The following is a 115343-nucleotide window of genomic DNA, read 5'->3' as shown; positions in this document are numbered from 1 at the left end:
GCGCACATTGAGTTTCATTCGAGACTATTGCAGCAATTCTTTATCAAAAGGCAGTTGATTCGTGATGCATCTATGATGTTGACTACAGCTTTTGATGATAGTAAAGATTCTTTGGAATTGCTTAACGAGTGGTCAGAATCTTTAGATTACCTAAACGAGCAGATATCTAGCGGTAAAAAGAATATTTCTTTTGCAGAAGGTTTGGATTTGGTCGAAAAGCGTGTCGAATTCTTAACCAATAAGTCACCCGAGGAAGTGACCGGTGCTTTGACAGGCTTTAATGTTATAGATCAATTCACGGGTGGTTATCAACCAGGTGAACTTATCGTTGATGCTGCACGTCCCGGCATGGGAAAAACAGCAAAGATGATGAAGTGTGCAGTCGAGAATGCAAAGATCGGTAACGCTGTTGGTATTGTATCTGCTGAGATGTCGGCAGTGCAGTTGGTTACACGTGCTGTGGCAATCGATACCTCTTTTCACTTAACACAGTTGACAAAGAAAGGATTTGAAAAGCCTGAGTACTTCCAGAAGTTAAGCGGTCATAAGTATCGAATGAAGGACTTCCCTATTCACATCGATGACTCACCGAGCCCTGACATTCGAGCAGTATCTGCAACATTGAGAATGTGGAAACGTAAGTTCGACATCAAGATAGCTATCGTTGATTATCTGCAGTTGCTGTCTGATAATACCAAATCAAACAATCGTGAGCAGGAAATCGCCTCTATATCAAGAAAACTGAAAGGTTTGGCAAAAGAGTTAGGTATTCCGATTATCGCATTGTCTCAGCTCTCTAGGGCAGTTGAAACGCGTGGGTCAAGCAAACGTCCAATGTTGTCAGACTTACGAGAGTCTGGAGCTATCGAGCAAGATGCAGACATGGTTTGCTTTATCTACCGTTCGGAGTATTACGATATCGAGGTTGATGAAGAGTTAGCTGCTACTGGTGCCAACTCAGAGATCATATTCGCAAAGTACCGAGGCGGTGCACCAGGAACTACAATTGGTTTGCATTGGGATGGTAGTAAAACAAAGTTCGAAGACCCTGCAGTAATGAACGGTGACTCGCATGATGATCTCGATAATGATGTGGCTTACTTACCAAGTGTTAGTCCATCTGATGCTTTTGATGATAACAATGAAAAACCTTTTTAATAATGGCAAAGAAACCAGAGAAGATACAAAGAAGTTGGGTACCACAACGTAGAGCGTTTGAGCGTGAGAACAACAACCAAGAGTTCTATAACTCGTGGCCTTGGCGAAAGTTTGCTAAAAGATTCAAAGCAAACAATCCTTTATGTGTCAAGTGTTTAGAGAAAGATTTGGTAGTACCAGTTAAGGTGGTCGATCACATCACGCCAATCAAAGCTGGAGGTGCAAAGCTTGATGAATCGAATTGTCAATCGTTGTGTGCAAGTTGTCACAACAGCAAATCGTCGGGCGAAAGTCGGGGGTATGGGGTAAAATCTCGATAGGCTCAAAGGGTGCTACATCGCTGTTTAGTTAGAATTTTACTCGCAGTGTTAATTTAGGTAGGGGGGTGTAAAACGTTAATAATAAGTAATATGGCAAATTTAAAAATAGTTACGGGAGATGGTGAAGTAAAAGAAGTGAACAAAAATCTATATCAAATTTTAGATAAGCTTCCCGCTCCAAGTTCAAAATTTGAACTGAATGATGATCAAAAATATTGGTACAAATATTTTGGGCAGCAGCTAGTTGACACCAAAAAATTAACGAAACCCGACCTTATCCATCTGCACCAATTAGCAACTTCGGTTGATTATTACATTCAGGCCGAAAAGAAGATTAGGGAAAAGGGTTTTGACGGTGGTTTGATTCAAACCTTCAAAGGTGGTGCCACCAACGTATCAGGTTATGTGACCATTCGAGAGAAAATGATAAAAGAGATAAATGAGCTCTCAAAGCATTTCGGTTTTAGCTTCAAAGATCGTAGCAAATTGGTAGAGCAAAAACAACAAGTAAATCCGCAAGGCGATTTATTTGAAGAATTTATAAAAGCGAATCACGGGTAATTATGAGAAATTGGAAATATGTCCTGCATAAATTAAACATGCATCGAGACAAAACACAGGAGTTGTTTACAAAAGATAATACATCGCTCTCACTTTATCGATTTTGGAGCGAACAAATGAATTACGAAAACAAAAAATAAATAATCTATGAAAAATTTTAAAAACTTAAAAAAGCAGTTAGCGTTTACAATTCTGCTGCTTATCGCCTCTCTTAGTTTGCAAGCGCAACAACTTCGATTCAAGGACCAGGACGAATTCAATCTTGGTATTTCTACAGAATCAATTGAGATCGAATACCAAAACGCAATGTACATTCGAGCAGGTGTAGGAATAAACAAAATGATCGGTGCAGCAGGTATAAATTTAACAACCGGACTATTCAATAACGTTCGATATTACGTTGGTGGTCGCTTAGGCTTCACCTACACACGAGAACCTATCGCTGGTTTTGAATTAGGCACCGACTTTACAGTATCTGACACTTTTACAATTGGTTTGAGAGGAATGCGTGATAATGGCGATTTGAAAGCAGCGTTTAAGATTGCTTTTATTTTGTAACGTCTGGTTTATTTTTTTGAGTTGCAGCGCTTAGAACTACAAAACTTAATTATTAAAACGAGATTATGAAAGAAAACAGTATAAACGAAAACCTTGCATCTTGTAAAAAACTTGTTTTGCCTTCGCTTACTCACGGCTCTTTATTTTCTGGTATTGGCGGTTTTGATTTAGCTGCTGAATGGGTGGGATGGGAAAACAAATTTCATTGCGAATGGAATGATTTTGGAAAACGAATTTTAAAATATTATTGGCCTAAAGCTATTAGTTATGATGATATCACAAAAACAGATTTCACTATTCACAGAGGAACAATTGATGTTCTTACCGGAGGATTCCCTTGCCAACCATACAGCGTTGCAGGAAAAAGAAAAGGAAAAGAAGATGAACGCCATTTATGGCCAGAAATGCTTAGAGCAATTCGAGAGATTGAACCAAGGTATATTGTGGGAGAAAATGTTTACGGAATTATTAATTGGAATGGAGGGTTGGTATTCGAAGAAGTGCAAACTGACTTGGAAAATGCAGGGTACAAAGTACAAACGTTTGTACTTCCGGCTGCAAGTGTCAACGCACCTCATAAGCGAGAACGAATTTGGTTCATTGCTTTTAAAAACTCCAACAAAAATAGATGGACATGTAACCAGTGGAAAACAAAACCCAAAACCGGGAAACAGCGGAACTCTTGCTCAAGAAATAATGAGCAATTATGCGCCTACAATGATGAAGTTAAAAATTTTACCGACACCGAGAGCGAGAGCAGCAGGAGGAAACACAAGCAACGACAGAAACAAAGGGAATTTGGAGGATGTAATTGCAAAAATGATGCTTCCTACACCGAATGCAAGCGAAGGAGAGAAATATTGCAAAAAATTCAACAAAAAAAGTCAAATGGGAAAGGCTTTAACGCCTTTAATGAACCAAATAGCTGGGAAAAGTTCCCAACTGAAACCCCAATTTGTGATGGAGATGATGGGCTTTCCTCCCGATTGGACGCTATTACCTTTCCTAAATGGAGAAGCGAAAGCATTAAAGGAGGTGGAAATGCAATAGTTCCGCAAGTAGTACTACAGATATTTAAAGCTATCGCTATGTATGATGATTCTTTAAGTGATGTATAATTAGGCAAATAGCTACTAGCACAAATTACCACCCAAAACAAAACTTTTTAACCACCATTACGGAAAACCGTAAAAAACAATAAAATCAATCAATTAATTTTTCAAAAAATATGAAAATAAGTCCGCAACAGCTTACATCCGTTCCGTTTCAATATGCAAATGACGTGCTTACCGGCAAAATAGTTGTCGGAAAACGAATCAAGCAAGCCGTTGAGCGCTTTTTCTCCTGGATAGAAACAGCAGATCAGGACGGATTTCACATTGATCATAACATAGGCATGCAGGCGGTCAATTTTTTCCCTACGTTCTTAAATCATACCAAAGGCCGCATGGCAGGAAAACCCTTTGTTTTGGCACCATTCCAACAATTCACGATCTATAACGTGTTTGGTTGGGTGAAGTCAAGCACAGGCTACCGCCGCATCAACACCGTTTACGACAAAAGAGCTAAGAAAAACGGAAAAACAGCCGAAATGGCGGGCCTTGCGTTGTACACAATGAGTTTTGATCTCGAAATGGAAGCTGAAATCTACGTGGGAGCAACCAAGGAAGAACAGGCGCGTTTATGCTGGGAGCAAGCAAAAATGTTTATCGATAGTCCAGTTGCCAACAAAGCATTAAGTAAAATGGGATTTTACGCCATGCAAAGAATAATTGGGTTCCGAAAAACAAATGCAAAAATGCGTGCCCTCGGTGGCGATTCCAAAACACAAGATGGTATCAACTGCCATGTGGGAATAATTGACGAATACCACGCTCACAAGGATGATACCGTCAAAGAAAATCTAGAATCATCAACCGTGCAGCGCACACAAGCATTAATATATCATATCACCACCGCGGGTGCCAATGTACAAAGTGCGTGCAAGCGCTATGAAGAATCAGTAATCGAAGTGCTAGAGGGGCGAAATATAGACGATTCACTTTGGATCATGATACACGACATAGACCAGGAAGATTTATCAACCGAGGAATCATGGGAAAACAAGGAGCTTTGGCAAAAAGCCAACCCCTTACTCGGTCAAGGTTTGGCAATTGATGCCATCGAAAAAGAATTTGTAAAAGCGTTAAATCAACCTTCAAAAATTCGAAATTTCAAAACCAAAAACTTGAATATGTGGGTCGATCAAGAATTTGATTGGATATATAACGAAATTTGGATGAAAGGATTGGTCAAAGATATGCCGCTAGAAAAATTTATCACAAACGGCTCCTATGCTGGGTTGGACCTATCAACAACCACCGATTTAAGTGCGTATGTGATCTTATCAGAGCCTGACGAATTTGGCGACCGATACGCAAAGTTTTATTTGTTTTGCCCAAAAGACACTATCGTCAAGCGATCCAAAGAAGACCGTGTACCATATCAATATTGGGCCGACATGGGTTACATAATCGCTACACCAGGAAACGTAATTGATTATGATATTATCGAAGACACCATCAACAGGACCTATCATTTGCACAAAGTGAAACGCCTGGAGTATGACCGCTACAATGCAACTCAATTAATCCAGGGATTACAAGAAGAAGGTTTGAATGTCTCAGAGTTTTCGCAAGCCATCGGAACAATTTCTGCACCTACAAAGGAATTCGAAAAGCTTGTTTACTCAGGAAAAATAAAACACGACGGAAACCCCGCTGTGTCTTGGATGCTCGCATCTTGCGTAATCTACACAGATGCCAATGAGAACATCAAGGTCCACAAAGGGCGATCAGGTGCTAATGGTCGACGCGTTGACGGAATTATTGCTTTGATTAATGCCCTTGGTGGTTCTATGTCCACACCCGAAGAAACAAATGAATCTTACTATAATCGCCCCGATGCCGAATTCACCTGTTAACAATTAAAACCAAGAAAAAACATGAGTCCAGCCGAAGAAAATGCGATCAGAATCCGTATCGCTAAATTAGAGCAAGAAAACGCTATTATGCGCAAATTATCAACCCGAAAAGGTTTTTATGATGCGTATTTCGAAAAACTAAAAACCGCCAAAACAAACACCGAAGCCTTCAATGAGTTAAATGAAGAATATCACAAGCTTTTCGGCCACTATCGTTATTCCGACTGGAACTCGTTCAAAGTGATGACTAATTACTACAACAACAAAAAATAATAACAATGCAAGCACCCATAAAAATAATAATCGCATTCCTGGTCACATTTGCAATAGCCTTCGCTACTACCCTACTATTCGAATTAAAATTTGTAACCAAAAACAATATCCGCTACGGCTTAGTATGCATGTTGATCGTCATTGAATTAGTAATCGGGTTCTTCTACGTAAAGGACGAAAGTAAAAAATTATGAACTTACAATTATCATTAAAACGAAAATGGTTTGAAATGACTAAAGCAGGAATTAAAACCGAAGATTATAGAGAATTAAATGATTATTGGTTTAAAAGATTAGCTTCTTTAGATTGTAGACAATATTGGGATTTAGACGCATTTATCAAATATGCAAATACACATCCTTACAATTGTTATAAAGATTTTAAAACAAATACAATGACTTTAGGTTATCCAAAAACAGGAGATACTGAAAGAATTATAAAACTAGAGCACAAAGGAATAGAAATCAGAACAGGCAATCCGGAATGGGGAGCGGAAGAAGGAAAACTTTATTTTGTAATTAAACACGGTGGTTCTGCAGAATGAGCCATAACGTCCTGCGTCTTGGCGAGGTTGCTGAGTACGGAAAAATAAATTATCAATTTTAAACAAAATATTATGCTAAACGAAAACGTGAATGAACCACAAAATCAGAAATCTTGCCAAAACGCTGTTATGCAATGGGTTTCTGTAAAAGATGAATTACCTAGAGAAAACTCTAATGTTTTAGTTTATAAAACAAGCGGGTTGATAACTCAAATGTCATACCACGCACCATTTGATTCTCAGGAGCGTATTTTTCAATGGTGGGGTTTTGGAGCTTGGCTAAATCAACATTCACAAGTTACTCATTGGATGTATATGCCTGAGCCACCTATTGCATAACTGTCAGTTAGTAGCTGGACGGATTTTAAAAACTAAATATTAATTAAAAAAAACATAAAATGCCAAGACAAATTAGATTAATACAATTAGCTGATGTTGCTCACGAGCAAACACCAAATGAAATATTACTAGATACACAGTTAAATACTGAACTTCATATTATTTCAGAAAATAATCAAACAATAATAAAATTACCTTACGGAAATAAATTTGACATTATTGATGGAATGATTATCATTAAAGATAAAACGTAGTCTTGCTACTAACGCAGAATCGCTTTGTGATGTTACGGCACTAAGCGAAACGAGTATTTTCGGCTACCGAAAATACGAAAGTAACAACAAAATTTAATATTAACTAAAATTGCCGTAATAGCACAAAACGAGTGTTACCAGTAGTGCTTTTTCGGATTCTAAAATTATCAAAATGAATATAACAACACAAATTGCTGAACAAATAGGAGGAGATATTGAAAAATTAATAAAATCAACTCCAGAGATACAATTTTACGCAGGTTCTGAAAACTATAAATGGCGTGATGGCAGATACAGGAGTACTTGCGATTCGGATTACAATGAAAACCCTAAAACAAGGGAAGAACTTATTTCAATATTTAAAGACCATATTACCAGTAACACGTAGCATTACTGATAACTGTCAGCTAGCAGTTGTTTGCCTACTCGATAACAAAATTAGGCAAATAGCTACTAGAGCAAGTTATAAATAAACCCAATCCCTAGCATCCTAGCGGTAAAAAAAACACCTATGCAAGAACAATTAAAAGCCGAAAACATAGCCAAGGCAATAAAAATGCTACCTAAAGCCAAAACCTACAACGCGCCCACGGTGAGCGTGGCAGTAGGAAAACTAAAATACACCTTCGAAAAACACAAAGACGAATGGTTTTATAAATTTTAAATAAAAATAGAAAGTTAAAATCTTTAACCAATTAAGCACCGTTACAACTCTAATTTTACCCAAAATACAACGGTAAAATGAGTTTAAACGGTGCTTTTAGCGATATGTTTGCTTCACAAAAACGAAGCGCTTCCAGAGATGGTTCCTATATGGGCGGTTTAGGAGGTCTTTTTTCGTTTGGTAATGGCGGGAATTCTTCCGTAAATTACAAAAAATCGCTAACCCTCACGGCGGTTTACAATGCAGTAGATCAAATCTCAAACGACATTGCAAAAATACCATTCTCGGTAAACAAAAAAGTAGGTTCAAATCGCGAATCGCAACCCAATCATCCAGCGCACAGGCTTGTTTCGTTTGCGCCAAATGGCTTAATGACAACTTTTATCTTCCGCAAAACAATGGGAATGTCGTTGTTACTACGAGGTAATGCACTGGCTAGAATCGTGAACAACAGTGTAGGGCAACCAATAGAAACTATTTTTATCAATTGGGAAAAAGTACAAGATATCCGCAAAAAAAACGGTGATCTCCTGTATTACATTCAAGGCTATGACCAGCCTTTACTGTCTTCAGAGGTATTGCATTTTAAAAACTTCTCCCATGACGGAATCGTAGGTATGGGTGCCATCACTTATGGTGCTCAGCAGTTAGGACTAGCAATCGAAGTACAAACATTTTCGGCTACCAATTTTGCAAACAAAGGAGTTCGTCAAGGAGTAATTTCTACAGAAAAAACAGTCGACAAAGGAAAAGATAAAATTATAGAAGGCTGGAAAAAGGCAATGGGCGAAAAATCGCCTGATCGTGTAGTCGTGTTAGATGATGGTTTCAAATTTCAACCAATCAATATCACACCACAAGAAATGCAAATCATTGAAACACAAGCTTTTTCTATCGAAGAAATTGCCCGTATGTTCAATATTGCACCGCACAAAATCAAGTCATTAAAGCAGTCTACCAACAATAATATTGAGCAGCAAACATTAGATCACGCCTCAGATACTATTCAACCGCACATTACCAATTTTGAGCAGGAATACGCAAAAAAGCTATTCACAAGCAAAGAATTAGAATCGGGTTATTATATCCGTGGGAATATGAATGTTCTCTTGCGTGCCGATATCAAATCACGTGCACAATGGATATCTGCCATGGTATACTGTGGTGTTATGTCTCGAAATGAAGCACGCCAATATGAAGATATGAATGATGGTCCAGAATTGCTAAACGAATTCTTGACACCAACAAACGAATGGACAGAAAAGCAAATTGCAAATCAAATAAACCCTCCTAAAGATGGAAATTGAAATAAATAAACCCGTAATCCGTGAGGCTGTAGTTCGTGCTTTGTCTGATTCGAACAAAGAAAACCGTGAAGCCGAATTTGTGATCTCTACCGAGGCACCAGATACATACGGTACCGTTTTTAAAATTGGCGGTTGGGACTTAAAGAGATATGAGAACAATCCGATTGTTTTTTATGCTCACAAGTCATACTCAGATAATCCCGATATGATTATTGGTACATCGACCGTCCGTGTTGATGGTAATCAATTGATTGCTGTTGTTAAGTTCGAAAGTGCTGAAGATAATCCGGTTGCCGAAAAAGTTTGGCGAAAAGTTCAAAACGGTACTTTGAGAATGGCATCCATCGGGGCTAATCCAAAAAAAGGACATTGGGGTGACGAAAAATTAGGTGAAGATAGAGAATTAATCTACTTCGACGAACAAGAGTTATTAGAATGGTCCATCGTGCCATTAGGTTCTAATCCTGAGGCTTTGAAAAGAGAAGCGCAAACCATTGAAGAAATTCGTGGCATTATCAAAAAAGAATTTCCTGCACCTGCTGAGCCTAGCGAAGCACGTTCAGACAACAATAAAGAGCTCAACGCTTTTGACGCTCAATTAATTATTAATCAAAATTTATAAAAGCAAATGAAAAAATCTGCTGAATTAAAACAAGAAAGAGCTCAAAAGATTGCAGCTCAACAAGAAGTAACAACTTTGGCAACAACAGAGAAACGCTCTTTGAATGCCGAAGAAACAACCTCTTTTAGATCGTTGCAAACCGAAATCGAAGGTTTAACTGCTGAAATCGGAATCGCCGAAACCTTAGAAGAAAACCAACGTTCATTGGGTGGTTCTGAGCCAACAAGCTTTAAGCCAGAAGGTGAGCAAAGAAATGCTGATCCAAAGAAACCAGTATTCTCTTTACACCGTGCAATTCGTTCACAAATGATTAATGGTGGTGTGAATTTAGAAGGTGCTGAACTTGAAATGCATCAAAGAGCATCGGGTGTAGCGGCTGTAATGGGTATTGGTGTATCTGGTTTTGCATTAGAAACTAGAGCGGCGCAAACTGTAACAGAGAATGGTGGTGTAAACGGTGGCGCGTTGGTTGCTACAGATTTAAAAGCACCAATCGATTTCTTACGTCCAGAACCTTTAATGAAAAAATTAGGTGCTGTTTACCAATCAGGTTTAACTGGTAATCTTCGTTACCCAAAAAATCAAGGTGGTATTGTTGCAACTTGGGAAGGTGAGATTGATGAAGTTGACGAAACTGTAAATGTTTACGGTTTTGTAGATTCTATTCCAAAAAGATTAGCAGTTACAGTGCCAATTTCATTACAAAACTTAATGCAATCTTCTATCGATTTAGAGGCATATACTGCAAAAGAAATTAATGCAGCCATCGAGAATGCAATTGATGCAGCTGCAATTAATGGTTCTGGAGTTGGGCAACCAATGGGAGTTTTAAATGTATCAGGAACAAATACTGTTGCTACAGATGCAAATGGTTCTGCTGCTACATGGTCTATGATGGTAGATTTAGAGACGGCAATTTTTGTAAACAATGCAAGCGCAGCAAAAATGGCGTATGTAATGAATCCTAAAACACGTGGTAAGTTAAAGAAAACGAAACATGAAGCGGGTGACCTAGGGTATATCATGGATAGTAGAACAGGTGAAGTAAACGGATGGCCTTCTGTAACTTCAAACCATATTCCTTCAAACTTAGTAAAAGGAACAGGTACCGGACTTTCTGCTGCTGTTTTTGGCGACTGGACACAATTATTAATTAACCAATGGGGTTACATGGATTTCTCTGTAGATGAATTCTCTCGTAAGAAAGAAGGTCTTATTGAGATCACTGTAAATGTATTCTTGGATGTTTTAGTAAAACAACCTCAATCATTCTCTGTTGTAAAAGGTTTAATCACAGTTTAATACTAGAACTATGGCAAACAATAAAAACAATGCAACCACCGAAGCGGTGGTTGCATTAAATACAGCTTATGAGCAAGCTGTTGCAGATCAAAAAGCAGTTGCAGATGATGCTACTGATGAAGTAAAAGCCGAAGCGCAAAAAAAAGTAGATGATGCTTTATCATTGCTTGATGCCGAACTTTTAAAAGCTCCTGCAGCCGACCCAAAACCAAAGGGAAAGCTTGTAAAAGGTGTCTTCATTGTATCACCAACAGGACGCTACAATCTAGCGTACAATGTGGGCGAGAAAGCATCGTTACCTGAGTTGCAAGCACTAGAACTTGAAGAAGCGGGTTATTTCAGAATTGGAAAATAAATCAACTACAATGGCAAATATTTTTTATTATAATACAACCGCTACGGCGCCACTGCTTACGCTGGACCAGTGTAAAAAACAATTAAACATCGAACTTGATTTTGAAGATCAAGACGAATTAATTATGGCTTACAATGATGCTGCACAAGTGGCTTGTCAAAACTTTATCAATCGTTCTATCGCACAAAGGGATTTGATTTTAGAATGTTCAAATTTTGACAAAATAGTGTACGAGCGCAATTATGATAACGATACTATTGCCAAAATAGAATATTATCCTTTTGGAGGAGACGTAGATGTGCCTGTAGTCCTAGAACCGGAGCATTACAAGCTTAGAAATAGTAGTATTTTGGGGTGCTCAGAAATTAAATTTGCAATTAATCCAGCATTATCCAATCGTGATGATGCTGTTATTGTAACAATCTCGCAAGGCTTTACTGCCGAGACTTGCCCTACTCCTATTTTACAAGCAATCAAATTGCGTATCGGAGATTTTTATGAGCGTCGTGAAGATCGAGACCAGGGCAACAATTCAATTGTAAACAACTTGCTTCGAGCATACCGAAACTATTAATCATGGATAAACCTTTCATCGGACAACTGAATGTATTGATCCAAATTGTAAGATTTGAATCAACTCGTAACGAACTAAATGAAGAACAAAAAACTCAGGTAGTAGTGTGCAACCCGTATGCTAAGATGGAAGATATATCTGGAGGCGAAGATGTAGAGGGTAAAATCCGATACTTGGTAAACAGAAAATATACCATTCGATTAAATAGCGAAGTAAAAGCGCTCAAAAACAAATTGGCATTAATCGATGATGGCGTTACCTATGATGTAGTCAATGTTATTCCTATTGGCCGTACACACTTACAATTAATAGTAAAAAATTATGAGTAATTCTTATGTTCAAATAACGGGGTTTGAGGAGCTGAAAGAAAAGGTAAAACTGCTCGCCAACGACAAAGACAAAAAGAAAGAAGTACTGCTTATCCTGCGCCAGGTAGCTAAGCCAACAGTTAGAGCGATCAAGACTGCTACACCAGTAAGTAAGAAATCGCATGTTGCTAGAGGAAAAAGGATTTCGTCTGGAAATCTTCAAAAATCAATTGGTACTATAACCTCAAAATCTAGTAATCCAACCATATTGGTTGGTCCACGTGCAAAGAACGGTAATGATGGTTGGTATGGTCACATGGTGAATAGTGGTCACAATATCTATCGAAATTCGGGTAATAGTTCAAAGACATTAAAAAGCGGTCGTAAAAAGAGTGTTTTGGCGAGAGTGACAAACAAGCGTACCGGTAATAAAGTGAACCGTGTCGAAGGGGTTAATTTTCAAGAAAAAGGATACGAGCAAACCAAAGGGAATGTTACTGCAGATGCCGAACAGCAATTTGCAAAGTTCATTCAAAGAAGGATCAATAAATTAAGTACGTAATATGTTTGAATTAGCACAAGAATTAATTACTTTTTTATTATCGAAAACCGAATTTACCGAGGTAATGAGTGATCGATTAACGCCTATCGTGTCTAGCGAGACATCACCTTATCCTTTTGCTAATTACATGGTAAAAGATGATCCAGGCTTCACAAAAGATGCCGATGCGCAAAGTGGCAGCTTATTTTTTTATTTCGAAAAAGAAGGCTATATGAAATGTGCTCAATTTCTAGATGTAATGAAACCTATTATCAAAGAAAAATACGAGTGGTTAGGTTCTGACATTGAATTTGTCGAGAGTGATCAATCGTTTGTCGGAATTATAAATTTTAATAAAGTATAGAATTAATGGCGGGAAATACCTATGCTGGAAAAAATCTAAGAATTCGTATTGCAGGAAAAACAGTTTTCCACGCAACAGATTGTTCTTTTACAACATCGAGAACGATGGATGCTATCGCATCAAAAGATACCAATGGTGAGCAAGTTTCACCAGGTAATTATACTTGGGGTGTAGCCACTAGTTATTTGGTGGCAAATAAGCCAGATGCTTCTGCTACACAAATTGGTACCAAAGAAATATTGGACACCTACCAAGCAGGAAGTGAAGCTACAATCGAATTCACTACAGAAATTGCTGGTGATGTAATTATATCTGGTCAAGCTTTTATCGAAAGCATTAATCTTTCTGCACCAACAAATGGTGTTGCGACAGGTGATGCCTCTTTCAAAGGGAATGGCGATTTTGTAGTTGAAGTTTTTGACGGTTCAGATTTACCTCAATTACCAGATGCTCCTTTTATGAATGGACCTAGTAATGTTTATTTCTTCGCAGGTATACCTTTTCAATATCAAATTTATGCAACAAATTCTCCTGATTCATACGCGGTTACTGGTTTACCTAATGGGTTATCATTAAATAGTACAACTGGCTTGATTTCAGGAACATCTACAACGGGTGTGATGAATATGGTTGTTTCTGCAACAAATGCTGGTGGTACTGGGCAACAATCGGTGGTTAATGTTGCTTTGGATGGCTTACCTCCTACAGCTCCATCTGCTTTGGTAGCTTCAGATATTAAAGCCACTTCTTTCTTTTTGACTTATACTGGTTCAAAATTCAATAATGGATTCGTAGGTGCTAATATAGAAAAATATGAAGTGTATAAAAACGGTGTGTTTTTTAAAGATGCCGGTGGTAGTTCAACGGGCCAATTAATACAGTTGCAGACTTCAGGAGTTACAAATTTGTGGAAACTGAGAGCAAAAGATGTTACTGGAATATATTCAGAATTTTCAAGTGAATTAGAAGTAACGCAATTATAAATTTTAATAAAATATAGAAATTATGGCAGGAAATACCTATGCTGGAAAAAATCTAAGAATTCGTATTGCAGGAAAAACAGTTTTCCATGCAACAGATTGTTCTTTTACAACATCGCGCACGATGGATGCTATCGCATCAAAAGACACCAACGGTGAGCAAGTATCACCAGGTAATTACACTTGGGGTGTAGCAACTAGTTATTTGGTAGCCAATAAGCCAGATGCTTCTGCAACACAAGTTGGGACCAAAGAAATATTGGACACCTATCAAGCAGGAACCGAGGCTACAATTGAATTCACTACAGAAATTGTTGGTGATGTAATTATATCTGGTCAAGCTTTTATCGAAAGCATTAACCTTTCTGCTCCAACAAATGGTGTTGCAACTGGTGATGCCTCTTTCAAAGGGAATGGTGATTTTGTAACCGAAGTAGTAGCGTAATATGGACGAAATCATTTTAAACATTCAAGACAAAAGACTCAAACTAGAATTTGGTTTGAGTCTTTTTAGAATTCTTGGTAAAAAATGGAATGTACCAGGTATTAATGAGGTTGTTGCTCGCATGGGTGTCCTAGATGGCTCGGTTGATAATCTATCATTTGAGCAACTAGATGTACTCGAAGATATTTTACTTGCAGCGATAGAAAACGGGAATAATGATGTTGATCTATCTACTATCAAAGTGATCGACGAATTCTTTAAAAACCCGAAAGCTCTGGAGCAATTAACATCTTCTATTGTATCGTCTCTACCTCAAAACAAATCAAGCGAGGGAAAGCCGAAGGTCACGAAAGTGACGAAAAAGACCAATCGTTAACCTGGGATTTTCTAGAGGAAATTGGTTTGGGTGAATTGGGAATGTCCTACGACCAGATGTACAAGCTTACGCCGCGATCATTCTTTAATGCTGTGAACGGTTTTCGAAAAAAAGAAGATCGGGATTCAAAAGAACGTTTCATACTTACACGAAAAATATTATTCGCTACAATGAAACCGCATTACCAAGGAAATTTAGAGGAGTATGAAGTGTGGCCTTTCCCTTGGGAAGAAAACACCATCAAAGAACTCACAGAAAGCCAACGCATAGAAGCTATAGAAAAAGCCGAAGAGTCAAAAGCTTTTTGGGAAGAACAAGATAGAAAGAAATTAGCAAAAACCTCCGAACAGTGATTCGGAGGTTTTTTTTTGTTTTTTGTTTGGTGGTTTAAAAATTAGTTGTATGTTTGCAGTGCAAAAAACTATTATTAAGAGGTCTTGATAGCCTCAATCTCTTGAAGGCTTTTTTTTTATGTCTTCTATCGAACAAATAAATACTTCGGTATTCATCCTGTGTTATTGTTGTAATGGCAATGACAAAACTCTTAATAAGGTTTTTTGCAACAGGTAATGGATACCGTTTTTATTATTTAATTTCAAAATGTTTTAAAATGCAAAAAACCGAAACAAATGGAGTTTATTCAAGTGAAGAAACCCGCAGAGAAGAATTGAAAAATGATTTCAATCAATTTGAAAATGACTGTATGACTTTGTCTATTTTCGAAAATTTAATTGGTATTTCCGAGCAATGCCCAGTTAAGCTAAACAATACACTTACGCAAGCTTTTGCGTTACTGCAAGCAAAACAACCAAATGAAAATCATATTAAATCGTTAGCTGTTTTTACAGAAATGCTTTTGATACTTTCTACTTATGACGATTTTATACATCGTGAAGTTGATAGGTATACTGAGGCGTACGAAGCGTTTAATAAGTTTAGAGATTTGCGTAATGGAAGATTCTAGAGAACCCGAAGTGTGGAAACCAATACCTGGTTATGAAGGAAAGTATGAAGTTTCTTCATTTGGTAATGTGCGTAGATTAATGATTCTTAAAACCAGTAAATCCCAGAGCGGTTATCCTATGATAACTTTGCAAGTTGATAATAAAAAAGTTTATAAAGCTTTGCATGTGCTAGTTGCTCAGTCGTTTTGTGAAAAGAAAGAATATCATCGGGTAGTTAATCATAAGGATTCTGATATTAATAATATGTATTATAAAAATTTAGAATGGGTTAGTATTCGTGAAAATGTTGCCCATTCTAAAAAAGGAGATAATTACAGTTCTAAATATACCGGTGTTTATTTTAATCATGGAAAATTTATTGCAAGTATCAGTATAGATGGAAAGCGTAAACATTTAGGCGTTTATGATACAGAAGAGGAAGCGCATTATGTTTATATGAAAGTCATTGAGGCTTTAGGTGAAGATCAAAAATATTATAAGAAAGGATTTAAATTCAGAAAAGATATTGATTTGTCTGTGTTAGATGAAATTTACAAGCCTAGAGTTAAGACAAGTAAATATAGAGGAGTTTATTTCTCTAAGAATAGCCAAAAGTTTGTGGCAAGTATTTCAGTTAATAGAAAGAAAAAAATAATTGGTTCTGCTTTTTTAACCGAGGAAGATGCTTACCAAGCTTTGGTTAATTATATTAAAAATAACAAAGTTAAATAATTTAACCATTTTACCAAGCCTTCAAAACTACTTTTAAACCTTGTTTAAAAAAGAGTAGTATGGCTTCATTGGCTTCAATTAATATTAAATTTAAGGTAGATCTTGAGGACTTTAGTAAAGGTATGCAGACTTTTTTGCGTAAAGCTGATAAGTTTGGACAAGAAGCTCAAAAACTAGGTCGTAATCTTACGGCTGCTATTACTTTACCCGTTTTGGCAGTAGGAGCAGCATCGGTGGCTATGGCTACAGATTATGAGGAATCCTTGAACAAAGTAGATACAGCGTTTAAGAGTTCTTCTTCTGCTGTGAAAAAATTCTCAAAAACTGCTTTAGAAAGTTTTGGTGTTTCAGAATCTGCTGCTTTAGATGCGGCTGCGTTATATGGAGATATGGCAACATCTATGGGGCTTCCGGTAGATGCTGCTGCAAAAATGAGTACTTCCCTAGTTGGTTTGGCTGCCGATCTTGCTTCTTTTAAAAACATTGGTATAGATGAAGCTAATACTGCATTAAAGGGTGTTTTTACAGGAGAAACCGAGTCGTTAAAAACGCTTGGTGTGATTATGACCGAGGCTAATCTGCAACAGTATGCATATAGTAAAGGTATTAATCAAAAGATTAAAGATCTTGATCAAGCATCAAAAGTGCAGTTGCGCTATAATTATATATTATCTGTAACGCAAAACGCACAAGGTGACTTTGCTCGTACCTCTACTGGTGCAGCCAATCAAACAAGAATTTTTACAGAATCGTTAAAACAAGTAGGTCAACAGATTGGTTCTATTATCCTTCCGTTGTTTACCAAGATGATTACTGCTGTTAACGAAAAAATAAAAGCATTTTCAAACTTATCTGAGGGTACAAAGAAGACAATCGTAGTTATAGCAGGATTAGCGGCCTTGATTGGACCATTACTTTTCTCTATCGGTGCATTGGCTTCTGCTGTACCTCTTTTAGCTAGTGGTTTTGCAATTGTTTCCAGTGCTGTGTCTGCTGTAATAGGTGGCTTTGTTTTGCTGTCGGGTGCTATAATTCCAATATTGGCTACTACTGCTTTTTTGTATGGTGCTTTTTTGATACTTAGTCAAAACGCTAAAAAGGCGGCTGGACAAACAGCTGAATTAAGCAAAGAGACAAAAGAATTGAATAATGTTATCGCACAAGGTAATAAGGCGGCTGCAGATGAAGTCGGAACGCTTGATAAATTATATGCAACTGCTACAAGTGTAGCAGCTTCTACAGCAGAACGTAAAAAAGCAGTTGAAAGTCTTCAGGCTGTATACCCTGCGTATTTTAAAAATATAGATGCGGAAACAATTAAAAACGGAAATGCTAAAATTTCTTATGATGAATTGCGAGATGCTATTTTTAATAAAGCGCGTGCTGTTGCTGTTGATAATAAGTTGCAGCAAAACGCAAACGATCGTATTGCTAAGGAATTAGAGCTACAGGATAAAATAGTTGCATCTAGAAAAAAATATATCGAATTAACAAAAAATCCCGCCAAAGGGGAATCTACCGTTGTTTCAAATGGTGGTGTTGATATCGTGACTTATAAATCAGGTAAGGATGTTTTGAGAGAAGCGTCTGAGGATTTAAAAAATTACAAATCACAACTTGTTGCTTTTTATGCAGATGCAAAAGCAGAAGACGATTCTTTGCTTAAAATTAAAGAACAATATTATTCTAAGATTGGTAAGCTTCGTGAGAATGATGCAATAGTTGCTGGTAATCAAATAGATGTTGTAGGTGATAAGTTAACGAAATTAAATTCAATAAAACGTCCTGATCAAGAAGATTTACAATTAGACCTTTCGCTAAAATCATCTGCCAATTCGATAAAAGCCTTTGATGAACAAATTGCAAAACTACAGCAATTTAAATCTGAGGTAGCAACTACTGCGGCTCAAATCGAGCAAGCGGATAAATTAATTTCGGGCCTTGAGTTTGCGAAATCTCTGCAATTCGACCCTTCTTCTTTGATTAAAACAACTGATGTAGTTACAGAAATGACAGAGAAGATGCAAGGGTCAATTAGTTTGGCTAGTGCTTCTTTTACTGAGAAAGGTAAGCGTATTATGGAAACTGGTAGTCTTTTATCAGAATCAATATCAGCTAATTTCGGTGTAATGGGTCAAAGTATAATTGATGGTTTAGGATTGGCTAAAAATGGATTTGAAGGATTTGCTGCCTCAATGTTAAAAACGGTATTAGAGTTAGGTCAAATGGTTTTAAAGCAAATAATTATCAACCAGGCTGCGTCGATGAGTAATGCAGTAACTGGTGCAACAGCTGCCGGTGTAGCAACGGGTCCTGCTGCTATATTTACTACTCCTGCATTTATAGCGACAGCTATTGGTGGTGTTTTAGCAGCGTTTGCAAGTATACCAAAATTTGAAACGGGTGGTATAGTGGGTGGTGCTTCCTTTTATGGTGATAAAATATTGGCTCGTGTAAATAGTGGCGAAATGATCGCTAACAGTGATCAACAAAAGAAAATATACAATGCGATGAGTTCGTCTGGTGGCGATAATTATACAGTAATACCAGAATTAAAAATTAAGGGAAGTGATTTGGTTGTAATTTTTGATCGCGTGCAAACCCGCAAAAACCGAATAGGATAATGAGTTATTATATCGACATAATAGACACTACTAGTCCATTGGTAAAGCTGAAACAAGAAATTGCTTCGGGTGGTGGTATAGAACTTAATTGGAATGGTGGCGATACCAAAGATGATTTGGCAATTGTAACATCTGAGCTTAATTTTGATATGCTTGATCCTAATTTTAAGGATGCATCATTTATTGATTATTATACCGGTAATGAGACTCGCTTTAAAGTGCAGTTGTGTGTTGCCGAAGACGATACTGTTATTTGGCAAGGTTATATTTTGCCTGATCTATACTCAGAGCCTTATACCAATAGTAACTTATTTGTGAGTTTTACGGCCACAGATGGATTAGGAAGGTTGAAAGGTAAATACCTTCCAGATGATTATTACAATCGCGAGAAATCGTTGCTAGATATTTATTCTCAGATTTTGAGATTAACAGGTTTGGACCTAGAATTGTATTTTTCTCCAGCAATAGAGAATGCCGCTGTAAAAGATTGGCGTGCCTTGTATCTTGACACGGAAACTTTTGTAAAAGACGATAAAAAAAACGATGCCTACACTATTCTAGAAACTTTACTACAAGATACCTTATGTGTGTGTTATCAATGTGATAACCGTTGGTATATAGAAGGTATTAATATTCGAATGATCCGTAAGGTTACTTATAAAACTTTTGATGCTGTAGGTAATGCTCTCGGTACGGTGATTTATGATCGTTTGCTTAAGCAAATTACGGCACTAGACGAGCCAATGATTACAATTATTCCGCCTTATAACGAAATAATTGTTACGCATGATAAAATAGAACCAGGACTAGCAGATGAAGTGAGTACAGAAATCAATGATGGTTGGGCAATTGTTACTGGTGTTGTAGGTCGCATCAATGCAAATGAATGGATGGGTAATGATGGGTATTATGCCTTGGCACTTGCTCCAGATTATACTGTTACGGTTTATAATCAATATTTTTTTGATGGTAATCCTTTGATTACTTACGTGCAGGACAATGCAAAATATATTGCGCTTAGAGAAAAGAAATATGTAGAGCAAGGTGCAAAAGTAAATTTTGCATTGACATTTGAGATTTTACATCCTACTACTGGCGAGCAAGGAAATGTTGATACCTGGAAGAATATATTAAAATATGAGATTCTTTATAACGGTTATGTATTGTACTCCAATTTTAGCGGTACCATAGAAGATCGTGAGAATTTAGTGTTCACCACTAGCGGAACTTGCAAAATTGATATTGATCACATCTTTGAGGAAGAAGGTTTGGTCGATATACGGCTTTATCGTCCAATTGGTCGTACTGCGGTCAATGGTGTTTTGGGTGTAAAATTAACCACTGCAAAGTTATCTGTAATTGATTTTGAAGAAACGCAAACAGTTACCAGTTTAATTAATGATGATTTTACTATTGATAAAACAGTTGAACTTACTTATGCCGAAGATAGATCGGGTGCGTCAAATGGTTTTCGGCTTTCAAAATTAAAAGAAGAAACTTCGTTTTTCAACGAGCAAGAAGTGCTTATTCTTTACGGTTTTGAGTATGAGGGTAAATATTATTCGACCGTACAATTGATAGGTGCCAATTTGATAGATAGACATCCTTATGCGGTTACTTATAACGGTGAAGCTGTCACGGTGCTTGATGTGGTTTATAACTTCTTTGGTGGCGGTGATATGCTTGTACAAACCGACAAATTATATACTACAGGTAATTTTAAGGTTAAGAAATACGGAATAGCGTATGCTTTGACCTCTCGTAATAATTGGACCCGTTGGACCGATGCTTTTTATAAAATAGAAGGTGTTTCTTATTTGCAGGTAGTAGCCAATATATACCGTCGTATGTTTAATGTCGCGCATGAGAAGATTGATTTAACGGCAAAAAATGCAGTAAAATTCAATGACATCATTAAGTTTAAATATGTATTTATGAAGGATTTCGTGGTGCTTAACTGCAGTTGGAACCTTGATACAGATAAAACTACATTGGTAATCGGTCGATCAAATTATAGTGATTCACCAGGAGAAAACCCATCGGGTGAAAACATCCCTCCTATCGTTACGGCTGCAGATGATTATTTTTTATTGCAGAACAGTAGTGAGATGGATTTGATGGCCCAAGCTTATGACCCCGATGGCGAAGTGGTATCACAACAATGGACACAAACAGCGGGTGAAACTGTGGCAAATATTGCAAATCCAACTTCATTAAATACAGCTGTATCAAACTTGACTGGAGATTTTTACACCTTTCAGATATTGGTCACAGATAATCAAGGTGCAACTGCTACAGATACAATAAATGTTATTCGAAAAAAAGACTATGTAGTTTCTTTTGAAGTCATAGAAGACACCTTCAAAGAACGTGATCCTAGAATTCTAAAAAAAGCTTTAAAATTGGTAGTTACACCTCCTCTACCTGCTGGTTATGTTTTAACTCTAAAGGGTGAGTTTTATTTATACGCCAAAGCTGGTTTTAGCAATTACATATCTTCAATAGATGCTACTGCTTGGTATAATTTATCAAAAAACGGATTATTAAAAGAAGGTAAAACGGTAACAGATACTATTCGAACAGCAGAAGATGAAGCGGTTGTTGCTACTGTGCCATTTGTTGAAACTTACGTGCAAGGAGATGTAATTATAATAACAAATTTTGTATCAAAAAAAGGTTATAGAGTTGATCATTTTAAAAAGTTTAAAGCCGAATCAACCTTTAATTTATATACTGTAGAAGTAGCCGCTGGTGTGGGAATAGCGACTGGTTTCCCATACAAAAATCAACTAATAATCAACTGGGATGAGTAACGAGACCGACAAAAAGAGAATTGGTATAGGGCGAAATGGATTTGCGCCTATTAATGAAGAACAAATAATAGAACCTGAGCTCGAATTTACATTTGATTCTACCGAAATAACATTCGATTCTACGACCGCTACTTTTGACGAAAACCCAACTTAAAACACAATCATGGATTTAAAAATAATAAACTTAGGGTCTGCTCCAAATAACAAAACGGGAACACCGGCACGTTTGGCGGGTGAATGGATAAATGAAAACTTTGGTGTTATTGCTCTAGCGTTGCAAACGTTAATAGATACTAATGGTCCATCTGCAAAAATATTTCGATTAGGAGAGTTGCAAGTGTATAAAGTAAGACCAGAAGATGATCCTGATTATGTAATAGAACAACAATCGGGTGATTACTGTATCGGTTTTGCAGAAAACGAAAGTGGCCAATGGGAATTTATAAGTGCCAATTATATTGCAGGTCCTATAACTAAAAAAGCAAGCTACGATATATAAAACTAAAATTTAAAACTATGAAAAATTGGATTTCTGCGTTATTAATTACAATAACGCTCACGGGTTACAGTCAAACAATACCGAGTCAAGCCGGTATAAAATTGACTAAAAATACTAAAGACAATGCAGCGACAAAAGTCAACGTGCAAAGCGCAGACAATGCCGTCAATTGGGTTGATAAAGCTGATTTTGAGCAAACGAGTAACAAGGTGTATGATTTATTGGGAACAAAGCCAAATGATGCCTACCCTACTGCCAATGCGGTTATAGCTGCAATCAATTCTGTAGGTATTAATACCGATAAGTTTATAAAACTTGGTTCGGTACAGAAAACAGGCTCAACAGTAAGTATCGCCGCAAATGCTTTTCAATGGAAAATTAACGGCGTCGAATACTTAACGACTTCGGCCTTTTCGCAAGTAATCGCACCAGCTACAGACAACTTTTATAGAATAGATTTAATAGTTGCTAATACCTTGGGAGGCTACACGCTAGTAGTGGGAACAGAGAGTGAAACAGTAATTAGTAAACCTGATCTGCCAGCCAATACTCTAGAAGTTACTTTCGTGCCCGTATTTGGCGCGGTCGTTGGCGATATACCACCCGCGCAGGAGGTAGGGACGCCTGAACAAGTAAGCGGGGTATTGGTGGGCGCAGGCGCAATCGATCCTGTAAAGGGGCAGGTTATCAACGATTATTTTAGGATTAGATTTTTTAATCCTGGAGAGGATCAAGGGTCCTTAGAGATCGCTACGGCGGACAATGGCACGGAGCCTATAAGATTTAGGCAGTATAATCTTAGCAACGATGGAGGAGTATATGAGCCTTTCAGCTCAATTACTAACGAGGTAACTATTCTTGATGAAAATGGAAATACTTTTTTACCTAAAAGCCTTTCAGTAGGGGGGAATATTACGGCGTTACCCGCTACGACTTCGGGGCAGGTAGTTGTTAAAAGCCAATTAGACTTAAAAGAAGATACTGCCAATAAAATTTACGACTTAGCGGGAGGCACTAAGCCTGCGGACGCTTACCCAAGCGCCAACGCGGTAAATACGGCGCTTAACTCTAAAATAGGAGGCTTAGGGACAGTTAACTACTTTCCTGTTTTTACAGCCAGCGGCACATTAGGTAATAGTCCTATGTATTATACTAATTCCAGCATATACTCCCCTAGTGAGATCAACTCTGTATCTTCCGATTTTGTGAGAGGCACTACTGGAAAATCTGCAGCTTATGGAATATATGATAGTAAAGGCTATATCTCTGTAGGCGGAATCGGTGGTACAAACTCATCAAACGAAGAGTTGGCGTTAATGCCTTTTGGAGGAAAAGCCACTGTGTTAACGCCTGCAAGCAGCGACGACTCAAAAAGAATTGCTAATACGGAGTGGGTGACAGCAAATGCAATATCCGCATTGAACCCATTAGAGATAAATAAAACGGATAAAACTGTTTGGAATAGCGGTAAAGTTGCAGGTAATACAGTTTTTGGTAAGGTTAGCATGGTTAATAATGCATCTGGAACGGGTAATACTGCTATTGGGAATAGTGTTTTAGTTTCTGGATCAGAACTATCATCAAACACTTCGGTAGGTCATAACTCAGCTCTTTTGCTAAACGCAGGTAGTGAAAATACTTTTTTAGGCGCTTATGCAGGGCGACTTGACAATTTAGGAGATGGGACATCTTTAAGTAAATCTGTTTTATTAGGTGCCAATACTAAAGGGACTAGGACTGCAGAAAATGAAATAGTTATAGGTTACGATACGCAAGGAGATGGCACAGATAGCGCAGTCTTAGGGAATTCAGACGTAAAAAAGACTAGACTTAGAGGTGTTATAACTCATACAGAATACACAGTATCTACGCTTCCGACTCCTACATATTCTACTGCTTACGCCACAGTAACAGACGCAGTTGCTATGACATACGGAGTAGCGCCAACAGGAGGCGGAAATTTAAAAGTACCTGTTTTTTGGAACGGTACAGCATGGATAATGCATTAATCATAAAAACACAAAAATGGAAAAATTTACAATACAGTTTTTTGGAACAATAGATTTGCCTACATACGTCGCTTGGATGCTGTTGGCTTTGATGGGTGCTTTATTAGGTATCTTGATTCGGCGCGTATATGGTGGGTTAAAAACCTACCCTGTCACCCTCGAGCAAATGATATTAGGATTCATGATCACTTTTATTTCAATACGGTTCTCTGACGAAATTCTAGGCATTCAACCAACTTCATTCGGGGCCTTGGTAATTGGTCTCACGCACAACGAAATAGCCTTGCTGATTTTAAAAAAATATTTAGATAAAAAAGAGTCGTAAATGGAAGATAACCCAACAGTAAAATTATCGGTAAATCAATTGTTCTCTTCCTTTTGTGGCCTGTTGGTCCTTGTGATTGGTTGTTATATCGAAATCAAAATAAGTTCATCAAATCAAAATGAACGTATTACCAACAACGAAAAAAAAATAGACAAACAGGAAGATTACAAAGCAAAAATTGATTTTAAACTCGATAAAATAATTGAGACGATCACACAAATAAAAATCGACAATGCAAATCAGCGAGTCCTGGACGCTGAAAAAAAAATCGAACAGTAAAAAACAACCTTTTTGTATGACAGAGGGTCATCAATGTCCCGCTCTAATAATCGAAAAGTAAACAACATTAAGCCATGGCAAAATTTGAAATAGCAGACCGTTTAACCCGAAAGTCTGAAGGTGGTTATTCGAGTCATAAAGAAGACAACGGCAACTGGACGGGTGGTAAAGTTGGTAAAGGAATTTTGATCGGGACCAATTACGGTATTAGTGCTCCTGTTCTTGCGGCTTATTTAGGTCGAACGCCTAATTTGCTTGAAATGAAAAACCTGAGATTGGAGACAGTCGATAAAATTTATAAAAAGAATTATTGGGATGTTATCCGAGGGGATGAAATATTCGATCAAGACACGGCCAATATGATTTATGATATGGCTGTAACATCTGGACCAGGCACGGCAATAAAATTGGCTCGTGAAGCAAAAAATTATGCTACAGGTATAACGATGACCAACGGATTTTTGAATCATATAAATCAAATGAAATATTTAATTATAGTACTGCTCTTTTTTGGCTGTATGACAAAAAAAGCAAAGGATGCAGAACCAATTTCGAAAGAAATAATTGAAACGCACCAATGTCCAGAACCAATTGAAATCATTATCACAGACACTATTTATTTGACTAAAAAATACGATAGTTTACAAGTAGTGATCAAGAAGAAAAACGACAGTCTTTTTCAAGAAAGGTATCGCCTGGAGCGGGTAAAATATTACAACGGCATCGTTCAAAGAAATTCGTCACAAATCAAGTTTTTGGTAGGTTGGATAAATAGAGCGGTAAAATAAGTATAAGAATTTTTAAAACAAACAGTATGATAAAAGTACACAAAGGAGAAAGTGTTTCTCTAGGTTTTAATATTAGCGGGTTGCAAGCTTCTGAAATCGAAGACTTCTCTGTTTATATCGGTGATCTTGGTTTTAGTATTGCAGCTGGAACGCTCGAAAAAGACCCAGATATCGAAAATTTATGGTATGCTCGAATGTCGTCATTGGTGACATCAAGATTTTCGGGAACTAGAAAGATTTCGATAGCAATAACAACAGATTTATTGGGTGTTTATAAATCCAACGAAATTGGCTGCTTGACTATTATTACAACAAATGAATTAACAGCCAACGACGAACTTTCAAAATACATCAAAGCGACCTTCAAAATAAACGTTTCTCTAGATCAAACCAATACCAATGTGTTTTTGGAGAGTATTTATAGAGTTTCGGGCGATGGTATTGGTGGTGGTGAAGATGGATTAACGCCATTTATTAACGCTTCTGGTAATTGGCAGATTGGTACTGAAGATACTGGTGTAAAAGCTCAGGGTGAAGATGGTTTGACACCGCAAAAAGGTACCGATTATGTTGATGGCGAAGATGGGTTAACTCCATTTATTAATACATCGGGTAATTGGCAAATTGGTGATGTTGATACTGGGGTTAAAGCTCAGGGGGAAGATGGTATAACTCCGCAAAAAGGAACCGATTATGTTGATGGTGAAGATGGATTAACTCCATTTATTAATCAAGCGGGTAATTGGCAAATTGGTGATACTGATACTGGGGTTAAGGCTCTGGGTGAAGATGGTAAGGATTTTATAACACCTAAAGACCCGTTTTTGCTTGCGGAATATAGATTTGATGAAGATGTAAAAACAGTGTTAATTGACTACTCAGGTAATAGTAAGAACGGTACTTACGTAGGTAATCCAACGTCAGTTTCAGGAGGAGGGTTTTATGCTGAAAATGGTAAATATGCTACAGGTCATGTTGATTCTTTATCCACAGCGCAAACTATTTATATAGTTGCCGATATTTCAGAAGACAATAAGAGCCTTTACCACGCTATTTTAGGAAATTCAACAGGTTTGAGTAATCTTAATATAATGGGTACGGAAATAACTAATGGTAATCATTGGCAAGGTGCTCACGTTACATCTGTAAATAAGTTAAGTCAAACATTCCAACCAACACCAACTAATACGTATATAATAGCTATTACAGTACCTAATAATGGTAGTGTATTATCTAAGACATATTATAATGGGGAAGAAGTTTCTGCGTATGTAAGTAGAGATACTAATATATACTTAGGGCGTAACGGTACGCCATGGTTTGGACAGTCAAATGCTAACGGAGTAGGAAGATTAAACGCAAACATTTACTACTTTGCATCTTATAGTAGTTTGCATGAAGATTATGAAGTTTTAAAAACTAGTAATAATATCAGAAGCTTATTAAATAGCAGAGGTACAAAAAAACCTGAAAGTTATAATTTAAAATCTACAGAAAACATTCTCTTAGGTTTAGGAGATTCAATTACAGATGGTGCCGGCGCAGGTTCATACCTAGGGAAAATTACTGTTACGGAGTCGTTTAAGATACTAAATAAAGGATGGGCAGGTATAACATCTGGTAATTGTATAAATGGTGCTCTTGGGTTCCCAACATTGTATTTAAGTCCTAAAAAATATAATATAGCTGTTTTATTTTTTGGTACTAACGATATTGGTAATAATACTGCAAAAGTTTCCTTGGTTAATTTAAAGGCTTCTGCTTCTTTGTTTAAAAGAGCGGGATGGAAAGTTATAGTTTGTAGCTTAATAGATAGAGGTGATGCACTAGCTTTAAATTACCCCAATTTTTATACAGAGTTTAATACTGAAATCAGAACATCTTGGAAGTATTTTGCGGATGAGTTTGCCGATTTAAATGCCGAACCATTATTAGGGGATGTAGGTGCAAGTAGTAACACAACTTATTTTCAAGGTGATAAAGTGCATCCAACAGATGCAGGTCAACAATTAATTGCTTCTATAATATCGGCTGCAATTAATAAGATAGTATAATGCCAACAATCACCAACCCACTCCAAATCATCGCCAAGTCCAAATATATGTATTTGGCGATGCTATCTCGTGAGGTTAAAATAAGCAAATGGCTTATCTCACGTCCCATTCAGAGCCAAAGGAGTATCATAGAGAAAACTCCACAAGAAATGAAATTATTTGAGGAGTACAAATATTGGTTGTCGCAAGATGGAGCGGTACCTAAAGGTGTAATTAAGCAATTTAAAGAAGATGTTAAAAGTCTAGAACAAAAAAACCAAAACCCATTATGAAAAAAGTAATAAATTACATAGTTCTATCGCTAGTATTTATCCTGGTACTTTCTTGCGGTGCTCGAAAAGCAGATAAATCAAAAACTAGTGAGGTTGTAAAATCGGAGATAATTGACAAGTCAAAAAGTGACAAGTCCGAAAATGTAGAATCGAATGTTAAAACCACTGAAGCTACTACGATTAATAACCAGGATCAAACCACAACTGTAAAAAAAACAGTTGAACCGGTCGACCCGACAAAGCCAGCGTCATACATTGACGAAAAAGGAGTTAAAAAAGAGCTGCACAATTCAAAAGAAGTCACCGAGACAACTACCCGCAACAATAACACTCAAACTCAAGTGAAGTCGCAAATTGAAAATAGTGTCAAAACAGACAAAAAAGAAGCTTTGCAAAACAACAAAAAAGAAGTTAGTGATGTAAAGAAAGAAAATAAGGAATCCTCCACCGAACGCCAAGCTTGGAACCCGTATCATTTGATTTGGATATTTATAATCATTGCTGCAATTGTCTGGTTGATATGGAGGTATAAAACCAATATATTTGGTATAAAAAAAATAGTTGTTGTGTTGATTGTTTGATTATTTGGTTGAAAAGGCGGTTTTGCAGAACCGCCTTTTTTTATGCAAAAAATGATTTATTTTTGCATAAAATAAAAGATTGTAAATTGTAATTACCTTATAGTTAGGTATTTAAAAGATTTTTGTTTGTGCCTTCTAAGCAGGCGGTCGAAGGTTCGAATCCTTCTGCCTTCACAAAAACCGATACATTTATTTGTATCGGTTTTTTTGTTTATAGTAATGATGAAATAGAGCATCCCGATTTTTTTAAGAGGGACGGTCGAAGGTTCGAATCCTTCTGCCTTCTTAAAAATTCGATACTTTTTTATTATTTGTTTTTGTTTATACTACTTACAACCCACTACTCTACTATTGCTTCAAATGGATCAACTGCAAAAGTTGGGGATTACCAGTGAGCCAATAATAACATCGCAATATTCTTATCGTTACTACAGTTGTAGATAGTTCGTAATTGGTATATAAAGACCTTTTTTTTTTGATCTGGATATAATTACAAATAATAGTTATAGAATATACAGTTTGAGAAAATTAGGTAAGAAAAAACAAAAGCAACCTTAGCACCGTGCAATTATAATTTTATGCTTTCCTTGTTTACAACTTCCGTAAGTAAAAATGATCCTGATAAAATAGTAAATTATAGAACGGATAGAGCCTTGTTAGAGATAGATTTAAGTAATTTTACAAAAAGAGGCAAGCACATCAAGCCTTATTAAATTAATTGTATGCGAACTCAAAATTCAAACATCCGAATTAGACAAGAACTTATCAACAGTATCGTTCATGGTTTTGGAATTATTTTTGGCATCGTAAGTGTTCCAATTCTAATTGCATTTGCCATCAAAAGTGATAACACTGCTGGCATTATTGGTGCAGCCATATATGGTTTTTGTTTTTTGCAGCTCTTTACTTTCTCTACTCTCTACCACGGAATCCAGCATCCACAAGCAAAACGTACACTAGAAATCCTTGACCATATCAGTATTTATTTCATGATAGCGGGTACGTACACGCCGTTTTTGCTAATGTATCTGCTCAATTCTTTTGGTATTACACTACTATCAATTTTGTGGGGCCTTACAGCATTAGGAATAATGTATAAGATCTTTTTTATAGGGAAATGGAAGATTTTTTCGACCCTAATTTATATTGCCATGGGTTTAATCATGATTGTTGGCGGACGTACTTTTTTCGAAAGTATACCCTCTAACATTCTCGCTATGATTCTTATTGGCTGTGCCCTTTACCTTATGGGTGTGATTTTTTACTTATGGAAGAAATACCCCTACAATCATGCGGTCTGGCATTTCTTTGTGCTCGCAGCTGCCATTTGTCACTACGTTGCTATTTTATTAGCGGTAGCGTCGAATTAATTATAATTGTTGAGTAGTAAGCAAATTAAAGGCCTAATTATAAAAGAGATGATGAAAAGCTTGACGGTAACAAAGTGCTATTTCTTTTTTATTAAATAGGGATTCAGCGTGCAGAACAATTCACACTAAAAAATAGAAATCCTCTGTCTGAGCAATCAATACTTATTATTATTTTAGTTGATTTTTTCTTTCATGACAAAATTTAGTTTGCAAAATAGAAAGAAAAGCAGCAAAAACGCATCGAAGGAAGCTATAAAAAAATAAAAATATTTATTTGTGTACCGTAATTACGGTTTTCCTCATTACAAATTAGGATATAATTAATACTTTAGCTTCATAAAAATTTTAAGACAAAAATTGCTTCATGGCAGCCGAACAAAAACAAAAATTAGAACAACAACTCTGGAACATTGCAAACACCCTACGTGGCAAGATGGACGCCGATGATTTTAGAGATTACATATTAGGTTTTATCTTCTATAAATACCTGAGCACCAAGATGGATCTGTACGCCAATACCATCCTAAAACCAGACGGACTCAGCTTTCAAGAAGTCGAAGGACATCAAGAAGAAACTACTTTACTTAAAGAAATAAAACAACTTGCCTTAGACAAATTAGGCTACTTCTTATTGCCTTCTGAATTGTTTTCAGAGTTGGCAAGAAGAGGCAACGCAGGTGGGAAAAATAATTTTATCCTTGGCGATTTATCAAAAGTGCTTACGCACATTGAGCAAAGTACCATGGGATCAGAAAGTGAAGAGGATTTTGGTAATCTATTTTCTGATCTTGATTTGACTTCGCACAAACTTGGAAAATCCGAAGCGGATAAAAACGAGCTGATTGTAAAAGTTCTTGTACATCTAGACGAAATCGACTTTGATCTCGAAAACACCGACAGCGATGTTCTAGGCGATGCTTACGAATACCTAATCGGGCAGTTTGCCAGTGGCGCAGGCAAGAAAGCAGGAGAGTTTTATACCCCACAACAAGTCAGCAGCATCTTGGCACAACTGGTTACAGTAGGTAAGGACAAATTAAAAAGCGTGTACGACCCTACTTGTGGTTCGGGTTCATTATTGTTGCGAGTAGCAAAGGAAGTCAAAGATGTTAGCGCCTTTTACGGACAAGAAATGAATCCTACGACCTACAACCTTTGTCGTATGAACATGATCATGCATGACGTACACTACAAACGTTTCGACATCAAGAACGAAGACACCCTCGAGCGTCCGCAACATTATGATATGCGTTTTGAAGCCATCGTGGCCAATCCGCCATTCTCGGCCAACTGGAGTGCCAGCCCGCTACACATGACCGATGAGCGTTTCTCAGCCTACGGAAAACTAGCCCCATCTTCCAAAGCTGATTTTGCCTTTGTGCAACACATGGTGCACCAACTGGATGACAACGGAACCATGGCAATCGTATTGCCTCACGGCGTTTTGTTTCGTGGCGGTGCCGAAGGTCACATACGCCAATACCTAATCAAAGAGAAAAATTACCTCGATGCCGTAATAGGCCTACCCGCCAATATTTTTTATGGAACCAGCATCCCAACTTGTATTTTGGTGTTAAAGAAAAAACGCCAACATGCTGATAATATTCTCTTTATCGATGCCAGCCAACATTTTGAAAAAATAAAAACCCAAAACGTATTGCGCACCCAGGATATCGACAAAATAATCGATACCTATAAAAACCGAAAAATAGAGGATAAATATTCCCATATCGCCGTTGCCGCGTCAATTGCCGAAAATGATTATAATTTAAACATCCCGCGCTACGTAGACACCTTCGAGGAAGAAGATGCAATAGACCTAACCGCCATAACAACCGAATTAAGAGCATTAGCCACCCAAGCCAAAACCACCGATGCCACCATCGCAGGATTTTGCACCGAATTAGGAATCGAAACCCCATTTTAATCATGAAAAACAATTTAGATACAAATGATTTGGGCTTTTCCCGCCAGAAAAAGGCGGGTCGGGCTATCCGTTACAATCTTTTTGTTCGTTCCTCTCAAAAAGGATTTCCACTTTTATCCCTAACGCAAAAAAATCCCTGCCATGAATAAAGTATGTATTCCAAAATTACGATTTAGTGGGTTTGATGGGGAGTGGGAGGATTTGATATTAAAAGATGTGGTTAAAGTCAATCAAGGACTAGCTATTTTAAAAAGTAATCGTCATTCCGTAAATGGACATAATAGATTACATTATATTACAATACCTTATTTAGAAGGCAAAGGTGGAGAATACATTGAAAATGCCCAGAAATCAGTTATTTGTTATCCAGAGGATATTATTGTTACTAGAACTGGAAATGGTGTTGGAAAAACATGGACAAATGCACATGGTGTTTTCCATAATAATTTCTTTAAAGTATCTCCTTTAACAAAATCTACTTCTAAATTATTTTTATTTCAATATTTAAATAAACCTGAAATTCAGTTTTTAATGAAGCAATATGCAGGAACAAGTGCCATTCCTGATTTAAATCATGGTGAGTTTTATATAATTCCTTATTATAAAACTTCACTTGAAGAACAACAAAAAATAGCCTCATTTTTAAGTTCGGTCGATGAAAAAGTACTGCAATTGTCCCGCAAAAAGGAACTCTTAGAACAATACAAAAAAGGCGTAATGCAACAATTGTTCTCAGGAAAATTGCGGTTTAAAGACGAAAATGGGAATGAGTATCCGGATTGGGAGGAGAAGAAATTGGGGGAGGTTCTGAAAATTGGTAGCGGAAAAGATTATAAACATTTAGAAAAAGGAAATATTCCTGTTTTCGGAACAGGTGGATATATGTTGTCAGTGAATAAATGTCTGTATAAAGGAGAAACAGTTTTTATTGGTCGTAAAGGAACAATTGACAAACCATTTTATTTTGATGGAGAATTTTGGACAGTAGATACTTTGTTTTACACCCATTCTTTTAAAAATACAATTCCAAAATTTATTTATTGTGTATTTCAACAGATAAACTGGAAATTACATAATGAAGCGTCAGGTGTACCTAGTTTATCAAAATCAACAATTGAAAAATTAAAATTTAATTTACCATCCCTACCCGAACAACAAAAAATTGCCAATTTTTTATCGGGCATCGATGATAAAATAGAAAATACGCATCAAGAAATAAATAACATGCAAGGATTCAAAAAGGGGTTGTTGCAACAAATGTTTGTGTAGCGCAAAAGTCTTAAATACTTAATCAACTAAAACTATATATTATGAAAAAAATGTACTCTTTTTATTGTTGTCTTTTTTTATTTACTGTTTCTAATATAATTGCTCAGGAAAAACAACTTGATTCAATTTTAATTAGTCCTTCTGTTCAATATGAAGCTGATTTGTATAATAAGAAAGGTGAGAAACAAACTTTTAATGGCAAAATGATGAATATTTTGTTTGCTAAAAAAGTAGGAACTGCCTTTGGAGGATCTAATGATTTAACCTTACAAAAATTTTATTCCTCTTTGGATGTCAATGATAAATCAATATCTATTGGTGCTAATTTTGAATGGAAACGTTCTGATGAAACAAAGAAACTCACTTGGTTACTATCGGCAGGAGCGAAAATAAAAGCGGAAAACAAATTTGCTACTGTTTACGATAATGGTGATTTTCAAGAAAATAATATTGGTACAACTTTTAAAATCACACGAATAGGAAGAGGATCAATCAATTTTACAACAACTAATCCTAGAAAAAGAAGAGATTCAGCTGTGCTAAAAAATCGTGAATTACTCTATGAAAAATATGATAAGACAACACAAAAATTTAATGTTGAAAATTTAAATGAATTTAAAAGGAAACATGATGAATTGTCTCGTTATGATAAAGATGCTAAGGATTATAAAACTGAATTAGAAGCGAAGAGTAAAGCACTTTATATTGAAATGGCAAAAGAAGAAATTACCTATTTGGAAAACAACAAAATGTATCATTTCGTTTCTGATAATTGGTGGTCTCTAGAGGTTTTTGTTCCTATTGGTGAAAACAAGTACTTGACTACTTCTGATGTATTAAACAATGCTCTTTCCAAAAAGCATTTTTATGCCTTTAACGCGACTCTTTCCTGGAATTATATGAGAGAATATTCATGTGGATACTCTTTCTTTTTCAAAGCTAAAGCCAACTTAAAAAACAATAACAATATATTAGTTGATGATCTAAAATCAAAAGCATTTCAAACGTCAGAAAGTGGAGCGGGAGGTACAGTAGTAATAAAAGACTCAAATGATGGATATATTACAGATTTTGAACAATTTGTAACTCCTTCACTTATCATTGAACCAGCTTTTTTTATATTTAATAATAGTTTAGGTTTTAGTCCTGCCATAGAACTTAATCAAGGGAAATATAATAAAACTAATTGGAAGTTAGGTATTCCGATAAGTTTAAAAGACAAAGATGGTAAGCCAAAGGTAAATTTTGAAGTGCAGTGGAAAGAAATAAATACTTTTAATTCTTCTAGTCATTTAGTAGGCATAAGTGTGAACTTCTTATTTGGCGAATTAATCAATTAAAAAAATATTAAGAGCCATCAATCCGAATTACAATTAGAAAACAACCTAATCAAGCAATTGGTTTAAAATAAATAATATAAACATGAAAATTTTAGGCTATTCAGAACGTGGTATTATTAATTCATTGATATTCTCAATTGGTGAGGATAAAGTATTGATGAATAAATTTATTGAGACTATAACAATTCATGAATCTTTTAATTTAGGAACACCAGAAAGATATACTGTGCTTTTAGAACAATCCTTTTCCGATTTTGGTGATGCAGATTTGGTAATTATCATTCATTACAAAGATGAAAAAATTGAAAAGGCAGCGGACAAAATAGTATTATTTATTGAAGGAAAAGTAAAAACATCGGGTAGTAACTGGATTATAAAAACTCAATTTGATAAATACTTTCAAAAGAAAGAATATAAGGGTTATTCATCCAACTTATTCTATCAACTGTATTTTAAAAAACAATTAATTGATAATTGGGCAATTTTAAAACAAAATAAGTTAGATGGTAATAGAAGTGGAATAAAATCATTTTTTAGAAATAGAAAGATAGGTGATAATCCAATTGTTGAAAAAGCGTTCAATTTGATTGAATGTAAGGAAGCTTATTATATAGGGATTATTCCAACTTTAAAGGAAGATCTTAAAAAATTTAATGACAAAATAGATTTTGAAATGAGTTTTCTATCATGGGAAAGAGTGGAGGAGTTTTGTAGAGAAAATGATCTTCAAAAAGTATTAAATATATTTGATTACAATGACAAACAAATTTATAATAGAGTAAAAAAGCTTAATAATTAAGTAGTTATGAGCCATCAATCAGAATTACAATTAGAAAACAAACTCATCAAGCAATTGATTGGTTTGAATTATGCAGCTGTACAAATTCAAGATGGAGACGCATTAGTTTCTAATCTTAAAAGTCAGTTGGAAGTTTTCAATCAAACCACCTTTACCGCTAAGGAGTTTGATGCTATTTTGAATCATTTATCCAAAGGAAATGTTTTCGAAAAAGCTAAAACCTTGCGGGATCGTTTTCAATTGACCAAAGAAGATGGCACTTCCTTTTACGTACGTTTTTTTAATACCGAAGACACAAGCCAGAATCTATTTCAGGTTACCAATCAAATATCCTTAGAAGGAAGTTATAAAAACCGTTTTGATGTCACGCTCTTGGTCAATGGTTTGCCTTTGGTCCAAATAGAATTAAAGCGCTCTGGCATCGAAATCAAAGAGGCCTTCAACCAAATTAATCGCTACCAAATGCATTCTTTTTGGAGCAATCATGGTTTGTTTCAATACGTGCAATTATTTGTGATCAGCAATGGAGTCAATACCAAATATTTGGCGAATAATAAATTGCAATCAGTTAAACAGACCTTCTTTTGGGCGGATGCCAAAAATAAAAATATTACAGATTTATCAGAGTTTGCAGCTTCATTTTTAAACCCAACTCATTTGGGTAAGATGATTGCACATTATATTGTGATCAATGAAACACATAAGGTAATGATGGTGTTGCGTCCGTATCAATATTTTGCTACCGAAGCTATTATTCATCAAGTCAAAAACTCAAACGACAACGCTTACATTTGGCACACTACAGGTTCGGGAAAAACACTAACTTCTTTTAAAGCCAGTCAAATATTGATGGACTTGCCCGAAGTCTACAAAGTTGTTTTTGTAGTAGACAGAAAAGATTTGGATTATCAAACCATGAACGAGTTCAATGCGTTCAAGAAAGATAGTGTAGACGTTACCAATAACACCCAGTCATTAGTAAGGCAATTAACGGACAATACGAAATTAGTACTGACCACAATACAGAAACTAAACAACGCTATTTCGGAACGATTTGCGGGTGCAATTGAAGCTTTACGCCACCAGAAAATCGTTTTTATATTTGATGAATGCCATCGTTCGCAGTTTGGAGATACTCATGATCGTATAACAAAGTTTTTTGAGAAAAGTCAGTTAATAGGTTTTACCGGAACGCCCATTTTTGCCGAAAATGCTTCTAAAAATGAGTATGGAAAACGCACAACCAAAGACTTGTTTGGCAACTGCCTGCATAAATATGTAATTACAGATGCAATTAAAGATCAAAATGTATTGCGTTTTGGGATAGAGTACATTGGGAAGTATAGAAATAAGAGCAATACTTTTATTGATATTGAGGTTGAAGATATAGACAAGCAAGAAGTACTGAATTCTGAAAAACGAATCTCTAAGATTGTAGATTACATCATTGCACATCACAGCCAAAAGACTTTCAATAAAGATTATTCGGCCTTGTTAGCGGTAAGCAGCATTGATAATGTGATTCAGTATTATGATTTGTTTCAGCAAAAGAAACTAGCAGGCGAACATGATTTGCGTATTGCTACTATTTTTACGTACGGCACAAACGAAGATTCAGAAGAAGCACAGGATTATTTACCAAGTGATGAAGTCGATTTTGATGTTTTGGCAGAAGCTCCAACCACTTATCAATCCAAGCATACAAGGGACAAATTAGACTCCTACATTGCTGATTATAACCAAATGTATGGCACGAGTTTTTCGACCAAAGACAGCCAGCAATTTGAGAACTATTTCAAAAACATAAGTAAACGTTTAAAAGACCGAGAAAAGGAAAACTTCAACCATGACAAAGACCGTTTGGATATTGTTATTGTTGTCAATATGATGCTTACAGGTTTTGATGCCAAGAAAGTAAATACCCTTTACGTAGATAAAAACTTGAAACAACACGGCTTAATACAAGCCTATTCAAGAACCAACAGGATATTAGGAGAACAGAAGTCACAAGGGAACATTCTGTCCTTTAGAAACCTCAAAAAAGCCACCGACGAAGCCATTACTTTATTTTCGAACAAAGACGCCATCGAAGTGGTTACCATGCCCGATTATGAAAAAATAGCAGAGAAGTTTGATGAGGCTTTGAAACTATTAAGAGAAATCACACCCACATACCAAAGCGTTAATGATTTAAAAAGCGAGCAAGACGAAGCAGAGTTTGTACAAGCTTTTAGAAAATTAATGCGTACAATGAATGTCTTACAATCTTATTCGGATTTTGATTGGGAAGATTTACCCATTGACGAGCAGGAGTTTGAAGACTACAAAAGCAAGTACTTGGACTTATACGAAAAAGTAAAACGAGACACTGAAAAACAAAAGACTTCGATTCTAGATGATATTGATTTTGAGTTAGAATTAATCCATAGAGACCAAATCAATGTTGCTTATATCTTGAAATTGCTGGCACAACTGAAAGGAGAAAAAACACCATCTGCAGCAGCTGCTCAAAAGAAAGCGATTGTTGATTTATTGGGAGGTGATATACAACTGAGAAGCAAACGAGATTTGATTCAGAAGTTCATTGATGAAAATATGCCTAATATCAAAGACAGCGACAACATCGACGATGAATTTGAGAAGTTCTGGCAAGATCAAAAAGTACTAGCATTAGGCAAGCTATGTGAAGAAGAAAACTTAGACAAAGCACAATTTAAATCCTTAATCGATGCCTACATTTACAGCGGAAGAGAACCTATAAAGGACGAAGTTTTTCAATGCCTAGACAACAGACCAAGCGTACTGCAAGCCAGAACTATCGGGGATCGAATTATTGCGAAGATGAAAGAATTTGTGGAGGTTTTTGTTAAGGGGATGATGGCTTAAATTTATTAAAGTATTACATAATAATATATTAAGATAGCGTTTATAACTAAAATGCTTTCGATAAAGAATGTCAAAAAAACAAATTGAAATGAACACATTAGAAAAAATTAATAAAAAGATAATAATACCGTATTCATTAAAACATTATTTTTCCTCTTCTTCACATGAATATGCTAGAATTGAATATGCAGAAAAAATAGCGCTTTTACAATCAGTTGTTCAAAAGGGTTTTAGCACATATGATTTATCGGAGGCGTTCAGAGAACCAAGAGCAACTAAATATAGTCAATACGATATGCAAAAAGAATTGGTGCGTTATATTGTACACATTCTTTATGGAAATGTTGAGGGAATTATAGTAAATCGTTATTACGAAGGAGTCCGAAGTATTGAAGCAGCAAAAGATTTAGATGCTTATTTACTTTCAGAGGATCCTTATGAAGACTTTAAAATGAAGTTTAAAGAAAAATTTAATATTGCATTATAACATATTATATGATTCACTAAGCTGTAATAACTTTTAAACATAAAAAAAATCAAAATGCTGTGATTAATCAATGTAATCACCGCATTTTTTGCGGTGAATAGGTCGTGTAATCTCCGCAAGACCAGTTAAACAAAGTAAATTTCACACGAAGAAGCACGCATTACATTTTAAAAAACAATTTTTAATAATCACTAAACAACGTCTCCCCTTTCACCAACCAAGAAAATCCAAAACATTCTACAGCAAGTGTTTCCATCCAAAAAGTGAGGTGGTTACTAGTGTAAAATGGTTCGGGTATCAAATGTAAAAAGCCAGCAAAAACAACTAAAATCGCTACTATCATCAGTACACCACAGGTGCGATAAATGTGATTTCGTGTTATTTTTTTGTCCCCTCTTTTTGAGGGCGCTTTGTCGGATTTGGTAAACAAAAACAATGACATATAGGCCAGACAAACTAAAAAGATACCTGCCGACACATAATGAAAACCTTCCCTAAAGGCACTTTCATTCAGCTTGGTTACTGAGTAGGGTGCTGCAGCATCACAACACGCGTTCGTAATATTGCCAGTTGGGAAAAACACCACGCATAATGCGAATATACCCGCGGTTAATGAGGTGAAAAAGTCTACAGGTTCTTTTCCTTTATAAATTATCAAAAACAAAGCTAGCATACTTAGAATAACAACAAAAATACTCGAAACACGTGTGTAGTAGTAATGACTAATGGATTCTAAAGGATACTTCACGCCACTATCTACATATAAAAAGACATATAACAGCAAAGGCAAAAACATTCCCAAAACTCCTATTACTTTACGAAGTGTCAAACTGTTTGTAAGCCAGATGCTATCGTCTTCCTTGAAGTCCACGTCAAGCATTTCTGTTATTTTGTTGGTAGTTGCGGATTTCATAAAAGTTTGGCTTTAAGTGTTTTCACTAATAAATACATCAAATATATAAACCTTTAAAGATATTTCGTGACAATTTTCTTGTTTATTATTCAGTATGGTTTTCTTTATAATCTCCATTTCAACTTTCGATAATTTTGAATCATAATTAAAGAAGTTATGATACTTTTGCAATAATAACAAAAAACGCAACATACAGTATGATTTCGATTAATCAAGTTACTTTTTACTCAACAGATGACGTCCTTTTTGTTTTTGCATTAGCAATTGAGGCTGGAAAAACATTTGATCAATACACTACTTTGTTTACCGGAATTGGTAAAGTAAATGCCAGTTATGAATTGACTAAGGCTATTCAAGTCAAAAAGCCGAAGCTGATTATCAATTTGGGCTCGGCGGGTAGTAATCATTTTTCAAAAGGGGATGTTGTTTGCTGTACACAGTTTGTACAACGCGACATGGACGTGCGCGGACTTGGGTATGCACTATACGAGACGCCTTTTGCTGACGTTCCAATAATTTTACCTTACGGCTTAGAAAAGCAGGGCGTTAGGGTAGGAACTTGCGGAACTGGAGATAGTTTTGATACCAGTCATGCAACTACTCAGTACAATGTAGTCGACATGGAGGCCTATGCCCTAGCCTTGATTGCAAAAAAAGAAGACATTCCGTTTTTGTGTCTCAAATACATCTCAGACGGTGCCGATGATAATGCTGCTGATGATTGGACGGTTTTGGTACACAAAGCAGCAGTGGCTTTTGCAGAAATCTTAGAGTTGAAATAATTAGATCGAAAATACTAAATTTCAAAATTGCCAATACTTCCACTTTTGTAGAAAAATTTTAATTTGCCTTGTAATTTGTGAATGATCCCAGAGATGACTGTTCGGAAAACTTTTTAAGATTAAAAAGTTTCAAAAATTTGATTTTGGTATATACAGAATTTGTAAAGTTGTATTGTATTTAAGTGCAAATGCTGTCACAGTATTTGAAGTCTACATCAAATGTTTCTACTATTTTGACTTAGGATGTTAAGTACGCAAAAGATTAGATTTTAAATGCTACTTACAGAACACATTTTTAAATATTAAAACCTTCAATTCTATTCAATGTAATAAACTGATTGAATGGATTTTAAAACAAAGGGTCTGACTGAAAAGTCAAACCCTTTAAACCGTAAGATGATTTCTCATATATCTACTCTCCTACTGCCTAAACTATTTTTAAGCCTTCCGGTAATTATCATTTATCATTAGATTGAGTGAGCAAGTGTCACTATTTAGTTGCTTCGTCCTCTTCAAAATCATCTGATAAAAAATCATCATCTACTTCTACAATCTCCTCATCCGAATCGATGTCTTCTTCTTCCTCTATGTCTTCGGAAAGGAAATCATCGTCCTCTTCATAATCCAAATCATCAGTTAGAAAATCATCATCTTCTTCTTCTACATCATTATCCAAATCGGTTTCAAAATCTTCTTCCTCCTCGACTGGATCATTGGTCAAATCTTCCGACTGCAAATCGTTGTCTTTTAGTTCATCATTGTTTGGGTCCGTACTGTTCATACTTGTCTGATCGATAAATTCCTCACCAAAAGTCGAATCGGTACGAGGAACATTATTGGGATCAACATATTTAGTGTCTTCTTCATTTACTTCATCATCATAAGTTTTTGAATTTAAGTCTTCGTTTTTATTTTGTTGCTCTTTTAGATATTCATCCACAACACTTCTGTTTAATTCATTGACATCTTTCATAATTTCTATTTTTTAATTGTTTGTTTTATTTGCTATTACTCCATAAATTATTCCTCATGATAAAATGGACTTTTAATAATTACTTATTCAAATTTAAGAAACCCCTTTCAGCAAATTTTACAGTTAAAGACATTTTAATTACATGATCTCTATATGGTTACATTTATGAATTATATAATTGTTTATTATTAAGTAGAATAACATATCCTTTTTACATCGCTATTAATTATGTTGAAATCTTCTTTCCTTTATAATATTTTAAAGCTGAATGCTTTTCCTTAACTTATTAACATACTAGCCATTGCACATAAATCCTGTGAAACTTATCTGTATTTTTATAGCTTTTTACAGACTTACATTAGCAAAAGAAGTAAAGTAGTTATGTTATAACTATCGAGTTCTCAAAATAGGTCTTCACTAATCTTATCAAAAATGAACAAACTCAACTTATATGTTTTAATTCTGTTTTCTGTTTTCAATACAGCATTATCGCAGCAAAATCCTGTCATTAAAAATTTGGTAACCGTAAAAAATATAGATTTGTTTGACCATGAAAGAAGTCGTTCTGTGCCCATTGCTATTTATAAATCAGCAGTAGACTCTACGATTAAAAACCAGCAACTCATTATTTTTAGTCACGGCTATTATGAGAATAAGAAAAATTCGAATATGAAATATTCTTATTTGACCAATTTTTTAGCTTCGAAAGGTTATTTCGTAGTCAGCATACAGCACGAGTTACCAACGGACAATTTGATTCCGACAACTGGAATTCCTCAGATAGTCAGACGTCCATTTTGGGAGCGAGGTGCAGAAACTATTTTATTCGCCATAAACAAATTAAAGAAATCAACTCCAGAGTTAGACTTTAATCATATCAATGTAATCGGACATTCGAATGGTGCGGATATGACCGCATTATTTGCACAAAAATATCCGAGTAAAGCGTACAAAATTATAACGTTGGATAATCGAAGAATGGCTTTGCCCAAAAGAAAAAATCCAAAAATTTATTCCCTGCGATCGAGTGACCAACCAGCTGATGAAGGTGTGTTGCCGACAGTAAAGGAGCAAAATAAATATGGAATCACCATTGTAAAACTGCCCTATACCATTCACAATAATATGGACGACAGAGGTAGTGACACAGAGCATGACGAAATAGTAAATTATATTTCTACCTTTTTAAAGGATTAGACAACTATTAAGGCGATTAGAAGTTCTGCCTACTTGCTTGATTAAATTTATTTACAGAAACTATTCGATCGTGAGGAATAAATTCAATAGTAATTATCATTTTGTAAAATTCTAGCTAGATATGATGTTGTTAAAAGAGTAATTCCGCCAGGTCTTGCGAAGCTTCCTCTATTTTTTTTCTTATTTTTATAAAAAAATCAATATGCACCTCTCCAATCGATATTACTTGACAATGCTCATTTTACTTTCTTTAATTTCTGGAACAACCGTTTTTTCTCAGAATGTAGATAAAATAGGTTCACTTCCCCAAGTAAATGATACGACATTTGTTAATCTTAAAGACTACAGCAGTGATTTTCTTTATGATATGAAATACGCGACGGAAGATAATTTTTTGAAAGCCAAGGTTTATGATTGTGCGGAATGTTTTTTAAGGCTAAAAACCGTAAAAGCACTGGTTTTGGTAAACAAAGAATTTATGAAGAAAGGGTACCGAATTCAGCTTTTTGATTGCTACCGCCCATTAGACATACAAAAAAAAATGTGGGAGATTGTTCCTAATCCTAAATATGTGGCCAATCCAGCCAAAGGTTCTATTCACAATAGAGGTGGCGCTGTAGATCTTACTATAGTGGATGCAAATGGTAAGGAACTTGATATGGGAACTAAGTTTGATTTTTTCGGAATTGAAGCGAGTCACAACTACACTAAAGTTGCTGCAGAAGTGAAGAAAAACAGAGCATTGCTAAAAAAGATAATGACTGCGAAATATTTCAATTCATTCGATTCAGAATGGTGGCATTACAATTTAAAAACAGCTTTAAAAGATGCTGTTTCTAATGAGAAATGGGATTGTGAATGATTCATGCTTTCGATTTAAACATATACTAAAAGCAAAGGCAGCTAATCATTAAACACATAAAAAAACGTATCTATTCCAGAAAGTCAAAACCTTCAAGAATCGATACGTTTATCTGTTTTATTTTCGAAAATTATAACAACTCGTACACTTGGTTGGCTATTTCTAATTCTTCGTTTGTCGGAATTACTAATATTTTCGTTTTCGAATTTTCTGTATTGATCTCTCTGAGCTCTTTGGAACGCAAGTCATTTTTAGCATCGTCCAATTCCAAACCGAAGAAGTCCATATTAGCGCAAACGGATTTTCGAATATAAGAAGAGTTCTCCCCTATTCCCGCGGTAAATACAATTGCATCTAGACCGTTCATAGCTGCCGTGTAAGCGCCAATAAACTTCTGGATGCGGTAGACATTCATATCCAGTGCCAATTGGCACTCCTTGTTACCATTTCCCGCATGTTCCTCGATATCTCTTAAATCACTGTATCCTGTTAAACCTAGCATTCCACTTTGTTTCAACAATAGCGAGCTTACCTCATCCATCGTATAGCCTAGCGTGTTTACCAAGTAAAAAATAACCGACTGATCAATATCACCCGCGCGCGTGCCCATGATCAAACCATTTGAGGGTGAAAAACCCATACTGTGATCAAAACTTTTTCCGTCTTTTATAGCGGTGATACTACAGCCATTACCTAGATGAATACATATCAATTTGGAATGATTTTCTAAATAAGCAATTGCCTTTTCAGACACATATTTATGGCTTGTACCATGAAAACCGTACACTCGTATTTTATTTTCTTCTAATAGCTTATTAGGTATAGCATATTTATACGCCACTTCTGGAATAGTCTGATGAAAAGCGGTGTCAAAAACAACCACCTGCTTAGCATTTGCAAAAATCTCTTCGGCAACCACTATTCCAACCAAATGCGCTGGATTGTGTAAGGGTGCCAATTGTGACAACTGGCCAATTTTCTCCTTCACAGCAGCAGTAATCTCTACTGTTTCTGAAAAGGATGCGCCACCATGAACCACACGGTGCCCTACTGCATCAATTTCGTCCTTAGATTTAATTACTCCCACCGTTTCGTCCAAGAGAAATTTCGCGATTTTCTCTAACCCAATTTTATGATTAGCGATAGGCAGCACTTCTTCAATTGTGTGCAAATCTGTTTTATAAGTAAAATTAGAATTGTCGAGTCCAATTCTATCGATCATTCCAGAACATATAACTGCTCTTTCTGGCATCGTCATCAACTGGTACTTTATCGACGAACTTCCCGAGTTTATAATTACTATTTTCATTGAGGTGATATTATTTAATCTATTGATTATTAATCTATAGTGTTTTATATTTATTTAATTTTAATTTACTATAATCCCTGTGCTTGAATAGCGGTAATTACTACTGTATTGATAATATCATCAACAGTACAACCCCTACTCAAATCATTTACCGGCTTATTTAAACCTTGCAACATTGGACCAATTGCCAATGCACCTGTTTCTCTTTGAACAGCTTTGTAGGTATTGTTTCCCGTATTCAAATCAGGAAAGATTAAAACACTGGCTTGACCAGCTACTTCTGAATTTGGCATTTTACTTTGACCGATGATCTTATCAACTGCGGCATCGTACTGAATTGGGCCTTCAATTTTTAGATCTGGACGTTTACCGCGAACAATCTCGGTTGCTTTACGCACCTTGTCGACCTCATCTCCTTTACCTGATGAACCTGATGAATAAGACAGCATAGCGATCTTCGGTTCAATTCCGAATGCCAAACTGGTATCAGCAGATGATATAGCAATTTCAGCTAACTGTTCAGCTGTTGGGTTTGGATTAATAGCACAATCTCCAAATACAGAAACACGATCTTCTAAGCACATAAAAAATACAGAGGACACTACAGAAGACTCAGGTTTGGTTTTTATAAACTGCAAAGCGGGTAAAATTGTATGCTGAGTAGTGTGGGCCGCCCCAGATACCATGCCATCTGCATCTCCTTTGTACACCATCATGGTCCCAAAATAAGATACATCTTCCATTAGATCCATTGCCATAGCCAAAGTCACATTTTTAGCTTTACGTAATTGGTAGTACGTATTGGCATAATCATCATAAAACGGAGATTCGATCGGATTGATTATTTTAATTTTATCAAAGTCAAAATCGATTCCCAATTCACTTACTCTTTGCTCTATTTGCTTTTTATTCCCGATAATCGAAATATCAACCACATTCATTGCCAGCAAACGAGAAGCTGCAATTATAATTCGCTCGTCACTTCCTTCGGGTAACACGATGTGCTTGCGGTATTGTTTGGCTCTTTTTACCAAATTGTACTGAAACATCTTAGGCGTCATTCCTTCAACCTCAAAATCACTCAATTTGTTTGACAAAGCCTCAACGTCAAAATACTGTTGAAAAGTATTTATAGACGTTTCTATTTTATTGGTATTGTCGGCATAGATCTTAGAATTTATATTACCTATCTTATTGGTAATCGTATAAGTACCTTCACTCACCGCAATAATTGGTACAATACTTACCAAACCTTCGATTAACTTTAAAATACTGTCTTCTGGTCTAATGTTACCAGTTAATATGATACCCGAAATAGAAGGATAGTTTGCCGACTCATTCGCCTGCAAAACCCCCATAATAATATCTGCTCTGTCCCCTGGAGTAATTACCAATCCTTTATCTTGCAGGTGACGTAAGTAATTGTGCAACTGCATCGCACCAACGCTAAACGTACCTACTTCGTTATTCAAATATTCTTGACCAAATAATACGGTAGCATCCAACTCCTCAATGATTTCTCTAACGGAAGGATTGTTTAAACTTGATATTAGCGGTATAGAAGTAATTAATACCTCTTTTGGCAGCACAGCTCTTAAACCGTTTATCGCCGTCTCTAGGTTCTCAGGTTGCACTTTATTGGCCACTACAGCGACAACTTCGACATCTTTAATTTTAAATGAGTTAAAAGCCAAATACATACTATCGACAAATTCATCCAATGTTTTTCCTTCTCCAGAACTAACAATAATTGTCGGAACACCTAGGTTTTTAGCAATCAAGACATTCATATCCATCTCAATAGCCGTACCGTCGCCGCTAAAACTTGTACCTTCGACCAGTACAAAATCGCAACGCTCTTCAAGACGTTTGAATTTTTCGATAATCAAATCCAGAACTTCACCAATTTTACCGTTGTTCTTCTTCTTAATTAATTTGCTCTTTGTGATAGCGTAGGCATCCTCAAAAGCAATATCCAAATTAAAATGAGAAAGTACTGTTTCAATATGATTGTCCTGCTTACCGTCCTCAAAATCTTCAACAATTGGTCTAAAGTAGCCTACTTTTGCTGTTTTACCCATCAACATACTCATCAATCCCAAAGTGACAATAGATTTCCCACTATTGGATTCACTTGTTGCGACATAAATTGCTTTGTTCATTGTTCTATATTTTTATACTTTTTTTAATCAAAACCACTTTCTTTTTTTAAAGTAAAAGACCATTAATAAACCCAACACAACCATCAAACTTATGATGGTATAATACCCATTATGATATTTCAACTCGGGCATATTCTCAAAATTCATTCCATATACCCCCACTATGAAAGTCATCGGAATAAAGATGGCAGAAATCACAGTTAACGTCTTCATGATCTCATTCATTTTATGAGATTGCGACGAGAAAAAGAAATTAGAAGCACTTTCCAGCATTCCCATATCTGATTCTATTTGCTCCAGTAATTCGATACTTTTTTGATACAAACGCGAAAAATAATGAAAAGAATTCTGCTCAATCATCACAAAGCCTTCATTCCCTTTTAAGTTTTTTATCGCTAGTAAAGAATCGCGCAAAGGCACAATCGAACGTTTTAAAAAGTTAAAATTATCACGATGTTTCTCTATTCGAATCAAAATATCTGGATTAGAGTTCGACTTCGATAAAACAATTAACTCCTCTAACTTATCCTCCTCATTTTCAATTGTTATGTAAAAATTCTCCATTATTGCATCTAGCAACAAGTACAGTAAATAATCAGTATTTTTCTCTCTTACAATTCCGGTATGTGTGCGAATGCGTTCTCGTATGTGCGTAAAAAAGTCACTCTTCTTTTCTTGGAAAGATATCAAAACACCCTTCTTCAACAAGAAGCTTATTTGCTCGACATGTATATTATCTGTCCCTTCTGTTGGTAACAAAGATTTTATATTAAAAAACAGTGTTTTTTCAAATTCTTCATGTTTTGTTCTGCGGTTGGTATTCACAATATCCGAAAGTATAAAATTGTCAATCGCAAAGAACTTCCCGATACTTTCCATCAAATGCACATCATTTAAACCATGAAGATTAAGCCAATTATTTTTTGACAAATCAATTTTATTAAAATCGTTAATCTCAAAATTGGTATCTTCTGTAAAACCAGCGTTATCATAAACAAACAATTGCAAGGCAGACTCTAATCGCTTATGCGCTCCCGTATATTCCAACGGATTATTATGAGTTTTACGTGCTTTTTTGTATTTTATCTTTCGCATTAAAAAATATATTTACAGTAATATTACAAAAAAGATAATTAAGATCTACACCAAAAATGACCAGTTTCATAAAGAATAACAGATAAACAATCTATTGTTTAATATTTGGGCGTGCCCCGCCAAATCCCGAAGCTTCGGGAGCGGGTCAGGCTGTACGCTGTATCTTTTTTGGGGCAGAAAAAACCCCAAAAAAGGATGCCGCTTCCATCCTTCACGCAACTACATCACCCCAAATTTTACCTCGACACAAATCGGGTTCAAAGATAATTTGAAAATCAGAAGCAAATAATGAGATTTATCATATTTTAAGACAAGATGTAGTCAGTGATCACAGCGTAGCAACCTATTTAAATCAAAACATTTTATACAAAAAAAGACGTTTCTATTGAATTAGAAACGTCTATCTACATAGTTTTAATTACCTAGTCTGATAATTAATAGTTTACTATCATTCTATACTATTAAAAAATAAAGGTCTAGTGCCATACTAAAAACACTAGACCTTAAAAACAAACAAATAAACAATCTTAAAATCGGTAACTTACTTTTCCCTTTAAGTAAAAAGGAGTACCTGGCGTAAAATGAATCTCTTCTACACTAGCTAGCTCATTTTGCAATCTTGTCTCTGTTGCAAATTGCGTTTCATTCCATTCTGTATTTAGCAGGTTTTCTATAGCTAGTCCGAAAGTCACTTTCTTATATGCATAATTGATATTACAATCAACTATTCCGTAACCTTGAGCTACAATCGAATTATCTTCATTTGCAGGTCTACTCTTCAAGTGCCTGTAATGAACCCCTCCTGAGAAACCTTTCCATTTTTGAAAACTCAGACCTCCCGTTGCCGTAAAATCTGGCGCTAGCGGAATATAATCTTGTCCCGATGGTTCATCGATACTTCGAGCGTATGTGTACGTGACATCAGTATCAAAAAATAAATAGTCACTAATTTGGTATCTAATACCCAAATCTGCTCCCATACGTTTTGTACGCCCACTAGGCTCAATTACACCTGCATCACCCACATACACAAACTCTTGTTCTAAATATAATGCCCATAAGGCGGCATTCACTAACACTTTGGGAGTGGCTTTAAATATAGAACCGAGATCAAAACCAAGCGAACTAGGTAAAATTTCTTTACCATTATTTTCAACCACTACTCGTGCATCATTCGAATGAAAACCGAAACCGGTCTTAAAAAAGAACTGCAAATTATTATTTTCAGAATAAATGAAATTCAATTTTGGAGATAGCTTGATCTCTGTTTCTGACTGAGTTGAATAAGTGGTTGCCAATTTATCTTGGTAATTAAATTTGAAAAAGTCAAATCGAACTGCAGGATTAATCATCCATTTACCATATGTAAATTCTGCATTCCAGTAATTAAAACCATTGAACTCTTCTATGTCACCTAACTTAATCGGATTTATCAATGTTGTTCTTCCAGCTGTATGTGATAATTCTGTATCCGTCATTACATCTGCTCTAAAACCAGCACCAACTTGCAAGAGAAGATTCCAATCACTCAATTGTATCTTCTTATTCAATTCAGAATTCATACCGTAAAGCGAGCGATTTTCTTTTTGCTTGATCTGATCTCCATTAATGGGGTCGTCAAGGAAAAATGTAAAATTGGAAAACAATTCGAAATCATATTTAGAATAAAAGACATTCGCTTTCACAAAGGTATTTTCATCTATGGATTTCACTAAAGCAGCATTTATATTGGTACGTGAGGTCGTTCCCCCTTCTGTATTATCCACCGCTCCAAATCGAGAAATTAAACCTTGATCAACCAGTCGTTGTGGTATTTGCCCTGAAGCATCCCAACGGCTAGAAAAACGAGAGGCAGTAAGTGTAAATTTGCTATTCTCATCAATTAAAGTTGTGTACTTACCCATGATATTCACACGGTTAAAATTTTGAGGACTATCAAAAGGCCCGTCTGTCAATATGTATTCCGTAGCTATATAAGCGGATTGCTTTTTTTGATTTCCCAAAAGATTAAACATACCAACCAAACGTTGGGTGTTAAATTGACCTACCTCTAGACTCACCATACTTTTATCTAATTTTTCTTTGGTTTGAAAAGCTACATAACCTGCTGTTGCAAAATCTCCTTTATCAGCATAATAGGACCCTTTTCCAAAATCAATCTTATCGACAGTTTCTGGAATAACAAAATGCAAATCGGCATACCCTTGCCCATGAGCGTGAGAAACCATATTTACAGGCATTCCATCTACAGATATCGCCAAATCGGTACCGTGATCTATATCAAAACCTCTTAAAAATATTTGTTCTGCCTTACCGCCACCTGCATGTTGACCAATAAACAATCCAGGCACTTTACGAAGAATTTCTTGGGAAGAATTGACAGGTGCAGTTTCCAAATCAATCTTCGAAATTACATTTAAAGCAGATAGTTTTGGCTGAATAATGATTTCATTTAATTTAAAAATAGCATCTTCAAGCGTAATCTTACTTTCAGAATTTTGCAAAATAAATTCTAATTTTTTATATCCAAAAGCTGTGATAGTAAGCGTATTTCCAATGTCTGTTTTATCTATAGTAAACATTCCAAGTTCATTGGTATGTGCATGTGTATTAGAAGCAGCATTGACTAAATAAGCATTTTCAACGGCTGTTCCCAATTCGTCAACGACAATACCTCTACTTTTTTGGGCAACCACCGATAGGCTTATTAAACTAAATACGAGGACATAAAAAATTTTCATACTACTATAATTTTTGAATTTTAGCTTCAAATTCAGGACCTAATTCATAGATACTTTCTTGTAGCTCTTTTTTCATCTTAGGAACTTTGTCTAATTGATTATTTGCTTTGTAAATCATAGCCAAGTGATACTGAATATGTGGTTCAAAAGATTTACCTACTACTTTTTCATTTGCAATAGCTAGTGCTTTCTTTGCATCACCAGTATTCAGGTACGACCAAGCCAATAGATCATAAGAATCTGGAGTTGGACGATGATTCACCTCAACTCTTGCGATTTCTAATGCTTTTGCTGCCATCGATTTGTCATCTGCATACAGTAATGTATTGTATTTGTTATACATAGCACCATAATTATTTTGAGCTAACATTTCAAAATAAGCTTCTTTATAAGCATCTGCTTCTGCTGCTTTTCCTTCAAAGGCTGTGATTTCTGACTTCAAAAGTAAGAAATCTGGAGTTTTATGCGTCGGTTCGATCATTTCAATAATCCTTTTTGCTTCTACAGTATTTCTTTCGTATGAAAAAACGATCCATGCAATTCCTTTTAAAGCATATGTGTAATTGGGGTCTATAGCCAAAGTTTTCAAATAGCTGTTATATGAATCTTGTACTCTACCAGCATGCCCATAAAAATCACCCAAATTGGAATAAGACCAGATTTTCAAGATTTTATTATCATTTTTTTCTGCAATAGTTCTGGCTCTTTCCATGAAGGTAATAGCAGTTTCTAAATCTCCAATGTGGTCATTCCATTTAGCTAATCGAATAAGATAATCGTAATCATTCATATCTTTCACGGCTTCGAGATTAGCAAGAGCTGCCTCATAATTCCCTAATTCCATTTGCACATCAAACAGTAATTTTTGAGATTCTTTTTTCCCTTCTCCATTTGCAAATGCTTTTTCTGCTAGTGATAACGCTTCTTTAAAACGGTGTTGCGCGATGTAGTTTCTTGCAAGCGACCGCAAAGTACCAACTTTACTATACTCATTTGCCTTATTTGCCTTTGATAGTAATTCACATGCTTTATACAAATCGTTAATATCTCCAGTGTATTGAAATAAGTTAGAATATTTTGAAGCAATAATAGGTAAATAAGATTTTTGAATTGTGTCTGATTGAAATTTAGCTTCCCAAAATTCAATTTCTGCCAAGGTTAGATCCAGTTCCTTATTTCCTTTTATTTCTAAATATGCTTTATAGTCTTGTGGATTTGTAATTTGCTTCGGTTTGTTTTCACAAGAAATAAGTGTAAAAACTCCCAATGTAAATCCAAATATTAGTTTAAATGCTTTCATAATTTTTAGTATGTATATGAATTTGTTTGTTCTATTTCTTTATTATAAAACCAGAGTATCAAATAAATATGTACTACTCTGGTTTTTATAACCTCTTTGAAATTACCAAGCAGTTGCCAAATATGGGAATGCTACAGTAAATTCTTTGTCATTTTTATTTACATTATCTTTTGTCAAGCCTGGATTTGCTGTACCATTTGGACCACCAAATATTAAAAGTAATTCTGTATCAATTACATCATCACCTAGTGCTCTACCTGTTAAAACATTTGTTCCGTCAAAAAATGTTGTAGTTTTAGTCATAGAAACGTTTAAAACATCCGTTGCCAACACACCTGTAAATGCATCTGCGCTTAATGTCAAAGCGTTTGTCGTATACGCACTATTCAGCGCCAATAATTTAGTTTTAAAAACCGATTGGTATTTGGCCCCCATCTCAGATGGTATAGTGGCATTAAAATCATCTTTTGGCTGTCCTGATGCTACAAATACAGTATTAATAGCGGGTCTACCCATTTGATCTTGTTGTGCATACGTTCCAGAAAAATCTAGAGACGCTACTGGAGTAGTATTATCGTTATCATTATTATCGCAGCTTACGGCTCCTAGTGCACTGATTAGCACAACTGTCATTATCTTTATATTGCTTATTGTTCTCATAATATCTTCTTTTTGAATTGTTTTGATGATTTCTTTACTATTCGAAATCTATATTTTTGACTTAATCTTTCTTTATTGCTTTTTCTTAGATTCTACCCAAGTATTTAAAGTTGCTGCGGTACCTAACTTTGCTTTTGGCACTTCAATTACAACAGAAAGAACATTTGTTCCTGCAAATGTGTCAAAACCAGTGGTTTTAAATGCTGTAGCTTTTGCAGCTATCACATCTTGGTACTGTCCCAAATCAAAGAAAAATGGATCATCTCTTGGTCCTGCAAAAAATTTCATTCCGTTCTCTGTAGAAGTCACTGCAGTCGCTCCGTATTTAGAGATATCCACACTTCCGCTAGCTTTTGTGATATCAATTGTGCTAGTTTTACCCGTTGCAGATGGAGCATAAGGTCCAAAGAAATACATCTTGCTACCTCTACGTAGCGCTTGTATAACCAAATCTTCTTTATTATCACCGGTATTATCGATATTCACTTCGATCATAACATTCTCATCAAAAGCTGCAGCAGCAGTTGAATTGGGAGTTAGTAATCCTTGTGTGTTTACAGCAAATACCATATTGTTTGTGTCTTGCCCTTGAAAAGCATAAAAATCTGTAATATCAGCCGCATTACCAGTTACAGATGGCGCATCAATGTGATCGGCTGCTACTAAGGTTAATCCCGTAATCGCTACTAGCGACATTCCTAAAATCATTTTTGACTTTTTCATTATGTAAATATTTAATGGTTATAATATGATTTACGGGCAATTAACAGTTATGGTTTTATAAAAAGTTAAAAAAAACAATAAAAATATATAAACTACTGAAATACAGATATTTAAATAATTATAAATTTATTTAAATATTAACTTTTTAGCAACAAAAAAGTTGATATACAAGTATTTAGTTATTTAACTGACTTAGTGATTTACTCTAATGTGTCTAGTTTTCGTATCACGTGAAGTATTCTAAAAAATTTGAAAAAATGTGTATAATAATTCATTGCAGTTTATAGTGAATCAGTGTTGTTCTACAATTTTTGAAAGTGATGCAGAACAGCCTTATTTTTATTTTATCTTTAATCTAAATTGACTAAATTTGCACCGCAATACAACAAAAAAAACAAGATGATTCATTTCTTTGAAAACCAAAGCAAAACCATTTTTGCAGTTCAGACGCAAAACGCATTGAGCGAAGACGAGATGTCAGCTCAAGACATATCAAAACTTAAATGGCTTTTTGCCGACGCAAATAAAATAGAAAAATCCGCATTGACGGATTTTTTTGTTGGACCCCGTGCAACTATGATAACACCATGGAGCACCAATGCGGTAGAAATTACCCAAAATATGGGTATCGAAGGAATTATTAGAATTGAGGAATTTCATCCATCAACTGCCGATTTTAATGATTTTGATCCGATGCTTTCTCAAAAGTATGATGAATTAAATCAAGATATCTTTACAATTAATATTGCTCCAGAGCCAATTTTAGATATTGATGATATTTCAGCATTCAATAAAAAAGAAGGCTTGGCATTGAGCGCTGAAGAAGAAGAATACTTAAATAATCTAGCGATAAAAATTAATCGCAAATTAACTGACTCTGAAATATTTGCTTTCTCGCAAGCGAATTCAGAGCACTGTCGCCATAAAATTTTCAACGGTACATTTGTAATTGATGGCGTAGAAAAAGACACTTCTCTTTTTAAACTAATCAAGAAGACATCTCAAGAATTCCCTGGTGATATCGTATCTGCATATAAAGATAACGTAGCATTTGTCAAAGGACCTAAGGTGCAGCAATTTGCGCCTAGAAGTGCAGACAAAGCAGATTTCTATCAAGTAAAAGATTTTGATTCTGTTATCTCATTAAAAGCAGAGACACACAACTTCCCTACTACTGTAGAACCTTTCAATGGTGCTGCAACAGGAGCGGGAGGAGAAATTCGTGACCGTTTGGCAGGTGGTCAAGGTTCGTTACCGCTAGCAGGAACAGCTGTATATATGACATCATACTCTCGATTAGAGTCCTTCGACTCCGCTCAGGATAATAGACCTTGGGAAAATGGAATGGTCGAACGAGAGTGGCTGTATCAGACACCAATGGATATTTTGATCAAAGCTTCCAATGGAGCTTCTGATTTTGGTAATAAATTTGGTCAACCCTTAATTACTGGATCTGTACTTACTTTTGAACACGAGCAGTTAGACAACCTCACTGGAGCGAGTAGAAAGTTAGGTTTCGACAAAGTAATCATGCAAGCGGGTGGAATTGGGTACGGAAAATTAGAACAAGCATTAAAACACACCCCTCAAGAAGGAGACAAAATCGTAATTCTTGGTGGAGAAAATTATAGAATCGGAATGGGTGGAGCTGCAGTATCCTCTGCAGATACAGGTGCTTTTAGCACTGGCATCGAGTTGAACGCGATTCAACGTTCGAATCCAGAAATGCAAAAACGTGCTGCCAATGCCATTCGTGGTATGGTAGAAAGCGACATTAATCCCATCGTATCCATTCACGATCACGGTGCAGGTGGACACTTAAACTGTTTGTCTGAGTTGGTTGAAGATACAGGAGGTCTAATTGATTTGGATAAATTACCTGTTGGTGACCCTACCCTTTCGGCTAAGGAAATCATCGGAAACGAATCGCAAGAAAGAATGGGATTGGTTATAGCCAAAAAAGACATCGACATTTTGCAACGCATTGCAGACCGTGAGCGCTCGCCTATGTATGAAGTGGGTGATGTAACGGGCGACCACCGTTTTACATTCGAATCAAAAACTACAGGTGCAAAACCAATGGATTATGCCTTGGAAGATTTCTTTGGTAGTTCACCAAAAGTGGTTATCACTGACAAGACTATAGATAGAAAATATAATGAACTTGAATATAGCGTTAAAAACATTTCTACCTACCTGGAACAAGTATTGCAACTGGAAGCCGTTGCATGTAAAGATTGGTTAACTAACAAAGTAGACCGTTGTGTTACTGGTAAAGTGGCCAAACAACAATGTGCTGGTCCTTTGCAATTGCCATTGAACAATTGTGGTGTTATGGCTCTGGATTATTTAGGTAAAGAAGGAATTGCAACATCTATCGGGCACTCGCCTATCGCTGCTTTGATTGATCCTGTTGCGGGAAGTAGAACTGCTATTGCAGAGTCACTTTCTAACTTGGTATGGGCACCGATTAAAGGTGGGCTAGACGGAGTGTCATTGTCTGCTAACTGGATGTGGGCTTGTAAAAACGAAGGTGAAGATGCACGTTTGTATGCTGCTGTTGAAGGATGTTCTGAGTTTGCTATTCAGTTAGGAATCAACATTCCTACTGGAAAAGATTCACTATCGATGAAACAAAAATATCCAAATGATGAAGTAATCGCACCAGGAACGGTAATTATTTCGGCTGCTGGAAACTGTACCGACATTAAAAAAGTAGTAGAACCTGTTTTGAGAAAAGACGGTGGTTCTATTTATTATATCAATTTATCTCAAGACGACTTCAAATTGGGAGGTTCTTCTTTTGCGCAAACGTTGAACAAAATTGGAACTGAAGTTCCTACTATAAAAGATGCTGCTTTCTTCAAAAAAGCATTCAATAGTTTGCAAGAATTAATTGGTGACAACCAAATCTTAGCAGGTCACGATATAGGAAGTGGTGGTTTGATTACTACTTTACTCGAAATGTGTTTTGCAGATGTAAACTTAGGTGCTAAAATTGACTTCTCTGTATTTGCAGAAAAAGACATTATCAAATACCTTTTTGCAGAAAATATCGCAGTAGTTTTTCAAGCGAAAGACGATGCAACGGTTGAAGCACAATTGAACAAAAACGGAGTAGAGTTCTTTAAATTAGGAACTGTTACCAACGAGGCAACTTTAAACTTTGGTCCTTGTAAACATGATATTGCAAAATACAGAGACATCTGGTTCAAAACTTCTTTTCTATTAGATCAAAAACAATCAAAAAACGGAACGGCTCAAGCACGTTTTGATAATTATAAAAATCAAGCCTTACAGTTTACTTTTCCATCTCACTTTACTGGAAAAAAACCTATAATCGATGCTAGTAAACCACGTCCAATCGCAGCTGTGATTCGCGAAAAAGGAAGTAATTCTGAGCGTGAATTTGCAAATGCAATGTACTTGGCTGGTTTTGACGTGAAAGACATCCACATGACCGACTTGATCTCGGGTCGTGAAAACTTAGAAGATGTTCAATTCATTGGAGCGGTTGGAGGTTTTTCTAACTCAGATGTACTGGGATCTGCTAAAGGTTGGGCTGGAGCATTTTTGTACAACGAGAAAGCAAATGTCGCCTTGAAAAACTTCTTTAAAAGAGAAGACACATTATCAGTGGGAATTTGTAACGGTTGTCAATTGTTCATGGAATTGGAATTAATCAATCCAGAGCATGAGGTTCACGGAAAAATGTTGCATAACGACAGTAATAAACACGAAAGCATCTTTACGTCGGTTACCGTAAACGAAAACAAATCGGTGATGCTGTCTAGCCTTGCTGGTAGCACATTGGGTGTATGGGTATCACACGGAGAAGGGAAATTTAACTTACCCGAAGCCAAAGAGAACTACAACATTGTAGGAACGTACGGTTACGATAGTTACCCAGCCAATCCAAACGGATCTGACTACAATACAGCCATGATGTGTGACACTACAGGTCGTCACTTGGTGATGATGCCACATATTGAGCGTTCTACTTTTCAGTGGAACTGGGCGAATTACCCAGCGAATCGTAATGATGAAGTTTCACCTTGGCATGAAGCGTTTGTTAATGCACGATTGTGGATTGAGAAACAATAATTATTATTTATATATAGCAAAAAACGTCCCAATTCTTTGGGACGTTTTTTTTTACATTAAGCTTCATAAAATAATTATAATACACTACATGAAATATAAAAGTCTTGAAATCATTATACAAGCGGTAACTAAATATTATAAATGCACATCATTTATACCGATTAGCTTAATGATTCTCAAATAAAAAAACGTCTCATCATCAATTAATAATGAGACGTTGTTATTAAAAGTAATTGAGATTCTAGCAAAACCTGCTATTTCTCTTGAATATACTTCATTCTTTATAAATAGTAGTATTTACTAACTATTCATTCGTTTCTAGAATTATATCTGATATGTTTACTGAATGATTTACATTTATCAGCATTTACAAAACGAAACTTATAATTTCTAGAAATAAAAATGGTCATGTAAAGATCCTATGGTAAGGTTTGACTTTGCTGATTTCGGAATTATATATGGATTTGGTAAATCGGGATGTCTTCCATCACGCACAGCGAAACCATCTTCTGCAATCTCGGCATTTGTTTGTCTGCGCGAACGATGAGCTGGAAAATAATCTACATGAGTTGATTGAACCGATTTGTTTTCTACTGTATTTTGCTTGTCGTTTTTGTTATCTATATTATTCATGATCTGTGTTTTAAAATTGATAAGTCAAAATTATAAATAAGTTGAACTTTAAATTTATAGGATTTTATTTCAATTTTATATAATCTACATTATGATTATTTCATAGAACGTGCAATCATGTACATATGAGGCATTACAACGGCTTTGTTAAACTTTAAAATATCTATGGATAATTTGTCTTAACTCCTCTAGTTTAATTGGTTTTGTAATGTATTCATTAGCGCCTGCTTCTACTGCCTTTTCTTTATCTCCTTGCAAAGCATAAGCAGACTGAGCAATTATTTTTACATCTTTATTATTCTTTCTTATTTCAGTCATGGCTTCGTAACCATTCATCTCAGGCATTTGAACATCCATTAGAATTAAATCAATATCCGAATTTTTTCGGCATGCTTCTACTGCTTCCAAACCAGTTTTAGCCAGAATTATTTCTTTCGAAAATTCTTTTATTACCCTTAAGATTAAAAGTTGTGATATGGAATCATCTTCGGCTACCAAAATTTTAATTTTTGGAATCAAACTCTCAGAAACTGGAGGCTGAACTACTATCGAAATTATTTTGTCTCTCCCCTTTATGTTTGTAAAAGGCAGCGTGAAAAAGAATGTGCTACCTCTACACTCTTCTGACTCTAACCATAAGTCACCCCCTAGCATTTCTACATAAGCTTTCGAAATCGACAATCCCAAGCCTGCGCCTTGATACGCCATTTTGTTGGCTATATCTGCTTGAATAAAACGTTCAAAAATGGCAGCTTGTCTGTTTTTTGGAACTCCGATACCTGTATCTTTTACATAAAATTCTAAAAACTCTCCTCTTAGCACATAACCAAATTCTATAGTACCACGCTGAGTATGGTTGATAGCATTTTTCACCAAATTGGTAAGAACGGCAAAAACTTTCTCGCGATCTGTAGTTATAAAGGCATGATCATAACTTAGGGCTTTCTTGCAGGATAAATGAATGTCTTTCTTTTCAGCCTCAGGAGTAAAAAAGGTATAGATATATTCCAATTGCTCATTGACGTTGGACTCTTGAGTATAAACCTCCATCTGTCCTGATTCTATTTTTGAAATGTTGATGATGTCGTTAATGATATTCAGCATCCTTACACCACTTTTCTCTATAATATTGACATACTTTTGCTGTTTCTTCTCCTTTATATTGGGTTCTTTCAGTAACTCGGCAAAACCTAAAATACCATTCATTGGCGTTCTAATCTCGTGACTCATATTGGCCAAAAAAGCTGACTTCAACCGATCGGATTCTTCTGCTTTTTCTTTCGCAATTTTAAGATCAATTTCAAGTTGTTTTCTCTCACTGATATCATATTCGATTCCGTCCCAACATAGCATTCCATTAATCATTCTCGGCTTGGCGATGGAGTATGCCCATCTTATGCTTCCGTCCGGATTAATGACACGTACCTCTACTTGATAATTAGACATTGATTCAATAGCTCTCAATTCTGCATCCTTCATTAATTTGATGTCATCGGGATGAATTCTACTGTAAATTAAGTTAGGGTTTTTAAGTACTTCAGCGGCAGTGCAACCGTACAACTTGACTACCCCATCACTAACATAGTTGAACATCCGTTGTTCTTCATCTACTGTCACCATCTGATAAATCATACCGTTAACGATATTGTCCGCAATTAACTTGTATTGGTTTTCACTTTCTCCGGCTAATTCTTTCGCTGCCAATAACTCTTTAGTTTTAGACTTCACAATATTTCGGAGTAAAATGACAAAGGTTAAGGATATACCTAGTACTATCAAAATACCAACAATCAACCAGTTAATATAATTGGGGATTTCGATCTTATTTTGTTTTTCGAGCCAGTGAAATAGAGATTCATAAAAAAGAGAATCCGAATCGTTTTTTAGAGAAGTAATATTTTTATCGAATAAAGCATTTAATTCATCATGCTTCCCTTTTGTAAAAGCAAAATGAAGTCCCAGGGGTTTAATGATTATACCTGTAGGCTTTAAGCTTTTGTCGTATAATTTCGAAAAAGTAAAAAATCGATCAGCAATAATTACATCAAGCGAACCATTATCAATCGCATTTACTGCATTTTTATAAGAACTATAGCTTATTAACTGATAACTAATATTAAATTCTTTAGGTACATATTCATTCATATACTTTTCTTCGATAGAACCCTTTAAAACACCGATTTTGAGATTACTAAGTTCTGTCACGGAATGTAAATCAAGTTCTTTTTTTGAAAAGACTTCTGACCAAGAGCTCAACACTGGTAATTTGCTTAAAGTAAAAAGAGAATCTCTCTCTGGAGAGTAAACCATATCAGGTAAAAGATCAATTTTACCTACTTTCAAATTTTTAATGTGATTGTCCCAAGTATCAAATACATATTCAAACTTCAAGTTTTCTCTATCTTCTATTTCCTTAATTATATCAATAAAGAAGCCATCTGGTTGTCCATCTTTATTTAGAAAAATTTTAGGGGGATTTTCATAAACTCCTATTTTGATTGTTTGAGTTTTAACATGAGTTTGAGATTTAAGCTTTTGAGAAACTCCAGATCCAATTAATACAAAAAGCAGAAGATAATAAAAGTATTTATATTTTTTCATGAAGTGGTATTCAGCAGTTTAACATTCACGAAAATATAAATTCTTTCCTAATTATTATGTAAATCGGTAAGATATCTAATTAAAATAACAGAATAGAGTTTTAAAAACAAAAGCAGCCTAGAAGGCTGCTTTTTGTTTTTATTAACTATAAGTAATCAAATTTTCTAGTTACGTCTATCTGTAGCGCGTCTAGGTGCTCTCGATTTATTATCGTTATTAGAATTTCTGTTTGCATTACCAGATGGTCTAGTTGTATTTCTAGCTGTTCTATTTTGACTACCTCTACCCACTTTTACTGGTTCTGTAGATTCATTAGGGTCTGGTTCAAAACCTTTAACCATCTCTACAGGAAGTTTAAGTTCAATCAATTTTTCGATATCTCTCAAAAAAGTCATTTCATCAGAACTTACTAGTGATAACGCCTCACCACTCGCTCCTGCTCTACCAGTTCTACCGATGCGGTGCACATAATCTTCAGGAATATTTGGAATCTCGTAATTGATAACATGTGGCAATAACGGAATATCTAATCCACGAGCTGCTATATCTGTCGCTACTAATACACGTAAGCTCCCATCTTTAAATCCCGACAAAGCTTTTGTTCGGGCACCTTGACTTTTATTTCCATGTATCGCGGCACCTGTAATTCCAGCTTTAGCTAATTTTTCACAAAGATTATTGGCTCCATGTTTAGTTCTTGTAAAAACTAATACTTGCTTCCAATTTCCTTCAGAAATTAATTTGATCATTAAATCTGCTTTCAAATCTTTAGCTACGCGATATACCTTTTGCTCAATTGCATCGACTGTTGTATTCTCTGGAGTTGCTTCAACCTGAATTGGGTTTTGTAAAATTCCAACGGCTAATTTCTTTATATCTTTCGAAAATGTTGCAGAGAACATCAAATTTTGACGTTTTGTAGGCATCATTTTAATGACACGCTCAATATCACGCAAAAATCCCATATCCAACATACGATCAGCTTCATCTAGAACAAAAATTTCTACACGTTTAAGTGATAGTAGTCCTTGCTTTTCCAAATCCAATAGACGACCTGGAGTAGCTACCAAAATATCAACACCTTGGCGTATTGTCGCTGCTTGGGGTTTTTGATTCACTCCACCAAATATAACGGCAGAACGTATATCCAAAAACTCACTATATTCTTGTACATTGGCGTAAACCTGCGCAGCAAGTTCGCGTGTTGGTGTCAAAATAAGTGCGCGTATTGGTCTGAATTTCTCTTTTGGATTTTCTGAAAGCAAATGTAGCAGTGGTAATGTAAAACCTGCCGTTTTTCCTGTACCTGTTTGAGCTGATGCTAGTACATCTTTACCTTGTAATACAGGTGGAATAGCTTTTTGCTGAATTGGCGATGGAGTTGTGTATCCTTTTTTGCTAATTGCTTTTAGCAAGGCTGCAGATAAACCTAATGATTGAAATGACATATAAAGTGTTTATGAAGTAAACCCTAAGTAATTAGGCCACTCCTTATAATAGTCTGCAAAGGTACAGTTAATTTTAAGACTTGTTTTTAAATACTTGATATTGCTTCATAAAATGCTTAATATTATTTTAAAAACACCCTATTAAACCCATTAATTGATTTATTAAACTCCAAAAGACCCTCGTATTTACTAAAAAATTAGGTATTGATAGAAGTGAAAAATTTACTAAAAGAATAAATACAATAAAACTCTTGTAAACTATTTAATCGCTTGATTAATATTTTCGACATAAATATATTTCTGCAAGTCTGTTATTTGTACAATTACTTTTCTTTTAATATTAATGCCTTTTAAATTATTTGTAAATTTGTTCCTTCAATTACAAAGGTTAATCTTTAATATTTATATTGCTTGGAAACCGTTGTTCATTGTAAAAAACTGAGATAACAAAAAAAAATATGAAATAGTAATTTGACAATTGAGAATCAGTCTCAATATTTCTCATTAAACTAATATTTCGATTTTGTAAACTTCTACTATTTTAAATAATAAAAATCCATCCATGAAATTTCGTTTAATTCTAAAAATAATTTTCATACTTCCTTTTTACTTTTCGATTACAAATACATTTTCGCAAGAGAAAACCATTCTGTATTTTGATTCTAACTGGAAGGAAACTACAAAAGAAAATCATGCTTACTACAGAGTTCTACCCCTTAAAGAAATCGGTGAACTGGTTTTGATCGAAGATTTTTATAAAAATGGCAACAGACAGATGCAAGGTTATGCACTGAAAGATCAACAAGACACGTCTATTGGAGATATCTATTGGTATGATGAAAATGGGTTCGATACCAATTTTGCGCAGTATTATAATACTTCTAGCGTACCTGAACTCACCTATTATTATCCTGATGGAAAAATATGGAAAAAAATTCTATACAAAAATGAAGTTAAACATGGCACTACGACTGTCTATACAAAAGATGGGGAAGTTTTAATGACAGGTATTTATAATAATAGAAAACCAATATCGGGAGATTTTGTTCAGATCGAAAATGCCGATGATTACTATGGAAACTCTCGTTTGAAAGAAGAAACGGAAAAATTACGAACAAAGGCAGTTATAATTGACGATTATGATGCTCCCAAAGTAAAAACTACAAATCCTCCTATATCGCTAAGAGTTAAATCGTACTGGCATGACGGTAAACATTTAGCACAAGTTAAAGAATATAGTGCTAAAAAGTACGATCCGACTGATTATGAACTACAATCTCAAAAAAATTATAACTCCAACAATCAGCTATTGCAGCAGATAAAGGGTGACAATATTCTATATGGTTATAAAATTGATAACGGTATCGTTTATGATTACTATACACAAAATAGTTTTGCTATGGGTATCAAATCAGAGACGCCCTTTGTAAAAAATGTTATTCATGGGGAGGTAATTTCTTATTACTCCAATGGCAAAATAGGTAGATTAGCAAACTATAAAGAAGGATCGCTTGATGGAGAAACTATCGAATTTGACAAAAAAGGAGCCGTGATAAATAAGTTAATTTATAAGAAAGGAGATCCGTTTGAAGGTGCATTTAAAATTGATTTTAACGCAGACATTTCTATTTATGCAAATTATGAAGCAGGCATTCAAGTTGACGAAATTGTTGCAAAATCTAAAACAGGTACCATTATAGCTAAAGGTTTTTATAAAGGGGGAAAACCGTTTGAAGGTTCTTTTGTTATCGAAAATGAGGTAGATAATCAGAACGAAATCATTCAAGTAGCTAATTTCAAAAGGACAGGCAAGCAAATTGTCTTCTACCACGATTACCAAAAACCTTCAGAAACTTACACTATGCAAAATGGTGTCAAAAATGGAGAAACTATATTTTATGATGATGATCAAACAATTGTATCGAAAATTAATTATAAAGATGGTAAACCATACGATGGAGTCTTAACAGGCGATAAGGAGGTGCTTACTTATAAAAATGGCATGTTATCTGAGCAAGTAATAGTTAATTCTTATAGAACAGATGATCAAAAGATAATTCGTCAGTTTGAAAACAAAGTACCAACTAAGGTACTATACAGTAACCAATTTGTCATTACAGATCATCCTCAGAAAGAATACAGTGGTACCTACAAAGATGGAAAACCATTTGATGGCTATTTTAGAGAACAGGAAAGTGAATTTAAAGCCGTCGACTATTACAAAAATGGAGTATTAGTAAATCAGTTTTCAAATGATTATTTGAAAAACATGGATAATTATAGATTTCAAACTTATGACTTAAAATCAACTTTCAAAGATGGAAAAGTATTTGATGGAATGGAGTATCAAAAAAGAGACAAAGAGTTTATCTCTTTGAAATGGCAAGATGGTGTTTTGCAGGCAATTGATTATGATGTGTTTGCAATGCATTATTTTAATCGAATACACTGTGAGCTTTTAAAAGATGTTATTGAAATTACAGAACATGCTAGTAAAGCAAAAATCATTATTGAAAAAAAGAATAGTATAATAAATAAATCTGTAGTTTACAATGACAAAACTTTAATTTCTACCACACTTTCCCGTGGGTATGTGAACGATCCGTTACCAAAAAATGGAAATAGAAATTATTACATAGAAGACAATGCGATCAAAGTTGAAGATGCTGTCTTCGGAAGTAATTCAAATGATGATGAAAGAAATTTAAATATTATTTACAGTATATTTTCCAATTTGGACTTTGACGCAGATACAATCAACGAATATTTCAATGCTATTGCCAATATGATACTCACTAAAGATGGAGAAAACAGCTACTCCTTTCTTGAATACAATAATAAATCAGAAAATAATAATATTATTGCCGCAGTAAGAACTAATGAAAATTCTCAACCTATCATGGGAGTTCAACTCTTGTCAGGTAGTAATAGTAGCTATGATTTACAACTTTTTGACGATAGTAAGTCTGTAAAAACGGTTAAAAATGTACTATTGATCAACATTGAAAAAGAGATCAGTAAACTATACAAACTATTAAAAACCGAGTGAACGATTAAATAATTTCAAGCAAACATCACTATAATGCAATTATCATCTCATAATGAAGTTTAGTTACTTGAATTATTTTAACTTTACAATAGTACCTATAAAAAATACAAACAGAAGATATGACACCATTAGAATTACAAGAAATCATACAAGGCATCCCAAAAACTGAATTGCATTTACATATTGAAGGAAGTTTTGAGCCAGAGCTAATGTTCGAAATAGCAAATCGAAACAATATCAAATTAGATTTTGACTCCGTAGCATCACTTAAAAAAGCCTATAAATTCAATAACCTTCAAGAGTTTTTAGATATTTATTACTTAGGCGCACAAGTATTGTTATATGAGCAAGATTTCTTTGATTTAACTTGGGCCTATTTAACCAAAGTTCATAGTCAAAATGTTGTGCATGTAGAAATCTTCTTTGATCCACAGACTCATACCGAAAGAGGTATTGATTTTGAAGTCGTAATTAGTGGAATTTACAAAGCATTAGAGAAAGGTCGAAAAGAACTGAATATAACCTATAAACTGATCATGTCGTACTTACGACATCTTAGCGAGGATTCCGCTTTTAAAACTTTGGAAGCTGCTATGCCTTTTAAAGATTGGATTGATGGTGTAGGACTCGATTCTTCAGAATTAGGAAATCCTCCGAGTAAATTTGCAAATGTATTTGCTGCTTCTGCAAAAGAAGGTTTTAAATTGGTTGCACATGCAGGGGAAGAAGGACCAGCAGATTATATATGGGAAGCACTTGATATTCTAAAAATTGAAAGAATCGATCATGGAAATCGCTGTTTGGATGACGAAGCTTTGGTTAAGCGATTGATCGAAAATAAAATTGCTTTGACTTTGTGTCCACTAAGTAATTTAGAACTCAAAGTAATTAAGAAGATGGAGGACCATCCCGTAGCCAAAATGCTTGACAAGGGTATTTTAGCAACTATTAATTCTGATGACCCAGCTTATTTTGGAGGTTATATGAATGAGAATTATTTTGAAACTGCTAAAGCTTTAAAATTGGATAAAAACCAATTAATGCAGTTGGCCATTAATGGTTTTGAAGCAAGCTGGATGAGTCAAGATGATAAAGTTAAACATATAATAGCTGTAAAAGATTATTTCAATACTGTCAATTAAAAATCTCATTAATTAGAAAACGCAACTCAATTCATCACTTAAAATGATAATTGACTTGCGTTTTCTAGTTATTATAAAATTAAGGAAGAGATTAATTTGCGTTAAATCTTACCACTTTTATTGTTATTTTGTGACTAATAAAATAACTTTGTTGAACAGATATAAATTGATTTTCAATAATTAACATATAAATATTTACTACCATGAAATTTAAATCCATAATCATAACTTCTATATTCAGTTTAATACTATTTGCTTGTGCTAGTACAAAAAATGACACAAACGATAAATTATATACTACTACCAATTGGGAATTAGAATATATATCCGGACCTAGAATTGCATTTAGCGGTCTTTATCCCAATAAGAAACCTGTAATAACTTTTAATAAAGAATCAATGACCGTAACCGGCAATAATAGTTGCAATGGCTATTCGGCAGGATTTTCTACATCTGGAAGCAGTATTTCATTTGGTGAAGCAGGACCTACAACAATGATGTTTTGCGGAGAAGGTGAAAAAGTGTTCATGAATATGATTCAAAAAATAGATAAGTACAAAATCGATCAAGATGGTAAATTAAATCTAATGGTTGGAGATGTACCTATGATGCGTTTTAAAGATGCAAACAAATAATATATTATTTACTATTTGTTTCTATAAAATTAATGACTTCATCAAATCGATCACTATAAGGCCAAAAATACTGTGTGGCCATGGGAACATGCTTCTTGTTTAGATAAATAGGTTTAACTTTTGGCTGATAGGTATGTAATACTTTTAAAAAAGCAATATTACTCTCCTTAATAGAAGGATATGTCTTCTCCCCTACGTACATTAGTATGGGCGGAGTATTTTTATTTATGAAATTAATAGGAGAAGCATCTTTCCAGTTTTCTGGTTTATTTGTCCAAGTGGCCAGATAATCATGATCTGTTGTAGGTGGGTTTTGTTTCAAATAACTTTCCATATCCAATCCCGCCGCATCGTTCAAAATAATTCCTGATATACTCTTAGAATCAATACCATATTTTGGATTCATGACAGCTAATGCTGCTAGGTGACCACCCGCTGAGTGACCTGTAATAAATATTTGATCTGGGTTACCGTTGTACTCTTTAGAATGTTTTTTCACCCATTTAATTACAGCCGCTATTTCTTTGGTCATTTGATCGTAATTGGCTGTTGGGCTTAATGTATAATCTGGAATTACTGTTACAATACCTTTACTTGCAAAATTGCGTCCCATCAAATCATAAGTACCTTTTCGACCACTGTTCCAATATCCTCCATGAACAAAAATTAAAATAGGAGCGGCAACATTCTTACTTCTCGGCGTGAAAATATTAAGCTTTGGCTCTTCTGCCTTCGTAACTACAAGAGAAGTAAGATAAGATTCGTCTTTTATCTTTTTGGAACTGCAACCTACAATTGAAATTGTAAAAATTAAAACTATACAACTTATTAAATAACGCATGATCTTTTTTTTTACAAAGTTATAAAATTATGAAGCTAGAAAATAAGTACAGAAACTGTGCGGAAATTTGTGAAGCGTAAAATAGAAGCTGCTAAATCAAAACAACTAAACACAATTAATTGATTTACAAGTAAATAAACATAAATTATTTATACTTATTTATTCAACTATAATCTTATAAATTGAAATTACACAACTTTAAAGACAAATCTTATAAGTTCGTCATGCATGCTTTGGGTAACTTTATCATAACTTAAAAACATAAAGATATGAACTCACAAAATCAAAATCCGAACAATCAAAATCACAAAGGATCAGACAACAGAAGTGATATGAGAAAGCACGAATACAAAGACTTTGAAGAAGTATTGAAAAATGATGAGAATTATGATGAAGATACACAGAAATTCAAAGGAGAAAAGCCTGACTGGGATGATAAATTAAACAACGAAGAAAAAAATAAATAATTTTTCAAAAACGTTTTACTTGTAACAAGTAAAACGTTTTTTTTTTACCAAATTTACATCAACTTGTCGATTGTTTCACAGAAACAGTGAATCAACTAGTAATCTCAAAGTTAATAGTGACTGTATAGTTTTCGAAAATAAATACATCTTAAAGTTAATATTTTTCAATCAAGGAAGAGATGATAATCGTTCCAAAGTTTACATCCAAGATATGATGAAAATAATTTTCTAATCATTTTTAAATTCATCTTCCAAACTAATAATAAAATTATTTAATCTTCTTAAATACACCTTACCAAATTTATACGTCCTGTGTAATAATTTAATTTAAAATATCTATTCTTTTTTATCGTATTTTCGTAAAATCAGAAATATTGATCTTTGAATATTTCAATTTGCAAAGGTTATATTATTTAAAATTTGATTTTTTTTGCATAAGTATTAATAAGCAAAACAGAAGGCAATGGCGCTACCAAACATTTTTGAAAGAAAGAATTCCGAAATTTTAATAAGTCGTATTGAATCGTTAAACTCCAACACTGTACCAAAATGGGGTAAGATGGACGTAGCGCAGATGCTAGCTCATTGTAATGTTATGTATGAAATGGTATTCGAAAAGCTGCATCCTGAACCGAATTTTTTTATGAAATTTGTTTTAAAAACGTTTGTAAAAAAAATCGTTACGAGTGAAGCGCCCTATAAACACAACTCACAAACTGCACCAATATTTATTATTAAGAGCTCTAAAAATTTCGAATCAGAAAAGAAACGCTTAATAAACTACATTCAAAAAGTGCAAGAATTAGGAGAACTTCATTTTGATAATAAGGCGTCCCACTCTTTCGGAAACTTGACAATTATCGAATGGAATAATATGTTCTACAAACATTTAGACCATCATCTAAATCAATTTGGCACATAGGATATAAAGAGTAAAGCGTTACTTTTTGTCTACCAAAAGAAAGTATTTAAAATTATATTTTTCATTAAATGGTGTAGGTTTTAATCAATAAAAAAATGTTTGGTAACTTGCACAAGCTCATCTGTATCCTTTGGCAAACTATCTTCTGTGAATGGATGAGAACCGCCAAACACATGATTTGCACCCTCAATAATATGAAGGGTTCCTCCCGTAAAATGTTTTTTCAGTAATTTAGCCTCTTCCATTTTAACGGCTACGTCACTTGTACCTTGAACTATCAATAACGGAATATCCAGCTTCTTACCTGCGTGTACAAGACTGTATTTATCTTTATTAATTTCCATATCCTCCAACACACTTAAACTAAGTGGCATCAGCTGTTTCGTCCTTGCATTTTTGATATATTGAATACCATCTGTTCTCCATTTTGTAATAAATTCTGAATTCCATGAACGGTAAAAATCAAAAGGACTGGCCCAAGTACACACTTTTTGTATGTTGGTTTTATATTGAGTGCAATATAAAAGAGAAGAAACACCCCCCTTACTATGACCTATAATAAACATTTTGTCGGTGTTGAGTAGTGTAGAAATAGAAGGTATATCACCCATTAAAAATTCCTCCACACTAGCAATATCCTCCATTTCTTTGCTTAAAGTATTAGAAGCAAATTTATCAAGTTCAGTGAATTCAGTAGACTCTTCTAACCCCATCCCATTATAAGAAAAATTAAATTTTACAAAAGCAAAGCCGTTATCTGCAAAATAGTTCGCTATCATTTGCCAGCTACCCCAGTCTTTAAACCCCTTAAATCCATGACAAAATATTATTGTTCCATTATTGTTCTGAGTATCTGAATAAGTAATATCCAATGCAAATTCCTTATTGGACGCTCCCTCTAAAATGAATTTTTGATTTGATAACATATATATTTAAATGTCTGATTAGTTTTAAATCTAAATTACGATAATTTTAAAGAATCAGCATTTTTTAATGTGCCAAACTTTAAAGTATTAGTTAGTGTAATTAAAATTAATTTTTTAGAACAAAATAAAAAATTGATATTTTATAATTATAACATTTTTTGGCTAGATTTGTTATAAATACATTCGTTTCAATATGCAAAAACAGTACTTCTTTTTTCTCCTTTTATTTATCATCTCGAAAACGGTCAGTTCACAAAATAATACTACTTTAATCAAAATACAAGATAAAGAAGTATACCTAACAACCACGATTGGTAGAACGATTACAGGTACTTATTTATTTGATGGAATTTCTGAACCAATAGTACAATTAAACAGCAATGGAACAGGTGTTTACCAGCTAACAGATTTATCACAGAATACTATCAAGTGGGGCATTGAATCCAATGAAAAAGGATATCCTGCTTTTACGAAAGGCTTTGATAGTGCAAAATATACCTTATGGTACAAAAAAGATAATGACACTGAAGAAAACTGGACATCTGTTCAACTCTCTATTCATTTCAATAAAAAGAAAATTTTTATAGCCGGAGAAAGAAGCAAAGATTATGTTGACGAAATTTAAATACATTATTTCTAAATAGTATTATATTATTTTCCGAAAATCACTTTTTTTTCTCTATTTTGCAGTATAATATTTAACCATATGACAACCGTAACCAGACTTTTCGACTTTCCTTACTATCAGCAAGATCAGTTCACATCCATTCCAGATGCTTTGGTAAGCAAGCAAGACGGTACTTGGATAAAAACATCAACTCAAGAATATATAGCTCAAGCCAATGCCATTTCTAGGGGCTTGTTGCGCTTGGGAATTCAAAAAGATGATAAAATCGCTGTAATATCCACTAGCAATAGAACAGAGTGGAATATCGTTGATATCGGTATCCTACAAACTGGAGCTCAAAATGTACCCATCTACCCTACAATTTCCGAGGAAGATTATGAATATATTTTAAATCATTGTGAGGCGACATATTGTATTATTTCTGATGAAGGCTTATTCAATAAACTGAAACAAATACGTAAAAATGTTCCGCTATTAAAAGAAATATATTCCTTTGATACCATTTCAGACTGTAAAAATTGGAAAGAAATTCTACAGTTAGGAGAAGATGCATCTAATCAAGAGGAAGTAGAACTGCGCAAACAAGCCGTAACTACAGACCAATTGGCCACAATTATTTACACATCTGGAACTACAGGAAGACCAAAGGGCGTTATGCTATCGCATAGAAACATCGTTTCTAATGTCTTAGATAGTGCACCGAGAATTCCATTTGAAGAAGGTAAAAGTCGCGCTCTAAGCTTTTTACCTATCTGTCATATTTTTGAAAGAATGATTTTGTATTTATACCAATACTATGGTGTATCAATTTATTTTGGAGAGTCAATTGAGAAGATAAGCGATAATATTAAAGAAGTGCAGCCAACGGTTATTACAGCAGTACCAAGACTTTTAGAAAAAGTTTACGATAAAATTTATGCTAAGGGTAATGAGCTAACTGGTGTCAAAAGAAAATTATTTTTCTGGGCAAATGATTTAGGCTTACGTTATGAACCTTATGGTAAAAACGGATGGTGGTATGAACTACAATTAAAAGTTGCTCAAAAACTTATTTTCAGTAAATGGAAAGAAGGATTGGGAGGTAAATTAGAACTTATGGTCTCTGGTAGTGCTGCTTTACAACCAAGGCTCTCTCGCATTTTTGCTGCTGCTCAAATTCCAGTAATGGAAGGTTACGGCTTATCTGAAACTTCTCCCGTAATCGCAGTAAACGATATGAGAGAAAGAGGATTTAAAGTAGGAACCGTAGGTAAACCTATTCGCAATGTCGAAGTAAAAATTGCTCCCGATGGTGAGATTCTTTGCAAAGGTCCAAATGTAATGTTAGGTTATTTTAAAGATGATACTAAAACTGCTGAGGTGATCGAAAATGGATACTTTCACACAGGAGATATTGGTGAAATTGATGCAGAAGGTTTCTTAAAGATTACCGATCGTAAAAAAGAAATGTTCAAAACTTCTGGCGGAAAATATATTGCTCCTCAAATTATTGAAAACGCAATGAAACAATCCCGCTTTATTGATCAAATAATGGTAGTTGGTGACGGACAAAAAATGCCAGCTGCTTTCATTCAACCAAATTTTGAATTTGTTAGAGAATGGGCCGCAATACATAAAATTGATATTGGATCGAGCAATGAAGATTTGATAAGCAATCAAAAAGTGAATGAACGCATCAAAGCAGAAATTGATGAAGTTAATAGCAAATTTGGGAACTGGGAGCAAGTAAAAAGATTTGAACTAACTCCAGAAGTTTGGTCTGCAGACAGCGGGCACCTCACTCCTACTATGAAATTAAAGCGAAAAATTGTTATGGAAAAATATAAAAATTTATTTGATAAAATATACAATCAAGCAACAGTCAAATAATTTGAAGTTCGTTTAAGTTGTTTAAAACTCATGATTTTCAATTAAACTATTATTAGTCAAATTATTGATTTTCAGAGTAGGATTGAAAATTCAGGAACTGCGAAGAATAAAGAAGATAAATGTATCAGTAACTATTAAGTTAGTTTTGATACATTTTTTTTTGAATGTGATAAACTACAAAGGTGATTATATAATGTGTAACTTCTAAAATAAAATCGTTCTCTTATTTACAGTTCTATCCACTCTACAACAACTACTATTGCGTTTTATTATCTTTTGAAGTAATGGTATTCTTGTACCTCTCATTTATCAAAAAAATAATCTAATTTTATTATGCGTGCATAGTATTTTTTCTTATATTTGAAAGAGTTACTACGCTTATGAAAGATAAAACCATAGATTACATCCTAAAAACAACTTGGCAAGCCATTACAAGAATGTATAATGAAGAAGCGCTAAAGCATGGAGGCACTATGGCAACTGGCTTTGCTTTGCTAAGTATGGATAAAGATAGTGGAACTCCATCTACAGCTCTCGGCCCAAAGATGGGTATGGAAGCTACTAGTCTAACCCGTACCTTGAAGTCAATGGAAGACAAAGGTCTTATTGAGAGAAAAAAGAATCCCGATGATGGTCGTGGTGTTCTTATTTATCTAACTCAAAAAGGAAAGGAAAAACGAGCTGTATCTAGAGAAAATGTAATGCAGTTTAATGATGCTGTTAAAAGACATATCCCTGAGGACAAACTTCAGAATTTTATAGAAGTAGCAGAAATCATAAACGAATTAATTCAAAATAAATCTATTTTTAATCAAACCGAAAAAACTGAAAATGAAACGCACAATTAAAAAAGTTGCAGTAATAGGATCAGGAATAATGGGTTCTGGCATAGCCTGTCATTTTGCTAATATTGGAGTCGAAGTTTTATTACTAGATATCCTTCCTAGAGAACTTACTGAAAGTGAAACAAAAAAAGGACTTACCTTAGAGTCTCCCTTAGTACGTAATCGCGTGGTAAATGAGCATTTGGCCAACGCGCTAAAGTCAAAACCTTCTCCAATCTACAGTCAAAAATTTGCCAGTCGCATTACTACTGGTAACACGACAGATGACATGGAAAAAATTGCTCAAGTCGATTGGATTATTGAAGTAGTGGTAGAACGTCTGGATATTAAGAAATTGGTTTTTGAACAAATTGAAAAATTTAGAAAGCCAGGCACTTTAGTTACATCTAATACGTCAGGAATTCCGATTCACTTCATGAGCGAAGGTCGCACAGAAGATTTTCAAAAACATTTCTGTGGAACGCACTTTTTTAACCCAGCACGTTATTTAAAGTTATTCGAAATCATACCAGGGCCAGAAACAAGTACAGAAGTGTTGGACTTCCTTACTATTTATGGTGAAAAATTTTTAGGAAAAACGTCAGTTGTTGCTAAGGATACCCCAGCTTTTATTGGAAATAGAATTGGAATTTTCGGAATACAAAGTTTATTTCATTTGGTAAAAGAAATGGACTTAACAGTTGAAGAAATTGACAAGTTAACAGGACCAGTAATTGGTCGTCCAAAATCGGCTACCTTCAGAACAGTAGATGTTGTAGGGCTAGATACTTTGGTACACGTTGCCAACGGAATTTCACAAAACTGCCCCGAAGATGAACAGCATGCTTTGTTTCAATTACCCGACTTTATCAATACGATGATGGAGAACAAATGGTTAGGAAGCAAAACAGGCCAAGGTTTTTATAAGAAAGAAGGTAAAGAAATCTTAACTCTAGATCTAAATACTTTAGAATACAGAGCAGCCAAGAAAGCATCATTTGCAACTTTAGAATTAACAAAGACAATTGACAAACCTATAAATCGTTTTAAAGTTCTTGTAAAAGGAACTGATAAAGCGGGGATTTTCTATAGAAAGAGTTTTTCAGCCCTTTTTGCCTATGTTTCTAATCGTATCCCTGAAATTTCAAACGAACTATTTAAAATCGATGACGCTATGAAAGCTGGCTTTGGTTGGGAAAATGGTCCTTTTGAAATTTGGGATGCTATTGGAGTTACAAAAGGTATCGAAATGATGAAAGCGGAAGGTGTTGAACCCGCAGCTTGGGTAAATGAAATGCTTGCTTCTGGTAACACAAGTTTCTATAGCATCAAAGAAGGAGCTACTTACTTTTATAATCTTCCCACCAAGTCTCAAGAAAAAGTTCCTGGACAAGATGCCTTTATTATTTTAAATAATATTCGCGAAAGCAAAAAAGTGTGGAGTAATAGTGGTGCTATTATTCAAGATCTTGGCGATGGTATTTTGAATATCGAGTTTCAATCAAAAATGAATACTATCGGTGGCGATGTACTACAAGCCATAAATAAAGGTATTGATCTGGCCGAAAAAGAATATCAGGGTTTAGTAATTGGAAATCAATCAGCCAATTTCTCTGTAGGAGCAAATATCGGTATGATATTTATGATGGCAGTAGAGCAAGAATACGACGAATTGAATATGGCAATCAAAACTTTCCAAGACACCATGATGCGCGTACGTTACTCAGGTATTCCTGTAGTAGTTGCACCACACGGAATGACATTTGGTGGTGGTTGCGAAATGAGTTTGCATGCTGATAAAGTTGTAGCAGCAGCCGAAACTTATATGGGATTGGTTGAATTTGGTGTAGGTGTTTTGCCAGGAGGTGGTGGATCGAAAGAAATGGCATTAAGAGCTTCAGATTTATTTCATAAAAATGATGTTGAACTCAATGTTCTACAAGAGTATTTCTTAACGATAGCAATGGCAAAAGTTTCTACTTCGGGTTACGAAGCATTTGATTCTGGTTTATTGCAAAAAGGAAAAGACATTATTGTAGTAAATAAAGACCGCCAAATTGCCGAGGCAAAAAAACATGCCCTAATCATGGCCGAGGCAGGTTACACTCAACCAATTCACCGCAAAGATGTAAAGGTTTTAGGAAAACAAGCCTTAGGAATGTTCTTAGTAGGAACCGACCAAATGGCTGCAGGAAGTTACATCTCTGAGCACGATAAAAAAATCGCCAATAAACTTGCTTATGTTATGGCAGGTGGTGATTTATCCGAAGCTACGATGGTGAGTGAACAATACCTTCTGGATTTAGAGAGAGAAGCATTTCTTTCTTTATGTACAGAAAGAAAAACACTAGAACGTATTCAACACATGTTGAAAACAGGAAAACCATTGCGTAATTAGTACTAAAAAGAAAAAACATGAGAACAGCATATATAGTAAAAGCGTATCGAACTGCCGTTGGTAAGGCTCCAAAAGGAGTATTCCGTTTTAAAAGGCCCGATGAACTAGCCGCAGAGACGATTCAGTACATGATGAATGAACTGCCTGATTTTGATAAAACACGTATTGATGATGTTATGGTAGGAAACGCAATGCCAGAAGCGGAACAGGGATTGAACATTGGACGACTGATCTCATTGATGGGATTAAAAATTGAAGACGTACCTGGCGTAACAGTAAATAGATATTGTGCCTCGGGAATCGAAACTATCGGAATGGCAACGGCCAAAATTCAGTCGGGCATGGCAGATTGTATAATTGCTGGTGGTGCCGAAAGTATGAGCTTTATCCCAATGGGAGGTTACAAACCCACTCCAGATTATGCCGTTGCAAAAGCGGGAAACGAAGATTACTACTGGGGAATGGGGCTAACAGCCGAAGCCGTAGCAAAGCAATTTAATGTATCTCGAGAAGATCAAGATGAATTTGCATACCAATCACACCAAAAAGCTTTAAAAGCACAAGAAGAAGGTAAATTTGATAAACAAATTGTACCTATAACTGTTGAACAAACCTTTATCAATGCTAGCGGGAAGAAAGAAACAAAGTCATATGTTGTAAACAAAGACGAAGGACCTAGAGCAGACACATCTGTAGAAGCTTTAGCTCGCTTGCGACCAGTCTTTGCAGCTGATGGTAGTGTAACAGCAGGAACCTCTTCGCAAATGAGTGATGGAGCAGCCTTTGTTTTGATTATGAGTGAGGAGATGGTTAAAGAATTAAATCTTGAACCAATTGCTCGAATGGTAAGCTACGCTTCTGCAGGTGTGGAACCGAGAATCATGGGAATAGCTCCAGTTAAAGCGATACCTAAAGCACTTAAACAAGCTGGATTGCAACAGAAAGATATTGACCTGATTGAATTGAATGAAGCATTTGCATCTCAATCGCTTGCGGTAATACGTGAATTGCAATTAGATCCATCTATAGTGAATGTTAACGGTGGCGCCATTGCTCTCGGACATCCATTAGGATGCACAGGTGCTAAACTTTCTGTGCAATTATTTGATGAAATGAAGCGTCGCGGCAGCAAATACGGAATTGTAACCATGTGTGTGGGAACAGGACAAGGTGCTGCAGGTGTTTACGAACTTTTATAAAAGTAATTTAAAAACATTTAAACTCTTTTTGTCAAAACAAGAAATTATGTATTGTTAGACATTAACACAAATAAAAATAATTCGATTTAATAAAAATTTATTTTCTTTTTTTTCGAAAAAAAAACAGTAAATAGGTAATCGAAGTCATACTAAGAACATAACTTTTAACCAAATAGAAAGTACTATAGCTTATTTTATAAAGTGATCTTTTCATTTTTTAAAACCGACAGGAAACACCAGTTAACTATTATACTATTTTCTTTTAATAAACTTACAAATGAGCGACGTAACCAGAGGAGGTCAATTCCTAGTAAAAGAAACTAAGTGTGAATCTGTTTTTACACCAGAAGATTTTAATGAAGAACAAATTATGATGCGTGACAGTGTCAAAGAATTTGTTGATAAAGAATTATGGGCACATAAAACCCGTTTTGAACAAAAAGATTACGCCTACACAGAGGCATGTATGAAAAAAGCAGGAGATTTAGGTTTCCTTAGCATCGCCGTTCCTGAAGCTTATGGCGGGATGGGAATGGGATTTGTAAATACAGTCTTGGTATGCGATTATATCTCTGGTGCAACTGGCTCTTTTTCAACTGCATTTGGTGCACATACGGGAATTGGAACTATGCCTATTACTCTGTACGGAACCGAAGAGCAAAAGCAGAAATATGTACCTAAATTAGCTTCTGGAGAATGGTTTGGAGCTTACTGTCTAACAGAACCAGGCGCAGGATCGGATGCTAATTCTGGAAAAACCAAAGCCGTACTTTCTGAAGACGGAACGCATTATAAAATCACTGGTCAGAAAATGTGGATTTCAAATGCAGGATTCTGTAGTTTGTTTATTGTTTTTGCTAGAATTGGGGATGATAAAAACATCACTGGTTTTATTGTCGAAAATGATGCTGAAAACGGAATCACAATGAATGAGGAAGAACATAAGCTAGGAATTCGCGCTTCTTCAACTCGTCAAGTATTTTTTACTGATACGGTAGTTCCTGTTGAAAACATGTTATCAGATAGAGGGAATGGTTTTAAAATTGCAATGAATGCTTTAAATGTTGGACGTATCAAATTGGCAGCAGCTTGTTTGGACGCGCAACGTAGAGTGATATCAAGTTCTGTTGTTTATGCAAATGAGAGAGTACAATTTAGTACGCCTATTTCAAAATTTGGAGCAATTCGATCTAAGTTAGCAGAAATGGCTGCATCTTGTTATGCTGGTGAAAGTGCTACATATAGAGCTTCGAAAGATATAGAGAATCGTATTGCAGCACGTGAAGCTGAAGGTGCAACGCATCAAGACGCAGAATTAAAAGGTGTTGAAGAATATGCTATCGAATGTTCAATTTTAAAAGTGGCCGTTTCTGAAGATGTTCAAAATTGCGCAGATGAGGGAATCCAAATCTTTGGCGGAATGGGATTTTCTGAAGACACTCCAATGGAAAGTGCTTGGCGTGATGCTCGTATTGCCCGCATATATGAGGGTACTAACGAAATTAACCGTATGCTATCTGTAGGTATGCTGATTAAAAAAGCGATGAAAGGTCATGTGGATCTCTTAGGGCCTGCATCAAAAGTTGGAGAAGAGCTGTTGGGTATCCCCTCTTTTGACGCTCCTGACTACTCAGAATTATTTTCTGAGGAAAAAGAAATGGTTGCCAAATTAAAAAAGGTGTTTTTAATGGTAGCTGGAAGTGCCGTTCAAAAATACGGTCCAGATTTAGACTCTCATCAACAACTCTTAATGGCTGCTTCTGACATCCTAATTGAAGTTTATATGGCAGAAAGCACCATATTAAGAACAGAAAAATTAGCAAAAAAGGAAGGTCAAGATAAAGTAAAAGAACAAATTGCAATGGCGCAGTTGTATTTGTACAAGGCTGTAGATATCATTACGCAAAAAGGAAAAGAAAGTATTATTTCATTTGCGGAAGGCGATGAACAACGCATGATGCTAATGGGACTAAAACGATTTACAAAATACACCAATATGCCAAATATTGTCGCTTTAAGACATACAATTGCCTCTAAGCTTATCAACGAAAATCAATATTGTTACTAAAATTTATGAGCCGCAATCAAATTTGATTGCGGCTTTTTTAATAACTAATTTCTTTTATCAAATTTATTGTCAATAGCGAGGTGGAAATTATGTAAAATTTAAGATTAATTATAACTCTCAGTAATCACTATTATGTGTAATTTTAGACATCAGTAACCAATACTAAATAACATGAAAAAAATAGTAATTTCAGCAGTATTAATTCTTGCAGTCATCATAGGATGTAAAACAAGTAGTAAATCAAACGATAGTAAAAAGTTAAGCTTAACATTTGAAGCCAAAAGTGGCAGTAGCGTTGCAGGAACCGCAACCTTTACTCAAAAAGATGGTGAGGTAACCCTAGTAGCCAATTTTACAGGGCTTACACCTGGAGTTCATGCCATACATATTCATGAAAAATCAGACTGTAGCGCGGCTGACGGAACTTCAACGGGAGGACATTGGAATCCCACTTTTAAAAACCATGGTAAATGGGGAGTTGGTGACTATCATAAAGGAGACATCGGAAATTTTACAGCTGATGAAAATGGTAAGGGATCTATCACTTTTACAACAGATGAATGGGACATTGGGTCTGGTGACCCAACTAGAGATATTTTAAATCATGGAATAATTGTACACAAAGGAAAAGATGATTTTACAACTCAACCTACTGGTGATGCAGGTGGACGTGTAGCTTGTACCGGTATTATAAAATAACTCTAAATAGAATATTTAGAATAAAATAGTACGCCTTGCTGAATAATAGCTTTTCAGGATGGTCTATATAAAAAGCATGAATGATTTAAATCATTCATGCTTTTTTGGATTTAGCAAATTACACTAAGTCATCAAATACATGAAATTAGCAAATAGATAAATACACTATTCTTTGCCTGTTTTCAGAATAACAATCTGATTGAATGTCAAAAAAAAGCACTTACATTTTGTATGTAAGTGCTTTTTGGTCATTAGAAACTTTAATTAGTAAGCTGTTAAAGGAGCAGTTCCTGATCCTGTCGTAACCGAAGTTACTTTCACTTCACCAGTTCCGGTTGTTTGATTATAAACACCCGTTTTAAAATAATATCCGCTTGCACCAAAATTTGTACTACTGATGGTAAATGATTTTGTGTAGTGCGTTTTATCAGTCGCATCATAAATACTAAAGTTCAATTTACCGCTAGCCATTTGTAAAGTAATTTTATACTCATGACCCGTATTAAAGGCAACATCACTATCAATGTACGTTTTAGTTTCTGTATTTCCTGTATCTGTTTTATGAGAGTTTTGTTTAAATCGAAATTTACCGCTGTCTACCACCAACATGAAGAATTGTTGATCATTATCACCGTTTCTATGCAATTGTACAATTGCCATCTCTCCTCCACTCAAATATTTGGTAACATATAATTTGGTTTGTTGGTACGCGCTAGCATTATAACTGTATTCGCTTAGACCTCTCAACTCACATCGAGTTGATTTTCCTTTATTCATAGTCATCATCAAGTTATCACCACTTAAATAGCAATAAGTAGAGACTCCTGAACTTGTCAGCGAAGTATAACTTGTTGTACTTGTACTTCCACTGGTGGTACCAATTTGAATTTTATAGTTACTGGTAACGTTGCTGCTAGTAACTTTTGCAGTTGAAACATTTGCTATAGCAGTTGCTTCTACAGCCGCTACTTCACCAGAAGTAGTTGAATTTGCATCATCAGATGTACAAGAAATTGCAGCAATTGCTAGGGTTAAGCAAGCAACCCCGCTTACTAATTTTGAAAACTTTTTGTTCGTTGTCATTCTGTTAGGTTTGGTTAGTTTGTTAATATTTTCCAAATATAAAAACATTTTGATATTTATGTTAAAAAATCAGATGAAAAACATAGCATACACACTATTAAACATAATTTGTAAATAAATTACTTTTGATTATCATAAATAAATACGTAATTATAACCAAAAGCAAAATGTTTTTGTATAATTCGACCCTGCCCCTTCTACATTTTCCTGAAAATGTAATTTAGAAAATAACGAAGATTATACTTAGATTTAGAGGATTGTAAACATGGAAATTATAAAATAAAATATTTAATTTATAGAAATATTCGAGTCAATACTTTGGTATTTTTGTAAATTGTAAGAAATTAAAAAAAACTAAATGCCACAATTTTTTAAGACACTACTTCTTTTACTTATATTTTCTACAAGTTCTTATTCGCAAATTGATTTTGATAATGTAATAATTCGCAAAAGTTTATCAGAAGCCTGGGAATTAGACAGTATCGATAAACAAGGTACATTTAGACTTGTTTCATACCGTCCTATTTATTTTGCCGCAGCAAGATGGTCTAGCAAAAGTAATCCAGAACCATTTGACGAAAGCAATGAATTCGACACCAACGACAAAGATATTTTCAATTCTATTGAAACAAAATTCCAAATAAGTTTTAAAACCAAAGTAATTCAAGGTTTGTTATTTGGAAAAGGAGACTTATGGGTTGGTTATACACAAAAAGCCCATTGGCAAGTTTACAACAAGAAGCTCTCCAGAGCATTTAGAGAATTAAATTACGAGCCTGAAATTATCTTTAATTTTCCGATGAATATTGACTTATTTAAAGGAAAAATAAGAACTTTAGGTTTAATTTTAAACCATCAGTCAAACGGAAAAGATATTCCGACCTCTAGAAGTTGGAATAGAATAATCTTAAATATTGGATACGAATATAAAGATTGGAATGTGAATTTTAGACCTTGGTATCGAATGCCTGACGAAGAAGATGAGAATCCCGGTATTACTACTTATGTTGGAGATGCAGAATTAGAAGTTGGAACACACTTTGGAAAACACGAATTTTACACCATCATTAACCATTCTTTTAGCACTTTTGAAAAAGGTAATATTCAGGTAAATTATGTCTTTCCAATCCATGGTCATTTAAGAGGACATGCACAATTTTTTCAAGGTTATGGAGAAACTTTAATTGACTATAACATTCAGCAAACTACATTTGGCTTAGGTGTTTCTTTTGCAAATTGGTAATGCTTAGCGACTTCCATTTATAAATTTCTAATGGATAAATACTTTTTCAATTTAATTTAGAACATTCAAGCAATACCAACTTGTTTATCGCATGTACAATGTATAAAATGTCGTTAAAATGATTTTTTAAAACGCCTTAGATTCCCTCTAAATGAGAACAAATAATTATCTTTGCAGGACTTAAAAAGGAAAGATGGATATCAATCAGGAAATACTGAATGCTTACGAAGTAATAAAAGAGGGCGGAATCATCCTATACCCTACTGACACTGTATGGGGAATCGGTTGCGATGCTACTAATCCAGAAGCTGTTGCAAAGATTTACAAACTTAAACAAAGGGTAGAAACTCAGTCCATGATCTGCCTTATGAATGGAGATAAAATGCTATACAATGTTTTTAAAGACATACCCGAAGTAGCATGGCAAATCATGGAATTATCTGAAAATCCTACAACCTTAATTTTAGACAATCCGAGAAACGTTGCCGCAAATATCATTGCAACGGATAAAACACTCGGAATTAGAGTGGTAAAAGAACCCTTTTGTTTCAAATTAATGGAACGAATGAAGAAACCATTAGTCTCTACTTCTGCTAATATTTCTGGCCAACCTACTCCTAAGAGCTTTAAAGAAATTAACCCCGTTATTATAAAGGGAGTAGATTATGTAGTTAATCTACACAAAGAAAAAGTTTCTGGCAAACCTTCTACTATAATTAAACTTGGAAATGACAATCAAGTAAAAATTATAAGAAAATAGTTTACAGTATGAAAATTGTAAACTCGTTTTAAATTGAAAATAAAATAAGATTTATATAAAAAGTTTAAGGCTCTCCAATATCTAAAGCGCTTTAAACCCCTATTAAGACATGAATTACACCAAAGCATTAGAGAATCCTATATTTAAAATCATCGCTCAAGCAACCAAGGAGTTAAAAATCGACAGTTATGTTATTGGCGGTTTTGTTCGCGATTACTTGCTGGCACGCCCTTCCAAAAAAGACATTGATATTGTTGCCGTTGGTAGTGGTATCGAATTGGCATTGAAGGTATCTGACCTTTTACCAAATAAGCCAAAGGTACAGGTTTTTAAAAATTATGGTACTGCAATGTTACGTTACAAGGATACTGATATAGAATTTGTAGGTGCTCGTAAAGAAAGCTACCAAACCGAAAGTAGAAACCCAAAGGTAGCGATTGGTACATTACAAGATGATCAAGACCGAAGAGATTTTACTATAAATGCATTGGCATTTTCTTTAAATGAAAATAATTACGGAGATTTAATTGATCCATTTGAAGGTGTTAAAGCTCTAGAATCCAAGACAATTAAAACTCCTCTTAATCCTGATATCACCTACTCTGATGATCCTTTGCGCATGATGCGCGCAATACGCTTTGCTACGCAATTGGGATTTGAAATTGAGTCGAATTCTCTAGAAGCGATTACAAAAAACAAAGATCGTATTAATATAATTTCTGGGGAACGTATTGTTGACGAGCTTAACAAAATCCTATCAACAGAGAAACCTTCGATTGGTTTTTTACTGTTGTACAAGACAGGTTTACTAGATATTATACTACCTGAGTTGACCGCATTAAATAATGTAGAAGAAATTGAAGGTCAAACACATAAGAACAATTTCTATCATTCACTTGAAGTAGTAGACAACATCTGCCCTAATACGGATGATGTATGGTTGAGATGGTCTGCATTACTACATGATATAGGGAAAGCTCCAACCAAGAAATTTAATAAAAAGCAAGGTTGGACCTTTCACGGACATGAGTTTTTAGGAGGTAAAATGGTCAAAAAAATATTTGAACGTTTGCACATGCCTCTTAATCAAAAAATGAAGTTTGTTCAAAAAATGGTAGTTATGAGTTCCCGACCAATTGTGCTTTCACAAGATTTGGTTACAGATTCAGCAGTACGAAGATTGGTTTTTGATGCAGGTGAAGAAGTTGAGGATTTAATGACGCTTTGTGAAGCCGATATAACGACTAAAAATCCAGGTAAATTTAAAAAGTATCATAATAATTTTGTTATTGTACGACAGAAAATAGTGGAGGTAGAAGAAAAGGATTCGATTCGAAATTTTCAGCCACCTATTACCGGAGAGCAGATCATGGTTATTTTTGATTTGAAACCTTCGAGAGAAATAGGAACACTTAAGGAAGCTGTAAAAGAAGCAATTCTTGAAGGAGAAATTCCAAATGAATATCAAGCCGCTTACGATTTTGTGTTAAAAAGGGCACAAAAGATGGGTTTGAAAGCAATAAAATAAAATTTTAATAGTTTGATTAAAATGAATAAAGCTAATAAATCAGTAATCTATTGGTTACTTACAGGATGTTTTCTTTTATTTTTAATGGTTACCGTAGGCGGAATCACTAGGTTGACAAATTCAGGTTTGTCAATGACGGATTGGCACTTGGTTACAGATACTTTTCCCCCTCTGACAGAAGAGAAGTGGAATGCAGCATTTGATGAATATAAGAAGTTTCCAGAATACCAAAAAATAAACATTCACAACGACTTCCAGCTATCTGATTATAAATTTATTTATTTCTGGGAATGGTTTCACCGTTTTATTGGGCGCATCATTGGTCTGGTTTTTATCATTCCATTTGTATACTTTCTAATTAAGAAAAAACTGGATCGTGCGACAGTTAAAAAGTGTTTTATACTACTTTTTATGGGTGGATTTCAAGGCTTTTTAGGATGGTTTATGGTTCGAAGCGGACTTATTGACAATCCAGATGTGAGTCATTTTAGGTTAGCACTACACCTTACTTTTGCTTTCATCACTTTTGCTTATACGCTATGGGTAGCACTAGACCTCATACATCCGCATCGTAACCCTGCTCATGAATATTTACGAAAAATAGCTCGCTATGCACTAGCTCTACTTCTACTGCAAATTATCTATGGTGGTTTTGTAGCGGGTTTAAATGCAGGATTAATACACAATCACTGGCCTATGATGAGTGATGGTCAATTCATTCACGATAGTGTATTTATCGAACAAAAAAATCTATTACTGAACTTTATTGAAGGTAAAAGTGGTGTTCAATTTGTACACAGAACACTTGCTTATATTGTTGTATTTATTATTGGATTCTTATTTGTAAAAAGTAAAAAAAGCTTTTTGCTACAAGATCAAAAGAAAGGCATTAATCTATTGGTCATATTAGTATTATTGCAATTCGCATTAGGAGTTTTTACACTTTTACTTGGAGTACCATTATGGCTAGGATTAGCACATCAAATTAATGCATTCTTTTTACTAGCTGCAATGACCTATACTTTACATAGATTATCAAATTAACCATTTATATGTATATTTGCTTAAAAATGTAGCACCCACATAGCCATGCACTATTAGAGCTAGAATTCATATCTCTAAATCTTTCATAGTGTACCTCTGAAAAAGAAGGCATTAGTGACCAGCTTACCATTACATTATACTTTAGACTATATTGTCGCATTCCTTTGTTTTCAAGCAAAAATGTCAAAACTTACTGCTCAAGACCAGTTCATAGATCTTTCTGACTACGGAAGACCATTTGGTAAATTACTAGCGAATTCTTTAAAAAATACACGATTTACAGCAATCGACGTTACACTTTTATTTGGTTTCTCTGGCTTAATTGCGATTTATTGCATTATTGCAGGTCATATGTACTGGGCAGGGTTCTTTTTGATTTTAAAGTCAATAATCGACGCTGCAGACGGTGAACTGGCACGTATAAAAAACAAGCCCTCTTACACTGGTCGTTATCTTGATAGTGTATTTGACATACTATTAAACTTTCTAATTTTATCTGCAATATGCTATGCGTCTAACAGCCCCTATTGGCTCACTTTAATAGCATTTGCTTGTATACAATTGCAAGGAACTCTATATAATTTCTACTACGTAATATTGAGACACAAGTCAGCTGGGGCTGATGCCACCAGCATGATTTTTGAGCATGCAGCACCACAAGCTTTAAGGGGAGAAAAACAAGGAACAGTAAATTTAATGTTTAAGATATACCGTACCTTGTATGGTCAATTTGACACAATTATTTACGCTCTAGACTCAAAAGCATATACTGTTAAGACATTTCCTCGCTGGTTTATGACAGTTTTATCACTATACGGACTAGGTTTTCAGCTACTGCTAATTGCGATCATGTTAGCACTCGGCTTAACCGATTTAATTGTTCCATTCTTTATTATTTATTCTTTCTTATTGGTTGTTTTAATACCTTACAGAAGAATCTATATTCAGTAATTTACAGTTTATTCTACACAATTTTATTGATATTTAGCTACTAAGTTTAAACAGCAACTCTGCAAATACGGTTGCATAATTTGGATTTTTAAGTCTTATATAAGTGATTATAGCAGTTAATAATCATGATCTAATACCAATATAAAAAGCTTTTGAATTACTAATTATTCTAGACGTAAAGCAGTTCTAAAAGAATGATATTCTACCTATAAATCTCGCAATTCAAGAGTGTTTTAAAAGGCTATTTCAAGCCATGTCTCATTGTTATACTTACTCAATTTTTCGTTCAAAAACAGTAAAATAATGACATTGTCTTACCGTAATAACACTATAAAATAGCTGTAAATTTAAGTATAAAAATCACCTAAAAAACAAAGCTTACTAGACCAACTACGCAAACAATTTTACACCCAAGAAATGCTATTAAAATATCAAATAAAGATGATTTTAACAAGCTAAAAAACTGGTGAAAATCATCGCAGGAAAGTAAAATTTCCGTACTTAATTTGTAATGCAAACTGAGCCTTTTCGTAGAATTTCACAAATCGATATTTGAATTTTAATTTTTAAAATCAATCAATGAGCTACCTAAACTACTCGTAAAAGTAGGCGGAAAACTCCTGATTAAATGGAGATAAAACTGATAGAATCAACTTCATTTAAAGTGCCATTTTAATTAAATTTTAGCCTAAAAAAACGAGCTAACAGATCTAAACACGTCATCTGTAAATTGTCAGCGCAGCTCTTTTTTCTTAGTGTTTATATTGAATAAAAAACACTACTTTAGCGTAAGTAAAATTCTTATCTTAATTTCGAATGTCAAATTATTAATAAATAAATGACCGATTTTTGAAATAATATTTTGAAGAGAATTGAAATGTTTGACTTTACAAAAAAAGGTTTATTATACTACAAAGAAGCAAAATAGACAAAATCTATCACAAGTAATTAATTATATCAATATCAGTACATTAAAGACTATTACATAAATCAATACTAAACGTAAAAATAAATCAAAACTATAATTTTATTTTATGCTTCTTTATTCATTTATCTGAAGAAAACTTCAAGATAACGAAGCAATTCATTTATAGTTTGGTTAAGTATAGTAATCTTAAAAATTATTCATTTTTAATGTTTTGACTGCTGTTGAAATTGGCAAGTACGACCGCTGAAAACCTTCTCCTCTACCTTGTAAAAATAACTAAAACCAAAACACAATTCGTTCCTAGTTCTGCAGTAGGAAAACAAAAATTTTATGAAAATTCAAGATTTATTTTTCACACATAGACTGCTAATATTTGCCTGGGAAATTTCATCTCCTCCTTCTTCATTTTGACTAAATCGATTTTAAAGAGCAAATCAAAAGTCGCCTATTTAAAATTTCCTATTGATAGTGAATGCTGTTTTCCATCTCACGTTTTATGTAAAATAGTAGTAAAAATTTTTTCCGCAATAGAGTTTGCATAAGTTGGTTTTTGAATTTGAAAAAATACTCACTTTTCGATAAGAAAAGCATTATTTATTTCATTGGATTTCTACTTATAAAAAAGTCGCATAACATGAAAAAAAATGTCTGAATTTAAATTGATTTCAGACATTTTTTCAGATTAATTTAACGTGAATGAGAGAGCTTAAATAATCACTGCTTTAACAACATTATTTAATCCAGTTCTTGAAGGATAATACTTTTTCTCGAGATACGATAACTTGATCATCCACAAAAGTTGGAAGCACAATTTTTAACCTCGAATTGGTATGTATTTCAATCTCTTTAATTGCAGAAATTGGAATAATAAATTTTCGACTGATTCTAAAAAATTTTTCAGGATCTAATTCTTGTTCCAGAATTTCAAGAGTTGACTCAATTAGATAATTTCGATTATCATAAGTATGAATGTATGTGCCTTTATTTTCGCTAAAAAAACACTCTACCTCTTCTATTGCAATCACTTTTAAATGTTGCCCAATCTTGACAGTGAACCTTTTTTTAAAATCTTTTTCGAAAGGGTTACTGAGCATTTTTTTAATGGCTTGAAAATCCAACTGCAATTTTTCGTTTTTTGGCACTCGTTCTTTAAATTTAGCAACCGCCAATTCTAGATCATCTTCATCAATTGGTTTTAAAAGATAATCGATACTATTTAATTTAAAAGCTCGTAATGCAAATTCGTCAAAGGCTGTTGTAAAAATTACTGCACTTTTAATTTCGACTTTCTCAAATATTTCGAATGACAAACCATCTGATAATTGTATGTCTAAAAATATCAAATCTGGATGTTCGTTTTCATTGAACCATTCAACAGCTTCCTCAACAGAATGTAGCAGTACAGTTGCTTTTAACTCTAGCTTGTCAAGTTTACGTTGTAGCAATCTTGCCGCTGGTTTTTCGTCTTCAATTATAATTGTTTTCAATTTCAAAATTTTTAAAGTTAGACAGGAATTATTTTTGAATATCACACATTTTTAATTACTCCCATTTTGTAGCCTCCTCCTTATGCATGAACTCCTGAATTTTTTTCTCTTCCCAGTTCGATCCAAAAAACAAATTGCGTCCAAAAACCGAAAGACCATGTGCAACCAAACCTATTCCCCAAAAAATTGGAGTGGAGAATAAGCGAGGATTGAAGTTGAAACCACCTTCTAATTCTTCACGACTGATTGACGAACTGATTAGAAATATATTTACAAGCACATAAACTAATATATGAACGTAGAACCCTTTAATTCTTTTCACCCGCTTAAATGCTATATTATAGCGTTCATCCGACGATTGTGATCTGTTTTTAATATCAATAGTATAATTTTTCATTTTATAATATGTTTGTAGTTCCACTTTTTGTTTTGTTTTACTTCCTCTTGCTCCATAAACTTCCTTAGCTTTCTCTCTTCCCAGTCTTTACCAAAAAAGGGCAGCAAATTAAAAACTTTCACAGCATGAATTAATACACCTACTCCCCAACCCAACATAGGCCATAAAAACCACAAATAACCTGGTGATGTTAGTAAATTAATTACCATTAGTAATACAATTGTACCAGCATACGACACTAGATTACCGTAAAAACCTTTTATTTCTTCAACTTGCTTTTTTGCTCTATCATATCTTTCCTGATCTTCAAATTTATTTTCCATCATTATTTCCATGTTTTATTATTATCTGATTTATTTAAAATCTCTTGAATTTTTCTTTCTTCCCATTCAGAACTATACCCAAATACTTTAAAGGCATGCATTGTCAATCCAAAACCCCAACCTGCAGCAGAAAACCAAAACCAGTGAAATTGAGGTGAAAATTTTAAATTAACAAATATAATTATCGGAATAATGCAGCAGTACGCTATCAAGTTTCCGTAAAAACCTTTAAGCTCTTCTACTCTTTTTTTTGCCTTGTAATATGTTTTATTTTCGTTATAATCTGTTGCTGTATTCATAGTTGCTATTTGTTTTGTAAGTATGGGCAATTGAACTGCAAATACTTTTTCTGTTTGTTGAATGAGCACTTTTCTATCAGTAACAAGGTGGTACCGATTGATGATGTTTTGTAATCCAACACCTTGTCTGCTTTGCAGTACTTCTTTCTTTTGAAAATCATTTTCGACTATCAAATAACCATCCTTCATATAAATCCTAATATGCAAAGGACGTTTTTCACTAACCACATTGTGCTTTACCGTATTTTCTAATAGTAATTGCAAAGACAACGGTACCACTTTGGCCTCGGAATTACTTACGACCGTAGGCACTTCATAAAACAAACTGTTCTCAAAACGCATTTTCAGTAAGTTCATATATGTTTTGGCGAAAGCCAACTCCTCCTCTACTGAAACCAAATCTTTGTCTTTTTGCTCCAAAACATAGCGATAAATCTTTGATAATGAAGTTGTGAATAGTTGTGCATTTTCGGGATTCTCCTCTATTAGCGAACTTAAAACGTTCAAACTATTAAAAAGAAAATGAGGATCTATTTGGTTTTTTAAGCTTTCAAATTTGGCCGAGGCCGTTCCTGCAATAATTTTCTGTTCCTTGACTTTATTTTCGTTGTACGCCTTATAAAAGTACAGACCATGAATACCTAGTAAAACAAAGAACGAAACGATTAACGCAACAACATAGTTAGATACAGATTCATTGTTTAGAAAAGTAGTAAGAGTTCGCCCTTCAATTAGGACATCTTCAAATATTCGCAATGAAAAAATAACGAACAAGGTCACGACAAGCGAACTTGAAAAACCAACCAAAATTCTTTTTAACGTGTATTTGTCTTTTTCAAAAAAAGTATCCAAAAACATATACAAAATAGCATTTACATAATACAAACTCAAGCCATACAACATTGTATATAAGAAATTGATCTTTAAATTGTTATTAAACGTTATTGTTCCTCCGTTCAAAACTGGAATAGTCAGTAAGACTATAAATATGAAAAACGAAATAAGAAGTGCTCTTGGAAGTTCCTTTAAAAATCTATATAGGTTCATATTTTTATTTATTTACATTTCTTTTGCGCTTCTAATGCTCGATCTAACCCCCAACTTGGAGAAAAAGGGGTTGTTGGTTTAAAAGTAGCAAAAAGTGCAATGGCTTTTTCTATTTGAGTACACATAGGTTTCGTGTCTTGTCCCCAAAACTTTGCTGCTCCAATTTCAAATTCGGCTTTTGAGAGCAGCACTCTTGGATTATTGGGTGCAATTGCCTCCGCTCTAGTATACAACTCCATTGTTGGTCCTGCTAATTTTTGTCCGTTTGTCATTGGATCATATACTATCCAGGCCGTGTTAATCATGGCTTGCATCACGTATAATTCGGCGTTGCTTTGATCTTTATCCATTTCCACGTCTAGTGCTTTTTGAGCTTTGCCAAGTAAAATCGAAATTTGATCTTTGTCTTTTGTTCTAAAAGCTGTTGTTGTGTTTACCAAAGCTACGTAATAATTGGGAAACCATTTACTCGGTTCAGCGGCAGCGATACTCTCGAATAAATCTGAAGCTTCGGTATTTTTATCTGCTTTCCATAATCCGAAGGCTTCTCCCATTCTTTGCTCAAATTGAGCGGACTTTTCTTGAGAACTTGAAATTTTCTCTTGAGCTGATACGATTGTAATTACAAATAGTAATAATGTAGTACATAAGTTAGTCATGCTTTCTAGGTTTAAGATTGATTATTGTTTTTATCGAAATTTTATTTATTTCTATCTCAAAAGTATTGTAGAAGACTGGTAGTGAAAATTAATAGTGACCGAACTGTTGAATTTGAAGGATGAGTTGTAAGGAATTCAATTTTCGGTTATATTTACACTAAAACGTAATTGTTATTTAGGTTTGCATGAGGGATAGAAGCGGCATCCTTTTTTGGGGCTTTTTCTGCCCCAAAAAAGATATAGCGGATAGCCCGGCCGAAGGACATGCCCAAAAAATTGGCAATGAAATAATTTATAGCAAATGAAGACTGAAAAAGAAAAAATGATAGCTGGAGAACATTACTCAGCGGTAGATGCTACACTTATTAAAGACCGCCGCCGTGCCAAAAATCTATTGCACCGATTGAATGTCATTGAATACCGCATAACCAAGAAAGCAAGAGAGATTATTAAAGAATTGATACCGAATGCTGGTGCCAACTTTTATATTGAGCCACCATTCCACTGCGATTACGGGTATAATATAGAATGTGGTGAAAATGTCTTTTTTAATGTAAATTGTGTAGTTCTAGATTGCGCAGCGGTAACTATTGGATCAAATGTATTTTTTGCGCCTGGAGTGCAGTTGTATACAGCGACACACCCACTAGAAGCTGAGCTAAGAAAATCTCTAGAGAGCGCCTTGCCCATTTCCATAGGCGACAATTGCTGGATTGGCGGAAACTCAGTAATATGCCCAGGAATAACAATTGGTAACGGTTGTGTTATAGGTGCAGGATCTGTTGTTACAAAAGATATTCCAGAAAACTCATTGGCTGTAGGAAACCCAGCAAAAGTGATTCGAAAACTTAACCAAGAATAATATGCTAGCATTAAACAGAGTTCATCATATCGCGATTATTTGTTCTGACTATGAAAAGTCAAAACATTTTTATACCAAAATTCTAGGATTGACGATTGTACAAGAAATATATCGTGAAGAACGTGACTCATTTAAACTGGATTTAGCTTTGAATGGCAGTTATATTATCGAACTTTTCTCTTTTCCTTCTCCACCTATACGCCCCTCTCGACCAGAAAGTTGCGGAATGCGTCATTTGGCATTTGAAGTGAATGAGATTGAGAAGACTAGAAATTTTTTGATTGAAAATAATATTGCTGTCGAAACTATACGTGTGGACGAATATACAGATAAGCGTTTTTTCTTTTTTGCAGATCCTGATGATTTGCCTTTAGAATTTTATGAAAACTAACATGATTTGTTAAAAAAAGATGATTTCGCTTTTTGATGCGTACCTTTGCAGTCCAAAAAAAATTACTATCTGATGAGTACAGTGGCTAAAATCAAAAAGAATCATCCTTATATCATATTTAGAAAACTAGCAGTAGTTTCAGTTTTAGTAGGCTTACTTTCTTGTTTCTTGGGGATTTTATTAAAAAAAGGAACAGAATATTATGAAGATATTTTTTTTGAAAGAGCTAACACTAATGTACTTTTCTACCTTATTTTTCCTTTTATAGGTTTTACTCTTATTTATTTTTTACGTCAATACGTTTTTAAAAAGAAACAGAACAAAGGCATCATTGAAGTTTTTGAAAGTACCGCTTCGAAATCTAAAAACCTTCCAAATTTTAAAATTTCGTCTCACTTTATTAATGGTTTTTTAACCGTTATATTTGGTGGATCTACAGGTATTGAGATTTCGACTGTAGTGGCTACTGCTACTATCGGATCTGTAGCACAACAGAAGAAAAATATCTTTAGACAATACAAAACTGAACTTATATGTGCTGGGATAGCAGCGGGAATTACCGCCTTATTTGGTAGCCCAATAGCAGGAGTTCTTTTTGCTTATGAGGTGATTTCAAAAAAACTGAATCAAGCATTTATTCTCACCACCGGAATTGCAGTCGCTATAGCGTATGCTTTATTGCGCGTAATTAATGAACCGCCTTTGTTCAATATTAACATTAGTACTTGGCACTTTAAAGCCATTCCTTATTTTATATTATTAGGAATATTAGCTGGCTTAAATGCCGTTTATTTAACAAAAACAGTGCTCTTTATAAAAAAGCAATTCCTAAAAATAAATACCCATTTTTATAAGATCATTTTGGGATCGGTAATATTAAGTGCGTCCTTAATTTTGTTTCCTCAGCTATATGGAGAAGGGTATCATTCTATAAAAACCATTATTAACAATCCGGCCGATGGTTTGCTAACTGTTTCAGTCGGTGTGACTATTGTGGCTTTGCTTATTCTTAAACCTATTGTCACTTCTATTACACTGGCCTCTGGTGGCGATGGCGGTGTGTTTGCTCCTAGCCTATTTATTGGTGCTTTTTTGGGTTTGCTCACAGGTATGAGTTTGAACCACTTTTTTAATAGTGATGTGATTGTGTTAAATTTTATGGTTCTTGGTATGGGCGCTGTTTTGAGCGCAAGTATAAATGCTCCCTTTACAGCTTTGTTTTTGACACTTGGCTTGACCAACAACTATGTTCTTTTTGTTCCTATTCTCATCGTTTGCTTTGTTTCCAAATACACAGCAAAAATGATTTATCCTCACACAGTTTATAGTATTACACCAAAAACTACTGTTTAAAATGCCTACTAAACAAATTAAAAGAAGTTACCGTAAGACCAAATATGTCATATACAAAGAAACTTTAATTGACTTTAGAGAACAGTTATGGTCATTTATAGGATCTTTTTTAGGAATTGGTGCTATCGCTTATTTTCATACTAATCAATTTTCTGGTTCAGATGCTGTTTATTTAATAGGTTCATTTGGAGCATCAAGTGTGCTTATATATGGAATTATACAAAGCCCGTTTTCACAACCACGTAACCTTATTGGCGGTCATGTTATCTCTGCTATAATTGGGGTTACCATCCATCAACTGGTTCCCGAACCTTTGTGGCTAGCAGCACCATTGGCAGTTTCGTTATCAATTATTGCAATGCAAATAACAAAAACATTACATCCTCCTGGAGGTGCTACCGCTTTGATTGCAATAATTGGGACTGACAAAATCAAAAATTTGGGATATTGGTATGTGATATCACCAGTTCTAGTCGGTTGCCTGATTTTGTTATTTATCGCTCTAATCGTAAATAATATGACCGAAGAAAGAAGTTATCCTAGTAACAATCGATTCCATAGGAACTACCACGCTTTTCGAAAAAAAATTATTCAAAAGAATTAAAATTCCAGTTTGGTTCATTTGTAAAATTTATTAACAAAAGACGATTCACAAAATGTTTTCCAAAATATAATTTTACCTTTGACCTTTCATTAAAACAAAGATTATGGTTTACAAATTCAGAGCGATTCTAGATGCAGAAGAAGATATTTTTAGAGACATTGCAATATTGGAAGATGATACATTAGAAGATTTACACAATGCTATTTTTAATTCATTTGGATTTGATGGTATGGAGGTCGCTTCTTTCTATACTTGTGATGAAACATGGAATCAAGAGGATGAAATTCCGCTTTTTGACACTGGTGATATTCTAGGAGAACAAAAGACCATGGCTGACTATAAGCTTTCTGACCTTCTTGACGACGAAAATACTAAAATCATTTATGTATATGATTTTATAAATATGTGGACGTTCTTGGTAGAATTAGCAGCTATTGAAGAGCAAGAAGCAGGTACCCATTATCCTGAAACATTGTTTTCTCATGGTGAAATGCCAGATGAAGCTATGGAGAAAAATTTTGAAGCTGACAATGCAGACGATTACGCTAATGATTACGAAGACGGACTAGATGAAGATGATCTAGACATGTTTGAAGGTGATGATAGCTTTGAGGATTACGGCACTGAAGACCAGTGGAACTAATTTATAAAAAAGTATCAAAGTTGCTGAGAATCTAAACTTCTAAGTTTTTCTATACTGCGATTATTTATCTATAATTTGTTTGCATAAAACTTGCAAATTATTTTAGATGAGCAGTTTTAGAAAATTATTAGTTTGGAAAAAAGCGATGGTTGACTACAAAATTTATTCTAGTACAAAATTTTCCCAAAGGCAAGGACTGTTTGGATTGACGTCACAAATAAGACGAAGCACAATTTTCCATCCCTAGTAGAATTGCCGCAAACTTAGGTAGAGACAGCAATAATGAACTTATAAGATTTACCAGTATTGCAGTAGGCTCACTATTTGAATTGCAAATGCAGTTGAAAATTGAAAAGGATATATCCTATATAAATACCAAAGAATTTAACAACTTATATGAAGACAGTAGAAAAGTAGAACGAATGTTAATTACCTTCCTTAAAAAATTAAAGGTCAGAAATTAGTAGCTCAGAAACTTAGAAACTCAGTCTCTCATAAACTCTAAAATAAAATGATCAACTTATTCAACACGCACATTGACTCTCTTTCTATTCATAGGGTAGGAAACAAAAGTCGCAACGAGGCGCTTTTCTTATCAGAACAACCTTTTAACTTATCGGATGAGATTGTACCTCTTATAAAAGAGTTTTTCTTAAAACCTTTTAGAGAAAAGGAAGAAAATTATTATCAGTTTGCACATGAAGTAGATTTAGATTACAATGACATGTATAAGTTGGCTTGCGAAATATTTGATAACCCGGCTAACATTCATGAAACATCAAAAAAAATTACTTCTCATTTGTTTGAGCAGTCAAATCATCCTCACATTAAAAACGGAGAGGTTTATGTAACCTACTTAACAAATGTGAATATTGACAATACTCCAGTTGATGCAATTGGAATTTTTAAAAGTGAACTACAAGCAGACTTTTTGCAGTTTGAAGAAAAAGGAACACACTTAGAAATGATTTTACAACACGGTATCAATTTGAATAAATTGGACAAAGGTTGTATCATTTTCAATCATAAAAAAGAGGAAGGTTTTAAAATCCTAACTGTTGATAGTAACCGTTACGATGCTCGTTATTGGTTGGAACACTTTTTATCAGTAGATGCTTTTGAAGATGAAAACTTCATCACTAAAAAATATTTGAAATTTTGTCAAAGTTTTGCCAAAGACGTTGTTTTCCCGGCAGAAGACAAAAAAGAAGAAGTAATGTTTATGAACCGATCTGTAAATTATTTTGCGAAAAACGATCAGTTTGACGAGAACAACTTTTTAAATGAAGTGATTGATAATCCAGACTTGATACCTGAATTTAAAAATTACAAAGTTGATAAGGGAGAAAAATATAGCATCGAAGATGTTACTTCTTTCCCTATTGCAAATGCAGCCGTAAGTGATGCTCGTAAATCTATCAAAAACGTCATTAATTTGGATACTAACATTCAAATAAAAATGGATTTTATCAACCCAGAAAGTGCAGAGAAATTTGTAGAAAAAGGATGGGATGAAGAAAAACAAATGTATTACTATTTAGTTTACTTCAACAAAGAGCAAAAATCGTAAGATAACTTACAAGAAGCATCAATAATCGAAATCAAAACTCCTGTTACAAATGTAATTGGAGTTTTTTTTTTACTTTTGCACTATAAATTTAATTCCGCCTTCAATAGCTAGATCTGGTTATTGCTTTTTCAATAAAGAACAAAGAAAATGAATCATCCAACATTTATCGAAAGTCCATTTAGCACCCATATTTCATTCCATAAACTTATTGCATCTTTAGAAGATATTGCATTAACAGATGTCGATTACCGTTCCAATTATGCAAAAGCTTTATTGAAAGAAATAGAAAAAGTACCTGAATTAAGAACCGGAATTTTAGATTTTAAAATCATTGAAGAAAATCAGCAATTAATCAAAAATCTGTTAGCCGATTTATTCCCTACCGCCTTAACAAAAAATGAAATCAAGGCAATTACCATTCCTTTTCAGAACCTTACTTTCAATTTTACCGATAGGTTTACTAGCATTTTAAAAAATGCAGGCTCTTCTTTTGATATGAATATTCGCGATTACAGTGACGACCAACTGTACATCATGAGCTGCATTTTAATTTTGAATAGTCAGTACAATCAAAAATTAGATTACAATAAACCTCTATTCTATGACATCCCTGATGTTAATGGAATTTTAAAACATTATCGTATCCTATACAATGCCGATTTTATGGAGATTTTACCAACTCCTAATTCTATTGCATTGAGCAAAGAGGACATCGACTTACTAATGGATAATTATGAAGACACCGCTTTATGGAAAAGTAAATTTCCACCTAACAGTTGGATCTTAAAAGGTTTTGGAATCGTAACTTTGTTTGATGCTTCAGTGGAAAGTGCTATTTCAAATTTAAAGACTAGTCTACTTAAATCGGATGTTCAAGAAAATAAGAACGATGATGCTATACAAACAATCTTTAGAACTATTTTTAAAATTCCTGATTTAAGACTGGGTTTTGTATTATATAATGAAGAGGAAAATAAATTTTCTACACCTCCTTTTAGTAGTAATACGGAGAAGAATAGCTATATTCTTTTGGAAAAAGAAGAGGAAGAATTGTGCAAAAATGCCTTGTTTGGTTGTACTTTAAATAAACTGATTGACGAAAAAAAACCTTTTATAATTTCTGATGTCGATCAGTTTGCAAATAAAAATGCAGCTTTCGCAAATCATCTATCAAGTCAAAATATTAAAAGTTGTATTCTGGCTCCAGTCATGAAAAATGATAAATTATTGGGCGTTATAGAACTTGTTTCATCTCAACCAAAAATTCTAAACAGCATTAATGCAAATAATCTCGATCTACTATTACCTTATGTTGTAGAGACTATCGAGCGATATAATAGTGATTTGCAAAACCAAATTGAAGCTGTTATTCAACGAGAATATACATCTATCCATCCTAGCGTCTATTGGAAATTTCGAAAAGAAGCACAGAAATATTTTCAAGTACAAGCGCCTTATAAAGATTATATTTTCAAAGCGATAGTATTTAGAGAAGTGTATCCTCTTTATGGTCAAATTGATATTAAAAGTTCTTCACAACATAGAAACGAAACCGTAAAACAAGATTTAAAGAATCAAATCATTCAGTTGATTAAAATTCTTGATCACCTCACCTCCAATAGTAAATTAGAATTATTAGAACAGCGCAAATTTGAGCTTCATTCATTTTCGAAAGAATTATTGATCGAATTAAAAGCCGATACCGAACAGCAAATTCAACTTTACATTCAAAAGGAAATCCATCCTATTTTGACAAATTCGAAAAACGATGACGAGCTACAATTGCTAATCGATAATTATTTTGGTGAATTGGATGAAAAAACAGAACTTTTCTACCATGCACGCAGAAAATTTGATGATGCAATGTCAATCATCAATAAAAAAATGGCATCTGTACTGGATAAGGAACAAGTTCAGGCTCAGAATAATTACCCACACTACTTTGAACGATTCAAAACAGATGGTGTAGAACATAATTTATATATAGGTCAAAGTATCAATCCCAACTTGCCGTTTGATATTATGTATCTCAATAATTTACGACTGTGGCAATTGCAAACGCTTTGTAAAATGGAACTTGAACATCATCGGTTAAAACCATTATTGCCTTACGAACTTGATGTTACTTCCCTAATACTGGTTTTTAGTGCGCCTTTGTCTATTCGCTTCAGAATGGATGAGAAGCGTTTTGATGTTGACGGAACCTATAATGCGCGCTACGAGGTTGTTAAAAAGAGAATTGACAAGGCGAATATTAAAGGAACAATGGAGCGTATTACACAGAAAGAAAAAATTACAATCGTTTATTCTCATAAAAGTGAGGAAACTGAATATTTAAAATACATTCAGTACCTACAGTTTAAGAAAATTATCGAACCTGAAATTGAAAAATTCGACGTAGAAGAATTACAGGGTGTTGCAGGCCTTAAGGCACTACGCATCAAAGTCATCAATAGCGACATTGAAAGTAAAACTGATTATACGTATCAAGAATTATTAAATGAATTAAACTAAAACAGAGTTAAAAGCAAAAACAAAAGCAATAACCGAAATTATGATTCCGATCATAAAGATATTATAAGTGATTCTAAGAAGTCTGTATTTTTTTTCCAAAACAATTCCTAAGAAATATAAATCTTTAATCATTGAATTATAAAGGTAATCACGATCCTTCATCAATTCATTTACCGCCCATTGGTATTCGTCAAGAGGCATTTTATAGAAATTTCCAAAAAACAATAAATTTACTTTTTGTGCTTCAATATCTTCGCGTGTAAAAGTTCCTGTTGTCACTTTTGGTCTAGTTGACAAAATAGCAAAAATTATAGATACCACGCTAAACATTAATAAAGTAAAGGTCGGTAGTATTAAATGTGCATTATTGGCACTATCTAATTTTGGGATAATGGATGATAATGCTATCGAAATAATAATAGCATTTACTGATAGTAAGATATTGGCTTTACTGTCTGCTATGCCACTTAATCTGGTGTGATTGCTAAGTGTAATTCTAAATAATGTATCAATACCACGATCTGGTTTTTGCTTTTTCTTTTTCTTCTTTTTATCTTTCTTCGCCACAGCATCAATACCCTCCCCTTTTTCAATCATCTCTCTAATCAATTTAATATTTTTTTCTTTTACAGGTTGCCAATTTTCTAGTGCATATTGAGTATAATAATGGTGCTTGTGCTCCATAATCAAAAGGTTTTCTGTAGCCCATTCGGTATCAGTAAAAACTTTTTGAATCGTTATTTTCCACTCCTCGCGCAGTTGCTCGCAAATATTTTGGTAATTTATAAATCCAAAATGAGAATAATCGGCATCTCGTATAATTTCTTCTAATCTATTTCTAGGTTGATAATCATAAACCGTAGCTTCGATAAGGCCGCATACTGTAGCAATAAAACTTTCAGATTGCTGTAAGTCTTTTAGAAATTCAGTAGCAATTACAACACTTGAAGCTTCATGCTTATGACATCCTTTGGTGTAACCTGTATCATGAAACCAAGCAGCGATCAGTAGCGCTTCTTTATCCGAATCACTAATAGCCTCTAGCGTTACAATAGATGTTACACCTGCAACCACATCTTTAGTATGTCCTAGATTATGGTAGGTAAATGATTTAGAAAGTTTATCTTTGAGTAATTCTGATACAAAAGCTTCTGCTTGCTGAAGGAGGTTCATAATAATAAAAATTATACGACTAAAATATGAAATTGTTTTTGATAAAACCTTTGATTTTAACTTTTATATTAGCTCTTTTAAGTGGCTGTGCTACTAAGAAAGAACAATATGGTTCTAATGTAGATAGTTCGAGCTCACTTAACGACAAAGACAGTACTAATATTGCTCATACCTTTTATTTAATTGGTGACGCTGGGAATACTACAGAAGAAGTTTCCAAATCAATTTTAAACGCACTGACGGAAAAACTTAAAGTGGCAGACAAAAATTCAACCCTATTATTTTTGGGTGATAATGTTTACCCAAAAGGAATTCCGAGTAAAAAATCAGATCCCAATTATGAATCTGCAGAACAAAAGTTGCTTAATCAACTTGAAATCACCAAAAGTTTCAAAGGCCAAACCATCTTTATACCGGGAAATCACGATTGGTACAGTGGTATTGAAGGCTTAAAAAAACAAGAAGATTTAGTTCAAGAGTTTTTAAATGATAAAAAAGGTTTTTCTCCAAGAAAAGGTTGTGCAATAGATGATGTTGAGATTAATGATAATGTATTATTGGTTACCATTGATAGTGAATGGTATCTAGAAGATTGGAACAATTCTCCTACCATAAACGATGATTGTGATATAAAAACAAGAGAAGCTTTCTTTGTTGAATTGGAAGACTTATTGAATAAAAATAAAGAAAAGACAGTTGTATTGGCCATGCACCATCCTCTAATGAGTAATGGTAGTCATGGTGGACAATATTCTTTATTAAAACAAATTTATCCAGTAGGAAATAAAGTTCCACTACCAGTTATTGGTTCATTTTTAAATCTTGTGCGAGCAACATCTGGTGTTAGTCCGCAAGACATTCAAAACAAACTATACACTAAATTCATCAACCGCATCGAGGCTTTGATCAAAGGGCAGGATAATGTGGTAGTAGTTTCGGGACACGATCACAACTTGCAGTACATAGATTATCAAAATATTAAACAAATCGTAAGCGGTGCTGGTTCTAAAGAAGAAGCTGCAAAAGCTGTTTTTCCAAACGATTTTTCATATGGTAAAAAAGGTTTTGCAATTCTTACCGTTTACAAGAATGGTAAAGCATCTGTCTCTTTTCATAACGAGGACAAAGTTCTTTTTCAACATACTGTTTTACATGCTCATAATAACACTTTTGCAAAATATAAAGATGACTTTCCAGCCACAATAAATGCATCTGTATACACAAAAGATCGTACTAAGAAATCTGCCGCTTTTAGTCTTATTTTTGGTAAACATTATAGGCAATACTATAGCATTCCAATTGATGCTAAAACAGTTAATCTAGACACCCTATATGGTGGCCTAACCCCTACGAGAGCTGGTGGAGGACATCAATCAAAATCCTTACGATTGGTAGATACAAATGGTAAAGAGTATGCAATGCGTGCTTTAAAGAAAAGTGCATCTCGCTTTTTGCAAGCAGTGGCTTTTAAAGACCAATTTGTACAAGAAGCCTTTGAAAATACTTATGCAGAAGACTTTTTACTTGACTTTTATACAAGTGCCCACCCTTATACATCCTTAGCTGTTGGGCATTTGGCAGAAAAAATTGGTGTAAGCCATACCAATCCAAAATTGTTTTATGTCCCTAAACAAAATGCATTACAGGAATTTAATACAGATTATGGAGATGAATTGTATTTTATCGAAGAGCACGTTTCTGAGGAGCAAAAGGATTTAGCAAGCTTCAATAAACCAGAGGATATCATTAGCACAGAAGATGTTTTGGAGAAATTACACGATGACGAAAAATACCATATAGACGAAAAAGCATACATACGAGCACGATTGCTCGATATGTTAATTGGTGACTGGGACAGACACCACGACCAATGGCGTTGGGGAGAATATAAAGAAGGTGACAAAGTTTTTTACAAACCTATTCCGCGAGATCGTGATCAAGCATTTCCAAAATACGATGGTGCCCTTTTGGCAATCTTAATGAATATTCCAGATTTGCGACACATGCAAACCTTTAAGGATGAGATAAAAAATGTAAAATGGTTTAATAGAGAACCATATACACTGGATTTAGCTATGTTAAAAACAGCTACGGCAAATGACTGGATAGAGCAAGCCAACTATATTCAGCAGCATTTATCAGACAAAGATATTGATCAAGCATTTCGTTCTCTGCCTAAAGTATTGCAAGATCAAACAGTTACATCAATTCAAGGAAAATTAAAATCTAGAAAAAAAGAACTAGTCAAATATGCTGTTAGCTATGCTAAGACATTAGAAAAAAGAATTTTAATTGTTGGTACAAATAAGAAAGAGCAATTTATAATTGAGAAAAAAGCAGGAGACATCATAAAGGTTACGGTTAACCGAATTAAAAAAGAGGGTACTGAATTACAATATGTTAAAACTATTTCTGGAAAAAGAACCAAACATTTATGGATATATGGCTTGGATGATGATGATGTCTTTGAGGTAAAAGGAAAAGCAAAGTCAAGTATCAGAACAATACTATTGGGTGGAGCCAATCACGATAACTATGCAGTCGAAAATGGAGCTGGTATTCGTATAATTGACTTTAAATCTAAAAACAACTCATTTGATACCGATAAATTAACCAAGCAGCAATTAACGGATGACTATACCGTGAATACCTATAATTATACTTTACCTAAATACAATGCTTTTTCTGGCTTGCCAACTATTGGCTATAACCCTGATGATGGTGTGAAATTGGGAATTATAGCAAACTATACTGTTAATAATTTTAAACAGAATCCGTATTCTAGAAAACATATTTTAAAGGCTAACTACTATTTTGCAACTAGTGGATTTGAATTAATGTACACTTTTAAGGCTCCAAAAATATCTAACAAATGGGATTTCAATTTGGAGACTCGTTTTACCAGTCCAAATTTTGCAATTAATTTCTTTGGATATGGAAACGAGACAATAAACACAGATGATCTTAGTGGGAAAAATTTCAATCGAGTGAAGATTAGAAATATTAAAGTAGCGCCTCAATTTGAAAAGATTGGAGATTTTGGTAGTCGTTTGCAGTTACAGACATCATTTGAAAGTGTTGAAGTATCTCAAACTACAGGTCGATTTATAGCAAGTCCGAATATTGTGAATCCATTAGTTTTTGAAAGTCAGCAGTTTGCAGGTGTCATGATAGGTTATCATTTTGAAAATTACGACACGCCCTCCTTCCCTACTTTGGGAATGGGATTTTCACTTATTGGATCTTGGAAAATGAACTTAAATGAAACTGAAAAAAACTTCCCTACAATTGAATCAAAACTGAATTTTAATCATAAGATTGATCCTTATGGTAAATGGGTTATAGCGGCAGTTGTTAAGGGTAAAGCAATACTAAATAATAATTATGAGTTTTATCAGGGAGCCGTTCTAGGTGGTGATACTAATTTACGAGGATTTAGAAACGAACGCTTCTTAGGAAAAAGCTCATTCTACCAAAGCAGCGATTTACGATATAATATAGGAAATATCAAGGAAAGTATTGTCCCTATGAGCTACGGTGTTCTAGCTGGTTTTGATTACGGGCGTGTATGGTTAGATGGTGAAGACAGCTCAAAATGGCATCAAGCCATAGGAGCTGGACTATGGCTTAACGGTATTGACACGCTAACCGCTAGGTTAACTTATTTTAAAAGTAGAGATGAAGAAGCTAGGGTTAGTTTTGGCTTAGGTTTTGCATTTTAAACTGGTATAATTTACCACCTACGTGCTTGACTTTTTCGTCAGCAATGTAAACTGTTTCATTATCAATAAAGCAAATAGATTCTTTTTGGGAAGAGTGCTGCAAATCGATTTCAGTTCTCTTTCCTGAAAGAAAATCATCACCTTTAAAATTTTCAAAAACAATAATTTTACTATGCGTTAAAATTGCGATTTTTTGCTGATTTGGGCTAATTGCTACACTCGTTATAGCATAATTTCTATAATTGGATCCAGTTATGAATTCGCCAACTTTTTCTGCTTTTTGGTTGCCAGAGTGATTACTAACTTTATATACATAAGCAGTCCCATCAAAATTTGAGGAGCGATTTTTGGTAAAGAGGTAAAAATTATCCTTAAATGATAGGAACCCTTCAACATCATACAAAAGTTCTTTTTTCTTGGGTGGAAAATCCTTTTGTTCTGGATAGGAAAATTTGATTATAGAGGAAGGCTCCACTTTCGAATTTAATAAATCAACCTTTTCTACTTTATAAATTGCTAGATCTTTTCGATCATTATCGTTATTACCAAAGTCTCCTATGTACAAATTTCCATCTGTATCTTTTGTAATATCTTCCCAGTCATTGTTATCAACTCCTTTTATTTCGATCGTTCTCTCTACTTTACCTTTTGGATTTAATAAATAGATTTCATTTTTATTTCCGCTATCCTCAACGCACGCTAATAAATCTGAATCTTGTATAGAAATAATTCCAGAAACTTCCTTTAGAGACTTCGGAAAGTCATAAAGATCTTCTAGCTTACTTGACTTCTGTTGACATGCGAGAACAGAAAATATTACGATTACATTAAAATATTTTTTCATTATTTATGCAACTATTTAATTCAGTTTAATATTAATATGTTTTTTACCTTTTCGAAATTTAAAATCCCGGTCTAAACATATTTGTGTTTTTATAATTTCTAGAAATAAATCCAAAAGCGGCTTCCAATACTTCTCCCATAGAGCTAGCATTTTTAAAATTTAAATCATTTGTGTAACGAAACAGTTCTAATTTTAATTTGTTGGTATGTGCATCTGGAGCTAAAAAATCATTGCACATAATATGCAATAATCGTCCTACGCGCTTGCGAGCTGAATGCAGTCTTTTTGATAAAGCAGCACGTTCTTCGTCTTTATATTGCTCGATAGAGGAATCTTGCAACTTTGCCTTAACTAATTGAACCATTGGTGCGTTTTCTTTAAAAAATTGAGGCCTATAGATTTTAAAATTACCTTCATAACATTGCTGATCAAAATCTATTGGTCTAATACGATATACCACCTGGTCAAAATCATGAATAGGTAAAACTACATAATTATAGGCTCGCATATCACCCAAAAGTCGAATCATGCAACGTTCATTAAATTTTACAAACTCTTTAGCTATTTGTGCCTTCTCAGTTTCGGTACATTTTTTCAATAATGTTTCCATAAAAACATCTCCTGGTATACCAATGATATGTTCCTCAATTAAAGTATCTTCATAAACTAAAAAATTGATTTTATCGGGCGATAGAATATCTTCCAATTCGAGTCCATATAAACGAGAAGCATCTGCTTTTTTAATATAGAAATGTACATAATTATCATTTAGGATGTTTCTTACCTTAACTCGAAAAGGTTTAGAATTTCCAAATGTGCAGTAATCAATGGCGTCAATATTAAGAAACTTTATAATTTCTAGATTTCCGTCAGAGTGTAATAGTGAGTAGATCTTCTTTAAATTAAGATCAATTTCATTACGCTCAAACTCATTATAATACACCCTTACCCATAAAGTGTCATGATCGTTTTTATCGTAAACAACTATAGATCCTGAAAATCTCAATAAATCATCATAACATACAGAAACTGGTGATATGCGGTCATATCTATCTAAATATTCAAATAAAAATTCATTTATTGGGTAGGAAGGTTTTTTGAACTGAACAGTAGAGTTACTCATGATGTTATGCTTTGATGCAAATTTAAATTAATTTATGTGTATAAGTTAATGTTTAATTTATTAAAATCCCAATATTGCCAAACAATGATTTTTATCATTTCAGTTACAAACATATCGTTTTTATGTAATCTTCTAAAATTTAATATTTTAAATGAAAAATATTCTTATTTTTAACAGATGAAAAAAACTTTACTAGCACTACTTATCTTACTGATGCACTCCAGTTTTGCGCAGTTTAGCAAAACTCATTACATACCCCCTATTACATGTAATTATAATTTAGCTGTAGATCACTACTTTTATATCTCTACCCCTAGTACCAACAATGTAAATTTTAAAATAATGGAAATTGGAGGAGCTGTCATTGAAGGAGTAGTTAACAACTCAACTCCATTCATTTATAATATTGGAATAGGAAGTTCTACTCAAATGATGACACCCAAAACTTCCATCGGGAAACTATCCAATAAAGGATACATCATTGACGCAGAAAATCAAGTTTATGTGAGCATGAGAATAAATTCTTCTTTAAACAAAGAGAATGGTTTTAATCATGCTGGAGGAATTGTCTCTAAAGGAAATAGTGCTTTGGGTAAGACCTTTAGACTTGGAGCAATGATTAATTCTGAAAATACGGATGCAACCTTATTAAACTTTGGCTCCATTCTGGCAACTGAGAACAATACGGTGGTTACTATTTCAAATATTGCATCAGGCACTAAAATGACCGATGGGACCATTATTACTGGCCCAATAACAGTTATTTTAAATAAGAATGAGAGTTATGTGTTAGCTTTTGAAAATAGTAAGACTACCAATTCAAACAGTGCAAAGATGATTGGGGCATTAATTCAATCAGATAAACCAGTGGCTGTTAATTCTGGTTCGTTTGCGGGATCTAATGGCATATCTACAGGTGGCGGGCGTGATATTGGATTTGACCAAATCGTATCTTACGAAAAAACAGGAAAGGAATATATTTTTGTAAGAGGATCGGGAACAAATGACCTAGAGCGTATTCAATTAATTGCTCAAGTAAATAATACAACTGTGTATATTAATGATAGTACTACACCATTTGCAACCTTAAATGCAGGCGAGTATGCAGATATCGATGGTAGCTCTTTCATAAACGGTAATTTATACGTTAAAACTTCAGAAGCGGTATTTGCGTATCAAAGTATTGGTGGGACAACAAATTCTGCCAATCAAAATTTATTTTTTGTACCACCGATAAATTGTACTACTCCTAGAGTTGTTGATAATATACCCGCAGTACAGTTAATAGGAAAAACAGAATACTCAGGAACCTTAAATATCGTAACCGAGACAGGTGCTACAGTTACTATAAATAATGCTGCTATAAATTCAAGTCCTGCAGCAATTATTGGTAATCCTGGATTTGAAAGATATACTATTTCAAATCTTACAGGAGATATTGCTATTAAGTCTACGAAGCAGGTTTACGTATCCTACTTTGGTACCAACTCAGCAGCTACTTATGGAGGCTATTACTCTGGATTTGACACTAAACCTGAAATTATTTTCAATAAAATAACCACTTCAAACTCATCATGCATACCAAATGTAAAATTGAGTGTAAATACAATATCGTCCTACGATTCCTTTCAGTGGTATTATAATGGAAATATGATTTTAGGTGCAACTACCTCAGAATACACGCCACTTACACCAGGATACTACAATGTGAGAGGCAGCATCTCGGATTGTCCCAGCTCGGTACCTTTATATTCAGATTTAATTCCAGTTAGCGAGTGCCCTACTGATCAAGATAACGATAGTGTAAATGATAACATTGACTTGGATAATGATAATGATGGATTGCTAAATTGCACAGAATCTTACGGAAATATGCCCATCGACTTATCGAGTGGTAGCGCTAGAACTGTAGCTTTAAACGAATATTCTAACACTTTTAACATTACAACTACAAAAACTGCCCTATCAAGCACAAACACACTTTTGGGCATTACAGATGGAAGTTTTACAACAGAAATCGCGGCAGGCACAGATAGCTATATCACGCAAAAGCTGAATTTTACACGACCAATTTCAATTGTTTTAGAATATGTAGATACTGCTAACATCACTGATTTGTTAAATGGAAATGCAGAATATATCGTGAATTCCGACACAGATAAAACAGTTACCGTTTACAATCCATCGAATCAATTGCTCATAGATACCAATTATGATGGAATTTATGAAAGCGGAGTAACACAATATTCCTCATTCGAAATAAGGTTCCGCTTAAATAACATAATTCCTCTAGCCGCGGGCACAGGCGATTTTAGATTTTCTTCGTATCTCACTAATAGTTTCACTTTTACCCACAAAAATTTATCCGAAACAAGCAATAATAAATCTACTTTTAAACTTGTTGCTACCTGTATACCCAAAGATTCAGATGGTGATGGAGTTGCAGATCAAATTGATACCGATAGCGACAACGATGGTATTCCCGATTTTATTGAATCGCAAGTAGATGCAGGAATAGAATTGACTAATTCTGATACTAATAATGATGGAATTGATAATGCTTTCTTACTTGGCTTAACGCCAGTAGATACCGATATGGATGGCATACCTGACTACCTAGATTTGGATAGTGATAATGACGGAATATTAGATTCTATTGAAAAAGCAATTGACACAGATAATGATGGTATAAAAAATTATCGCGATCTAGACAGTGATGGCGACTTGTGTTTAGATGTCGTAGAAGCGGGCTATATTAATGTAAATGGAATATTTGGCATAACCAATCCTCCTATGGTCAATAATAAAGGACTGGTAACTAGTACAACAGACGCCTATACTGCACCAAATAGTAATTATTTAATTGCATCACCTATTATTATTACTACCCAACCTATGGCTACTTCTACTTGTTCTTTACAAAATGTATTAATTGAGACAAGCGCTAATGGCGAACGTTACGAATGGCAAGTATCTATTGATGGTATAAACTGGAATGTAATTAGCAATGATATAAGATATGATGGGACTACCACTAGCCAACTTACTATAATCAATGTACCAATAATAATGAATGGATACAAATATCGAGTTTTTATTAATCGAACTGGAAATAGCTGTGGTATGTTATCCGCAGAAACGACTTTAAAAATTAACACATTACCAGTTGTATCAGATATCACAATAGTTCAATGCGATGATGATCTTGATGGAATTAGTACTTTTAACCTAACAGAAAAAAACACAGTTATTTCTGCTACTAGTGCTGTCGAAAGTTTTGAATATTTCACTACGCTAATGGGTGCCGACACTAAAAACACTTTAGATAAAATTACAACTCCTTTAAATTATACCAGTAGTTCCAGAACCATTTGGTCTCGAATAGAAAATACAAATGGATGCTATAGTATATCAAAAATTAATCTAATTGTTTCATCTACTCAAATTCCAGCAACCTTTACTAAAACATTTGAGACGTGCGATGACTTTATTGATACAACGCAAAACGATTATGATGGAATTTCAGCTTTTGACTTCAGTACATTTTCGACTGACTTAAAAAAATTCTTGGGAGCTTCTAGCGCGCAATATGCTGTAAAATATTACAGTAATAAATTAGACGCACTTATTGAAGCTAATGAAATTACAAACACTACTAGCTACAGAAATACTTCCTCTCCAAGTTCTCAAGATATTTGGGTTCGTGTAGAAAATACAATTGATAATTCATGCTACGGTTTGGGAGCTTTTATTAAATTACAGGTAAATCCAAAGCCAAACATAAAAACCAACCAAGACCAATCAGAAAATTGGGCTGTGTGTTCAAATTTGCCCACTTTTTATATTCAGTTAGATGCTGGAATAGCTGACGGATCTCCTACAGCAAATTACGATTATATATGGACCAAAGATGGAATGCTAATCTCATCAGAAACTCAGCCTATACTAAATGTAAATAAAGAAGGTGCTTACACTGTTACAGTAAGTACTAAAGCTACTGGATGTTCAAGAACCAGCACCATATCGGTCACTTCATCTAATATCGCTAAAATTTCTACTGTAGATATAATTGATTTGACCGATAACAACTCAGTTACTGTAAATGTAACAGGCGCTGGTAATTATATTTACAGTATCGATGATGCAACAGGTTTCTTTCAAGAATCAAATTTATTCACAAATATAGCTGCAGGTATACACGAAATATATGTAAAAGACGTAAATGGATGCGGAACTATCAGTCAAACAATATCAGTTGTTGGTGTACCTAAATTTTTCACACCTAATAGTGATGGATTTAATGATTATTGGAATATTCAAGGTATCAGCAGCACTTCAAATTCAAATACAATAATTTACATCTACGACCGATATGGTAAGTTACTTAACAAATTAAACCCATTAGAGAAAGGCTGGGACGGTACATTCAATAATCAGCCACTCCCATCTGATGATTATTGGTATACTATTCAACTAGAAGATGGTAGAGAATCAAAAGGACACTTCAGTTTAAAACGATAGATTTAACATATTCTTAAATAGCAAAGACAGCAGTCACCTTAGCTAATTAAGATAGTTGAATAAAACAAGGCGCAATCATAATTGTAGTAAAGTCAGCATTGAAATTACCTCTGAGTTTGGTTGCGAAAAAATTATTAAAAAAGAGAATTAATACAAAAAAAAAGCCATTTCTTGCGAAATGGCCTTTTAAATATACTTGAGATAGTATTAGATTTTAAATCTTTTTCTATCAGTTTCTGTCAAATAAATTTTTCTCAAACGAATAGATTTTGGAGTAACCTCTACATATTCATCTTTTTGAATGTATTCTAACGCCTCCTCAAGAGAGAAGATGATTGGAGGAATAATTCTAGCTTTTTCATCATTTCCAGAAGAACGAACGTTAGACTGTTTTTTAGCCTTAGTTACATTCACACACATATCATCGCTACGTGAGTTTTCTCCAATTACTTGTCCTTCGTAAATTTCGTCGTTAGGATTAACGAAGAATTTACCACGATCTTGTAATTTATCAATAGAATAAGGAATTGCTTTACCATTCTCCATAGAGATTAGTGAACCATTGTTACGTCCAGGAATTGTTCCTTTGAAAGGCTCATATCCAATGTAACGGTGTGACATGATAGCCTCACCTGCAGTAGCAGTTAACAATTGATTTCTCAATCCGATAATTCCACGAGATGGAATATTAAATTTGATAATCATACGTTCTCCTTTACCTTCCATAGAAAGCATTTCACCTTTACGGATAGTAACAAATTCTACCGCTCTACCAGAAAGATTTTCAGGTAAGTCGATTGTTAATTCTTCAATTGGCTCACATTTTTTACCATCAATTTCTTTGATGATAACTTGTGGTTGACCGATTTGTAACTCATACCCTTCTCTTCTCATTGTTTCAATAAGAACAGATAAGTGAAGTACACCACGACCAAAAACCATAAACTTATCAGCTGAATCAGTTTCACCTAATTTCATTGCTAAGTTTTTCTCAAGCTCTTTTGTCAAACGATCTCTAATATGACGAGAAGTTACAAATTTACCCTCTTTACCAAAGAAAGGAGAGTCATTAATTGTAAACAACATACTCATTGTAGGTTCATCAATTGCAATAGAAGCTAATCCTTCAGGATTTTCATGATCAGCGATAGTATCACCAATTTCAAAACCTTCTACTCCAATGATTGCGCAGATATCTCCAGCAATTACCTCAGTTACTTTTTTACGTCCAAGACCTTCAAAAGTATGTAATTCTTTAATACGTGATTTTGATACAGTACCATCTCTTTTTACTAATGAGATTGGCATACCTTCTTTCAAAACACCTCTTTCAAGACGACCGATAGCGATACGACCTGTAAAAGCTGAAAAGTCAAGAGAAGTAATCAACATTTGTGGAGTTCCTTCAGATACTTTAGGAGCTGGTACATTTTCGATAACCATATCCAATAATGCTTCCACATTGTCAGTTACGTTTTCCCAATGGTCAGACATCCAGTTGTTCTTAGCAGAACCGTAAACTGCTGGAAAATCCAACTGCTCTTCAGTAGCTCCTAATTCAAACATTAAGTCAAAAACTTTTTCGTGAACTTCTTCAGGAGTACAGTTTTCTTTATCAACTTTATTAATAACAACGCATGGTTTCAAACCAAGGTCTAGTGCTTTTTGTAATACAAAACGAGTTTGAGGCATAGGGCCTTCAAATGCATCTACAAGTAAACAAACTCCATCAGCCATATTTAATACACGCTCTACCTCTCCACCAAAATCGGCGTGACCAGGAGTGTCAATAATGTTGATTTTTGTTCCTTTGTACTGTACAGAAACATTTTTAGAAGTAATAGTAATACCTCTTTCACGCTCTAAGTCGTTGTTATCAAGGATTAAGTCACCTGTGTTTTCGTTGTCACGAAATAACTGACAGTGATACATAATTTTATCAACCAAAGTTGTTTTACCGTGATCGACGTGGGCAATAATTGCAATGTTTCTAATAGATTCCATCTGTGATTTTTAATGGGTGCAAAGGTACACTTTATTTTTAAATAAAAAACTTTTATCAAAGTAGTTTACACATTCTTAACTGTATATACTCATAAATAACCGTTTATACAAACTTACAATTAAATTAAAACTCTTATTTAATAATTCGGTTTTATTAATTACATTTGATTAATGAAAAACAAAATAAACCAAATAATAGTAGTTTACCTCCTTATTGCACTGTTTGCAGTAATCGTTTTTCATAAACTATCATTAAAGTTATCTGCTAATTCTAGTTATCCTGTTTTTGACTTCACCAAAGATATCTTACTCGTAACATTCACTGGACTTATTTTTCGATTTGTACTTAAAGAACATAACAAAAAGAATAAAGAGGTTTACGAAAAGCTACAAGCAACTAATACAGCCATAAAAGAATCGAATGAAAAGTATAATATAGTTGCTAAGGCCACTAGTGATACAATCTGGGATTGGAATATCATTGACGATAAATTACAGTGGAATAACGGCATCGAAAGTCTTTTTGGTTACAAGCCAGCAAACGTGGGCGAAACATCATTTTGGTGGTTTGGAAATATTCATCCCGAAGACAGCATTAAGATGTCTATAAAGCTGTACTCCTTTATAGAGCAAAAAACAGATCATTGGCAGGACGAATATCGTTTTAAATGTGCCGACAACACCTACAAATACGTCTTAGATAGAGGGTTCCTCATCAAAGATGAAAACGGAAAACCAGCCAGAATGATTGGTGCCATACAAGATATTACAAAGAGAAAACAAGAGGAATTACGACTTAAGCTTCTTGAAACTGTTATTCTACAAACCAAAGATTCTATTATAATCACTGAGGCAAATTTTAATAGATCTAAATTACCAAAAATTGTATATGTCAATCCCGCATTCACTACAATGACAGGTTACCAACCCGAAGAAATTTTAAACAAATCTCCTGACTTCCTTAGCGGTCCCAATACGGATGTCAAAATTACCAAAAAGGTAATCACTTCTATAAAAGAGCGAAGAGAATCATTAATTGAGATGATTAGCTACAAAAAAAATGGAGAGGAATATTGGCTTCACTTTTCAATGATTCCTATATTCAATGCCGAAAAAGAGCTTTCTCATTGGATATCTATTCAAAGAGATGTTTCGGAAGAGAAGAAACAAGAAAAAGAGAAAGAACAACTGATTCGCGAGTTGACGAAAAACAATAAGGATTTAAAGCACTTCTCCTATATAACTTCTCATAATTTAAGAGCACCTATTTCAAACTTAACCGGTCTACTTAATTTAACCGACGATATTGTTATTGAGGACAATGAATTACGAGAAATACTTTATGGTTTTAAAAAATCTACTCAATTACTAAACGAAACAATTGACGATCTTACAAAAGTGATGATCATAAAAGATAATACGTCATCAGTTGAAAAAGAACCAGTATTTATTAAGGATGTTTACGAAAGCATAACAAATCAATTAGCATTTGAGATTAATAAGCAAAAGCCGATTTTAGTACTTGATTTTAATAATGCTACATCCTTATTGATTAATAAATCGTATATTGAAAGTATAGTGCTCAATTTGTTCTCAAATGCGCTGAAATTTAGATCAGATAAGAGAGAATTAAAAATTACAATAATTGCAGATCAAATAAATGACTTATTTACACTTACCTTCAAAGACAACGGAATAGGGATAGATATGAATCGAAATCACGATAAGATATTCGGACTCTATCAAAGATTTCATAATTATGCTGACAGCAAAGGATTTGGCTTGTACCTGGTCAAATCACAAGTAGAAGCAATGGGTGGCACAATAAGTATAAACAGTGAAGTCGATAGGGGGACAACTTTCACTTTAATTTTCAAAAACAAATAAGATGTTAAATAAGATATTATGTATTGATGATGATCCGATCACATTGATGCTATGCAAAAAAGTGATCTCTAGGAATAAATTTTCAAAAGAAACTGACACTGCTAATAATGGAGAAGAAGCTTTAAAATATTATACCGACATTAACAATTCTGATAATAATGAGACATTATTACCTGAACTTATATTCCTTGATTTAAACATGCCAGTAATGGGTGGTTGGGAGTTTTTGGATATATTTTGCGGCTCTGAATTTAACCATTTTAATAAAACTCCTATTGTTGTACTTTCATCTACAATAGATCCTGAAGATTTAGAGAAAACCAAAAAATACCCTATGGTTATTGATTTTCTGCCAAAACCAATTTCAGCATCTATGCTTGACTACCTGGTAAAGAAAACACTTCAATA

General features: G+C 34.5%; 101 protein-coding genes (2 of these 101 only partly in view). 77 read left to right on the top strand and 24 right to left on the bottom strand.

The genetic code is table 11. The features are described 5' to 3' along the window. From LXH21_RS08490 to LXH21_RS08275, 44 genes are all read left to right on the top strand, one after another. Positions 1 to 1158: the 3' portion of a replicative DNA helicase gene (locus LXH21_RS08490; protein ID WP_239864691.1), read on the top strand. 354 nt of this gene lie to the left of the window's left edge; only the last 1158 of its 1512 coding nucleotides appear in the window; the start codon falls outside the window, past its left edge; it ends in the stop codon at positions 1156 to 1158. 2 nt (positions 1159 to 1160) lie between these two features. After that, positions 1161 to 1478: an HNH endonuclease signature motif containing protein gene (locus LXH21_RS08485; RefSeq protein WP_239864689.1), complete on the top strand. Its 318-nt coding sequence runs from the start codon at positions 1161 to 1163 to the stop codon at positions 1476 to 1478. Between the two features lie 90 nt (positions 1479 to 1568). Then, complete coding sequence (locus tag LXH21_RS08480) at positions 1569 to 2039, top strand: P27 family phage terminase small subunit (protein ID WP_239864687.1); 471 nt, start codon at positions 1569 to 1571, stop codon at positions 2037 to 2039. Between the two features lie 147 nt (positions 2040 to 2186). Then, the gene (locus LXH21_RS08475; RefSeq protein ID WP_239864685.1) at positions 2187 to 2597 is read left to right on the top strand and encodes a hypothetical protein; all 411 of its coding nucleotides are present in this window, start codon (positions 2187 to 2189) and stop codon (positions 2595 to 2597) included. 65 nt (positions 2598 to 2662) lie between these two features. Beyond that, complete coding sequence (locus tag LXH21_RS08470) at positions 2663 to 3715, top strand: DNA cytosine methyltransferase (protein ID WP_239864683.1); 1053 nt, start codon at positions 2663 to 2665, stop codon at positions 3713 to 3715. Positions 3716 to 4044: 329 nt separating this feature from the next. Further along, a complete protein-coding gene (locus LXH21_RS08465) occupies positions 4045 to 5559 on the top strand; it encodes a terminase large subunit (RefSeq protein ID WP_239864681.1) in 1515 nt (504 codons plus the stop codon). A 21-nt stretch (positions 5560 to 5580) separates the two neighbouring features. Continuing rightward, positions 5581 to 5832: a hypothetical protein gene (locus LXH21_RS08460; RefSeq protein ID WP_239864679.1), complete on the top strand. Its 252-nt coding sequence runs from the start codon at positions 5581 to 5583 to the stop codon at positions 5830 to 5832. A gap of 190 nt (positions 5833 to 6022) precedes the next feature. Continuing rightward, entirely contained in the window at positions 6023 to 6376 is a 354-nt protein-coding gene (locus LXH21_RS08455) for a hypothetical protein (RefSeq protein WP_239864670.1), read from the top strand. A gap of 72 nt (positions 6377 to 6448) precedes the next feature. Next, positions 6449 to 6715: a DUF551 domain-containing protein gene (locus LXH21_RS08450; protein ID WP_239864661.1), complete on the top strand. Its 267-nt coding sequence runs from the start codon at positions 6449 to 6451 to the stop codon at positions 6713 to 6715. Positions 6716 to 6774: 59 nt separating this feature from the next. Beyond that, entirely contained in the window at positions 6775 to 6969 is a 195-nt protein-coding gene (locus LXH21_RS08445) for a hypothetical protein (protein ID WP_239864658.1), read from the top strand. A gap of 172 nt (positions 6970 to 7141) precedes the next feature. Next, a complete protein-coding gene (locus LXH21_RS08440; protein ID WP_239864656.1) occupies positions 7142 to 7357 on the top strand; it encodes a hypothetical protein in 216 nt (71 codons plus the stop codon). Positions 7358 to 7480: 123 nt separating this feature from the next. Further along, positions 7481 to 7633 carry a hypothetical protein gene (locus LXH21_RS08435; RefSeq protein ID WP_239864648.1) on the top strand — a complete coding sequence of 51 codons (153 nt, stop codon included), beginning with the start codon at positions 7481 to 7483 and terminating at the stop codon, positions 7631 to 7633. A gap of 77 nt (positions 7634 to 7710) precedes the next feature. Then, the gene (locus tag LXH21_RS08430; protein WP_239864646.1) at positions 7711 to 8940 is read left to right on the top strand and encodes a phage portal protein; all 1230 of its coding nucleotides are present in this window, start codon (positions 7711 to 7713) and stop codon (positions 8938 to 8940) included. Beyond that, positions 8930 to 9562: an HK97 family phage prohead protease gene (locus LXH21_RS08425; RefSeq protein ID WP_239864644.1), complete on the top strand. Its 633-nt coding sequence runs from the start codon at positions 8930 to 8932 to the stop codon at positions 9560 to 9562. Before LXH21_RS08430 ends, LXH21_RS08425 begins: the two co-directional genes overlap by 11 nt. 6 nt (positions 9563 to 9568) lie before the next feature. Beyond that, entirely contained in the window at positions 9569 to 10864 is a 1296-nt protein-coding gene (locus LXH21_RS08420) for a phage major capsid protein (RefSeq protein ID WP_239864642.1), read from the top strand. 10 nt (positions 10865 to 10874) lie between these two features. Beyond that, entirely contained in the window at positions 10875 to 11219 is a 345-nt protein-coding gene (locus tag LXH21_RS08415; RefSeq protein ID WP_239864631.1) for a hypothetical protein, read from the top strand. Between the two features lie 10 nt (positions 11220 to 11229). Then, entirely contained in the window at positions 11230 to 11793 is a 564-nt protein-coding gene (locus LXH21_RS08410) for a head-tail connector protein (RefSeq protein WP_239864629.1), read from the top strand. Positions 11794 to 11795: 2 nt separating this feature from the next. Then, positions 11796 to 12122 (top strand): phage head completion protein, encoded by a 327-nt coding sequence (locus LXH21_RS08405; RefSeq protein ID WP_239864627.1) that lies wholly within the window; start codon positions 11796 to 11798, stop codon positions 12120 to 12122. Next, on the top strand, positions 12115 to 12663 hold the full coding sequence (locus LXH21_RS08400) for an HK97 gp10 family phage protein (RefSeq protein WP_239864625.1): 549 nt from the start codon (positions 12115 to 12117) through the stop codon (positions 12661 to 12663). Before LXH21_RS08405 ends, LXH21_RS08400 begins: the two co-directional genes overlap by 8 nt. Before the next feature lies 1 nt (position 12664). Continuing rightward, positions 12665 to 13006 carry a hypothetical protein gene (locus LXH21_RS08395; RefSeq protein WP_239864623.1) on the top strand — a complete coding sequence of 114 codons (342 nt, stop codon included), beginning with the start codon at positions 12665 to 12667 and terminating at the stop codon, positions 13004 to 13006. A 5-nt stretch (positions 13007 to 13011) separates the two neighbouring features. Continuing rightward, on the top strand, positions 13012 to 13989 hold the full coding sequence (locus LXH21_RS08390) for a putative Ig domain-containing protein (RefSeq protein ID WP_239864621.1): 978 nt from the start codon (positions 13012 to 13014) through the stop codon (positions 13987 to 13989). Positions 13990 to 14011: 22 nt separating this feature from the next. Continuing rightward, positions 14012 to 14431, top strand: a complete 420-nt coding sequence (locus tag LXH21_RS08385) for a hypothetical protein (RefSeq protein ID WP_239864619.1) — start codon at positions 14012 to 14014, stop codon at positions 14429 to 14431. A gap of 1 nt (position 14432) precedes the next feature. Beyond that, the gene (locus LXH21_RS08380; protein ID WP_239864610.1) at positions 14433 to 14807 is read left to right on the top strand and encodes a hypothetical protein; all 375 of its coding nucleotides are present in this window, start codon (positions 14433 to 14435) and stop codon (positions 14805 to 14807) included. Between the two features lie 41 nt (positions 14808 to 14848). Beyond that, positions 14849 to 15160, top strand: coding sequence for a hypothetical protein (locus LXH21_RS08375; protein WP_239864609.1), 312 nt, complete (start codon positions 14849 to 14851; stop codon positions 15158 to 15160). Between the two features lie 257 nt (positions 15161 to 15417). Continuing rightward, positions 15418 to 15771, top strand: a complete 354-nt coding sequence (locus LXH21_RS08370; RefSeq protein ID WP_239864607.1) for a hypothetical protein — start codon at positions 15418 to 15420, stop codon at positions 15769 to 15771. Then, on the top strand, positions 15758 to 16483 hold the full coding sequence (locus tag LXH21_RS08365) for an NUMOD4 domain-containing protein (RefSeq protein ID WP_239864606.1): 726 nt from the start codon (positions 15758 to 15760) through the stop codon (positions 16481 to 16483). Before LXH21_RS08370 ends, LXH21_RS08365 begins: the two co-directional genes overlap by 14 nt. Positions 16484 to 16542: 59 nt before the next feature. Continuing rightward, positions 16543 to 19107 (top strand): phage tail tape measure protein, encoded by a 2565-nt coding sequence (locus LXH21_RS08360; protein ID WP_239864604.1) that lies wholly within the window; start codon positions 16543 to 16545, stop codon positions 19105 to 19107. Beyond that, the gene (locus LXH21_RS08355) at positions 19107 to 21920 is read left to right on the top strand and encodes a PKD domain-containing protein (protein ID WP_239864602.1); all 2814 of its coding nucleotides are present in this window, start codon (positions 19107 to 19109) and stop codon (positions 21918 to 21920) included. The genes LXH21_RS08360 and LXH21_RS08355 overlap by 1 nt, the downstream gene beginning before the upstream one ends. Next, the gene (locus LXH21_RS08350; RefSeq protein WP_239864600.1) at positions 21913 to 22074 is read left to right on the top strand and encodes a hypothetical protein; all 162 of its coding nucleotides are present in this window, start codon (positions 21913 to 21915) and stop codon (positions 22072 to 22074) included. Before LXH21_RS08355 ends, LXH21_RS08350 begins: the two co-directional genes overlap by 8 nt. A 9-nt stretch (positions 22075 to 22083) precedes the next feature. Continuing rightward, positions 22084 to 22419, top strand: a complete 336-nt coding sequence (locus LXH21_RS08345) for a hypothetical protein (RefSeq protein ID WP_239864598.1) — start codon at positions 22084 to 22086, stop codon at positions 22417 to 22419. Between the two features lie 17 nt (positions 22420 to 22436). Continuing rightward, a complete protein-coding gene (locus tag LXH21_RS08340) occupies positions 22437 to 24428 on the top strand; it encodes a hypothetical protein (RefSeq protein WP_239864596.1) in 1992 nt (663 codons plus the stop codon). Between the two features lie 16 nt (positions 24429 to 24444). Beyond that, positions 24445 to 24753, top strand: coding sequence for a hypothetical protein (locus LXH21_RS08335; protein WP_239864594.1), 309 nt, complete (start codon positions 24445 to 24447; stop codon positions 24751 to 24753). Beyond that, positions 24754 to 25032: a hypothetical protein gene (locus LXH21_RS08330; RefSeq protein ID WP_239864592.1), complete on the top strand. Its 279-nt coding sequence runs from the start codon at positions 24754 to 24756 to the stop codon at positions 25030 to 25032. A 74-nt stretch (positions 25033 to 25106) separates the two neighbouring features. Continuing rightward, entirely contained in the window at positions 25107 to 25820 is a 714-nt protein-coding gene (locus LXH21_RS08325) for a glycosyl hydrolase 108 family protein (RefSeq protein ID WP_239864590.1), read from the top strand. Between the two features lie 26 nt (positions 25821 to 25846). Further along, positions 25847 to 27874: an SGNH/GDSL hydrolase family protein gene (locus LXH21_RS08320; RefSeq protein ID WP_239864588.1), complete on the top strand. Its 2028-nt coding sequence runs from the start codon at positions 25847 to 25849 to the stop codon at positions 27872 to 27874. Beyond that, the gene (locus LXH21_RS08315; protein WP_239864586.1) at positions 27874 to 28146 is read left to right on the top strand and encodes a hypothetical protein; all 273 of its coding nucleotides are present in this window, start codon (positions 27874 to 27876) and stop codon (positions 28144 to 28146) included. The genes LXH21_RS08320 and LXH21_RS08315 overlap by 1 nt, the downstream gene beginning before the upstream one ends. After that, positions 28143 to 28727 carry a hypothetical protein gene (locus LXH21_RS08310; RefSeq protein WP_239864584.1) on the top strand — a complete coding sequence of 195 codons (585 nt, stop codon included), beginning with the start codon at positions 28143 to 28145 and terminating at the stop codon, positions 28725 to 28727. The genes LXH21_RS08315 and LXH21_RS08310 overlap by 4 nt, the downstream gene beginning before the upstream one ends. Before the next feature lie 722 nt (positions 28728 to 29449). Further along, the gene (gene trhA, locus LXH21_RS08305; protein WP_239864582.1) at positions 29450 to 30097 is read left to right on the top strand and encodes a PAQR family membrane homeostasis protein TrhA; all 648 of its coding nucleotides are present in this window, start codon (positions 29450 to 29452) and stop codon (positions 30095 to 30097) included. Between the two features lie 364 nt (positions 30098 to 30461). Further along, complete coding sequence (locus LXH21_RS08300) at positions 30462 to 32024, top strand: type I restriction-modification system subunit M (protein ID WP_239864580.1); 1563 nt, start codon at positions 30462 to 30464, stop codon at positions 32022 to 32024. Positions 32025 to 32165: 141 nt separating this feature from the next. Further along, positions 32166 to 33293, top strand: a complete 1128-nt coding sequence (locus LXH21_RS08295) for a restriction endonuclease subunit S (RefSeq protein WP_239864578.1) — start codon at positions 32166 to 32168, stop codon at positions 33291 to 33293. A gap of 41 nt (positions 33294 to 33334) precedes the next feature. Next, the gene (locus tag LXH21_RS08290) at positions 33335 to 34633 is read left to right on the top strand and encodes a hypothetical protein (protein WP_239864576.1); all 1299 of its coding nucleotides are present in this window, start codon (positions 33335 to 33337) and stop codon (positions 34631 to 34633) included. An 82-nt stretch (positions 34634 to 34715) separates the two neighbouring features. Next, positions 34716 to 35432, top strand: a complete 717-nt coding sequence (locus tag LXH21_RS08285) for a hypothetical protein (protein ID WP_239864568.1) — start codon at positions 34716 to 34718, stop codon at positions 35430 to 35432. A 6-nt stretch (positions 35433 to 35438) separates the two neighbouring features. Next, complete coding sequence (locus LXH21_RS08280) at positions 35439 to 38318, top strand: type I restriction endonuclease subunit R (RefSeq protein WP_239864566.1); 2880 nt, start codon at positions 35439 to 35441, stop codon at positions 38316 to 38318. An 88-nt stretch (positions 38319 to 38406) separates the two neighbouring features. Then, a complete protein-coding gene (locus LXH21_RS08275; protein ID WP_239864564.1) occupies positions 38407 to 38805 on the top strand; it encodes a hypothetical protein in 399 nt (132 codons plus the stop codon). A 181-nt stretch (positions 38806 to 38986) separates the two neighbouring features. Here the strand turns inward: LXH21_RS08275 and LXH21_RS08270 are convergent, their stop codons facing one another. After that, positions 38987 to 39718 carry a hypothetical protein gene (locus LXH21_RS08270; RefSeq protein ID WP_239864562.1) on the bottom strand — a complete coding sequence of 244 codons (732 nt, stop codon included), beginning with the start codon at positions 39716 to 39718 and terminating at the stop codon, positions 38987 to 38989. 197 nt (positions 39719 to 39915) lie between these two features. Between LXH21_RS08270 and LXH21_RS08265 the strand changes: the two genes are divergently transcribed. Then, complete coding sequence (locus LXH21_RS08265) at positions 39916 to 40500, top strand: 5'-methylthioadenosine/S-adenosylhomocysteine nucleosidase family protein (RefSeq protein ID WP_239864560.1); 585 nt, start codon at positions 39916 to 39918, stop codon at positions 40498 to 40500. A 490-nt stretch (positions 40501 to 40990) separates the two neighbouring features. Here the strand turns inward: LXH21_RS08265 and LXH21_RS08260 are convergent, their stop codons facing one another. Beyond that, positions 40991 to 41473 (bottom strand): hypothetical protein, encoded by a 483-nt coding sequence (locus LXH21_RS08260; RefSeq protein ID WP_239864558.1) that lies wholly within the window; start codon positions 41471 to 41473, stop codon positions 40991 to 40993. A 432-nt stretch (positions 41474 to 41905) separates the two neighbouring features. Between LXH21_RS08260 and LXH21_RS08255 the strand changes: the two genes are divergently transcribed. Together LXH21_RS08255 and LXH21_RS08250 are read left to right on the top strand one after the other, a co-directional pair. After that, positions 41906 to 42670, top strand: a complete 765-nt coding sequence (locus LXH21_RS08255) for an alpha/beta hydrolase family protein (protein ID WP_239864556.1) — start codon at positions 41906 to 41908, stop codon at positions 42668 to 42670. Between the two features lie 232 nt (positions 42671 to 42902). After that, a complete protein-coding gene (locus LXH21_RS08250; protein WP_239864554.1) occupies positions 42903 to 43532 on the top strand; it encodes a M15 family metallopeptidase in 630 nt (209 codons plus the stop codon). 130 nt (positions 43533 to 43662) lie between these two features. Here the strand turns inward: LXH21_RS08250 and LXH21_RS08245 are convergent, their stop codons facing one another. The 7 genes from LXH21_RS08245 to LXH21_RS08215 form a co-directional block, all read right to left on the bottom strand. Further along, positions 43663 to 44841 carry an acetate/propionate family kinase gene (locus tag LXH21_RS08245; RefSeq protein ID WP_239864552.1) on the bottom strand — a complete coding sequence of 393 codons (1179 nt, stop codon included), beginning with the start codon at positions 44839 to 44841 and terminating at the stop codon, positions 43663 to 43665. A gap of 68 nt (positions 44842 to 44909) precedes the next feature. Beyond that, positions 44910 to 47003 carry a phosphate acetyltransferase gene (gene pta, locus LXH21_RS08240; RefSeq protein WP_239864550.1) on the bottom strand — a complete coding sequence of 698 codons (2094 nt, stop codon included), beginning with the start codon at positions 47001 to 47003 and terminating at the stop codon, positions 44910 to 44912. Between the two features lie 27 nt (positions 47004 to 47030). Further along, complete coding sequence (corA, locus tag LXH21_RS08235; protein WP_239864548.1) at positions 47031 to 48098, bottom strand: magnesium/cobalt transporter CorA; 1068 nt, start codon at positions 48096 to 48098, stop codon at positions 47031 to 47033. A gap of 527 nt (positions 48099 to 48625) precedes the next feature. Next, positions 48626 to 50839, bottom strand: a complete 2214-nt coding sequence (locus LXH21_RS08230) for a TonB-dependent receptor (protein ID WP_239864546.1) — start codon at positions 50837 to 50839, stop codon at positions 48626 to 48628. 4 nt (positions 50840 to 50843) lie between these two features. Beyond that, the gene (locus LXH21_RS08225; RefSeq protein ID WP_239864544.1) at positions 50844 to 52139 is read right to left on the bottom strand and encodes a tetratricopeptide repeat protein; all 1296 of its coding nucleotides are present in this window, start codon (positions 52137 to 52139) and stop codon (positions 50844 to 50846) included. Positions 52140 to 52241: 102 nt separating this feature from the next. Further along, positions 52242 to 52799 carry a DUF4331 family protein gene (locus LXH21_RS08220; RefSeq protein WP_239864542.1) on the bottom strand — a complete coding sequence of 186 codons (558 nt, stop codon included), beginning with the start codon at positions 52797 to 52799 and terminating at the stop codon, positions 52242 to 52244. 72 nt (positions 52800 to 52871) lie between these two features. Continuing rightward, a complete protein-coding gene (locus LXH21_RS08215; RefSeq protein WP_239864540.1) occupies positions 52872 to 53522 on the bottom strand; it encodes a DUF4331 family protein in 651 nt (216 codons plus the stop codon). Between the two features lie 399 nt (positions 53523 to 53921). Between LXH21_RS08215 and purL the strand changes: the two genes are divergently transcribed. Next, complete coding sequence (purL, locus tag LXH21_RS08210; protein ID WP_239864538.1) at positions 53922 to 57626, top strand: phosphoribosylformylglycinamidine synthase; 3705 nt, start codon at positions 53922 to 53924, stop codon at positions 57624 to 57626. A 390-nt stretch (positions 57627 to 58016) separates the two neighbouring features. Here purL and LXH21_RS08205 read toward each other — a convergent pair whose 3' ends face one another. From LXH21_RS08205 to LXH21_RS08195, 3 genes are all read right to left on the bottom strand, one after another. Further along, positions 58017 to 58259, bottom strand: a complete 243-nt coding sequence (locus LXH21_RS08205; protein ID WP_239864529.1) for a hypothetical protein — start codon at positions 58257 to 58259, stop codon at positions 58017 to 58019. Positions 58260 to 58406: 147 nt separating this feature from the next. Continuing rightward, on the bottom strand, positions 58407 to 60860 hold the full coding sequence (locus LXH21_RS08200; RefSeq protein WP_239864520.1) for a response regulator: 2454 nt from the start codon (positions 60858 to 60860) through the stop codon (positions 58407 to 58409). 164 nt (positions 60861 to 61024) lie between these two features. Next, complete coding sequence (locus LXH21_RS08195; protein ID WP_239864518.1) at positions 61025 to 62308, bottom strand: DEAD/DEAH box helicase; 1284 nt, start codon at positions 62306 to 62308, stop codon at positions 61025 to 61027. Between the two features lie 562 nt (positions 62309 to 62870). On the opposite strand from LXH21_RS08195, the gene LXH21_RS08190 reads away from it, so the two are divergent. From LXH21_RS08190 to LXH21_RS08180, 3 genes are all read left to right on the top strand, one after another. Continuing rightward, positions 62871 to 65357, top strand: a complete 2487-nt coding sequence (locus tag LXH21_RS08190) for a toxin-antitoxin system YwqK family antitoxin (protein WP_239864509.1) — start codon at positions 62871 to 62873, stop codon at positions 65355 to 65357. A 119-nt stretch (positions 65358 to 65476) separates the two neighbouring features. Then, positions 65477 to 66499, top strand: a complete 1023-nt coding sequence (locus LXH21_RS08185) for an adenosine deaminase (RefSeq protein ID WP_239864507.1) — start codon at positions 65477 to 65479, stop codon at positions 66497 to 66499. A gap of 203 nt (positions 66500 to 66702) precedes the next feature. Continuing rightward, entirely contained in the window at positions 66703 to 67134 is a 432-nt protein-coding gene (locus LXH21_RS08180; RefSeq protein WP_239864505.1) for an META domain-containing protein, read from the top strand. A 4-nt stretch (positions 67135 to 67138) separates the two neighbouring features. Here the strand turns inward: LXH21_RS08180 and LXH21_RS08175 are convergent, their stop codons facing one another. Further along, positions 67139 to 67975 carry an alpha/beta hydrolase gene (locus tag LXH21_RS08175; protein ID WP_239864503.1) on the bottom strand — a complete coding sequence of 279 codons (837 nt, stop codon included), beginning with the start codon at positions 67973 to 67975 and terminating at the stop codon, positions 67139 to 67141. 269 nt (positions 67976 to 68244) lie between these two features. Here LXH21_RS08175 and LXH21_RS08170 point away from each other — a divergent pair, with 269 nt between their 5' ends. Together LXH21_RS08170 and LXH21_RS08165 are read left to right on the top strand one after the other, a co-directional pair. Next, positions 68245 to 68442: a hypothetical protein gene (locus LXH21_RS08170; protein WP_239864501.1), complete on the top strand. Its 198-nt coding sequence runs from the start codon at positions 68245 to 68247 to the stop codon at positions 68440 to 68442. Between the two features lie 463 nt (positions 68443 to 68905). Next, positions 68906 to 69364, top strand: a complete 459-nt coding sequence (locus LXH21_RS08165) for a DUF1569 domain-containing protein (protein WP_239864499.1) — start codon at positions 68906 to 68908, stop codon at positions 69362 to 69364. A gap of 80 nt (positions 69365 to 69444) precedes the next feature. On the opposite strand, the gene LXH21_RS08160 is transcribed toward LXH21_RS08165, so the two are convergent. After that, complete coding sequence (locus LXH21_RS08160; RefSeq protein ID WP_239864497.1) at positions 69445 to 70290, bottom strand: alpha/beta hydrolase family protein; 846 nt, start codon at positions 70288 to 70290, stop codon at positions 69445 to 69447. A gap of 193 nt (positions 70291 to 70483) precedes the next feature. Between LXH21_RS08160 and LXH21_RS08155 the strand changes: the two genes are divergently transcribed. The 7 genes from LXH21_RS08155 to LXH21_RS08125 all read left to right on the top strand — a co-directional run bounded on the left by LXH21_RS08155 (position 70484) and on the right by LXH21_RS08125 (position 79975). Next, entirely contained in the window at positions 70484 to 70915 is a 432-nt protein-coding gene (locus tag LXH21_RS08155) for a hypothetical protein (RefSeq protein ID WP_239864495.1), read from the top strand. 81 nt (positions 70916 to 70996) lie between these two features. Next, positions 70997 to 72787: an AMP-dependent synthetase/ligase gene (locus LXH21_RS08150; protein ID WP_239864494.1), complete on the top strand. Its 1791-nt coding sequence runs from the start codon at positions 70997 to 70999 to the stop codon at positions 72785 to 72787. A 380-nt stretch (positions 72788 to 73167) separates the two neighbouring features. Beyond that, positions 73168 to 73635 carry a MarR family winged helix-turn-helix transcriptional regulator gene (locus LXH21_RS08145; RefSeq protein ID WP_239864492.1) on the top strand — a complete coding sequence of 156 codons (468 nt, stop codon included), beginning with the start codon at positions 73168 to 73170 and terminating at the stop codon, positions 73633 to 73635. Beyond that, on the top strand, positions 73619 to 76009 hold the full coding sequence (locus LXH21_RS08140) for a 3-hydroxyacyl-CoA dehydrogenase/enoyl-CoA hydratase family protein (protein ID WP_239864490.1): 2391 nt from the start codon (positions 73619 to 73621) through the stop codon (positions 76007 to 76009). The genes LXH21_RS08145 and LXH21_RS08140 overlap by 17 nt, the downstream gene beginning before the upstream one ends. A 17-nt stretch (positions 76010 to 76026) precedes the next feature. Further along, a complete protein-coding gene (locus LXH21_RS08135) occupies positions 76027 to 77208 on the top strand; it encodes an acetyl-CoA C-acyltransferase (protein WP_239864488.1) in 1182 nt (393 codons plus the stop codon). A 277-nt stretch (positions 77209 to 77485) separates the two neighbouring features. Then, entirely contained in the window at positions 77486 to 79276 is a 1791-nt protein-coding gene (locus tag LXH21_RS08130) for an acyl-CoA dehydrogenase family protein (RefSeq protein WP_239864486.1), read from the top strand. Between the two features lie 171 nt (positions 79277 to 79447). Continuing rightward, positions 79448 to 79975, top strand: coding sequence for a superoxide dismutase family protein (locus LXH21_RS08125; RefSeq protein ID WP_239864484.1), 528 nt, complete (start codon positions 79448 to 79450; stop codon positions 79973 to 79975). 264 nt (positions 79976 to 80239) lie between these two features. Here LXH21_RS08125 and LXH21_RS08120 read toward each other — a convergent pair whose 3' ends face one another. Next, the gene (locus LXH21_RS08120) at positions 80240 to 81058 is read right to left on the bottom strand and encodes a polysaccharide lyase family 7 protein (protein WP_239864482.1); all 819 of its coding nucleotides are present in this window, start codon (positions 81056 to 81058) and stop codon (positions 80240 to 80242) included. 358 nt (positions 81059 to 81416) lie between these two features. Between LXH21_RS08120 and LXH21_RS08115 the strand changes: the two genes are divergently transcribed. From LXH21_RS08115 to LXH21_RS08095, 5 genes are all read left to right on the top strand, one after another. Next, the gene (locus LXH21_RS08115) at positions 81417 to 82301 is read left to right on the top strand and encodes a phospholipase A (RefSeq protein WP_239864480.1); all 885 of its coding nucleotides are present in this window, start codon (positions 81417 to 81419) and stop codon (positions 82299 to 82301) included. Between the two features lie 193 nt (positions 82302 to 82494). After that, entirely contained in the window at positions 82495 to 83061 is a 567-nt protein-coding gene (locus LXH21_RS08110; RefSeq protein ID WP_239864478.1) for an L-threonylcarbamoyladenylate synthase, read from the top strand. A gap of 109 nt (positions 83062 to 83170) precedes the next feature. Further along, positions 83171 to 84589, top strand: a complete 1419-nt coding sequence (locus LXH21_RS08105; protein ID WP_239864467.1) for a CCA tRNA nucleotidyltransferase — start codon at positions 83171 to 83173, stop codon at positions 84587 to 84589. 21 nt (positions 84590 to 84610) lie between these two features. Further along, a complete protein-coding gene (locus tag LXH21_RS08100) occupies positions 84611 to 85633 on the top strand; it encodes a COX15/CtaA family protein (RefSeq protein ID WP_239864458.1) in 1023 nt (340 codons plus the stop codon). A 180-nt stretch (positions 85634 to 85813) separates the two neighbouring features. After that, a complete protein-coding gene (locus tag LXH21_RS08095; RefSeq protein ID WP_239864456.1) occupies positions 85814 to 86584 on the top strand; it encodes a CDP-alcohol phosphatidyltransferase family protein in 771 nt (256 codons plus the stop codon). 1659 nt (positions 86585 to 88243) lie between these two features. Here the strand turns inward: LXH21_RS08095 and LXH21_RS08090 are convergent. Genes LXH21_RS08090 through LXH21_RS08070 form a run of 5 tightly spaced genes read right to left on the bottom strand, consistent with a single transcriptional unit; the run spans position 88244 to position 91724 of the window. After that, on the bottom strand, positions 88244 to 88999 hold the full coding sequence (locus LXH21_RS08090) for a LytR/AlgR family response regulator transcription factor (protein ID WP_239864454.1): 756 nt from the start codon (positions 88997 to 88999) through the stop codon (positions 88244 to 88246). Between the two features lie 55 nt (positions 89000 to 89054). Continuing rightward, positions 89055 to 89396: a 2TM domain-containing protein gene (locus tag LXH21_RS08085; RefSeq protein ID WP_239864445.1), complete on the bottom strand. Its 342-nt coding sequence runs from the start codon at positions 89394 to 89396 to the stop codon at positions 89055 to 89057. Continuing rightward, positions 89393 to 89722 (bottom strand): 2TM domain-containing protein, encoded by a 330-nt coding sequence (locus LXH21_RS08080; RefSeq protein WP_317208788.1) that lies wholly within the window; start codon positions 89720 to 89722, stop codon positions 89393 to 89395. The genes LXH21_RS08085 and LXH21_RS08080 overlap by 4 nt, the downstream gene beginning before the upstream one ends. Further along, on the bottom strand, positions 89722 to 91065 hold the full coding sequence (locus LXH21_RS08075) for a histidine kinase (protein ID WP_239864443.1): 1344 nt from the start codon (positions 91063 to 91065) through the stop codon (positions 89722 to 89724). Before LXH21_RS08075 ends, LXH21_RS08080 begins: the two co-directional genes overlap by 1 nt. A gap of 8 nt (positions 91066 to 91073) precedes the next feature. Beyond that, complete coding sequence (locus tag LXH21_RS08070; protein ID WP_239864441.1) at positions 91074 to 91724, bottom strand: hypothetical protein; 651 nt, start codon at positions 91722 to 91724, stop codon at positions 91074 to 91076. 301 nt (positions 91725 to 92025) lie between these two features. Here LXH21_RS08070 and LXH21_RS08065 point away from each other — a divergent pair, with 301 nt between their 5' ends. From LXH21_RS08065 to LXH21_RS08030, 8 genes are all read left to right on the top strand, one after another. After that, entirely contained in the window at positions 92026 to 92586 is a 561-nt protein-coding gene (locus LXH21_RS08065; protein WP_239864439.1) for a sugar O-acetyltransferase, read from the top strand. A 1-nt stretch (position 92587) separates the two neighbouring features. Beyond that, the gene (gene gloA2, locus LXH21_RS08060; RefSeq protein WP_239864437.1) at positions 92588 to 92977 is read left to right on the top strand and encodes an SMU1112c/YaeR family gloxylase I-like metalloprotein; all 390 of its coding nucleotides are present in this window, start codon (positions 92588 to 92590) and stop codon (positions 92975 to 92977) included. Positions 92978 to 93049: 72 nt separating this feature from the next. Continuing rightward, positions 93050 to 94330 carry a chloride channel protein gene (locus LXH21_RS08055; RefSeq protein ID WP_239864435.1) on the top strand — a complete coding sequence of 427 codons (1281 nt, stop codon included), beginning with the start codon at positions 93050 to 93052 and terminating at the stop codon, positions 94328 to 94330. A 1-nt stretch (position 94331) separates the two neighbouring features. Continuing rightward, positions 94332 to 94934 (top strand): HPP family protein, encoded by a 603-nt coding sequence (locus LXH21_RS08050; RefSeq protein WP_239864433.1) that lies wholly within the window; start codon positions 94332 to 94334, stop codon positions 94932 to 94934. Positions 94935 to 95037: 103 nt separating this feature from the next. Then, entirely contained in the window at positions 95038 to 95577 is a 540-nt protein-coding gene (locus LXH21_RS08045; protein WP_239864431.1) for a plasmid pRiA4b ORF-3 family protein, read from the top strand. Positions 95578 to 95816: 239 nt separating this feature from the next. Continuing rightward, complete coding sequence (locus tag LXH21_RS08040) at positions 95817 to 96041, top strand: four helix bundle protein (protein WP_317208795.1); 225 nt, start codon at positions 95817 to 95819, stop codon at positions 96039 to 96041. Positions 96042 to 96088: 47 nt separating this feature from the next. Beyond that, positions 96089 to 97147, top strand: coding sequence for a nucleoid-associated protein (locus tag LXH21_RS08035; RefSeq protein WP_239864429.1), 1059 nt, complete (start codon positions 96089 to 96091; stop codon positions 97145 to 97147). A 147-nt stretch (positions 97148 to 97294) separates the two neighbouring features. Continuing rightward, complete coding sequence (locus tag LXH21_RS08030) at positions 97295 to 99661, top strand: GAF domain-containing protein (RefSeq protein WP_239864421.1); 2367 nt, start codon at positions 97295 to 97297, stop codon at positions 99659 to 99661. On the opposite strand, the gene LXH21_RS08025 is transcribed toward LXH21_RS08030, so the two are convergent. Beyond that, positions 99653 to 100834, bottom strand: coding sequence for a Pycsar system effector family protein (locus tag LXH21_RS08025; RefSeq protein WP_239864419.1), 1182 nt, complete (start codon positions 100832 to 100834; stop codon positions 99653 to 99655). The two genes, LXH21_RS08030 and LXH21_RS08025, sit on opposite strands and share 9 nt — an antisense overlap. 26 nt (positions 100835 to 100860) lie before the next feature. Between LXH21_RS08025 and LXH21_RS08020 the strand changes: the two genes are divergently transcribed. Further along, entirely contained in the window at positions 100861 to 104556 is a 3696-nt protein-coding gene (locus LXH21_RS08020) for a metallophosphoesterase (protein WP_239864417.1), read from the top strand. Here LXH21_RS08020 and LXH21_RS08015 read toward each other — a convergent pair. Both LXH21_RS08015 and LXH21_RS08010 read right to left on the bottom strand, forming a co-directional pair. Next, a complete protein-coding gene (locus LXH21_RS08015) occupies positions 104528 to 105400 on the bottom strand; it encodes a hypothetical protein (RefSeq protein ID WP_239864415.1) in 873 nt (290 codons plus the stop codon). The two genes, LXH21_RS08020 and LXH21_RS08015, sit on opposite strands and share 29 nt — an antisense overlap. 58 nt (positions 105401 to 105458) lie before the next feature. Continuing rightward, positions 105459 to 106523, bottom strand: a complete 1065-nt coding sequence (locus tag LXH21_RS08010; RefSeq protein ID WP_239864413.1) for a hypothetical protein — start codon at positions 106521 to 106523, stop codon at positions 105459 to 105461. 177 nt (positions 106524 to 106700) lie between these two features. Here LXH21_RS08010 and LXH21_RS08005 point away from each other — a divergent pair, with 177 nt between their 5' ends. Continuing rightward, positions 106701 to 111044, top strand: coding sequence for a T9SS type B sorting domain-containing protein (locus tag LXH21_RS08005; RefSeq protein WP_239864411.1), 4344 nt, complete (start codon positions 106701 to 106703; stop codon positions 111042 to 111044). 207 nt (positions 111045 to 111251) lie between these two features. Here the strand turns inward: LXH21_RS08005 and typA are convergent, their stop codons facing one another. Continuing rightward, on the bottom strand, positions 111252 to 113048 hold the full coding sequence (gene typA / locus LXH21_RS08000) for a translational GTPase TypA (protein ID WP_239864409.1): 1797 nt from the start codon (positions 113046 to 113048) through the stop codon (positions 111252 to 111254). Positions 113049 to 113219: 171 nt separating this feature from the next. Between typA and LXH21_RS07995 the strand changes: the two genes are divergently transcribed. Both LXH21_RS07995 and LXH21_RS07990 read left to right on the top strand, forming a co-directional pair. Beyond that, complete coding sequence (locus LXH21_RS07995) at positions 113220 to 114935, top strand: PAS domain-containing sensor histidine kinase (protein ID WP_239864407.1); 1716 nt, start codon at positions 113220 to 113222, stop codon at positions 114933 to 114935. Position 114936: 1 nt separating this feature from the next. Continuing rightward, positions 114937 to 115343, top strand: the 5' portion of a protein-coding gene (locus LXH21_RS07990) for a response regulator (RefSeq protein ID WP_239864405.1). Its footprint extends 1 nt past the window's final position; 407 of the gene's 408 nt are visible here — the first part of the coding sequence; it begins with the start codon at positions 114937 to 114939; the stop codon is cut by the window's right edge — 2 of its three bases fall inside, at positions 115342 to 115343.

The organism is Flavobacterium algicola, assembly GCF_022399565.1.
Lineage (GTDB): Bacteria > Bacteroidota > Bacteroidia > Flavobacteriales > Flavobacteriaceae > Flavobacterium > Flavobacterium algicola.
This window is presented reverse-complemented; position numbering and strand designations above follow the sequence as displayed.

Excerpts from the sequence above, each read along its gene's own strand:
- LXH21_RS08220 (WP_239864542.1), bottom strand. The coding sequence starts at position 52,799 with ATGAGAACAATAAGCAATATAAAGATAATGACAGTTGTGCTAATCAGT.
- LXH21_RS08460 (WP_239864679.1), top strand. The coding sequence starts at position 5,581 with ATGAGTCCAGCCGAAGAAAATGCGATCAGAATCCGTATCGCTAAATTA.
- LXH21_RS08370 (WP_239864607.1), top strand. The coding sequence starts at position 15,418 with ATGCAAAAAACCGAAACAAATGGAGTTTATTCAAGTGAAGAAACCCGC.
- LXH21_RS08345 (WP_239864598.1), top strand. The coding sequence starts at position 22,084 with ATGGATTTAAAAATAATAAACTTAGGGTCTGCTCCAAATAACAAAACG.
- LXH21_RS08420 (WP_239864642.1), top strand. The coding sequence starts at position 9,569 with ATGAAAAAATCTGCTGAATTAAAACAAGAAAGAGCTCAAAAGATTGCA.
- LXH21_RS08340 (WP_239864596.1), top strand. The coding sequence starts at position 22,437 with ATGAAAAATTGGATTTCTGCGTTATTAATTACAATAACGCTCACGGGT.
- LXH21_RS08285 (WP_239864568.1), top strand. The coding sequence starts at position 34,716 with ATGAAAATTTTAGGCTATTCAGAACGTGGTATTATTAATTCATTGATA.
- LXH21_RS08045 (WP_239864431.1), top strand. The coding sequence starts at position 95,038 with ATGGTTTACAAATTCAGAGCGATTCTAGATGCAGAAGAAGATATTTTT.
- LXH21_RS08015 (WP_239864415.1), bottom strand. The coding sequence starts at position 105,400 with ATGAAAAAATATTTTAATGTAATCGTAATATTTTCTGTTCTCGCATGT.
- LXH21_RS08270 (WP_239864562.1), bottom strand. The coding sequence starts at position 39,718 with ATGAAATCCGCAACTACCAACAAAATAACAGAAATGCTTGACGTGGAC.
- LXH21_RS08110 (WP_239864478.1), top strand. The coding sequence starts at position 82,495 with ATGGATATCAATCAGGAAATACTGAATGCTTACGAAGTAATAAAAGAG.
- LXH21_RS08430 (WP_239864646.1), top strand. The coding sequence starts at position 7,711 with ATGAGTTTAAACGGTGCTTTTAGCGATATGTTTGCTTCACAAAAACGA.
- LXH21_RS08195 (WP_239864518.1), bottom strand. The coding sequence starts at position 62,308 with ATGTCATTTCAATCATTAGGTTTATCTGCAGCCTTGCTAAAAGCAATT.
- LXH21_RS08140 (WP_239864490.1), top strand. The coding sequence starts at position 73,619 with ATGAAACGCACAATTAAAAAAGTTGCAGTAATAGGATCAGGAATAATG.
- LXH21_RS08085 (WP_239864445.1), bottom strand. The coding sequence starts at position 89,396 with ATGAAAAATTATACTATTGATATTAAAAACAGATCACAATCGTCGGAT.
- LXH21_RS08115 (WP_239864480.1), top strand. The coding sequence starts at position 81,417 with ATGCCACAATTTTTTAAGACACTACTTCTTTTACTTATATTTTCTACA.
- LXH21_RS08325 (WP_239864590.1), top strand. The coding sequence starts at position 25,107 with ATGGCAAAATTTGAAATAGCAGACCGTTTAACCCGAAAGTCTGAAGGT.
- LXH21_RS08065 (WP_239864439.1), top strand. The coding sequence starts at position 92,026 with ATGAAGACTGAAAAAGAAAAAATGATAGCTGGAGAACATTACTCAGCG.
- LXH21_RS08095 (WP_239864456.1), top strand. The coding sequence starts at position 85,814 with ATGTCAAAACTTACTGCTCAAGACCAGTTCATAGATCTTTCTGACTAC.
- LXH21_RS08415 (WP_239864631.1), top strand. The coding sequence starts at position 10,875 with ATGGCAAACAATAAAAACAATGCAACCACCGAAGCGGTGGTTGCATTA.
- LXH21_RS08480 (WP_239864687.1), top strand. The coding sequence starts at position 1,569 with ATGGCAAATTTAAAAATAGTTACGGGAGATGGTGAAGTAAAAGAAGTG.
- LXH21_RS08455 (WP_239864670.1), top strand. The coding sequence starts at position 6,023 with ATGAACTTACAATTATCATTAAAACGAAAATGGTTTGAAATGACTAAA.
- LXH21_RS08410 (WP_239864629.1), top strand. The coding sequence starts at position 11,230 with ATGGCAAATATTTTTTATTATAATACAACCGCTACGGCGCCACTGCTT.
- LXH21_RS08125 (WP_239864484.1), top strand. The coding sequence starts at position 79,448 with ATGAAAAAAATAGTAATTTCAGCAGTATTAATTCTTGCAGTCATCATA.
- LXH21_RS08485 (WP_239864689.1), top strand. The coding sequence starts at position 1,161 with ATGGCAAAGAAACCAGAGAAGATACAAAGAAGTTGGGTACCACAACGT.
- LXH21_RS08005 (WP_239864411.1), top strand. The coding sequence starts at position 106,701 with ATGAAAAAAACTTTACTAGCACTACTTATCTTACTGATGCACTCCAGT.
- LXH21_RS08330 (WP_239864592.1), top strand. The coding sequence starts at position 24,754 with ATGGAAGATAACCCAACAGTAAAATTATCGGTAAATCAATTGTTCTCT.
- LXH21_RS08150 (WP_239864494.1), top strand. The coding sequence starts at position 70,997 with ATGACAACCGTAACCAGACTTTTCGACTTTCCTTACTATCAGCAAGAT.
- LXH21_RS08020 (WP_239864417.1), top strand. The coding sequence starts at position 100,861 with ATGAAATTGTTTTTGATAAAACCTTTGATTTTAACTTTTATATTAGCT.
- LXH21_RS08190 (WP_239864509.1), top strand. The coding sequence starts at position 62,871 with ATGAAATTTCGTTTAATTCTAAAAATAATTTTCATACTTCCTTTTTAC.
- LXH21_RS08445 (WP_239864658.1), top strand. The coding sequence starts at position 6,775 with ATGCCAAGACAAATTAGATTAATACAATTAGCTGATGTTGCTCACGAG.
- LXH21_RS08245 (WP_239864552.1), bottom strand. The coding sequence starts at position 44,841 with ATGAAAATAGTAATTATAAACTCGGGAAGTTCGTCGATAAAGTACCAG.
- LXH21_RS08215 (WP_239864540.1), bottom strand. The coding sequence starts at position 53,522 with ATGAAAAAGTCAAAAATGATTTTAGGAATGTCGCTAGTAGCGATTACG.
- LXH21_RS08315 (WP_239864586.1), top strand. The coding sequence starts at position 27,874 with ATGCCAACAATCACCAACCCACTCCAAATCATCGCCAAGTCCAAATAT.
- LXH21_RS08475 (WP_239864685.1), top strand. The coding sequence starts at position 2,187 with ATGAAAAATTTTAAAAACTTAAAAAAGCAGTTAGCGTTTACAATTCTG.
- LXH21_RS08470 (WP_239864683.1), top strand. The coding sequence starts at position 2,663 with ATGAAAGAAAACAGTATAAACGAAAACCTTGCATCTTGTAAAAAACTT.
- LXH21_RS08225 (WP_239864544.1), bottom strand. The coding sequence starts at position 52,139 with ATGAAAGCATTTAAACTAATATTTGGATTTACATTGGGAGTTTTTACA.
- LXH21_RS08030 (WP_239864421.1), top strand. The coding sequence starts at position 97,295 with ATGAATCATCCAACATTTATCGAAAGTCCATTTAGCACCCATATTTCA.
- LXH21_RS08175 (WP_239864503.1), bottom strand. The coding sequence starts at position 67,975 with ATGCGTTATTTAATAAGTTGTATAGTTTTAATTTTTACAATTTCAATT.
- trhA (WP_239864582.1), top strand. The coding sequence starts at position 29,450 with ATGCGAACTCAAAATTCAAACATCCGAATTAGACAAGAACTTATCAAC.
- LXH21_RS08255 (WP_239864556.1), top strand. The coding sequence starts at position 41,906 with ATGAACAAACTCAACTTATATGTTTTAATTCTGTTTTCTGTTTTCAAT.
- LXH21_RS08265 (WP_239864560.1), top strand. The coding sequence starts at position 39,916 with ATGATTTCGATTAATCAAGTTACTTTTTACTCAACAGATGACGTCCTT.
- LXH21_RS08170 (WP_239864501.1), top strand. The coding sequence starts at position 68,245 with ATGAACTCACAAAATCAAAATCCGAACAATCAAAATCACAAAGGATCA.
- LXH21_RS08025 (WP_239864419.1), bottom strand. The coding sequence starts at position 100,834 with ATGAACCTCCTTCAGCAAGCAGAAGCTTTTGTATCAGAATTACTCAAA.
- LXH21_RS08180 (WP_239864505.1), top strand. The coding sequence starts at position 66,703 with ATGAAATTTAAATCCATAATCATAACTTCTATATTCAGTTTAATACTA.
- LXH21_RS08075 (WP_239864443.1), bottom strand. The coding sequence starts at position 91,065 with ATGAACCTATATAGATTTTTAAAGGAACTTCCAAGAGCACTTCTTATT.
- LXH21_RS08350 (WP_239864600.1), top strand. The coding sequence starts at position 21,913 with ATGAGTAACGAGACCGACAAAAAGAGAATTGGTATAGGGCGAAATGGA.
- LXH21_RS08360 (WP_239864604.1), top strand. The coding sequence starts at position 16,543 with ATGGCTTCATTGGCTTCAATTAATATTAAATTTAAGGTAGATCTTGAG.
- LXH21_RS08395 (WP_239864623.1), top strand. The coding sequence starts at position 12,665 with ATGTTTGAATTAGCACAAGAATTAATTACTTTTTTATTATCGAAAACC.
- pta (WP_239864550.1), bottom strand. The coding sequence starts at position 47,003 with ATGAACAAAGCAATTTATGTCGCAACAAGTGAATCCAATAGTGGGAAA.
- LXH21_RS08200 (WP_239864520.1), bottom strand. The coding sequence starts at position 60,860 with ATGAAAAAATATAAATACTTTTATTATCTTCTGCTTTTTGTATTAATT.
- LXH21_RS08290 (WP_239864576.1), top strand. The coding sequence starts at position 33,335 with ATGAAAAAAATGTACTCTTTTTATTGTTGTCTTTTTTTATTTACTGTT.
- LXH21_RS08145 (WP_239864492.1), top strand. The coding sequence starts at position 73,168 with ATGAAAGATAAAACCATAGATTACATCCTAAAAACAACTTGGCAAGCC.
- LXH21_RS08405 (WP_239864627.1), top strand. The coding sequence starts at position 11,796 with ATGGATAAACCTTTCATCGGACAACTGAATGTATTGATCCAAATTGTA.
- LXH21_RS08120 (WP_239864482.1), bottom strand. The coding sequence starts at position 81,058 with ATGACAACGAACAAAAAGTTTTCAAAATTAGTAAGCGGGGTTGCTTGC.
- typA (WP_239864409.1), bottom strand. The coding sequence starts at position 113,048 with ATGGAATCTATTAGAAACATTGCAATTATTGCCCACGTCGATCACGGT.
- LXH21_RS08365 (WP_239864606.1), top strand. The coding sequence starts at position 15,758 with ATGGAAGATTCTAGAGAACCCGAAGTGTGGAAACCAATACCTGGTTAT.
- LXH21_RS08135 (WP_239864488.1), top strand. The coding sequence starts at position 76,027 with ATGAGAACAGCATATATAGTAAAAGCGTATCGAACTGCCGTTGGTAAG.
- corA (WP_239864548.1), bottom strand. The coding sequence starts at position 48,098 with ATGCGAAAGATAAAATACAAAAAAGCACGTAAAACTCATAATAATCCG.
- LXH21_RS08380 (WP_239864610.1), top strand. The coding sequence starts at position 14,433 with ATGGACGAAATCATTTTAAACATTCAAGACAAAAGACTCAAACTAGAA.
- LXH21_RS08010 (WP_239864413.1), bottom strand. The coding sequence starts at position 106,523 with ATGAGTAACTCTACTGTTCAGTTCAAAAAACCTTCCTACCCAATAAAT.
- LXH21_RS08425 (WP_239864644.1), top strand. The coding sequence starts at position 8,930 with ATGGAAATTGAAATAAATAAACCCGTAATCCGTGAGGCTGTAGTTCGT.
- LXH21_RS08310 (WP_239864584.1), top strand. The coding sequence starts at position 28,143 with ATGAAAAAAGTAATAAATTACATAGTTCTATCGCTAGTATTTATCCTG.
- LXH21_RS08080 (WP_317208788.1), bottom strand. The coding sequence starts at position 89,722 with ATGATGGAAAATAAATTTGAAGATCAGGAAAGATATGATAGAGCAAAA.
- LXH21_RS08185 (WP_239864507.1), top strand. The coding sequence starts at position 65,477 with ATGACACCATTAGAATTACAAGAAATCATACAAGGCATCCCAAAAACT.
- LXH21_RS08155 (WP_239864495.1), top strand. The coding sequence starts at position 70,484 with ATGCAAAAACAGTACTTCTTTTTTCTCCTTTTATTTATCATCTCGAAA.
- LXH21_RS08250 (WP_239864554.1), top strand. The coding sequence starts at position 42,903 with ATGCTCATTTTACTTTCTTTAATTTCTGGAACAACCGTTTTTTCTCAG.
- LXH21_RS08105 (WP_239864467.1), top strand. The coding sequence starts at position 83,171 with ATGAATTACACCAAAGCATTAGAGAATCCTATATTTAAAATCATCGCT.
- LXH21_RS08355 (WP_239864602.1), top strand. The coding sequence starts at position 19,107 with ATGAGTTATTATATCGACATAATAGACACTACTAGTCCATTGGTAAAG.
- LXH21_RS08160 (WP_239864497.1), bottom strand. The coding sequence starts at position 70,290 with ATGTTATCAAATCAAAAATTCATTTTAGAGGGAGCGTCCAATAAGGAA.
- LXH21_RS08450 (WP_239864661.1), top strand. The coding sequence starts at position 6,449 with ATGCTAAACGAAAACGTGAATGAACCACAAAATCAGAAATCTTGCCAA.
- LXH21_RS08280 (WP_239864566.1), top strand. The coding sequence starts at position 35,439 with ATGAGCCATCAATCAGAATTACAATTAGAAAACAAACTCATCAAGCAA.
- LXH21_RS08100 (WP_239864458.1), top strand. The coding sequence starts at position 84,611 with ATGAATAAAGCTAATAAATCAGTAATCTATTGGTTACTTACAGGATGT.
- LXH21_RS08295 (WP_239864578.1), top strand. The coding sequence starts at position 32,166 with ATGAATAAAGTATGTATTCCAAAATTACGATTTAGTGGGTTTGATGGG.
- LXH21_RS08050 (WP_239864433.1), top strand. The coding sequence starts at position 94,332 with ATGCCTACTAAACAAATTAAAAGAAGTTACCGTAAGACCAAATATGTC.
- LXH21_RS08435 (WP_239864648.1), top strand. The coding sequence starts at position 7,481 with ATGCAAGAACAATTAAAAGCCGAAAACATAGCCAAGGCAATAAAAATG.
- LXH21_RS08320 (WP_239864588.1), top strand. The coding sequence starts at position 25,847 with ATGATAAAAGTACACAAAGGAGAAAGTGTTTCTCTAGGTTTTAATATT.
- LXH21_RS08055 (WP_239864435.1), top strand. The coding sequence starts at position 93,050 with ATGAGTACAGTGGCTAAAATCAAAAAGAATCATCCTTATATCATATTT.
- LXH21_RS08390 (WP_239864621.1), top strand. The coding sequence starts at position 13,012 with ATGGCGGGAAATACCTATGCTGGAAAAAATCTAAGAATTCGTATTGCA.
- LXH21_RS08385 (WP_239864619.1), top strand. The coding sequence starts at position 14,012 with ATGGCAGGAAATACCTATGCTGGAAAAAATCTAAGAATTCGTATTGCA.
- LXH21_RS08300 (WP_239864580.1), top strand. The coding sequence starts at position 30,462 with ATGGCAGCCGAACAAAAACAAAAATTAGAACAACAACTCTGGAACATT.
- LXH21_RS08165 (WP_239864499.1), top strand. The coding sequence starts at position 68,906 with ATGGCGCTACCAAACATTTTTGAAAGAAAGAATTCCGAAATTTTAATA.
- LXH21_RS08465 (WP_239864681.1), top strand. The coding sequence starts at position 4,045 with ATGGCAGGAAAACCCTTTGTTTTGGCACCATTCCAACAATTCACGATC.
- LXH21_RS08260 (WP_239864558.1), bottom strand. The coding sequence starts at position 41,473 with ATGAAAGATGTCAATGAATTAAACAGAAGTGTTGTGGATGAATATCTA.
- LXH21_RS08335 (WP_239864594.1), top strand. The coding sequence starts at position 24,445 with ATGGAAAAATTTACAATACAGTTTTTTGGAACAATAGATTTGCCTACA.
- LXH21_RS08375 (WP_239864609.1), top strand. The coding sequence starts at position 14,849 with ATGTCCTACGACCAGATGTACAAGCTTACGCCGCGATCATTCTTTAAT.
- LXH21_RS08130 (WP_239864486.1), top strand. The coding sequence starts at position 77,486 with ATGAGCGACGTAACCAGAGGAGGTCAATTCCTAGTAAAAGAAACTAAG.
- LXH21_RS08205 (WP_239864529.1), bottom strand. The coding sequence starts at position 58,259 with ATGAATAATATAGATAACAAAAACGACAAGCAAAATACAGTAGAAAAC.
- purL (WP_239864538.1), top strand. The coding sequence starts at position 53,922 with ATGATTCATTTCTTTGAAAACCAAAGCAAAACCATTTTTGCAGTTCAG.
- LXH21_RS08275 (WP_239864564.1), top strand. The coding sequence starts at position 38,407 with ATGAACACATTAGAAAAAATTAATAAAAAGATAATAATACCGTATTCA.
- LXH21_RS08440 (WP_239864656.1), top strand. The coding sequence starts at position 7,142 with ATGAATATAACAACACAAATTGCTGAACAAATAGGAGGAGATATTGAA.
- LXH21_RS08230 (WP_239864546.1), bottom strand. The coding sequence starts at position 50,839 with ATGAAAATTTTTTATGTCCTCGTATTTAGTTTAATAAGCCTATCGGTG.
- LXH21_RS08035 (WP_239864429.1), top strand. The coding sequence starts at position 96,089 with ATGATCAACTTATTCAACACGCACATTGACTCTCTTTCTATTCATAGG.
- gloA2 (WP_239864437.1), top strand. The coding sequence starts at position 92,588 with ATGCTAGCATTAAACAGAGTTCATCATATCGCGATTATTTGTTCTGAC.
- LXH21_RS08400 (WP_239864625.1), top strand. The coding sequence starts at position 12,115 with ATGAGTAATTCTTATGTTCAAATAACGGGGTTTGAGGAGCTGAAAGAA.
- LXH21_RS07995 (WP_239864407.1), top strand. The coding sequence starts at position 113,220 with ATGAAAAACAAAATAAACCAAATAATAGTAGTTTACCTCCTTATTGCA.
- LXH21_RS08070 (WP_239864441.1), bottom strand. The coding sequence starts at position 91,724 with ATGACTAACTTATGTACTACATTATTACTATTTGTAATTACAATCGTA.